At 38.9% G+C, this 115343-nt stretch carries 97 protein-coding genes and 4 pseudogenes (1 of these 101 running past the window's edge); 12 read left to right on the top strand and 89 right to left on the bottom strand.

Annotated features, from left to right (window positions below):
• Nucleotides 1–540 precede the first annotated feature (540 nt).
• The 6 genes from AC3ISB_RS11435 to AC3ISB_RS11410 all read right to left on the bottom strand — a co-directional run bounded on the left by AC3ISB_RS11435 (nucleotide 541) and on the right by AC3ISB_RS11410 (nucleotide 6164).
• Complete coding sequence (locus AC3ISB_RS11435) at nucleotides 541–1533, bottom strand: NAD(P)/FAD-dependent oxidoreductase (protein WP_144552785.1); 993 nt, start codon at nucleotides 1531–1533, stop codon at nucleotides 541–543.
• Between the two features lie 241 nt (nucleotides 1534–1774).
• Entirely contained in the window at nucleotides 1775–2023 is a 249-nt protein-coding gene (locus AC3ISB_RS11430; protein WP_141993255.1) for a ferredoxin, read from the bottom strand.
• A gap of 88 nt (nucleotides 2024–2111) precedes the next feature.
• Nucleotides 2112–2906 (bottom strand): alpha/beta fold hydrolase, encoded by a 795-nt coding sequence (locus AC3ISB_RS11425; protein ID WP_489276440.1) that lies wholly within the window; start codon nucleotides 2904–2906, stop codon nucleotides 2112–2114.
• Nucleotides 2907–3151: 245 nt separating this feature from the next.
• Nucleotides 3152–3940 (bottom strand): SDR family NAD(P)-dependent oxidoreductase, encoded by a 789-nt coding sequence (locus tag AC3ISB_RS11420; protein WP_489276438.1) that lies wholly within the window; start codon nucleotides 3938–3940, stop codon nucleotides 3152–3154.
• A 369-nt stretch (nucleotides 3941–4309) separates the two neighbouring features.
• Entirely contained in the window at nucleotides 4310–5590 is a 1281-nt protein-coding gene (locus AC3ISB_RS11415) for an MFS transporter (RefSeq protein WP_098371822.1), read from the bottom strand.
• Nucleotides 5591–5984: 394 nt separating this feature from the next.
• Entirely contained in the window at nucleotides 5985–6164 is a 180-nt protein-coding gene (locus AC3ISB_RS11410; protein WP_489276435.1) for a hypothetical protein, read from the bottom strand.
• A gap of 132 nt (nucleotides 6165–6296) precedes the next feature.
• Between AC3ISB_RS11410 and AC3ISB_RS11405 the strand changes: the two genes are divergently transcribed.
• Nucleotides 6297–7319 (top strand): NAD(P)H-dependent amine dehydrogenase family protein, encoded by a 1023-nt coding sequence (locus tag AC3ISB_RS11405; protein ID WP_098371820.1) that lies wholly within the window; start codon nucleotides 6297–6299, stop codon nucleotides 7317–7319.
• A gap of 225 nt (nucleotides 7320–7544) precedes the next feature.
• Here the strand turns inward: AC3ISB_RS11405 and AC3ISB_RS11400 are convergent, their stop codons facing one another.
• From AC3ISB_RS11400 to AC3ISB_RS11275, 26 genes are all read right to left on the bottom strand, one after another.
• The gene (locus AC3ISB_RS11400; protein ID WP_141993259.1) at nucleotides 7545–8300 is read right to left on the bottom strand and encodes an IclR family transcriptional regulator; all 756 of its coding nucleotides are present in this window, start codon (nucleotides 8298–8300) and stop codon (nucleotides 7545–7547) included.
• A gap of 255 nt (nucleotides 8301–8555) precedes the next feature.
• Nucleotides 8556–10283 (bottom strand): sensor histidine kinase, encoded by a 1728-nt coding sequence (locus AC3ISB_RS11395; RefSeq protein ID WP_489276433.1) that lies wholly within the window; start codon nucleotides 10281–10283, stop codon nucleotides 8556–8558.
• A 23-nt stretch (nucleotides 10284–10306) separates the two neighbouring features.
• Nucleotides 10307–10768 carry a GAF domain-containing protein gene (locus AC3ISB_RS11390; protein WP_098371817.1) on the bottom strand — a complete coding sequence of 154 codons (462 nt, stop codon included), beginning with the start codon at nucleotides 10766–10768 and terminating at the stop codon, nucleotides 10307–10309.
• Nucleotides 10758–11411, bottom strand: a complete 654-nt coding sequence (locus tag AC3ISB_RS11385; RefSeq protein ID WP_098371816.1) for a response regulator transcription factor — start codon at nucleotides 11409–11411, stop codon at nucleotides 10758–10760. Before AC3ISB_RS11385 ends, AC3ISB_RS11390 begins: the two co-directional genes overlap by 11 nt.
• 98 nt (nucleotides 11412–11509) lie before the next feature.
• Entirely contained in the window at nucleotides 11510–12160 is a 651-nt protein-coding gene (locus tag AC3ISB_RS11380; protein ID WP_377410402.1) for a sensor histidine kinase, read from the bottom strand.
• Between the two features lie 199 nt (nucleotides 12161–12359).
• A complete protein-coding gene (locus AC3ISB_RS11375) occupies nucleotides 12360–13865 on the bottom strand; it encodes a nitrate/nitrite transporter (protein ID WP_489276430.1) in 1506 nt (501 codons plus the stop codon).
• Nucleotides 13858–14145: a hypothetical protein gene (locus AC3ISB_RS11370; protein WP_141993264.1), complete on the bottom strand. Its 288-nt coding sequence runs from the start codon at nucleotides 14143–14145 to the stop codon at nucleotides 13858–13860. The genes AC3ISB_RS11375 and AC3ISB_RS11370 overlap by 8 nt, the downstream gene beginning before the upstream one ends.
• Complete coding sequence (locus AC3ISB_RS11365; RefSeq protein ID WP_063233471.1) at nucleotides 14132–14443, bottom strand: hypothetical protein; 312 nt, start codon at nucleotides 14441–14443, stop codon at nucleotides 14132–14134. Before AC3ISB_RS11365 ends, AC3ISB_RS11370 begins: the two co-directional genes overlap by 14 nt.
• A 186-nt stretch (nucleotides 14444–14629) precedes the next feature.
• On the bottom strand, nucleotides 14630–15157 hold the full coding sequence (locus tag AC3ISB_RS11360) for a Rieske (2Fe-2S) protein (RefSeq protein WP_063233470.1): 528 nt from the start codon (nucleotides 15155–15157) through the stop codon (nucleotides 14630–14632).
• Between the two features lie 11 nt (nucleotides 15158–15168).
• Nucleotides 15169–15729 (bottom strand): 4Fe-4S dicluster domain-containing protein, encoded by a 561-nt coding sequence (locus AC3ISB_RS11355; protein ID WP_489276427.1) that lies wholly within the window; start codon nucleotides 15727–15729, stop codon nucleotides 15169–15171.
• Nucleotides 15730–17898, bottom strand: a complete 2169-nt coding sequence (locus AC3ISB_RS11350) for a molybdopterin oxidoreductase family protein (protein WP_339201916.1) — start codon at nucleotides 17896–17898, stop codon at nucleotides 15730–15732. It abuts the gene before it with no gap.
• The gene (locus AC3ISB_RS11345; protein ID WP_489276424.1) at nucleotides 17885–18967 is read right to left on the bottom strand and encodes a hypothetical protein; all 1083 of its coding nucleotides are present in this window, start codon (nucleotides 18965–18967) and stop codon (nucleotides 17885–17887) included. The genes AC3ISB_RS11350 and AC3ISB_RS11345 overlap by 14 nt, the downstream gene beginning before the upstream one ends.
• A gap of 752 nt (nucleotides 18968–19719) precedes the next feature.
• Nucleotides 19720–20709: a 5-oxoprolinase subunit C family protein gene (locus AC3ISB_RS11340; RefSeq protein ID WP_489276422.1), complete on the bottom strand. Its 990-nt coding sequence runs from the start codon at nucleotides 20707–20709 to the stop codon at nucleotides 19720–19722.
• The gene (gene pxpB, locus AC3ISB_RS11335; protein ID WP_063233465.1) at nucleotides 20706–21464 is read right to left on the bottom strand and encodes a 5-oxoprolinase subunit PxpB; all 759 of its coding nucleotides are present in this window, start codon (nucleotides 21462–21464) and stop codon (nucleotides 20706–20708) included. Before pxpB ends, AC3ISB_RS11340 begins: the two co-directional genes overlap by 4 nt.
• A 27-nt stretch (nucleotides 21465–21491) precedes the next feature.
• The gene (locus AC3ISB_RS11330) at nucleotides 21492–22283 is read right to left on the bottom strand and encodes a putative hydro-lyase (protein WP_063233464.1); all 792 of its coding nucleotides are present in this window, start codon (nucleotides 22281–22283) and stop codon (nucleotides 21492–21494) included.
• Nucleotides 22284–22362: 79 nt separating this feature from the next.
• Nucleotides 22363–23502 (bottom strand): NRAMP family divalent metal transporter, encoded by a 1140-nt coding sequence (locus AC3ISB_RS11325; RefSeq protein ID WP_489276906.1) that lies wholly within the window; start codon nucleotides 23500–23502, stop codon nucleotides 22363–22365.
• 119 nt (nucleotides 23503–23621) lie between these two features.
• On the bottom strand, nucleotides 23622–24383 hold the full coding sequence (gene pxpA, locus AC3ISB_RS11320; protein WP_141993269.1) for a 5-oxoprolinase subunit PxpA: 762 nt from the start codon (nucleotides 24381–24383) through the stop codon (nucleotides 23622–23624).
• 481 nt (nucleotides 24384–24864) lie between these two features.
• A complete protein-coding gene (solA, locus tag AC3ISB_RS11315) occupies nucleotides 24865–25992 on the bottom strand; it encodes an N-methyl-L-tryptophan oxidase (protein WP_489276420.1) in 1128 nt (375 codons plus the stop codon).
• A 128-nt stretch (nucleotides 25993–26120) separates the two neighbouring features.
• The gene (hutH, locus tag AC3ISB_RS11310) at nucleotides 26121–27680 is read right to left on the bottom strand and encodes a histidine ammonia-lyase (RefSeq protein ID WP_480338917.1); all 1560 of its coding nucleotides are present in this window, start codon (nucleotides 27678–27680) and stop codon (nucleotides 26121–26123) included.
• A gap of 75 nt (nucleotides 27681–27755) precedes the next feature.
• Nucleotides 27756–29141 carry an MFS transporter gene (locus AC3ISB_RS11305; RefSeq protein ID WP_098371805.1) on the bottom strand — a complete coding sequence of 462 codons (1386 nt, stop codon included), beginning with the start codon at nucleotides 29139–29141 and terminating at the stop codon, nucleotides 27756–27758.
• Nucleotides 29142–29443: 302 nt separating this feature from the next.
• Nucleotides 29444–29596 carry a hypothetical protein gene (locus AC3ISB_RS11300; protein ID WP_179891081.1) on the bottom strand — a complete coding sequence of 51 codons (153 nt, stop codon included), beginning with the start codon at nucleotides 29594–29596 and terminating at the stop codon, nucleotides 29444–29446.
• 437 nt (nucleotides 29597–30033) lie between these two features.
• On the bottom strand, nucleotides 30034–31356 hold the full coding sequence (locus AC3ISB_RS11295; RefSeq protein ID WP_489276418.1) for an MFS transporter: 1323 nt from the start codon (nucleotides 31354–31356) through the stop codon (nucleotides 30034–30036).
• Nucleotides 31357–31841: 485 nt separating this feature from the next.
• Entirely contained in the window at nucleotides 31842–33140 is a 1299-nt protein-coding gene (gene hutI / locus AC3ISB_RS11290) for an imidazolonepropionase (protein ID WP_098371803.1), read from the bottom strand.
• Nucleotides 33140–34813 (bottom strand): urocanate hydratase, encoded by a 1674-nt coding sequence (gene hutU / locus AC3ISB_RS11285; RefSeq protein WP_489276416.1) that lies wholly within the window; start codon nucleotides 34811–34813, stop codon nucleotides 33140–33142. Before hutU ends, hutI begins: the two co-directional genes overlap by 1 nt.
• Before the next feature lie 195 nt (nucleotides 34814–35008).
• Entirely contained in the window at nucleotides 35009–36478 is a 1470-nt protein-coding gene (locus AC3ISB_RS11280) for a helix-turn-helix transcriptional regulator (protein ID WP_144528032.1), read from the bottom strand.
• 315 nt (nucleotides 36479–36793) lie between these two features.
• On the bottom strand, nucleotides 36794–38113 hold the full coding sequence (locus AC3ISB_RS11275; RefSeq protein WP_480338915.1) for an MFS transporter: 1320 nt from the start codon (nucleotides 38111–38113) through the stop codon (nucleotides 36794–36796).
• Nucleotides 38114–38599: 486 nt separating this feature from the next.
• Here AC3ISB_RS11275 and AC3ISB_RS11270 point away from each other — a divergent pair, with 486 nt between their 5' ends.
• The 3 genes from AC3ISB_RS11270 (at nucleotide 38600) to AC3ISB_RS11260 (ending at nucleotide 41323) form a co-directional block, all read left to right on the top strand.
• Nucleotides 38600–39205: a TetR/AcrR family transcriptional regulator gene (locus AC3ISB_RS11270; RefSeq protein ID WP_480338914.1), complete on the top strand. Its 606-nt coding sequence runs from the start codon at nucleotides 38600–38602 to the stop codon at nucleotides 39203–39205.
• Nucleotides 39206–39338: 133 nt separating this feature from the next.
• Nucleotides 39339–40769 carry an FAD-binding protein gene (locus AC3ISB_RS11265; RefSeq protein ID WP_480338913.1) on the top strand — a complete coding sequence of 477 codons (1431 nt, stop codon included), beginning with the start codon at nucleotides 39339–39341 and terminating at the stop codon, nucleotides 40767–40769.
• Nucleotides 40766–41323, top strand: coding sequence for an MFS transporter (locus AC3ISB_RS11260; protein WP_480338912.1), 558 nt, complete (start codon nucleotides 40766–40768; stop codon nucleotides 41321–41323). The genes AC3ISB_RS11265 and AC3ISB_RS11260 overlap by 4 nt, the downstream gene beginning before the upstream one ends.
• A 263-nt stretch (nucleotides 41324–41586) precedes the next feature.
• Here the strand turns inward: AC3ISB_RS11260 and AC3ISB_RS11255 are convergent, their stop codons facing one another.
• Complete coding sequence (locus AC3ISB_RS11255; RefSeq protein WP_098371796.1) at nucleotides 41587–42471, bottom strand: DMT family transporter; 885 nt, start codon at nucleotides 42469–42471, stop codon at nucleotides 41587–41589.
• Nucleotides 42472–43428, bottom strand: coding sequence for a DMT family transporter (locus tag AC3ISB_RS11250; RefSeq protein WP_489276413.1), 957 nt, complete (start codon nucleotides 43426–43428; stop codon nucleotides 42472–42474).
• A gap of 117 nt (nucleotides 43429–43545) precedes the next feature.
• Here AC3ISB_RS11250 and AC3ISB_RS11245 point away from each other — a divergent pair, with 117 nt between their 5' ends.
• Nucleotides 43546–44889, top strand: coding sequence for an aminotransferase-like domain-containing protein (locus AC3ISB_RS11245; RefSeq protein WP_480338910.1), 1344 nt, complete (start codon nucleotides 43546–43548; stop codon nucleotides 44887–44889).
• A gap of 164 nt (nucleotides 44890–45053) precedes the next feature.
• Here the strand turns inward: AC3ISB_RS11245 and AC3ISB_RS11240 are convergent, their stop codons facing one another.
• The 11 genes and pseudogenes from AC3ISB_RS11240 to AC3ISB_RS11190 all read right to left on the bottom strand — a co-directional run bounded on the left by AC3ISB_RS11240 (nucleotide 45054) and on the right by AC3ISB_RS11190 (nucleotide 58174).
• Nucleotides 45054–45653 carry a nitroreductase family protein gene (locus AC3ISB_RS11240; RefSeq protein WP_096338655.1) on the bottom strand — a complete coding sequence of 200 codons (600 nt, stop codon included), beginning with the start codon at nucleotides 45651–45653 and terminating at the stop codon, nucleotides 45054–45056.
• 108 nt (nucleotides 45654–45761) lie between these two features.
• Nucleotides 45762–46739 (bottom strand): ring-cleaving dioxygenase, encoded by a 978-nt coding sequence (locus AC3ISB_RS11235; protein ID WP_489276412.1) that lies wholly within the window; start codon nucleotides 46737–46739, stop codon nucleotides 45762–45764.
• A gap of 465 nt (nucleotides 46740–47204) precedes the next feature.
• Nucleotides 47205–48128, bottom strand: a complete 924-nt coding sequence (locus AC3ISB_RS11230) for a DMT family transporter (protein ID WP_489276410.1) — start codon at nucleotides 48126–48128, stop codon at nucleotides 47205–47207.
• Nucleotides 48129–48845: 717 nt separating this feature from the next.
• Nucleotides 48846–49289 carry a MaoC/PaaZ C-terminal domain-containing protein gene (locus tag AC3ISB_RS11225; protein WP_480338908.1) on the bottom strand — a complete coding sequence of 148 codons (444 nt, stop codon included), beginning with the start codon at nucleotides 49287–49289 and terminating at the stop codon, nucleotides 48846–48848.
• 201 nt (nucleotides 49290–49490) lie between these two features.
• Nucleotides 49491–50957 carry a GntP family permease gene (locus AC3ISB_RS11220; RefSeq protein WP_098371789.1) on the bottom strand — a complete coding sequence of 489 codons (1467 nt, stop codon included), beginning with the start codon at nucleotides 50955–50957 and terminating at the stop codon, nucleotides 49491–49493.
• A gap of 272 nt (nucleotides 50958–51229) precedes the next feature.
• A complete protein-coding gene (locus AC3ISB_RS11215; RefSeq protein ID WP_098371788.1) occupies nucleotides 51230–52024 on the bottom strand; it encodes an enoyl-CoA hydratase/isomerase family protein in 795 nt (264 codons plus the stop codon).
• Nucleotides 52025–52202: 178 nt separating this feature from the next.
• Nucleotides 52203–53759, bottom strand: a complete 1557-nt coding sequence (locus AC3ISB_RS11210; RefSeq protein WP_141993285.1) for an AMP-binding protein — start codon at nucleotides 53757–53759, stop codon at nucleotides 52203–52205.
• Between the two features lie 435 nt (nucleotides 53760–54194).
• On the bottom strand, nucleotides 54195–55562 hold the full coding sequence (locus tag AC3ISB_RS11205) for a sigma-54 interaction domain-containing protein (protein WP_489276407.1): 1368 nt from the start codon (nucleotides 55560–55562) through the stop codon (nucleotides 54195–54197).
• Between the two features lie 474 nt (nucleotides 55563–56036).
• Nucleotides 56037–56138: pseudogene (locus AC3ISB_RS11200) on the bottom strand (2-oxo acid dehydrogenase subunit E2); the annotation flags it as partial.
• Nucleotides 56139–56182: 44 nt separating this feature from the next.
• On the bottom strand, nucleotides 56183–57166 hold the full coding sequence (locus AC3ISB_RS11195) for an alpha-ketoacid dehydrogenase subunit beta (RefSeq protein ID WP_489276405.1): 984 nt from the start codon (nucleotides 57164–57166) through the stop codon (nucleotides 56183–56185).
• A gap of 12 nt (nucleotides 57167–57178) precedes the next feature.
• On the bottom strand, nucleotides 57179–58174 hold the full coding sequence (locus AC3ISB_RS11190) for a thiamine pyrophosphate-dependent dehydrogenase E1 component subunit alpha (protein ID WP_098371783.1): 996 nt from the start codon (nucleotides 58172–58174) through the stop codon (nucleotides 57179–57181).
• Between the two features lie 467 nt (nucleotides 58175–58641).
• Between AC3ISB_RS11190 and AC3ISB_RS11185 the strand changes: the two genes are divergently transcribed.
• Genes AC3ISB_RS11185 through AC3ISB_RS11175 form a run of 3 tightly spaced genes read left to right on the top strand, consistent with a single transcriptional unit; the run spans nucleotide 58642 to nucleotide 62698 of the window.
• Complete coding sequence (locus AC3ISB_RS11185; protein ID WP_141993288.1) at nucleotides 58642–59121, top strand: MarR family winged helix-turn-helix transcriptional regulator; 480 nt, start codon at nucleotides 58642–58644, stop codon at nucleotides 59119–59121.
• Nucleotides 59118–60842 (top strand): ABC transporter ATP-binding protein, encoded by a 1725-nt coding sequence (locus tag AC3ISB_RS11180; protein ID WP_144550921.1) that lies wholly within the window; start codon nucleotides 59118–59120, stop codon nucleotides 60840–60842. The genes AC3ISB_RS11185 and AC3ISB_RS11180 overlap by 4 nt, the downstream gene beginning before the upstream one ends.
• The gene (locus tag AC3ISB_RS11175; RefSeq protein ID WP_489276402.1) at nucleotides 60839–62698 is read left to right on the top strand and encodes an ABC transporter ATP-binding protein; all 1860 of its coding nucleotides are present in this window, start codon (nucleotides 60839–60841) and stop codon (nucleotides 62696–62698) included. Before AC3ISB_RS11180 ends, AC3ISB_RS11175 begins: the two co-directional genes overlap by 4 nt.
• A gap of 117 nt (nucleotides 62699–62815) precedes the next feature.
• Here the strand turns inward: AC3ISB_RS11175 and AC3ISB_RS11170 are convergent, their stop codons facing one another.
• Nucleotides 62816–63268 (bottom strand): MarR family winged helix-turn-helix transcriptional regulator, encoded by a 453-nt coding sequence (locus AC3ISB_RS11170; RefSeq protein ID WP_098371779.1) that lies wholly within the window; start codon nucleotides 63266–63268, stop codon nucleotides 62816–62818.
• A 122-nt stretch (nucleotides 63269–63390) separates the two neighbouring features.
• On the opposite strand from AC3ISB_RS11170, the gene AC3ISB_RS11165 reads away from it, so the two are divergent.
• Entirely contained in the window at nucleotides 63391–63831 is a 441-nt protein-coding gene (locus AC3ISB_RS11165; protein WP_489276400.1) for a GNAT family N-acetyltransferase, read from the top strand.
• 274 nt (nucleotides 63832–64105) lie between these two features.
• Here the strand turns inward: AC3ISB_RS11165 and AC3ISB_RS11160 are convergent, their stop codons facing one another.
• From AC3ISB_RS11160 to AC3ISB_RS11150, 3 genes are all read right to left on the bottom strand, one after another.
• Entirely contained in the window at nucleotides 64106–64336 is a 231-nt protein-coding gene (locus tag AC3ISB_RS11160) for an MBL fold metallo-hydrolase (protein ID WP_489276398.1), read from the bottom strand.
• 378 nt (nucleotides 64337–64714) lie between these two features.
• Nucleotides 64715–65983 (bottom strand): erythromycin esterase family protein, encoded by a 1269-nt coding sequence (locus AC3ISB_RS11155; RefSeq protein WP_489276396.1) that lies wholly within the window; start codon nucleotides 65981–65983, stop codon nucleotides 64715–64717.
• Between the two features lie 29 nt (nucleotides 65984–66012).
• Nucleotides 66013–66384, bottom strand: coding sequence for a hypothetical protein (locus AC3ISB_RS11150; protein WP_098371774.1), 372 nt, complete (start codon nucleotides 66382–66384; stop codon nucleotides 66013–66015).
• 264 nt (nucleotides 66385–66648) lie between these two features.
• On the opposite strand from AC3ISB_RS11150, the gene AC3ISB_RS11145 reads away from it, so the two are divergent.
• On the top strand, nucleotides 66649–67158 hold the full coding sequence (locus tag AC3ISB_RS11145; RefSeq protein WP_489276905.1) for a divergent PAP2 family protein: 510 nt from the start codon (nucleotides 66649–66651) through the stop codon (nucleotides 67156–67158).
• 679 nt (nucleotides 67159–67837) lie between these two features.
• Here the strand turns inward: AC3ISB_RS11145 and AC3ISB_RS11140 are convergent.
• The 17 genes and pseudogenes from AC3ISB_RS11140 to AC3ISB_RS11060 form a co-directional block, all read right to left on the bottom strand.
• Nucleotides 67838–68941 (bottom strand): chitobiase/beta-hexosaminidase C-terminal domain-containing protein, encoded by a 1104-nt coding sequence (locus AC3ISB_RS11140; RefSeq protein ID WP_480338897.1) that lies wholly within the window; start codon nucleotides 68939–68941, stop codon nucleotides 67838–67840.
• A 15-nt stretch (nucleotides 68942–68956) separates the two neighbouring features.
• The gene (locus tag AC3ISB_RS11135; protein WP_144479865.1) at nucleotides 68957–69280 is read right to left on the bottom strand and encodes an AtuA-related protein; all 324 of its coding nucleotides are present in this window, start codon (nucleotides 69278–69280) and stop codon (nucleotides 68957–68959) included.
• Complete coding sequence (locus AC3ISB_RS11130) at nucleotides 69261–70601, bottom strand: acyclic terpene utilization AtuA family protein (RefSeq protein WP_480338896.1); 1341 nt, start codon at nucleotides 70599–70601, stop codon at nucleotides 69261–69263. Before AC3ISB_RS11130 ends, AC3ISB_RS11135 begins: the two co-directional genes overlap by 20 nt.
• A 7-nt stretch (nucleotides 70602–70608) precedes the next feature.
• The gene (locus AC3ISB_RS11125) at nucleotides 70609–71913 is read right to left on the bottom strand and encodes a CitMHS family transporter (protein WP_144479863.1); all 1305 of its coding nucleotides are present in this window, start codon (nucleotides 71911–71913) and stop codon (nucleotides 70609–70611) included.
• A gap of 428 nt (nucleotides 71914–72341) precedes the next feature.
• Nucleotides 72342–73769: a sigma-54 interaction domain-containing protein gene (locus AC3ISB_RS11120; RefSeq protein WP_480338895.1), complete on the bottom strand. Its 1428-nt coding sequence runs from the start codon at nucleotides 73767–73769 to the stop codon at nucleotides 72342–72344.
• 429 nt (nucleotides 73770–74198) lie between these two features.
• Nucleotides 74199–74906, bottom strand: coding sequence for a GntR family transcriptional regulator (locus AC3ISB_RS11115; RefSeq protein WP_098371773.1), 708 nt, complete (start codon nucleotides 74904–74906; stop codon nucleotides 74199–74201).
• Between the two features lie 268 nt (nucleotides 74907–75174).
• On the bottom strand, nucleotides 75175–76227 hold the full coding sequence (locus AC3ISB_RS11110; RefSeq protein WP_480338894.1) for a YeiH family protein: 1053 nt from the start codon (nucleotides 76225–76227) through the stop codon (nucleotides 75175–75177).
• Nucleotides 76228–76272: 45 nt separating this feature from the next.
• Nucleotides 76273–77022 (bottom strand): PIG-L family deacetylase, encoded by a 750-nt coding sequence (locus tag AC3ISB_RS11105; RefSeq protein ID WP_480338893.1) that lies wholly within the window; start codon nucleotides 77020–77022, stop codon nucleotides 76273–76275.
• A gap of 147 nt (nucleotides 77023–77169) precedes the next feature.
• On the bottom strand, nucleotides 77170–78522 hold the full coding sequence (locus tag AC3ISB_RS11100; protein WP_480339079.1) for an aminotransferase: 1353 nt from the start codon (nucleotides 78520–78522) through the stop codon (nucleotides 77170–77172).
• Nucleotides 78523–78671: 149 nt separating this feature from the next.
• Nucleotides 78672–80435: a sulfoacetaldehyde acetyltransferase gene (gene xsc, locus AC3ISB_RS11095; protein ID WP_480338892.1), complete on the bottom strand. Its 1764-nt coding sequence runs from the start codon at nucleotides 80433–80435 to the stop codon at nucleotides 78672–78674.
• A gap of 173 nt (nucleotides 80436–80608) precedes the next feature.
• Nucleotides 80609–81438: pseudogene (gene phnX / locus AC3ISB_RS11090) on the bottom strand (phosphonoacetaldehyde hydrolase).
• A 99-nt stretch (nucleotides 81439–81537) separates the two neighbouring features.
• A complete protein-coding gene (locus AC3ISB_RS11085) occupies nucleotides 81538–81996 on the bottom strand; it encodes a hypothetical protein (RefSeq protein ID WP_489276394.1) in 459 nt (152 codons plus the stop codon).
• 166 nt (nucleotides 81997–82162) lie between these two features.
• Nucleotides 82163–83575, bottom strand: a complete 1413-nt coding sequence (locus AC3ISB_RS11080) for an amino acid permease (protein ID WP_480338889.1) — start codon at nucleotides 83573–83575, stop codon at nucleotides 82163–82165.
• A gap of 380 nt (nucleotides 83576–83955) precedes the next feature.
• Nucleotides 83956–84588: a YitT family protein gene (locus AC3ISB_RS11075; protein WP_489276392.1), complete on the bottom strand. Its 633-nt coding sequence runs from the start codon at nucleotides 84586–84588 to the stop codon at nucleotides 83956–83958.
• A 589-nt stretch (nucleotides 84589–85177) separates the two neighbouring features.
• Entirely contained in the window at nucleotides 85178–85879 is a 702-nt protein-coding gene (gene tatC / locus AC3ISB_RS11070) for a twin-arginine translocase subunit TatC (protein WP_489276904.1), read from the bottom strand.
• A 149-nt stretch (nucleotides 85880–86028) separates the two neighbouring features.
• On the bottom strand, nucleotides 86029–86241 hold the full coding sequence (locus AC3ISB_RS11065; protein ID WP_098371765.1) for a twin-arginine translocase TatA/TatE family subunit: 213 nt from the start codon (nucleotides 86239–86241) through the stop codon (nucleotides 86029–86031).
• Nucleotides 86242–86312: 71 nt separating this feature from the next.
• A complete protein-coding gene (locus AC3ISB_RS11060; RefSeq protein WP_098371764.1) occupies nucleotides 86313–88055 on the bottom strand; it encodes an alkaline phosphatase D family protein in 1743 nt (580 codons plus the stop codon).
• Between the two features lie 487 nt (nucleotides 88056–88542).
• Between AC3ISB_RS11060 and AC3ISB_RS11055 the strand changes: the two genes are divergently transcribed.
• Nucleotides 88543–88695, top strand: coding sequence for an aspartyl-phosphate phosphatase Spo0E family protein (locus tag AC3ISB_RS11055; RefSeq protein ID WP_098371763.1), 153 nt, complete (start codon nucleotides 88543–88545; stop codon nucleotides 88693–88695).
• Nucleotides 88696–89172: 477 nt separating this feature from the next.
• On the opposite strand, the gene AC3ISB_RS11050 is transcribed toward AC3ISB_RS11055, so the two are convergent.
• The 3 genes from AC3ISB_RS11050 to AC3ISB_RS11040 all read right to left on the bottom strand — a co-directional run bounded on the left by AC3ISB_RS11050 (nucleotide 89173) and on the right by AC3ISB_RS11040 (nucleotide 93469).
• Complete coding sequence (locus tag AC3ISB_RS11050; protein ID WP_489276390.1) at nucleotides 89173–90159, bottom strand: 2-hydroxyacid dehydrogenase; 987 nt, start codon at nucleotides 90157–90159, stop codon at nucleotides 89173–89175.
• A gap of 21 nt (nucleotides 90160–90180) precedes the next feature.
• Entirely contained in the window at nucleotides 90181–91479 is a 1299-nt protein-coding gene (locus AC3ISB_RS11045) for an MFS transporter (protein WP_480338885.1), read from the bottom strand.
• Nucleotides 91480–92548: 1069 nt separating this feature from the next.
• On the bottom strand, nucleotides 92549–93469 hold the full coding sequence (locus AC3ISB_RS11040) for a patatin-like phospholipase family protein (RefSeq protein ID WP_101221785.1): 921 nt from the start codon (nucleotides 93467–93469) through the stop codon (nucleotides 92549–92551).
• A gap of 968 nt (nucleotides 93470–94437) precedes the next feature.
• On the opposite strand from AC3ISB_RS11040, the gene AC3ISB_RS11035 reads away from it, so the two are divergent.
• Nucleotides 94438–94941: a DinB family protein gene (locus AC3ISB_RS11035; RefSeq protein ID WP_489276389.1), complete on the top strand. Its 504-nt coding sequence runs from the start codon at nucleotides 94438–94440 to the stop codon at nucleotides 94939–94941.
• Nucleotides 94942–95120: 179 nt separating this feature from the next.
• Here AC3ISB_RS11035 and AC3ISB_RS11030 read toward each other — a convergent pair whose 3' ends face one another.
• From AC3ISB_RS11030 to AC3ISB_RS10935, 20 genes and pseudogenes are all read right to left on the bottom strand, one after another.
• Nucleotides 95121–97508 (bottom strand): heavy metal translocating P-type ATPase, encoded by a 2388-nt coding sequence (locus tag AC3ISB_RS11030; protein WP_179891088.1) that lies wholly within the window; start codon nucleotides 97506–97508, stop codon nucleotides 95121–95123.
• Between the two features lie 101 nt (nucleotides 97509–97609).
• The gene (gene copZ, locus AC3ISB_RS11025) at nucleotides 97610–97816 is read right to left on the bottom strand and encodes a copper chaperone CopZ (protein WP_076368959.1); all 207 of its coding nucleotides are present in this window, start codon (nucleotides 97814–97816) and stop codon (nucleotides 97610–97612) included.
• A gap of 16 nt (nucleotides 97817–97832) precedes the next feature.
• The gene (locus tag AC3ISB_RS11020; protein ID WP_230176591.1) at nucleotides 97833–98171 is read right to left on the bottom strand and encodes a metal-sensitive transcriptional regulator; all 339 of its coding nucleotides are present in this window, start codon (nucleotides 98169–98171) and stop codon (nucleotides 97833–97835) included.
• A gap of 436 nt (nucleotides 98172–98607) precedes the next feature.
• Nucleotides 98608–98798, bottom strand: a pseudogene (locus tag AC3ISB_RS11015) (nucleoside transporter C-terminal domain-containing protein); the annotation flags it as partial.
• A gap of 273 nt (nucleotides 98799–99071) precedes the next feature.
• Nucleotides 99072–100037, bottom strand: a complete 966-nt coding sequence (locus AC3ISB_RS11010; protein ID WP_489276387.1) for a S8 family peptidase — start codon at nucleotides 100035–100037, stop codon at nucleotides 99072–99074.
• A 671-nt stretch (nucleotides 100038–100708) separates the two neighbouring features.
• Nucleotides 100709–101875 (bottom strand): annotated as a pseudogene (locus tag AC3ISB_RS11005) (FMN-binding glutamate synthase family protein); the annotation flags it as partial.
• Between the two features lie 394 nt (nucleotides 101876–102269).
• On the bottom strand, nucleotides 102270–102422 hold the full coding sequence (locus tag AC3ISB_RS11000) for a YfhD family protein (protein ID WP_098373080.1): 153 nt from the start codon (nucleotides 102420–102422) through the stop codon (nucleotides 102270–102272).
• A gap of 147 nt (nucleotides 102423–102569) precedes the next feature.
• A complete protein-coding gene (locus tag AC3ISB_RS10995) occupies nucleotides 102570–103136 on the bottom strand; it encodes an ATP-grasp domain-containing protein (RefSeq protein WP_489276385.1) in 567 nt (188 codons plus the stop codon).
• Nucleotides 103137–103149: 13 nt separating this feature from the next.
• Nucleotides 103150–103413 (bottom strand): hypothetical protein, encoded by a 264-nt coding sequence (locus AC3ISB_RS10990; protein ID WP_489276383.1) that lies wholly within the window; start codon nucleotides 103411–103413, stop codon nucleotides 103150–103152.
• A gap of 275 nt (nucleotides 103414–103688) precedes the next feature.
• Nucleotides 103689–103991: a hypothetical protein gene (locus AC3ISB_RS10985; protein ID WP_098373081.1), complete on the bottom strand. Its 303-nt coding sequence runs from the start codon at nucleotides 103989–103991 to the stop codon at nucleotides 103689–103691.
• 168 nt (nucleotides 103992–104159) lie between these two features.
• Complete coding sequence (locus tag AC3ISB_RS10980; protein WP_098373082.1) at nucleotides 104160–105410, bottom strand: ABC transporter permease; 1251 nt, start codon at nucleotides 105408–105410, stop codon at nucleotides 104160–104162.
• Nucleotides 105403–106302, bottom strand: coding sequence for an ABC transporter ATP-binding protein (locus AC3ISB_RS10975; RefSeq protein WP_144528343.1), 900 nt, complete (start codon nucleotides 106300–106302; stop codon nucleotides 105403–105405). Before AC3ISB_RS10975 ends, AC3ISB_RS10980 begins: the two co-directional genes overlap by 8 nt.
• A 569-nt stretch (nucleotides 106303–106871) precedes the next feature.
• Nucleotides 106872–107633, bottom strand: a complete 762-nt coding sequence (locus AC3ISB_RS10970) for a DeoR/GlpR family DNA-binding transcription regulator (RefSeq protein WP_144528344.1) — start codon at nucleotides 107631–107633, stop codon at nucleotides 106872–106874.
• Nucleotides 107634–107751: 118 nt separating this feature from the next.
• The gene (locus AC3ISB_RS10965; protein ID WP_480338882.1) at nucleotides 107752–109047 is read right to left on the bottom strand and encodes a class II aldolase/adducin family protein; all 1296 of its coding nucleotides are present in this window, start codon (nucleotides 109045–109047) and stop codon (nucleotides 107752–107754) included.
• Between the two features lie 16 nt (nucleotides 109048–109063).
• The gene (gene rhaB / locus AC3ISB_RS10960; RefSeq protein WP_489276380.1) at nucleotides 109064–110521 is read right to left on the bottom strand and encodes a rhamnulokinase; all 1458 of its coding nucleotides are present in this window, start codon (nucleotides 110519–110521) and stop codon (nucleotides 109064–109066) included.
• Nucleotides 110521–112185, bottom strand: a complete 1665-nt coding sequence (locus AC3ISB_RS10955; protein ID WP_144528347.1) for a ribulokinase — start codon at nucleotides 112183–112185, stop codon at nucleotides 110521–110523. Before AC3ISB_RS10955 ends, rhaB begins: the two co-directional genes overlap by 1 nt.
• Before the next feature lie 95 nt (nucleotides 112186–112280).
• Nucleotides 112281–113318, bottom strand: a complete 1038-nt coding sequence (locus tag AC3ISB_RS10950; RefSeq protein ID WP_098373087.1) for an autoinducer 2 ABC transporter substrate-binding protein — start codon at nucleotides 113316–113318, stop codon at nucleotides 112281–112283.
• Between the two features lie 66 nt (nucleotides 113319–113384).
• On the bottom strand, nucleotides 113385–114242 hold the full coding sequence (locus AC3ISB_RS10945; protein ID WP_480339075.1) for an ABC transporter permease: 858 nt from the start codon (nucleotides 114240–114242) through the stop codon (nucleotides 113385–113387).
• A gap of 13 nt (nucleotides 114243–114255) precedes the next feature.
• Complete coding sequence (locus AC3ISB_RS10940; RefSeq protein ID WP_480339074.1) at nucleotides 114256–114342, bottom strand: hypothetical protein; 87 nt, start codon at nucleotides 114340–114342, stop codon at nucleotides 114256–114258.
• 32 nt (nucleotides 114343–114374) lie between these two features.
• Nucleotides 114375–115343, bottom strand: partial view of an ABC transporter permease gene (locus tag AC3ISB_RS10935; RefSeq protein WP_098373089.1) — the 3' portion only. The gene runs 15 nt beyond the window's last position; 969 of the gene's 984 nt are visible here — the last part of the coding sequence; its start codon lies off the right edge, out of view — the gene reads right to left on this strand; it ends in the stop codon at nucleotides 114375–114377.

Raw genomic sequence — 115343 nt, 5'->3', positions numbered from 1 at the left:
ATATCCATTGCAATGGTAAAAAAGCATGCTCACTGGCCACTATGAATATTCTGCTGTCCCGATCGATTCAGGTAAACAATCATTTATTCTTAAATTCTTTGTATTAGCCATCGTAGGTGCAATGGGATTTTATTTCACCAAAGGTATAACCGAACCGCCCCATGTCGTGGCAGAATAACCGGGGATTTTGTTAGAAAGCAACCTATTATTTAACACTAACAAGCATGCTCATTTCTATCTTTTACTTACAAAGATTAATATTTTGAAGAATCGCTATAGAGACGTTACTTAAACAAACTAAAAAGTCGAATTCCTAACCGTGAAGGAATTCGACTTTTATTTTTCAGTCATCTTAGCCTGTCTCCTTTGCTGAACTATCAACCAGTTAGTTCATTAGGCAACAAAACCTGTAAATCCTCGATATCTACTTTAAGTTTCATCTCCATTAAAAATCAGGACTATCGAGACCCCTATCCATCACTCTTTATTTTGGCGTCTCGCTACGTGCATTTCTTTAGAATAGTCTTATTGCCAAATATATCAACCGAATAAGGAAGTACTATGCAACGGCTGAACTTTCGCCATGGGATCAATATAGGCTTTGGCATTATTAACTGCCGTAGGGCCTTCACCAAATCCGGAAGCAATTAATTTAACCTTTCCATCATACGTACAAATATCCCCGGCCGCGTAAATGCCTGAAATGTTTGTTTCTTGTTTGGAATTAACGATAATTGCATTTTTATTGATGTTTAAACCCCATTCTTTAATCGCTCCAAGAGAAGAGACAAAGCCGTAATTAATAATTAAATCATCTACGTCAACCACTTCTTTTTGTTGAGTCTTAGTATGTTCTAAAACAATTTGAGTAATTTGATCTGCTCCAACCAGTTCGGAGGGAATATAAGGTGTTTTGACCTCAACAGAGGAATTCACTAATTTTTCTACACTATGTTCATGGGCACGGAATTTATCTCTTCTGTGTATCAATGTTACCTTTTCTGCAATCGGCTCTAACATAAGGGCCCAATCAACAGCAGAATCCCCACCGCCTAGAATCGCCACTTTTCTTCCTTTAAATCGGTTCATATCATTCACGAAATAATGCAAATTCTTATTTTCGAACTGTGTTGAATCTTCCAATTCCAGTTTACGGGGTTGAAAGGCTCCATTTCCAGCAGTAATGATAACTGATTTAGAAAAATGAGTATCAAGGTTTGTGGTGATCTTAAATGTTCCGTCTTCTTGCTTTTCCATCTGTTCAACTGCTTCTTCAAGACAAATTGTTGGTTCGAATACTTTCATTTGTTCCTTTAAATTCTCTATCAATTCCTGTGCCCTTACTTTTGGAAATCCAGCTATATCATAAATGAATTTTTCGGGATAAAGAGCCGAGAGCTGTCCTCCCAATTGAGGAAGACTTTCAAGGATTTTTACCTTTGCTTGCCTCATTCCGCCATAGAACGCCGTAAACAAGCCAACTGGGCCGCCGCCAATAATTGTTATGTCATATACCTTCTTATCTTCTGTCAATGTAATCACTCCTTGTTTTTCTAGGTTGGTTGTTCATACTGAACGTGATTTACAGGTTGTAAGGGATTGACTTGTAATGTTTCCACAAGTAATTCTTCCTTTTCACCTTATAATAATTATGGATAAGATTAGAAAATACCCACCCTTTCAAAAGACAAACTAGTGACGTCAATTTCCCTAGTTTTAAAATCTATAAATCTATAATCAGTACAAACGCCTTCATTGATTATATCTATAAATATTATTCAAATTTATTAGGGTTACCATCAAAGGATACTTGAGCCACTTTTATAGAATCGGTTGGACATCCTTCTGAAGCATCTATCATATCTTCCTCGAGTTCTTCTGGTATAATCGTTGCCCCAACATTATTATCCAATATAACAAACGCAATACCTTCTTCATCGTAATCATAAATATCCGGAGCTGAAGCACCACAAGCTCCGCAAGCAATACAAGTTTCTTTATCCACGATTGTATAATTAGCCATTTTTACTATCCATTCCTCTCTATAATCTAAACCCTGTTTTTTACTAAGGCATTTATAGAAGCCTTAAGCAATCGAATTCGTTTTTACCTTACTCAATATTGTTCAAAAATTCCAAAATGCTTGAATTAAACTTTTCAGGATTTTCCTGGTAACACAGATGACCGCCTTCTGGAATTATCACTAGCCGGGAGTTTATTAACTCTTCATGAATTGCTTCCGACTCCTTTATAGGAGTTACAGTATCCAACTCACCACAAATTACAAGAACAGGAACATCTATATGAGATAACGATTTCATTTGATTTAGATGATAAAGTGAATATGCTACCGAACGATACCCTGCTGGTCTTATCTGTGTCATAATCTCTTTTACTCGTGTATGGACTTTTTCTGAAGCATGGGGGGATAGCAGTGCTTGTATCCTCTTTTCCGCTATCTCCTCTGTAGAAAGGTTTTCAATTGAAAATAATCGATTTTTCAATTTCGTCTCGTTCTCTTCTGGGGTTAGAGCAGCAGCCCCTCTTGTCGAATCGGCTAATATTAGTTTATTAATCTTATCAGGGTACAGGCAACAGTACTCTATCGCAATTGCCGCTCCCATTGAATGGCCGAGCAGATGGATTTTTTCCAACTTTAGCTGATCCATCATGCCGTTCAAAATACGCGCAAACTCTTTAAAATTTCTAAATTCTTCAGCTGGATCTGAACTTTTCCCATAACCCGGGGCATCCCATGCAATTACTGTATAATTCTCCTTTAATTCCTGGATCTGTTCCTTCCATGACTGTGAATTATTGCTCATACCATGTAATAATACTAAAGGTTCTCCATTACCTTCTAATTCATAATGTATACTTAAATCTTCTACTTTTACGTATGGCATAATATCAGTCCCCCTTATTTTTTCGGGCATAACTTTGAACAATACAGTTTAGGAAAGCTGTAATAACTTGAAATATATTACCTTAAAATAGCAAATGATTTACTAAAATAATATTTCGCCTGGAAATAGCTTTCGTTTTGATCTGATAAAAAAAGTGCTTCCTTTTTCTTGAAGATAAGCAGGAAAATCGACTTCCGTTCCCGTCTTTCAACTTAACTAAAACAGTATTCAAAAACTGTGCCAGCTTAGCCAAGTCCTCGCACTGACAATCCGCCGTCGCTTGAAATGATTTCACCGGTGATCGCACGTGATTCGTCAGAAGCTAACAGCACATACGCCGCAACGTGATCTTCCGGCATCTGGGCAAGTTGAAGAATATTCCGTTTTTTAATGCTGCTTGCTTTCGTATCATTATCGACGATTTTCACAAATGGACGCAGCGGTGGAATCACCGTGAGTGCTGTCAATGTCCCACCTGGGGCTACCGCATTCACCCGGATGGAAGGAGATAGTTCGAACGCAAGCTGGCGCATCAATCCAATTTGGGCGTGTTTGCTCGCTGTGTACCATACACCGCCGCCATCTGGATAAAAACTTGCACCGGACACGGTAAAAATAATATTGCCATTTGTTTTTTTCAGTTCTTCAAGAGCGGCTTTAGCCCCGAAAAAAGAGCCTTTTACGTTAATATTGAGAAGGAAATCATACGCTTCGGAAAGCGCCTCAGGAGTCACATCGGCAAATTTGGCAAATCCATCGAACACGCCGGCATTCGCAACGAAAACATCTAACTTTCCGAATTGCTCAACAGTAGCTTGGACCGCTTGCTCATTGTCTTCGTATTTGCTTACATCTCCCTGATAAGTAAGGATATTTTCACCAAATTCTTCTTTCATTTTCGCCAACGTGTCTATAGAGCGGCCGATAATACAAACTTTTGCTCCTTCTTGTATAAAACGGCGTGTCACAGCCTCTCCTATTCCAGAAGCTCCCCCTGTAATCAATACGACTTTATCTTTTAAGGCCATGCCCATTGTCTCCACCCCTTCTGTTATCTTTCAACCGTGATGAATGGTTATCCAAAGATCCATTCAAGTATAAGGTCTTGTAAGCGAGCACATATTTTTTAATAATGATCATATTCTGTTTAGTATACAAAACAGTGTTTTTTATATAAACAATTCTAAAATGTAATCGCTTTATTGTCAATGTAAGCTGTAAAAAAAACTGAAGCCATCGTTCGGGAAAACATTACTTGTTTTCTATCAATCTGTGGTTATCCTTACTCCTATGTACTCGTCAATGAGTATTCAAGATTTTATTGTGGTTTCTCAGTAAGAATCCAGCGCCCCTTCTTACTGAGAAACCCTACTAAAAAACGTATTATATTAACTTTTTGCTCTCTATAAAGTTAGTTTGTTTCCTGTCGTATTACTTAGGTGATATTCGGCAACTTCTTGTTTAATCATAAACAAGTACGCAACAAACCCAAGAGTGGCTGCTACGATCAGCATGGCAATCGAGGGACCAAAATCACCGCCGGACAAATCGCGGCTCCACCCCATAATATAGCTTGAAAATCCACCCATAATATTTGTGAATCCCATTAAACCGGCTGCGCGGCCCGCTGTTTCAGGTGTTGAAAATTTGATGATGAAGAAATTGGTTAGATGGAACATTCCACCCTGAGTTCCCATTGCAAGCCCCATGGAAACGCCGGCAAAAATAGGATTCGGTGTAATGACAGCGATTGTCAAAAATACAGCTGTTAGTATGAACAGAATGGTCGCAAGCAAACTCGGGCGCTTCGTTTTGTCCGCCAGAAATCCGCCAGCCAGGACAAATCCAAGCGCGAATAGCCACGATAATGAAGTAATGCCAGTCATTGCTTCCCTTTCAAAGCCTTTGGCTTCAACGAGATAAGTAGGCAGCCAAATACTGATTCCAAAGAAAAGAAAGGACGACATCAAATTGCCGAACCAAACAACCCAATAACGATAATCCTTTGCGAAGAATTGCTTCGACTGAACATCATCCGCTTCGTCTTTTTGGCGAATATAGGAGACTTCTTCATTACTCATGCGTGGATGTTCTTCTGGCGTATTACGAGTCAAAAACAGGAACATTGGAATATTTATAAACAAGTTAAAGGCGGCGAGAGCAAAGAACGCGGCCTGCCAATGAAACGTTGAAATAATTAGAATGAGCATAACGGTACCCACTGCCGGGCCAAGGTAGTTTCCAGTAATCCAGAATGACTGTGCCCTTCCAAGCTCTCGTTTATTAAACCAATTCGAAATGAATTTACCCGATATCGGGATCATCATACCTTCCCCAATTCCGAGGATGACTCTACTAATTAAAAACATTTCGTATGAAGTGGACAGCCCTCCCATGACCATTGTCGCTGTCCATACCAGTAAACCTAAAACTGCTGTTTTCCGTGCCCCTAACTTGTCGATAATAACTCCCCAAAAAATGTTGGAACAGGAGTATGAAATCATGAATATAAAGGAGATCAAGCCAATTTTTGCATTTTTATCCGGGCCAGTTAAACCAAGATCACTTAAAAATCCCGGATCGGTTTGGATAACAGAGATACCTACTTTATCAATCTGGCCGAAAAACCAGAAGAAAAAAATAGGAATCGCAATGTACAACCATCTTTTTTGACCTTGTAACATGTTATTTCCCCCTTATAATAGGCTCATTTGAATGCGCTTTCATGATTTTCAATAAAGAAAATGACTATCATTCCATCAAACTTCACCAACTCCCCCTTTCAAAAAATAGCAGCAACTTCTGTTTCATATAAAAAACATCGTTACCGATATTTAATGTTATATTGAATTTTCATAATAGTCAATAATATTGAGATTAATATTTTTCCAACAGAAAAGTAGTTTTATATACAAAACTAAATAAGGTGTTGTTTCGATGAAAACAACACCTTAACCGAGCCTTAGGTAATGCAACTCAATAATTTTTGACACTTCATTAACCGAAGCGAGAAAATGTCCATCATGTCCAAAATCCGGGGATGCTGCGGACTGAAGATCTACTTAGTCTATTGTCCGTTCAAGTAAAAGGTTTTAACCGGGAACAGTATGGCGGTTTCTCCAAAGGAGATAACCTTGGATTCCTGTCCAACACCCCAATATATGCTGCCGCTTGAGGTGAATAAAGCATATGTTTCGTCAACCTCAATTCCACAACACCTGCGATGGGTGACCCCAAAGTTGAAGTATGATTCTTCAATATATCACCTCATACATTGCCGTATTTCCTTTTATAACGATTCTTTATAAATATATAAAAATTAACTATTTTTATTATTTATCACTCAATGTTAGCATTTTGTTATAAGTTATTTGAAAGGATGAGAGATGAATGACTATGCAATTTTCTGAATTCGCAGTATTCGGGCTGGGTCCCATCGGAATTGAAATTCTACGCAGTGCTTATCAAACGAATCCTCAAACGATTATCGGTGTTGTCGATATTGATCCCGAAAAGGCAGGAAAGGATATTGGCTTACTAATCAATGAAAAGGAAACGAACAAGTTTGTAGTCTCCCATATACAGGATGTAAATACTGAAGCAGACCACCCTATCGCATTACATGCAACCGGTTCCAACGCACAACAAGTTTGGCCCCAGATCAAAGAGCTTCTAGATCACGGCTTTTCAGTGGTTTCCACTTGTGAACAGCTTTCTTTCCCTTGGCATCGCTACCCTCAACTTTCAAAGGAAATAGATGATTATGCCAAAGCAAAAGGGCTTAGTGTTATTGGTACCGGAATCAATCCAGGTTACATCATGGACACTATGGCCATTTCTTTTACAACAGTATTGACCACGGTTAACCAAATCAAGGTCAATCGTAAAGTTGATGTTTCGAAAAGGCGCCTCCCCTTACAAAAAAAGGTCGGAATCGGGATGACTAGAGAAGAGTTTGAATTTTTAGCTGAACGGAATAAAATTGGGCATGTGGGTCTTGAGGAGTCTGTTAGGTTAATCGCTTATGGGCTGAATTGGGAACTTTCAAGTGTTATCAATACCATTGAACCAACGATTGCAATCGAAAATATGACCGTTCCGCTAACTACTATAAAACCAGGGGATGTTAATGGGCTTCATCAAATCTCCACGGGCAAGACAGTGGACGGAAAGATAATTTCCTTGGATTTAACGATGTCTGCAGGTATTAAACAAGAAGATGAAATCGTTATTGATGGGAACGAAACCCAAAGGTTGATTGTTCCCAACGGAATTTTTGGAGATACCGCAACCGCTGCGATGATTATCAATACCGCTAAGCAAATTGATGCCCTCCGTAAACCAGGTTTACTTACAATGGCTGACATCGGGGTGCCGAGAAATATAAATCAATCTGACTTTGTGCATATTTAATGGCTAACCAACAATCTTGCGTATAAGTCTTATTATATTAGAAAAGGTGAACCCCGAATGGTTCACCTTTTTCGTCCTGGCCAGATAGTTTTGCATGCCAACATGACAAAAAACCACCATAAGCGGTGGCTCAGCTTCCTACATATAGAATCCACTATCTTATGTACATTATCTTATTTCAGGAAAATATATTCCGAAAATGACATCATTTTTCCATTTTCATTATTAATGTGTTTGAGAACCCAGTTTCACGGAAATGGCCTTGGCGGCTTTCGTTACTTTGTCAATCAATTCAGGCAAGCGCTCTTCCTGAAATCTTGCTTCAATCCCAGCCACACTAATACCAGCCACTATTTGACCTTTACCATTGAGTATCGGTGCACTCACCGCTTTTGTATAATCCTCAAGTTCTGATGAAGTTATCGTGTAACCATCCAATCTCGCTTCATTCAAAGCATGACGGAGTTTAGTTTTATCCGTTATCGTTCCAATGGCGATTGGTTTTAATTGAACGCTTCCCAAATAATTTTCCCGCTCTTCTTCCGGCAAATACGCTAGGATGATTCGAGAATCGCCAGCGTACAATGGCGAACGTCTACCAATGGATGTATAAAGGCGAACAGGATGCAAGGTGTCCACCTTTTCAATATACATCGCTTCATCCTTATCCCTCACAATTAAATTCACTGCTTCTTCAACATCATCCCGAAGGTCTTTCATGATGGGATAGGCGATTGACCTGATATCCAAACGCTCACCTACCAGTTGGCCAAACTGCAGGAATATCAGTCCAAGTGAATAATGGCCATCATCGTCCTTTGTTAAAAACCCCATTTCCTCCAATGATCCAGCCATACGGTGTAACGACGTTTTCGGCAAATTGGAAAGTTCCATCATTTCATTAAAAGTCAGTTTCGGATGATTTATGAAAAGGGTTAGGATTTGCATGGATTTCACGACGGTCTTGTTATGTGCCTGCATACATTGTCTCCTTTCATGATACATGTTTTCCTTAACTATCATTCTATTATAAAACATGGAGGAAAGGATGTAATCAATATAACCGTATTCATTGTTTTTTCGTTAACTCCCTGACTGTATTCTCGTTTGCTTTTCCAGCTTTATTTTTATTGTGATCGAATCATTTTAACATCCTGCAAGTTCATAGTAAGAGCATTAATGGGAAATGCTGAAGCTAGAAGATTAAGTATCTTGAACATTACGAAAACCCAGTCACTACAAAGGCATTCTCAATATTACTTTTGTCCCTTTCCCTTCACCAGAATGAAGGATAAGGTTTCCGCCGGAAGCTCTGGCTCTTTCCTCCATACTGAATAAGCCTACTCCACGGGTAACTTTTTCTATATTAAAGCCCTTTCCTTTATCCTCTATTTCCACATGAACTTCTTCCTCTATTTCCCGGATCGTCACTGTAGCATCTTCGGTTTGAGCATATTTCCGAATATTTGTTAATGCTTCTTGAATAATACGGTAAATGGTAATTTCTTTGTTTGTATTCAGACGGTAATTCAAATAGCAGTCAAAATGGACCTTGATATGATGATGCTCTGAAAATTGCACCAATAAAGAGCGAATCGCAGGGAGCAGACCAAGATCATCAAGTACGGATGGCCTTAATTCCCAGGATAGATGCCGGAGTGCTTCGATTATCTCGGTCGTTTCATCCTGCATCTGATCTAACAGGGGATGATCCATTTCTGTCTGCAGTCTGTTAATCGTTATGAGGTGGCTGTATAAGTTTTGACCGATATCATCATGAAGCTCTCGGGAAATGCGTTTTCTTTCTTCTTCCTGCACATCAATGATTTTCCCGGTCATTTTCTGAATCTCTTCTTCCGCAAGCTTACGCTGGGTCACTTCATGACGAATCGCCAAATATTGGTAAGGTTTATTGAACTCATCAAGAAATGGAACGATTGTCGTATCCACCCAATAATAAGTACTATCTTTGGACTTATTTTTAATCTCGCCTTTCCATACTTCTCCTGCTGATATTGTTTTCCAAAGATTGTTGAAAAACTCTCTCGAATGAAAGCCCGAGTTAATAATTCGATGATCCTGTCCGATCAGCTCTTCTTTTGAAAACTTTGAGATCCGGCAAAATTGATCATTGACATATTTGATCGTCCCTCTTTGATCGGTTATTGCCACAATTGAGGAAGAATCCAAAGCAAATTGAAAATCGGCCATTTTATTAACGGATTTTCCTAATTCCTCTAAAACTCGTTTATATTCGGTTATTTCCTTCCGGATTGCCAAGTATTTATAAGGGTTCCCGTCTTCATTTAAGAAAGGGACAATTGTGGTATCCACCCAATAATAGGTTCCATCCTTAGCTTTGTTCTTAATTTCACCCCGCCATACACTTCCTGATGAAATTGTTCGCCAAAGATCTTGCATAAATCCCTTTGAATGAAAACCTGAATTGATAATTCGGTGGTCCTTCCCAATGAGCTCTGCTGCTGAATATTTGGATACCTCACAAAATTTCTTATTCAAGTATATTATCTTGCCTTTTTCATCGGTAAATGCAACAATCGTTGATTCATCAAGTGCGTAAATTAAATCAACCAGCTCATTTATCGGATAGGTTTTCTGCTGGTTAATCCGTGATTGGTCTTTCACTTTATGGACCACGATTAAATAATAGAGCTCTTTCGCAAGCTGAAAGGAGTTCACCCTGAAAAAAAGCGAAAAAGCATGACCATCCCGGTGAATTCCAAAATGGTGGATAATTTCCCCTTCCCCACTTGACTGAAGGTTTACCCCTGGTATAAGATTCAGGAGCTTTTCCCCATTCAATTCATGATGTTCATAACCAAAGTTTTCATATACTTGTTGATCTGCAAAAGAGATGACTCCTGATTCATTGACAAGGATTGTCGCATCGCTAGATCCAGGAGAAATCCCTTTTTTCATTTCCAAATGTTTATTCAAGTCCATACATAATCCTCCTTGTTGCCATGTTAAACCGAGCTGTTCATTTCCTTTTCCAATTTTTTCGCTGCATCAAGGATCGTATGCTGGTCACTTTCAGAAATAGGCTGATCTGTTCGTTTACCTACTAATAATACCCCCTTAGGAACACCTTTAAAATGAATGGGAACTGCGAAAGCGCAATTGAGATTTTCCGCAAGCATGATGGGATACTCTAAGGCTTTGCCGTGAATATTATTTGGAAAACCCTCGATTTTCATCGGCCTCCCCGTTGATATGACCTTACCTGCTATTCCTTTTCCATATCGAACAGTTATCCTTTTGTATTTATCATTTCTGTTTCCGGCGGCATAATGCCAGCTTATGTCAGGACCTTTACTGTTTTGTAAGGCAAGGCCTACAAAGTCACAGTTCATTTCTTCTAATGCATGTTCACACGCTTCTTTAAACGGTTGTTCCTCTTTCGATTTACTGCCACCGCTAAATTCCATACCCTAATAACCCCTTTTTTAAAGCGAATGCAACAAGTTCATGCCTTGTTTTCATTTTGAGCTTTTCCATTAGGTTTCCTTTATGGCTTTCAACAGTTTTCACGCTTATGACAAGCTGTCCGGCAATCTCTTTGTTTGAAAACCCTTTCGCTATCAAGGTCAGTACCTCTTTTTCCCGGTCAGACAACAGATTGAAAGAATCAGCTGCCCCCTGCTTCACACTGCCTAAGTATTCTTCCATTACCCTTTTTGTTGCAGATGGATGAAGGTACGCATTTCCGTTCGCTAAAGATCGGATGGCTACCAATAATTCTTCATGTGGTGCACTTTTTAAAATACAGCCTGAAGCCCCCGCTTGAATAGTTCTGAACAAATATTCATCATCATCATGCATGGTAAGTATTAATATGGCTACCTCAGGCATTAGTTTTTTTAGTTCGGAAGTCGCCGATAAGCCATCTTTCCCATGAGGCATGCTTAAATCCATGACTACCACATTAGGCTGAAGCTCTAGTGCTCGCTGTATTCCCTCGTTCCCCTCTGAAGCTTCCCCTATCACTTCCATATCCGCATGATTGTTTAATAGCATCTTTAAGCCCATTCTTACAACGGCGTGATCATCGCAAAGCAAAATTTTTATCAAAGCGGCTCCCCCTTAGCTTTGTTCGTATTTCTATCGTTATTAATGAATATGAAACAACAATGGGGATTGCAAAATTCGCAAACCCCTTGTTTAGCATTTTAATATAATGGCAGAGAAATCTCTATAGATGTCCCGTCATCTATTTTCGAAACAATGGTACAATTTCCGCCGATCAAATGCATTCTTTCACACATGGCAGCAAGCCCGCTCAATTTATTCATAGCGGCTTCAACCTCAAACCCTTTCCCTGAATCTTTAATCAAAATCAATAACCTGCTTTTTTCCCATTTAAATATCATACATGCCTTCGTTGTGTCAGCATACCTTGCTATATTCACCAATGCTTCTTGGCAGACCCTGAAAAGTGTAATGCTTTCTCTATCAGAGATTTCCGATTCAATACCATGGTTCTCCAGCTCAACCTCAAGGCCGTAGGTTGAAGTGTATAATTTTATGTAGCTTTTTATAGCTGAAATAAGCCCAAGAGTTGTAAGGGTAGGTGGATGCAATTCTACAGCCAAAAGCCTGATTTCTTGAATTGCCTTTTCCAATAACTGATTCATATCACCTGCATAGCTTTTCATGGCAGGCTGTTCGATTGCCGATTCAATGAGCTGCATTCCAGAAAAGAGACTGGAAAGGGACTGCCCCACACCTTCATGAAGCTCCATGGCAATTCTTTTAATCTCTTCTTCATGTGTTTGTATGATATAAGAACTGAGGTTGTTTTTGAGTGGCTGAGTATTCATTCCCACCCTCCTTCTTCGATTGTCGCTGATTATTGGCCATTCAAAATATGACATCCTCTCCCAATTACACTTTCGGTCTAGCGGTTAAAACACTGACGTATACCTTCTCTCCCACCGGAAACTTAGCAATTAAAATTTCTCGTTCTCGAAAACTCCAATTCAGCCTTCAAATCCAATGATTTCATGCACCCAGTTCATTTTATGCCTTTTTCACTTTATGACTTGAAATGTCACTAAACATTCCGGCATATTGAACAACATCCCCAGCATCATTTTTTATTGCACTAATTGTCAGCCATTGTAGATATTGCTGTCCATCCTTTCGGCTATTCAAGATTTCACCTTGCCAGAAACCATTTTCTTCAATAGATTTCCACATATCCTCATAAAAAGTTTGAGGCTGTTTACCTGACTTAAGTATACTAGGATTCTTCCCTATTACTTCATTTTCCTGATAGCCAGTAATCCTTGTAAACGAAGGGTTTACTGAAATGATTTTACCACTGGTATCGGTGATCAAAATGCCTTCTATTGTATTGTCAATCACTTCTTTGGCAAGCCCCATTTTACCTTGGAAATACATCCAGACTACTAAAATCAAACTTGCAAGGGCAACTTCTGACAATGCCATGAACCCGATTGCATAATGTCCTGTGATATTGAATAACAAGGATAAAATTAATGGCGGAAAAAAACCTCCCAAACCGCCCATTGCGGAAACAATACCATTCACAATACCAGCCTGCTTTTGGAAATACATGGGCACCAGTTTAAAAATGACACCATTTCCCATTCCCGCACAGAGGGCAATACTCAAACAACCAAAAGTGTACCAGCCAATCGATGGAGCAAAGGATAGAATCATCGCTGAAGCCGTATACACTCCGAAAACAAACATGAGCAGAATGAGGGAATGAAAGCGATCTGCAAGCCATCCGCCAATTGGTCTCATTAGGGTAGCAAGAACAATAAAGCCTGCTGTCCTCAAACCGGCGTCAACTTTATCCAATCCAAAGTTCGCTACAAGAAAGTTTGGCAGATAAATAGTAAATGCAACAAAAGAACCGAATGTTATAAAGTAGAATAAACTTAGCAGCCATAGTTTTTCATTTTTGTAGACACCCTTAATTTGTTCTAAAAGCGGTGTCTTTACTCTCAGTTCCTTTTTATCCCCTAATAGGAAGTTACCTGCGATAAATACTACCAAAATCACAAGATAAAGCTGTACGGTTGTTGACCAGCCAAACTTCGTAGCTACAACAGGTGCTGCAAATGCTGATATAGCCGTTCCGAGGTTTCCTGCACCGTAAATTCCGTTTATAAAGCCATGGCGTTCCTTAGGATAGTACTTCGGTAAAGAGGTTACTCCAACAGAGAATACGGCTCCCCCAATACCAAGAAATAGCCCTCCAATCAACAAATCAGCAAGAGAATCCGCAATACTGATATAATAAACAGGGAATAACAGCGATATAAAGCTAATCAGGAAAATTTTCCTGGCCCCGAACTGATTGGCGTAAAAGCCAAGGGGAATGCGAAGAATAGATCCTAAAATAACTGGAACAGCTGTTACCAGTGCAAGCTGACCATCCGGTATTGCGATATCTTCTTTAATAAAAGGCAACAGGGACGAAATTAATACCCACACCATAAATCCTACAACGAGGTTTAAGGTTTGTAATGGAAGCTGAATTTTTCTAAACATCCTGACCACTCTCTCTTCTAATTACATATTGTAATCTCGCATTTTCGTCAAAAGCTGACCACTCATTTTCATTTTTAGTCACATTGGATATCAACGGGACAGCGAAAAAATTAATGTCGTCAAAGTAAATACGCAGATGTGTTATATCAGGACAAAGCTCCACCTTAACAATCGTTTTAGAAACGAAAGGAGCTTTATCCTGCCCAACATCATCCAAGATTGCCACTCTAGCTTTTTCCGATATTAATGGTTGTATATCTTCTATTTTAATGTGTTCCACATGTATTGCATCCTCTCTTTGCCGTGTAAACATTCATTTGAAAACCCTGCAAATATTCCCAGAATGTATCTTCTGCATGATTCTCGATAAATTCAATTGTTTCCACTACAGACTCCCAATTGCTCATTCCCTTTACTTCGGCAACTACAATATCGGCCCCATCTATTGACTTTTCATCTAAATACCAGTTAAGACGGACATCTTTAAAAAGGTCTGAAAGGAGCTTATCGATTTCAGCAGCAAAATTTCCAGATGCTTCTTTTACAAAACAAAAATCAAAGTATGTTTCACTGTTCATTTGATTCACGCCTTTTCGTTTTTCGTTTTTTTATAAGTAAATAACGCTAAGGGAAACACCACTATGTTTAATCCCCCAAATATTAAAACATTTACATAATTTTCATAATAATATTGATGAACCATAAATTGGGTAAATACAATATTCATCATCAAGAAGGCACAAAGCAACGCGACACCAATAAACTTAAGCCTCATAACGCTTCACCCTTACTGCGTATACCCCGCCATTTTCAACTTTCACCTGAATCTCAGGCAGCGGCCTTCTTGGCGGACCGGCAGTTGGAGCACCTGTTTCAACATCAAATTTTCCATGATGACAAGGACAAACCATCTCTCCTTCTTCCTTCACCCAGAAAACCGGGCAACGAAGATGTGTGCATGCATTTTGGTAAGCTACGTATTTCTTTTCAGACAATCTGATCAAAATAGCATCATCATGATCACCTGGAAATTTAAACTCTACTGCGTCACCAATTGCAATTTTGCTTACATCTGTGATTTTTTTGTGGGGATACTCCTTTTCCCCAAGACCCATCAATTCTTTAGCCGCTACCGCCCCCCAAGGGAGGGAGGAAATGGCGAATACGCCAGCAGCACCCACCAATGTTTTCATGAACCCACGTCTGTCAAGCTTTCTTTCATTATTCCGTTCAATATTATGAGTGTAATTATCTTCATTAAAGGGAATTTTATTATTTTTATCTGACGGCATCTTAATCCCTCCTAATATAGCTTGGTTATCCCCTGTAAAATACCTGGGAGATTTACCTTAACGTTCGTTTCACTTTCAAGATAAGGAAGGCTAGTCACCCATTTTCCATTATCTAGATTAAATTGTTTTCTCTTATTTTCAATTTCTTCATCTGTCAACCATTGAAGTGTATTGGATGGGCAAACACTTGCACACATTGGCGGGATACTGTCTTTTGTCCGGTCGATACATAAATCGCATTTGTACATTAAGTTTTGTTCAGGGTCAAATTTCGGTATTCCATATGGGCAAGCAATCGTACAATTTTGGCAGCCGATACATTTTTCAACGAGTGCTGATAACACGGCCCCAGTCTCATGGATTTGGATTGCCTGGGCCGGACAACTCCTTGCACAGGCAGGATTTACGCAATGAAGGCACATAAGAGGCATCGTTTGCCGATTGACCAGAGGGTTTACATCATATACATAGTTTCTGTTCCGCTCTTCATGCCCTCCGCATTGTGTACAAGCCGCTAGACATGACCTGCATCCTATGCAGTTTTCAAGTTCTAAGTAGAGCCTCTTTTTCATTTATTGCACCTTCTTTATTTCGACTTTTTCCATTTGGGCTGCACAAACCTTAAATTCCGGCATACGGGACATTGGATCAAGCGCTGCAATGGTTAATAGATTGATAGATTGCTCGTGCCCAAAGTGGTATGGAACAAATACAGTGTCTTCACGAATTGCTTCTGTAATTTTCACTTTATAGATTGCCTCACCTCTTCGGGTATACAGGCGGACCTTATCCTCATGGTCCATATTGTATTTTTTTGCTGTATCAGGATGTACTTCCACGTAAGGTTCCGGACACATATCGCGAAGGAACTGAATTCTTCTCGTCTGGTTCCCTGATAGATAGTGGTAAACGACACGTCCAGTTGTTAAACGAAGCGGATATTTTTCATCTGGCTCCTCAGCAGGGGGACGGTAAGGAAGTGCACAAATTTTCGCTTTACCGTCTGCGTGATAGAATTTTTTATCCAAGAACATATGCGGCGTTCCCTTGTCATTTGCATCCTTACAAGGCCAAAATACCCCGTCCTGTTTGTCAATCTTATCCCATGTGGCGCCGTAATAATCGGCATTTCCGCCTTTACTGGCCAGTCTGAATTCATCTGCCACATCTTTTGCAGTTTTCAAATGGGAAAAATATCTTCCTCTCCCAAGACGTTCTGCAAGCTCTACTTGTATTTGCCAATCGGGCTTAGATTTTCCGATTGGTTCTTGTGCCTTATTTATCTTAATAATTCGCCCTTCAAGGTTTGTAACTGTTCCTTCATCTTCTGACCACGTTACGGACGGCAGGATCACATCCGCAAACTCTGCTGATTCAGAAAGATAGAAATCCGAACACAGCATAAAATCCAGGTTTTTCATCGCCCTTCTGACAAAATTCAGGTTAGGCGCAGATACTGCAGGATTAGAACATAGCAGATATAATCCGCGAATCGTTTTTTGCTCCATCAGTTCAAACATTTCATAAGCCGAAACACCAGGCTTAGGCATTTCTTCCGGAGTGATATTCCATACGTTACAAACTTCTTCCACATGTTCAGGATTCGTAATTTTCCGGTATCCTGGCAATAAATCCGCTTTCTGACCATGCTCGCGTCCACCCTGCCCGTTTCCTTGACCAGTGAAAGTTGCTACACCAGACTTCGGACGGCCAATCTTACCTGTTACAAGCGCCATGTTTGTATATCCAGATACATTGTCAACGCCCTTATGCTGCTGTTCAATTCCACGGGCAAACATGACAACTGCATTCGGTGATCTTCCATAAATCTCTGCTGCGCGAATGATCTTTTCCGGTGCAACACCTGTAAGCTCACTCGTATATTCCGGCGTAAAATCTTTTACAAGCTCTTTTGTTTCTTCAAATCCATTTGTATGATTATTAATAAATTCTTCATCAGCATAACCATTTTGAATTAATTCATTTAAGATTCCATTAGCAAGGGCAAGGTCCGTTCCCGGTTTCAAGTCAAGATGAACATCCGCTCTTCTCGCAACAGGCGTTTCGCGGGGATCCGCCACGATAATGTAACCGCCTCTTTCTTGAACGTTCCAGACTCTGAACATAGAAGTTGGATGGCATTCTGCTGTGTTGCTTCCTGCAAGAAATAAGCAATCAGTTTCATGAATATCTGTCCAGGGTAATGTTGAACCTCTATCTACGCCGAAAGAACGAAGGAATCCCCCGGCCGCACTAGACATGCAGAATCGGCCATTATAGTCAATGTAGCGCGTGCCAAGAGCCACACGTGCAAATTTCCCTGTTAAATAACATTTTTCATTCGTCATTGATACGCCGCTGAAAACGGATAATGAATCTTTTCCATATTTTTTTTGAAGCTCACTGAATTTTTTCGCGATTAAATCATATGCTTCATCCCAGCTGGCTTCTCGGAAGCCTTCCTTTGTTCCCTTTAATGATGCATCATCACGAATAAGCGGTGTTAAAATGCGATCATCATGGTTCGTCTGCTGGTAAGCTGTAACCCCTTTTGGACACATTTTCCCAACAGTTACGGGCCAGTCATAACGTGGTTCAACCCCAATGATTTTATTTGTCGCTCTATTTACCCTTAAATTCATTCCGCACTGCATTCCACAATATGCACAATGCGTTTTAACCAATGTTTCATTAGGGTGTAACAAATTCTCTACATCTTTAAAAAACTTATCCCTTTGCATTCTGGTTAGCCTCCTTAACTTTTACCTCGTGGATAGGAAATCCGGAAAATTGGGCAATCCGGTATTTTCTTCGGCAAGGTAGGCACATTTCGGCGAGATGGTGGCCATCCTTCGTTTGAAATTCTATTTCATTCTTACCGAGAACCTCTATGACATCTTTTGATTGTTCTGTTGAAACAAACTCATTACCGCAAACTTTGCATTCTTTCATGGATTGTTCCGCATAATGCTCTCTGTAGTTTCTGGCAAATACACTCAGTGGGCGGAAAGGTATGTGAGCAAGTTTTCCGAACGGAAGATAAATCAGTGTAATAATGACTGACCACTGGTGAATCAGGGACATGGCTGGCTGTCCTGCACCGTGCAAAAAGATGTTCAAAAACGTTAGTGCCAATCCTGTAATGCTGACTAATAACAGCATATATAGTGGAAGAAAGTCATACATGAATTTTTGTTCTGCTCTTGCCTGCATATTTTTCAAGCGGCGGTATAGAGCCATGCATACGCCAGTAATAACCATCACAGCTGTAATGTTCAGAGCGTTATATGATAAGTTCGCAATGATCCCATTAGCTGGTACTGTTATTACCTGGATCCCCATTGCGATGATGTTGTAGTAGCCATTGTCGTCCATGGTAAAGTACATCCATCCAAATACTAGAGGGAATGTCACGAAGCAGGAAAGGATACATCCCCATCCGATTAGAACGTGCTGAGTCCATCGGTAAATTCCCCTATTCCAGATGAAATTGTATGTTGCTAAATGTTCAACTGATGTTTTAGGCGTTGATTTTCTAAATATCAGTTTGATGCCTTTTTTTATAAAAACCTTTGTTGGCGGCCTTTCTCCCCATGCGATAAACCTGTAAAAGAACCCCCCAATAAAAATAATCGTCCCCACCATATATCCATAAAGGTTTAAATCTACATGTGTAAACATTCTCGTACCAATAAACGATAAAAAAACAAGTCCGCAAACTGCTAGAAACATAGACTTGGCAAAATGTGATGCAAAAGCATCATCAATCGATTTTCCTGTTTTTTGATTTGCTGCGACTTTTGCCTGCATTACTATTCCTCCTCATTACAAACAATTACCATACCCTAATTGTAAGAGCTGCCCCGATTTTTCCATATCGGGGGACTTCCCTATCCTAAGGGGAAAATTCCCCTATCTTTTAAAATAAAAAAAACAGTTCTGATGTGCAGAACTGCCTGTACTATATTTCAATGTTCAAGTGTTCTCTTTTCCAGTTTTTATATTTTATTTTGCAATGGAGGAAATGCTGATGGAAGTTTTTCTAGATGTTAGTATGATTAAGGGATGTTTGTTGTTTTTGCAGTCTTTGCATATGATAAAATCGATTACCGAAAACAAATGTTTTTTAATGAAAATAAGTATATAGAGGTGAAATTATTGAGACATAATCTCACAAAAAGATATTAGTATTCAAGATTTTTATTGACTGAAAGAAGAACTACACATACATAGTAAAATGGGATAGAGAATTCTGATAGATCGAAACATTTAATCAGATAGGAGCGATAAAAATCCACATAGAAATTCAACGGTTAATACTAAGCTTAAATGCAAGATAAAGTAATTCTTGATACAGTCATTAAAGAAAATACTTGTTGGAGTCACATCAGCCATCAAGTATTAAGGTAAAATAAAGCATCAATTTATTTGAAAAACTGCCTTGAATAAAGAAAATAAATAGAGGCTCCATCTTTCACTTATTATGTATTAACAAAAAAAGAAAGTACCCTTTTAATAAGAGTACTCTCTTCCTTTTGTTACTTCTTGATGAAGTAACTATATTACATGCTGTTTTTTAGAAATAATGAAATCGAAACCTTTAAATCTTTTAATTGTTGTTCTTTTTGAAGGAAATGCTGCTCGGCTTCTTTTAAGGTTACTCGTGAAAATTGAATAGATTCCCCTGGTTTGACCTGAGCAATTAATGGTAAATCTGCAGTAATCACTTGAGCTATCTTAGGATACCCTCCCGTTGTTTGGCTATCCGCAAGAAGAATAATAGGGTTTCCATCAGGAGGAACTTGAACAGACCCGTTAGTTACTGATTCAGACAATAGCTCCCTTTTATCCTGTAACTCTAACAAAGGACCTGATATTCTATAGCCCATACGATCAGATTGGTTTGAAACTTTAAACAAATTCTCTGCAAAACTAACTTTACTAGAGTCCGTAAAATAATCGTACTGGCTTCCATCTATGAAACGAATAACTGGCATGCGACTTGGCATAAACTCCTTTTCATTGACAAACCACTTTGGAGCGATAAACGCTTCTTTAAACTCCCGGTTATCTAGAATCGTAGAAGTTTCATTAAAATCCACAACATCATCTACTTTTAATGCTCTTCCCTTATAGCCCCCAATTTCCCCTCTTAGATATGTACTTTTACTATTCATAACTGTAGAAATAGCGTATCCTCCCGCTACAGACAAATAAGTCCTACAACCTGATTTACATCCCGCGAATCGAAGAATAGAGCCTTTTTTTACATAAACAGGCTTCCACATTGGAACAGCTTGACTGTCAATAGTAGGTGATAAATTTCCACCTGTTATCGCGATCAAGCAATTTTTTTCTATTTTAAGAGTCGGACCCATTAACGTAATTTCCATGGCCGCTTCACTTTCTTTATTGCCAACTAACATATTGGCAATTCTTAGGGAATATGCATCCATTGCGCCGCTTACAATCACTCCATGTTGCTGAAACCCTTTTCTTCCAAGATCCTGAATACTAGTTAATAATCCCGGTTTGATTACACGCAGGCTCACTGTAACCCCTCCTTAAGAATAATTTCATTATACTCTTGATTAGAAATTGGATGGAATTTCACAATGTCTCCTGCTTGTAATAGGCTTGGAGGATTAACATCTGGTAAGAATAGTTTGGTTGGCGTTTGTCCAATTAATTGCCACCCTCCAGGCGTAGATATTGGATATACACCCGTTTGCATACCTGCAATTCCAACTGCTCCTGTTGGTATGGTCATTCTAGGAGAAGATCGTCTAGGTGTTGCAATTTTTTCTGATAGTCCACCGAGAAACGGAAAACCTGGAGCAAATCCAATCATATAGGCTAAGTACTCACCATTTGAATGAATATGGATGACTTCATCAGTAGTTAAATTATTATAACGAGCTACATATTCCAAATCCGGGCCATATTCCCCCCCATAACATACAGGAATAGAAACAGTTCGGTGTGTCAGCTTTTTATCTTCTTTTAACCACTGTAGTTTCCTTTCCATGATAGAACGAACCACTTCATATGGGGAAATAAATTCATCATTATTGCTTTGTTTTTGTTTCTTATAGATAACTAGAGGATCATAAAAAACTGTCAAATTTGTAAAAGCCGGCACACATTCTATAAATCCAACAAAAGGTTCATCTTCAAGCAAATCCATAAACATTTTAATTTTTTTGTGAATGTCGTATTTAATTTCATTCCCAAATGTAATCACGATTGCGGAATCGCCTAAGGGAGACAGTATGCATGTAGTTTTATTCAAAAGCTTTTCCGGCATAGAACTCAACTCTTTCTGTTAGTAATATTATAAAACGCCTAATTTTTCATCACGGATATCCGTTATAAACATATGTCCTGGTGCATGCGTAATCATAATCGCCGGTTTTGTTTCCATTGCGATAGATTGAGGCGTTACTCCACAAGCCCAGAAGACCGGCACTTCTCCTTCACGAATCGTTACTGCATCACCAAAATCAGGTTGCTGTATGTTAGAAACACCAATCGCCTCCGGATCTCCAATATGGATTGGACCACCATGAACAGCAGGAAAACGCGATGTAACTTGAGCCGCTCGCACCACATCTTTCTGAGGAATCGGACGCATGCTCGCTACCATTTTCCCGTGAAATATCCCTGCTTCAACACATGAAATATTCGTTTTATACATCGGTACATTACTGTTCTCTTCAATATGACGAATGGAAATATCGTTGTTTAAAAGGGCATGTTCAAATGTAAAGCTGCAACCGATTAAAAACCCAACCATATCATCTTCCCAATAATCTGAAATATCCGTTACTTCTTCCATTAATTCACCGTATTTATATATCCGGTATTTTGGAATATCTGTACGTATATCACCAGACTGAGCAGCAAATTTAGGAATAGGAGAACCAATTTCTGTTACGTCTAGAAGTGGACAAGACTTAGGATTACGCTGACAAAACAATAAAAAATCAAAAGCATGCTCTTTTTTTAAGATGGCCAAGTTTGCTTGTGCATATCCGTTTGCCATTCCAGCAGTTGGCTTAATCAATTCATTGTTGCGGATCATTGCGCGCAATTCAGCCGGGGTAGCTTGAGAAAGATCGATCATTAATATTCATCTCCTATTAAGAACTGGGAGTCAGTGACAAACTAGCACGCCACTTCCACCCCGTTTTATTGATGTATCATTAAAAAAGAGCGGGCAGTTGTTTCATTAATGTATATACGCCCATTAACGCCATGATGATTACCACAAATACGCCGGAAATCGTCAACCATAAAGGATGTTTATAATCACCCACAATATTCTTCTTATATGCCGCAATTAAAAGTGTACCAAGTGCAATTGGTAAAATCAGACCATTAATTGCCCCTACTACAAGTAGTACTTTAACCGGTTGACCAATTAATAGAAAGCAAATGGTCGATACGACTATAAAGCCAATGATAATCCAGTTAGCCTTTTTATTTATTTTTTCGCTGAATGTTCTGATAAACGAAACAGAAGTATATGCAGCACCAACTACTGATGTGATTGCTGCAGCCCACATAACAATACCAAACATTTTATAACCTACATTTCCAGCAGCAAGTTGAAAAACGGATGCCGCAGGGTTTTCTGAATCAATTTGCAAGCCTTTAGATACAACACCTAGAACTGCTAAAAATAATGCAACTCGCATAACTGTGGTTATTAAAATACCCATTACTGAACTCTTTGTTACTTGTGGCAGTGCTCCGACACCTTTCACTCCTGCATCCAATAGACGATGACCGCCAGCAAATGTAATATAGCCACCCACAGATCCCCCAACTAATGTAACGATTGCGATAATATCAATCTTATCAGGTGCAAATGTCTTCACTACTGCTTCTCCAACTGGAGGAGCAGTTGTCCATGCAACATATATCATCAAACAGATCATAAAAAAGCCTGCGATTTGTGTAAAGCGGTCCATAGCTTTTCCCGCTTCTTTTACTACAAATATTAATACTGCAATAACTGCACTAATTGCTGCTCCAGTTGTTGGGGAAATTCCAATCATCGCATTTAGACCAAGTCCAGCTCCTGCGATGTTCCCTATATTAAATGCTAGCCCCCCCATAACTATGAGTGCCGCTAGAACATAACCTAGTCCTGGAAGAACCATGTTTGCAATCTCTTGTCCTCGTTTTTCAGATACAGCAATAATGCGCCATACATTTGTTTGTGCAAAAATATCAAGAATAACTGAAATAAGGATAACAAACCCAAAACTTGCTGCAAGACTTTGGGTATAAACAGTTGTCTGCATTAAAAAACCTGGTCCTATGGCTGATGTTGCCATAAGAAATGCTGCACCTAGCAATAATGTCCGGTTATTTTTTGGCTTAGAATGATTTTTTTTCTGATCTGTCGTATTTTTGATTGGCTCCAATGAAATCTACCTCCTAAATGTTTGTGATTTTATGTAGAAATAGACTTAACTGTAATTTCAGATATTTCTAAGGATTTTTTTACATGACGAGCAAAGGTTAAAGCATGTGCTCCGTCCCCATGAATACAAATTGTATCTGCCTTTAAAGCCACATCAGTTCCTTGCTGTGATAAAACCTTTCCTTCTTTAACCATTCGAATTACTTGTGCAACAGCATCATCATCATTCTCTATCATTGCATGCGCTTTCATACGAGAAGTCAATGAACCATCTTGTTGATATGTCCGATCCGCAAACACTTCACTAGCCGTTTGTAATCCAATGGTCTGACCAGCACGTATTAATTCACTGCCCGACAAGCCAAATAAAATGAGCTCAGGATTAATTTTGTATACAGCTTCAGCTATGGCAAGAGACAACTCTTTATTCTTTGCCGCCATATTGTACAAAGCACCATGTGGTTTAACATGTTGCATATTCCCGCCTTCAGATTGCAAAAAGCCATTTAATGCACCAATTTGATAGACAACAATATCATAAGCTTCCTGTGGTGAAATATTCATATTGCGTCTGCCAAAACCTATTAAATCCTGGAAACCTGGGTGGGCTCCGATTTTTACTTCTTTCTCTAAAGCAAGCTGAACCGTTTTTCTCATAACGGTCGGATCGCCAGCATGAAATCCACAAGCAACATTGACAGATGTTACATAATCCAAAATCTCTGCATCATTTCCAATTCGATATGTGCCAAAGCTCTCTCCTAAATCACAATTCAAATCAACTGTATTCATTGTACACTCCTCCTATTTACAGAAATTTCGAACAATAAAACCTATAAATATGTAGATAAAAATATTTCACTTTCATAATTTTATAAAATTCCGAAATTCGGAATTGACGTTTCATATTTCGGAATATTCTTATTCTAGCATGTTTTTTTTATTTCGACAATACAATTGTTAGCTAACCTAACATATGTTTTTGTATTTTTTCATTAATCTTGAATATCATTTATGTTTTCTTCTACTATTATCTTTGATTAAACAGAAGATTATTTACATAGATTAATGTAAAAAAATAATACATAGATGTAATATCAATAGACCGGCAAAAACAAGTACTAAACCTTTTTTTGCTGATTAAAAAAGTCGTTGATTCCTATGACAAGGAATCAACGACTTTGATTTTCATTCTATATGCAGGTTCAAGTTAAACTTGTGATTTTGTATTTTCATCTCGATGGCGAAATATTTTTTTCAAGTCTTCTCATTATTAATTAAATCGATTAATAGAAAACAATGATATATCTTCCTTGCTCGTACCGGAGATAATCAAGTCACTCAAAATTTCCCCCATGACACTGCTGAATTTAAACCCGTGTCCAGAGAAACCTGCTGCTATTGCAATATGTGGATAATAAGGATGTTTATCCACTATAAAATGCTCATCAGGGGTCATGGTGTAGATGCAAGTCTTCCCATATTTCATTTTTTGATCAGCAGGCATATATTTCCACAAAAATTTCACCAAATCTGCCTTATCTTCATCCAATTCACCAAAACCCTCGATACAGCCATCAGGATTTATACGTTTTCCCCCATCATGTCTTCCTATCTTTATTCCAGAACCATTTATACTAGGAAAGCCATAGTATGTACCAACTGAAGTATCAAAAGTAAAAGCCGGAAAATCATTATGATTATATAATTTTTCATTTGCATGAAACCAGGCAAATGTTTTTCTAATGGGTTCTAGAGGCAGATTCAAATCTAACATCGCCAATATTTTCGGGGCCCATGCCCCAACTGCAACCACTAAAGATTCTGAGTGGAATGTCTGTTCATCCGTTTTAACCGTGACCCCATCGCCATGAACAACTATCTTCCTTACTTCACTGTTTACAATTATGTCGGCACCATTAGATTTCGCAAGTTGTTGATACGCTCTAATGCACTCTTCACTTTTCAACACGCCCGAAGTCGATTCATAGCACCCAATGTAATCTTCTGGCAGTGTTATACCAGGCCATCTATCATGAATTTCATGTGAATCCAAGATTTCCATTGGTAAACCATATTCCTTTGACCCCGCTTTCACCTGTTTAATGAAAGTGGAATTTTCGCTTCCAGCATTCAGGACCCCCGTTGGAAGAAATAATTGTTCCCCCGAATTTCTTTCCAATTCACCCCATAGCTTTTGGGCTTTAAGTGCTAACGAAACATACTCCCTTCCTTCACCATAAGCATGTCTAATAATTCTTGTTTCCCCGTGATGGCTGCCTTTATTATGAGGAGGAACAAAGGAATCCAATAATAGTACTTTTTGTCCTTTTTTTGATAGAAAATATCCTGAAGACATACCCATGGATCCAGCTCCAATTACAATTACATCATAGTGCATCTTGCTTCCCTCCTTTTTAGATGAATCATACATTCATTCTAGTTTAACAGCAATCATTCATATAATCCTTAATGAAAAAGGAAGCCCCTTTACTCTATAAAATAAAGTAAAACAGCTTCCATCTTTTTTTAGAACTCCATTTCTCCAATCGCCTTTTCAACTAGCATAACTATTTCCCCTTCATGAATTTGTCTATAAATCGATTCAATGTCAGGGTGAAAAAAGCGATCTTCTTCCACCATCGGGACTTGGCTCCGAACTAAATGATATACGCCCTCCGTAACCGGTGACGGTTTCAATGGTAGATGAAAATCCATTGCTTGCGTTGCCGTCATCAGTTCAATGGCTAAAATATATTCAAGTTTCTTTGAGATTTGATAGGCTTTCTTCGAAGCGAAATAAGCAAAACTTATCAAATCTTCTTGATTGGCGCATGTAGGGGTATTATCTACTGTGGCTGGATGCGAGAGCACCCTTATCTCGTTTAATAGTCCGGCGGCTGTATATTGTGGGATCATGTAGCCACTATTTAAACCTGGATTAACCACTAAAAAATTAGGTAATTCACTTAGGTGATGGTTTACAAGCCGATCTATTCTGCGTTCTGTTATTTTTGCTAAGTTTGCTAGCGCTATGGAAATCGTATCTGCGTATATCCCAACAAATGAACCATCAAAATTTCCGGCCATTAGTGCAATTCCATCTTCCTCTTCCGGAAAAATCAGAGGATTGTCACTTACGGAGTTCATTTCATTCTCAATCGAAACAGCAGCGTCTTTCAATACTCTTTTTATGGCTCCATGGACTTGTGGAATGCATCGTAAGCTAAGTGCATCTTGTAATCTATGATCCTTGTATGTATCAATGATTTGGCTGCCTTCAAGAATCCGTGTTACATTTCTGGCTGTCTTTGCCTGTTCCTCATGTTTTTTCAATGCATGGGGACGGGGATCAAATGCTTTTATTGTACCTTTTAGCACTTCTAAGGACATAGCTCCCGTAATGTCCGCGGTTTTCGCTGCTTGCATGCTATTGTATAATGCCAGAATGGCCATCGCAGTGACGGAAGGAGTTCCGCTTATTAGAGCCAGTCCTTCTTTACACCCAAGCGTAACTGGCTTCAATCCAGCTTGCGCTAACGCATCCTTTCCCGGAAGGAGCTCATCGTTGTACCATGCCCGCCCCTCCCCGATCACCAATAAGGACATGTGTGCTTCAGGAGACAAATACCCCACGGACCCCTCACCTGGAACATAGGGAAGTATATCGTGATTTAACAGTGAAGCGATCAGCTTTAAAACTTGTAAACGGACTCCTGAATAACCCTGGCCTAAATTCACAAGGATCATCAATTGAATGGCTCTTACGACTTCTTTTTCAAGAGTTTCCCCTACTGAAACAGCATGTGAACGAACAATATTCCGTTGAAGGGTTTCTGCGTCCTGTGGAGAGATCACTTCAGTCATATTACTGCCAAAACCAGTCGTAACACCGTAAATCAATCTATTATCATCTAAAAACTTTTCTATTAAGCTTCGTGATTTATTTACCCTTTCACAATATGTCTCAGTGAAAGTAACTTTTGCACCATATCTTGCAACCGCTATCATCTCATTGATTGAGATTGCACCGTCACCTAGTTCAACCTCTTTAATATCTTTAGGATGTAAACAATCGGTCATTGTCATCCTTACACAGCTCCTCTCCTATGACTCATCAAGAAGGAGAAAAAAGTTTTGGTCCTTCTCATTTAGAAATTAATCTTATGTTATTTTCTTATTTTCTGTAAAGGGAATATCGGTTCCCTTCGAAAAGTTCCCCGCTTCTAGTAATGGGTCACTCGCTTCATGCAAGGAAAGATTCTTCGTTTCAGGTGCCCAGGCAATCGATGCAATCAAACCGATTAGCAGAACCACAGCCATACCAATCATTGATGTACTTAATCCGAATGAATTTAGACTAATAGGCAGCAGAAATGTACCAATTGCAGAACCAATCCGACTAATGGCCGTAACCATACCTATTCCAGATCCACGAATCTCAGTTGGAAAAAGCTCTGCTGGGTATACTAATGTAAGGTTTGATGCTGCTGACATGAAAAATGTAAAGATCAAGAAGGCTGTCAACATTAAGAATTGAGAACCATTGTGTAAGAAGCTGAGTGAAAACAATGAAACAGTAAGGATCGTAAAAGCCCCGATCGTAAATCCTCTACGAGAAAATTTCGCGAGCAACCAAAGTCCGAAAATTGCCCCAACAAGCAAGAATAGATTTAACATGGTATCGGCAAAAAAGTTTTGTTCAAAACCCATTGTACTTAATATCGACGGAAGGAAAGTGTAGATTGCAAAGTACGGAATAACAAGAGTTAATTTGAATATTCCACCAAAAGCCGTACGTTTACGAAGCTTTTTGCTGAAAAGTCCACTAAATCCTAGAGTCTTTTGATTTTCCGTACCAGTAAACGTTTCTCCCATTTCAACGTTCGATCCAAGGTGTTTTTTTACTATCTGGCGAGCTTCTTCGACACGCCCCATGCTGACAAGCCATCTTGGTGATTCAGGCGTTCCTATTCTTAAGATTAAAACCACAACAGCTGGAATGGCAGCACTAATAAGCATCCAACGCCATGAGTCTGACCCAACCTGTCCCAGGTAATGACCAACAAAGTTTGAAGCTACATATCCAAGCGTCCATACTACATTTATGGACGCGAGGAGCGAGGAGCGATATTTTTTTGGTGAAAACTCGGCGAGTAGAGTCGTACCGACAGCATAATCTCCTCCAAGTCCAAAACCAATTAGTAACCGTAAAATGAGAAGTTCTTCTGGACCACTAACAAAAAATTGTAAAATAGTAGCAATCGTGATCAGTAAAAAGTTTACGAGAAAGATTTTCTGTCTGCCAATACGATCAGAAAGTCTTCCAAGTACCAACGCTCCCCCAAAAAGACCGATTAATGCAGAACTTCCAATCAATCCAGTCCACATTGCATTTAACTCCAATTGAGGACCAAGTACTGTCAGAGCCATCGCAATGATTCCAAGTGAATAACCATCACAGAAGCTTGATCCAAAGGTAAGGCCAGCAATACGAAAATGAAACTTATTAAATGGGGCATCGTCTATAGTATATTTTTGTTCGTTCAAAGAATCCCCTCCATTTTTTGATTTATCAGATTTATGGATCAAAAAAAATTTTACTGCAGTACTCCGGTATTGACCCTGAAATTAAATGAATAGATTTCAGTTCACACTAAAAAATGATATTTTACTGACCTTCCAAACAAGGAATGTACACCTGTTAGAAATATTACACTTATAGGTAGTTTTCATTTTATGGTTAAGATTAGTACTATTTCGGCAAAGAATATTATGAAATAGTAATCTTTTTATAATTTAATTCAAACGATTCTACCTTTTAATTTCTATTTAATTATGAAAATATAGTTTTAGGATTCGATCAATTGTTTATCATTGAAATAAATGACTTCACTAAGGATTTTACAGCCTTCTATTACCTCAAATTTTTCCCTAGCTTCCTTTTCTGTAGTAAACTCAAACATTTTTATGCCATTTTTCGAATGGATGGTGATTACCCACATAAAATTCCCTCCACATGGAGATTCATTTCCACATTTCCTTAAAACACTTTCATTTAATTTCACTGTAAAGCAGTAAAGTATTTAACGCTGCCAATGGGTAGGATGATAAACCACCATCCTACTATTCAACACCATTACATGTGGATAAATACTTCTAAAAGCCCAATTCATCTGCTGAAATGGGTAGACATTGACTGAAGAGCAAGGCCATATCTTTTTTAGTGATTCTTAAAGGCCAGTTTTAGGAATCACTCTTCACAAATGGCGTTAAAGAGGGTTTTTACTCGACAAATTCATGCTCACGGCCTTTATTATCCTTTGGAACCCATGGGCTCTCATAAAAGTAGGAACAAGATCAATCGGATGCTCCTCTTGTAAACTTCTTCTGAAAGTGAAATACATAATCCGTAATCAATATCATCCATTTATGCCTTATCTTAGCTAACCATATTATTGGTGGTTTCCGATGAGTTACCTTGTTTGCCAGGCTTCACGAAAACCATGGCTATCATGCCAATCGTGACGGCTATTGATGCTGCAATAAACATGGCATTATATCCATATATGGCGACAAGACTTCCTGTCAATGTAGGGGCAATAATGGTAGCCAGATTGGCAATGAAATGAGTTACCCCGCCAAATGTTCCAGCTTTATTCGGTTCTGTATCTAGAACCACGATCCAATAAATGGAATTAGGTAAATAATTAAAGGCATTTCCTATACACATTAAAGCAAGTACGGCCGCCGCACTCTCGACAGTCGGAATCAACATAAAACATACAGCTGTACAAAATAATGAGACTACTGTGAACCAAGATCTGGCAATTCGTAAATTCCCTGTTTTCCTGCGTAATATATCCGAGATTTTACCACCTAATAATCCAGTGATAATAGCTCCTACCCAGGGAATCATCCCAATATATGAAAGTGAAGAAAGTGAATAATTAAATTCATCTTGCAGATATTTTGGGGTCCATGTAAGTAATAAAATATTTACATATAAAAAGGCAAAATATCCAATTGCATTAAATACTAACGTAGGGTTTTTAAAAAAATGGTACCATGGTACATTTATTTGTTCGTCTAATTTCGTCTCACCTTTTATTAAAATATCTGCTCTTCGAATTTCTTCTAGTTCGGTTTTCGAGACTCTTGGATGATCTTCAGGTAAGTTTGTAAATACTTTGTTCCAAATTGCTACCCAAATAAAGCCTAATATACCGAGAATAACAAATGTTACTTTCCAGTTAGTGAATGTTAGAAGACCTACTACGATGGGTGCAGTAATTAATGCTCCAATTGGCGTTCCAACTAATCCAAGTGCTACAGCAAACCCTTTTTCTTTAGGAGATACCCAGTTTGCCATCGTTCGGTTCATCGTTGATAAGGTAGGTCCTTCAGCTAAACCAAATAAAACACGAAACACCGCAAATCCTGCCAAGGCAGAGCCTCCAAATAATGCTGCACCTATGTGACCTGCGAATATTGTCCCAATTTCAAAAAAAGACCATGTAGTTCCGGCAATGATCCACATGAATTTAGGGCCTTTCTTATCTGCTAAAGCACCACCAAATAGTGCACCGAATATATATCCATATCCAAAATACCCCAGGATCGCTCCCCAACTTACTGGATCTAAATTGAACTCCTTGATTATTTCAGCTTGGGCATATGAAAGTGCACCTCTATCAATATAATTTATGATTGTAATAATAATAATCATAAAAATGATAAAATAACGATAGTTATTTCTCAACATGTGATCACTCCTTGATGTTTGTTAGAGAGAAGCAATACTGACTGATTTTAAACTTAAAAACAGTAATCTTAAAACCCTAAATTTAGTCTGCATTATGCAGCCTGTAATAGATTGCAACCATGAATACCCTGGTCTTGACTGTTTCGCCCCCATAGAGAAGCTCGGATCAAGACAGAAAAACATGACAATCGGATACTGGCCAAATTCTAGTAAAATATAAAAAAAACCATTAGCAGGCATTCCACCATGGGTAGAAGCATGTATACCAGTGCAACTGAAATATCAGATACATCTCTTGCTTTGGCAACTCGGAATACTGTTAGATCATGTTACGTATCAAAGCCTTTTTACATCCGCCAAAATTCCAGCGGATATAAAGAGGCTCCTGATACATAGATTGAAGTTCAGTAAATGGGCGTTTCATGAGAGATCCGGTCAACCTAATGATGGTTCAATAGGTATAGCCTCTCTTCTTTTAGTGAATTTTATAGACCAGTCAGGCTTTTGAAATCAGTCTTCACTTTATCATTCACAACTTGCACACCATTTTTCCATACAGACTTAACGTGATTGACCCCAAATAGATATTGCAACTCCTGATAGTTTTCAACATTCCATAAAACGACATCCGCTTGTTTTCCGACTTCAAGGGATCCGACCCTTTCTTGCCTGTTGATTGCACAAGCAGCATTGTATGTCGCCGCCGTCAGTGCTTCTGCAGGGGTAAGGCGCATCGAAATGCATGCCAGATTCATGACTAGAGGCATGGATGTCGTCGGTGAAGATCCGGGATTGCAATCTGTCGAAATGGCAACAGCCACACCTTCATCAACCATTCGTCGTCCAGGGGCCGCTTCTTCTCGCAAATACAAGGCGGTGGCTGGAAGCAAGCAGGCAATGGTGCCTGACTTCGCCATAGCAGTAATCCCCTCATCGGAAGCTTTTAACAAATGCTCAGCTGAAATGGCCCCTATCTTCGCAGCTAATTCAGCTCCACCGTATGGCTCAATTTCATCTGCATGAATTTTAGGGATCAAGCCGTACTTTTTCCCCGCCTTTAAAATCCGCTCTGATTGTTCAGGGGTAAAAACCCCCTTTTCACAAAAGACATCATTGAATTCTGCAAGCTTTTCTTCAGAGACGATTGGAAGCATATCATTAATCAGATGATCGACAAATTCATCCTCGCGGCCTTTATAATCCTTTGGAACCGCATGGGCTCCCATAAAAGTAGGAACTAGATCAATCGGATGCTCTTCCTGTAACTTTTTCATCACCCGCAACTGCTTTAATTCGGTTTCCAAATTCATTCCATAACCGCTTTTACCTTCTACTGTAGTCACGCCATGAGCGAGAAACGAATCAAGTCGTCGCATGGTTTGCTCCATCAATTCTTCTTCACTTGCTTCCCTTGTCATGCGGGTGGTAGCATGAATGCCCCCACCTGCGTTCATAATGTCCATATATGTTGCGCCTTCAAGACGCATTTCAAATTCACGTTCCCGACTCCCGCCATATACAACATGCGTATGTGGATCAACTAGCCCAGGTGTCACCAAATGGCCAGTTGCATCAAAGACTTCAGCTTCATGCATTCTATCTGCATAGAGTTCTTCCAATTCTTTGGTCGTACCGATCGCTTGGATCAAACCAGATTCCATCCATATACTTCCATCTTCGATCAACCCAAGCTCTGACATTGCCTCTTTGGAACGAGGACCTTTCCTATCAGAGGTAAGGGTTGCAAGTTGAGCGGCATGTTTTATCCAAATTGGTTTTGTCATTATTTATCAATTCCTTTATCAAGCATCGGGATATTAATACCTCTTTCACGTGCTGTTTCCTGAGCCAGTTCATATCCTGCGTCAACATGACGCACTACACCCATCCCAGGGTCCGTTGTCAACACTCGCTCAATCCTGGCTGCTGCTTCTTTTGTGCCGTCTGCCACAATTACAACGCCTGCATGCATGGAGTAACCCATTCCTACGCCGCCGCCATGATGTACGGAAACCCAGGTTGCACCGCCCACAGCATTCACCATTGCATTTAAGATCGGCCAGTCAGCCACTACATCGGAACCATCCTTCATGGCTTCCGTTTCACGATTCGGCGAAGCGACAGATCCAGAATCCAAATGGTCACGCCCAATTACGATCGGGGCCTTCAATTCACCGCTTGCAACCATATCATTGAGGATTTTACCAAAACGTGCGCGCTCCCCATAACCAAGCCAGCATATACGGGAAGGCAGACCTTGGAACTGAATTTTTTCTTGAGCCATTCTAATCCAGTTACATAAATGTTCATTATCAGCGAATTCGCGTAAAATGGCTTGGTCTGTTTTATAAATGTCTTCTGGATCACCAGATAAAGCCACCCAGCGGAATGGACCTTTACCTTCACAGAATTGTGGACGGATATAAGCTGGAACGAAGCCTGGGAAGTCAAAAGCATTCTCTACCCCTTCATCTTTCGCAACTTGACGGATATTGTTGCCATAATCAAACGTCACGGCTCCTTTTTCCATCATTTCAAGCATCGCTCTTACATGTTTGGCCATTGAAGCTTTAGAGAGTTTAATATACTCTTCTGGATTTGCATTCCGTAATTCTGCAGCCTCCACCATTGACAGGCCTGAAGGAGTATATCCATTTAGCGGATCATGGGCCGAAGTCTGATCCGTCAAGACATCAGGAATGAAGTTCCTTGCGATCATTTCCGGAAGAATATCTGATGCATTCCCAATCAAACCAATCGATAATGCTTTCCCTGTAAGTTTAGCTTCATTGGCTAAACGAATGGCTTCATCCAATGAATCCGTTTTCACATCGGTATAACGAGTCTCAATCCTCCTGTCAATTCTTGTCTCATCTACATCGATCCCGATACAGACACCACCGTTCATCGTAACTGCTAACGGCTGTGCCCCTCCCATTCCGCCTAAACCTGCAGTTAGAGTAATGGTGCCTTTTAACGAGTTATTGAAATGTTGTTTTGCAAGCTCGGCAAAGGTCTCGTATGTACCTTGTACGATCCCTTGAGATCCGATATATATCCAGCTGCCTGCTGTCATCTGCCCATACATCATTAATCCCTTTTTATCAAGTTCATGGAATGTTTCCCAGTTCGCGTATGCAGGGACGATATTTGAATTTGCAAGCAGGACACGTGGTGCATCCGAATGCGTTTTAAAAATTGCCACCGGTTTCCCTGATTGGACAAGTAAAGTTTCATCTTCTTCAAGCTCTTTTAGTGATTTGACGATTGCATCAAAGCATTCCCAGTTACGAGCAGCTTTCCCAATCCCACCGTATACCACCAAATCTTCTGGACGTTCAGCAACTTCAGGATCCAAATTATTCATAAGCATTCTAAGCACTGCTTCTTGTTGCCATCCTTTAGTATGCAATTCTGTTCCTGTATAACGGATAACCTTGTTTGTAATCGTGTTCATTTTCATTTCCCCCTTGTTTTTGTTATATATTCATTCTATAAGAAAAATTCAGAATAATTAATTATAGTTTAATGATTATTTTATAATTTATTTTAAGTTTTTGCAGTTAACTTTATTTTTTTATGAATAATTTCAATAATTACATTGTTATGAATAAATAAAAAAAGGACGATTCATTTATTGAATCGTCCTTTTTTATAATCCAGACCGATATGCTGATGGTGTACAACCTTCAAGCAGTTTGAATTTGGCATTGAAATAAGTTTGATGTGAATAGCCGGCTAATTGTGAAATTTCCTCCAATGATAAATCCGTTTCCTTTAATAAACGTTTAGCTTCCCTAATTCGAACTTGATGCAGAGTATTTCGAAAAGACTCGCCGGATTCAGCCGCAAAACGACGGCTGAGTGTGCTTTTATTGATACGCAGAGTATCTGCACAACTCGCTAGATTCCACTGGGCGTCCCAATAGTTGGATTCGATCATCTCCCTTGCTTTTTCGCTAAGTGTGCGTGCCCCTTCCTGTAATTGTCCATGATCCTGCAGAAGCATATGGGTGGTGAACGCATGCAGCTCTTTTACTATTTGATGGATGACAGGTTTATGTACAATTTGCTGAAATACATCATAATATATTGCTTCTAGAGAAGCATTTTGCAAGTTGTATGATTTCATATGCCTACGAATCTGTGCGAGTACGCTTGTAAGGCGGATACGAACGATTTCCGGGTCGGGGTATGGTCGTTCAAAAGTAAGGAATTCACGCTCAATCCAGTTCCTGATGGCTTTCGCATCCCGCCTTTCGAGCATTTCTATCCAAAGTCTTTGTTCAAGAGGAGTGAGGAATGGGTCCATCTCTTGATGCGAAGTCTGTTGACTTTCGGCTAAAATGATATCATATCCATCGAAAAAGATTTGTCTCGTAAATTCACGTGTTTGCTGATACATCCTTTTTAAAGACTCATCTGAAGTTGCCGCTTTTATTATGATGGCAAGTGGCTCATCCATTCTTTCTTTCCAGTGAGCAAGGAACGCTTGGTACTCTTCCTTATATACCTCTTTTTCCTTCGTTTCCTGGACACATAAAATAAAATCCGATAAAGCGAAGATTTGATTCTTCCCAGTAAAAGAATATCGTTGCAGTTCATCATAAACTAAAGGAAGGGTCCTGTTATCAGGTGTCAAAAAAGCGACCATGGTTATTCGACTTTCATGCCTCCGGTCTGTCAAGAAGAAATCCGGATATCCAATATCCAGAGCATTCCCATCATCCATGGTGTTTGTCGAAAGAAGACCAGGACCATTTCTCAATTGAAAACGCAATTGTTGGATATGTTTTACCAGATCTGCCGAAGAAAAAGGTCGGAATAAAACATCTTCAGCACGAAAGCGTAAGGCTCGATAAGCCGTTTGAAAGATTCGCTCAGATGAAATGCCTAACCATCGAATTCCCCTCCGCTTTAACGAAACACCCATCGCCTCACTTTCATCCGTCCAAATATCCATATCCAAAATAACGAATTCCGGTTGCTGATTGCGTATGCCCTTTTCAAATTCTTCAATCGTTTTCCATAAGATCAGTCTGACTCCCGTTAGGTGGGACTCCACTATCCAACGAATTCCTTGAGCCTCAATCTCATCTTTCGCCACCAAATGAATTTCCACATCATCACCTCATTTCTGCTGTTATTCCTGTAATGAATAAAAATGAAGTCAGTACTTGAAAAGAAAAGGACTCCCTTGCCTTTTCGAAAGCACTTGTATCACATCTCCATTCTAATCCCGCCTAAAACCACAAACAAGTCTTATTGGGCAGAACCTTCGAATTAGATTGAATTTTGACATGTTCAACCGATATTTTCATCCCATATATATGTACTTCCTATATGAAAATATAAAAAGAAACATCATGGAAACCTTATGATTTCCAAGTGATGTTTCTTTTTTAGTCACTTTTAATCTTCAATACATTTAGAACCTTTATAATTGATTAATATTGACTTCAACTTCTTTTACGATGTTTTCATCTGAAGCACTTGTCAATTTTAATGATAATAGCGTGATGACTCCCATCACAAGTAATCCGGATAAAATAAACATCCCTTGAGTAAATGCAACAGTTCCGAGAATCATCGGTCCTACAAAACCCCCTAAAGCTGCAAATGAATTGACTATGGCTATTCCAACTGGCGCAGTGGACTCAGTGAAGAAAAATGTCATATAGGCAAAGAAACATCCACTGAACCCGTATAACCCTAAAGATGTAATCGTTAACATAAGCACCATCATAAAGACACTATCTGAAAAGCCGCACCCGATAAACCCGACAACTGCAATCATGAGGCAAACGAGCAAGTGTGATTTATGTTCATTGGTCCGATCTGAATTCCAGCCTACAAACATAATGGCAGGTATACCGACTAACGATGGAATCATCGCTAACCAGCCAATTTCTAGATTGGTTGTCGCATTTTCCGATAATGATTTTATGATGGTTGGCATCCAGAATGACAATCCATAGATAGATGTGTACCCTGCGAAATAAAAAAGGGCCAACTTCCAGATTTTCGAATCTTTCAGCATATCAAGCTTAGTAACTTTATTTATATTCGAGCTAACTTTTCTTTCCGCATTCAATTCCCCTTCTAGCCAATCACTTTCTTCCTTAGATAACCATTTAGCGTTGGTCGGTCTATTAGTTAAATAGAAAACAACAACAATTCCAATAATAATGGCCGGAATTCCTTCAAGGATGAACATCCATCTCCATCCTGCCATACCCAACCAGGAAATATTGTCAAGAATCCATGTCGATGCAGGCGCACCAATCAATCCGCCAATCGGTAGGGCTAAAAGCAAAACCGCTGTCGCCCTTCCTCTTTCGCGGGCCCTGAACCAATAAGTTAAATACAAAATTATTCCAGGGAAAAAACCAGCTTCGGCGACACCTAATAAAAAACGGAGAATATATAAATGCATCGTTGTTTGGGCAAAACCTGTCAATATTACCACGAGTCCCCACGAAATCATTATACGGGCAATCCATATCCGAGCTCCCACTTTATGCATGATCATGTTGCTTGGAACTTCAAAGAAGAAATAACCTATAAAAAAAATGCCGGAAAGCAATCCAAAAACTTCAGCGGATAAGGCTAATTCTGCATTCATTTGTAAAGCAGCATAGCCTAAATTGACCCTGTCCAAGTAAGCAATGATATAAAGGAGCAAGATAAATGGAAGTATGCGTTTCATCGTTTTACTGATCGTTCTTTTCCCTATTTCACCACTGGAATGATTCATGATTATTTCCTCCCTTTTCATGCTACTATTTCCCAAAAAATAATCCGTTTACCGCACATCTCTTTTCCTGCTTCCCGACAATCTGGTTCATTCCTAGGACCATCAATTTATCCTGATCCCCCCTCCATTTACATATACTGAATCCAACAATATTATAAATACAATCCATTTACTCATGGCTAAAGAGGAATAAGCCTTTCAACATGACAGTAACCAATTGTATAGGAATGTTCAGAAAAATCTAACCAACCTTTTCAACTAATTCTTCTACTTGAAAAACCTCCTATTTAAACTGAATTAACCTCCCCCATACTTGATTCCAAAACTTTGTAAGCGCTTTCTGAATTTGCGAAATCCAATTAAGAAAGCGTTGTGATTATTGATGATCTACGTTAGATTAAATAGACCACCAATCATTTAACTAGACTGTAGTCTGATATTAAACTATACAGGAATATTCTGTCAATTATCATTTGGAGGTTTTTTATGATTGAACCCAGAAAGAAACAGCTTAGGGGAGAAAAGACTCGTGAAAAAATTTTAAAAATATCTTTAAAGCTATTTAGCGAAAAAGGTTATGATAAAGTTACCGTTGACGAGATCGTGAAAAAAAGCGGCACATCAAAAGGGTCATTTTACCAACACTTTTCAGCGAAATCGGACATTTTTTTAGTAAGATTCATAGAAGTCGATGATTACTATCGCGAAGTCTTCCGTTCGTTCCCAGTCGATATGGACGCTACAGAGAAATTGTTTATTTTCATATGCAAATTGATGCGTTTTCTGGAAGAAGAAATGGGCAAAGATTTAATGAAAGTGATTTACAGTTCCGCTTTAGATTCAAAAGAACATACTTACTTTTTGAATTCAAATCGCTCACTCTTCCAAATTATTCGTTCATTAGTTGAAGAGGCTAAAGAACAAAACGACATTGACACTGACCAATCAGTTAACGAAATTTCACAGCTTATCACCCAAAGCCTGATGGGAATCATCTATCATTGGGGATTAAACAACTCAGAACAAAGCTTGGAATCACTATCCATACCACTAACCAAAACAATCATTAATGGGCTGAAAACGAAGAACTAATACATAAATCAAAAGATTCATTTTCAATCACACTGATTGGTCAGGGTAACTCCATTAATCTATAAGTTCATACATTTGCATTATTTCAATTGAGTGTCAGACATATTAAACGAGGAGTCGAAAGCCAGATATCATGAAACAATTTTTCTTTATCATCCTATATGCACTATTATTTGGATTATCACTGCAGGCTTTTAATTTCAAGCTTGACCACCCTATTGCAGAAGATATCAGCCGTCTGATGCCAGTTAAAATGAAAGCGATAAAGGCAGAAGATAGTGAAGAAGCAATCAAAATGGTCGTTTTAGATGCCGAAAAAAACGATGATCCCATTTCCATTGCCGGAATGCAGCATAGCCAAGGAGGTCAGACATTATATCCAAATGGGATCCTGCTCGATATGAAGCATTATGATAAAATACTTGATTTGGATGTAAATGAAAAACGCATCACGGTCCAAAGCGGAGCAACCTGGGCTGCTCTCCAGGAATATATCAACCCATATGGACTTGCACTGAAGGTCAGTCAATCTCAAAACATTTTTACCATTGGCGGTTCTTTGAGCGTTAATGTCCATGGCCGCGATATCCGTCATCATGCCTTGATAGAAACCGTGGAATCTTTTAGGTTGCTTAACGCAAAAGGACAAATCCTTACAGTGAGCCGCGAAGAAAATTCGGAGCTCTTCCATTCGGTTATTGGCGGGTATGGTTTGTTTGGAGTAATACTCGATGTAACACTCCACCTTACAGATGACGAACTTTATAAAATTAAAACCAAATCACTCCATTATGATGAATATACTTCGTACTTTAAAAGAGAAGTTCTTCAAAACGATGATGTTAAAATGCATCTTGCAAGAATATCTGTGGCTCCTGGCTCGTATTTGGATGAAATGTATGTAACGGATTATTATAGAGCAAATGACCAAACACAGCTATCTAACTACAATACTCTCAAACGGGAAACGATCATTGCCGTGCCTAAATTCTTTCTTGGTCTCTCACGTTATAATGACTGGGGTAAAGAAAGGTTTTGGGAAACTCAAAAAACCTACACGGCCAATATTGATGGTAACTTGGTTTCGAGGAATAATGTGATGCGGTCGGACTCAGCCTTTATGGATTACAGCAACCCAACCAAAACTGAAGTGCTGCAAGAATACTTCGTTCCGATTGATCAATTTGCTGATTATATCGATGATTTAAGAAAAACCTTATCTGATGAAAAAGATTTTAACTTATTAAATATTACAATTCGCTATGTGGAGCATAATGATGAATCACTCATGTCCTATGCCAAGGATGATATGTTCGCTCTTGTAATGCTCATCAATCAAGGGACAGATAACGAAAGTAAGGCAAATACGGAAAGGGTCATCCGAAACATGATAGATGTGACGCTTGACCATAACGGCAGCTACTATTTGCCCTATTATGGGTATCCTACCAAGACACAATTATTTGAAGCGTATCCGCGTACTGAGGAATTCTTTCAATTAAAGAAGAAATATGATCCTGATAATCGCTTCATGAATCTTTTCTATGAGGAGTATCATCCATGAATTATAAACGTTTCGTTTTTTACCAAGGCACTGTTGGAATGGCTGCCAGCATGATTTTCCCTTTTTATATTTTGCTAATCAAAAATGTAGGCACCAGTTATTCGCAATTCGGTTGGGCATATGGAATATTCTCACTGACTGCAGCACTTAGCTATCCTTTAATCGGAAAATTCACTGATAAAGCCGGTGACAAAGCATTTCTCCTGGTCTATTCATGGGGGATGGCACTAATCCTTCTTGCCTTTCCTCTCGCATATGAAATTTGGCATGTCTATCTCCTGCAAATCATTATGGGGGTACTTGGGGCAGTACAAAAAAACACAGAAAAAACAGTACTTGCTAGATATGTTACGAAGAAAACAGCGGGTGAGGAAATTGGAAACTACCATGTTTGGACATCCATCGGTGCTGCATCTGCGGTGATTGCAACCGGATATTTAGTCGACTTTTTAACGATCGGCAGCATCTTTTACATTGCTTCCTTAATGTTTGCCTGGAGTGGATTTATTATAATGAAGATGGAGAAAAACGCTTCACTATCTAATGCAGAATAAATAAAATATAAGCATTTATTTCTGGTTAGCGCTAATAAATCAGTTACCCCTTTTAGTAGAAGAAGCATCTGGATTAACCTCAGCAGATGCTTCTTCTACTATGTAAATCATTTGCGGATCAAAAAACAAAAAATGGTCTTACAAAGATATATTAAACCTGCTCCCCTTTTCTCATTTTGGTTTCGTTAAATATACGAATTCTAAACTTACTGCGTTAATTAGTACAATTAAAGATATCGGACCAGAGCACATATAATAAAATACTACTTTCTTATCAACTTGGTTATTATTTTTCCGTCTAAAAAAACTAATGACATCATAATTATACCCATTCCAATCAACTGATGAATAGACAACGCTTCATGTAAAAGGAAAAAGCCTAAAATCATTCCGATGACAGGCACTATATAATTACTATATGAAGTAAATAATGCGCCTTCTTGCCGAATCAGCCTATTAAATAATGCATAAACAACACCTGCATGGAAAATGCCTAAAATCGCTAAGTAGATAGATTGAGATCGTGCTAAATCCAATTTGAAAGATTGCTCAAACAAAAGGGACATGGGAATGAGCAATGCACTGGCAATCAGCAATACATTTCTCATATGAATAACGGAAGATCCCTCGTTTAATTTCTCCATCAAAATCAATGATAATCCAAAACTCATGGCAGCCAATATCAATAGGATGTTACCCTGAATACTGTTAGAATGGTCTTGGAATCCTTGTGTTGGCCAGGAAAGGAAGACAATACCTGCAAATCCGAATAGGATACTTGTAATCTCCGGCTTTGTGCTTTTTCTTTTGAAAAATGCTAGTAAAAGGAGGATGGTAAAGACGGGAACCATTCCAATCAGCACCGCTGCGAAACTGCTAGGCACCGATTTCTGGCCTTGTGCAATAAACACGAATGGTAGTACAACCTCGAAAAAAGCAATGATTATATACCATTTATAATAACTCCTAGGTACTCTTCGCTCTTCTTTTGATAAAAAAAAACCAAAGAAGAGTAAACAGATACCGCCGATACATGCTTTGATGGCTGACAATGTAATAACCCCAACATTTTCTATGACTAATGCAATAAAGAAGAATTGAGATCCCCATATACCACTAATCAACAGTAACAACACATATTTATTCATTCACTTTACCTCTCTTTTCAGCAATGGATCGGCAACAGTCTTACTAATATGCTTTGATTGAATTCCACCAAAATAATTCGTGCCGATTACCCCAACAAGAATAATCATTGCACCTATAACATGATAATAATGAATCGATTCATGTAAGAAAATCATCCCTGCTATAATTGTAATCAATGTCGCTAAATTACTAAAAACGCTCATTTTAGATGCTGGTAATATAGATAATGCATAGTTTGATAAAAAAGCAGTAAGCAGTGAGGATAATCCCCCAAGATATACGATTGAAATGAGGAATGCACTACTTGTGAAGGGTAATAAAAAGCTGCTAATTGATTGGTTAATTATATGGTTGATGACGGCCATACTATTAAAAGTCACAAAACCAAAGAACGTCATCACATAAGTTAACGTAAATAGTGAATATTGCTTTGTTACCTTCCTCGCTACCACATTATAGAGAGCGGCAGCAATCGAGGATAATAAGATCAGAATCGTTCCCTTCAAACTGTGTGCCGCAAGTTGCAAGTCATTCATGACAAAGATAAAGATAACCCCCATCACAGAAAAATAAAGGGAAATTTTTTGACCTTTACCTGCGTATTCTTTCAAAAATAATGAAGCTGATAATAACGTGAATATTGGTATGGTCGCTTGGATAATACCCGCTTCTGAAGATGAAGTATATACGAGCCCAAACACTTGAAATGTAAAGAATAAAATTGGATAAAGGAAAACCAAAGGAAGAATTTTCAAAGTATCGGTTGCGCTCATTTTCACTGATGTCCTCCGATACAGCTTAAAAATTATCGCGATCAAAAAAGCCATCGTAAATCGATGTGCCAATGTATCTAGCGGACTCGCTTCCATTAATGATATTTTTGTAAAAATAAATGAAAATCCAATAATAAAGGCATATAGTATCGCCGCAATATAGGCTTTTTTATGTTCTGGCATATTGAGTAAATCCTCCTTTTCAACACCCGGCCGGTTGTTAGTATCGTATTAAAAGATCCACTACGATACAATACAAATAAGAAGCATCTGTAACGGTACAGTTTTTAGGAGGTATTCATGTTAAAATACGTAGCTTTGTGTAATGAATTTGAATCTCTCATCCAGAATGGACAGCTCAAAGCGGGCTTTAAACTCCCATCGATTCGTCAATTAAGCGAACAACATCAATGTAGTAAAAGTACAGTTTTGAAAGCTCTGCAAGAATTGGAAAAGAAGCATTTAATCTACGCAGTTCCTAAAAGTGGATATTATGTCGTTCAAAAAGAATTTGATGGTAAAAGTGAACCAACAGCGGAAATCGACTTTGTTACTTCCGCTCCCGCTTGGCATCAATTTCCGTATCATGACTTTCAACATTGCATCAACAAAGCCATCGATACCTATCAGCAAGAATTGTTTATCTATGGCACCCCAAAAGGACTACCCTCTTTAATAAAAGTGATACAAAAACAATTAGAGCAGTATCAGGTTTTCGCCAAAGAAGAACAGATTTTCATTACTTCTGGCGTGCAACAAGCACTTTCCTTATTAACGTTCATCCCTTTTCCAAATGAACGTACCCATATACTTGTTGAACAGCCTAGTTATCATCTATTTGTGGAGCAATTGAAAGCGTACAAGATTTCCGTGCTAGGAATCCAACGAACTGCAGAAGGTATTGATTTAGAGGAATTAGAGCGGATTTTTAGCAGTCAGGAAATTAAATTCTTTTATACGATGCCTCGTTTCCATAATCCGTTAGGGACTTCTTACTCTAAAAAGGACAGAGAAGAGATACTAAAACTTGCTGTAAAGTATGGTGTCTATATTGTAGAAGATGATTATTTAGCAGATTTCGAAGAAAATATGAAGGTAGACCCCATTTTTTCCGGGGATACTCATCAAATGGTCATTTATTTAAAAAGCTTCTCTAAAATAATGTTTCCAGGACTGCGCATAGGTGTTGCCGTATTGCCTAAACCATTAGCCGTCAGCTTCCAACTATATAAAAGAACAGCTGATATTGATAGTTCCATGATTTCACAAGCAGCCTTGGAAATCTACATAAAAAGCGGTATGTTTGAACGCCATAGAAACAAGGTACGGCTCTCCTATTTAGGGCGTGCAAACTTGCTATATGATGCTCTGGAAAAGTACTCTACTCCAGGCTTTTATCGCCCAGCATCCATATGCATGAACGCACATATCGTACTACCTCATCGTTTAAATAGTGCTCACCTCATCAAAAACTTACAAAATCAACAAGTACTGGTAGAGACTATAGGCCAAAATTATATAGATGGCTTTCACCAGGAAAAAATATTAAAACTAAACGTGTCCAATACAAATATACAAAAACTTGACCAAGGAATAGCTCTTATTTTTAAAGAATTGAATAAAAAGCAAAATTATTACTTATAAATCTTTTACATAAGGTATAGTCACTTTCCACACAGGGCAATAAACAAAATATAGTGAAAATATTTTATCTTATTGTAATACTGAAAAAATATGGGCAAATGATCACAAACAAAAAAGAGCCAATTAGAAATGGCTCTCAACAAAGTTACTCTTATCAGTACTCTTTATTTATAAAATTTTATACGATCCTCAAGTGGTTTGAATTCTTTATCACCCGGTTGAGCTGTTGGATTTCCAAATGGCATTTGCGCAATCAATTTCCAGTTACTTGGAACATCCCATTCTTTTTTCACTTCATCATCAATTAGAGGATTATAATGCTGTAAAGTTGCTCCCAATCCTTCTGCTTCAAGTGCAGTCCAAACAACTAATTGATGCATGCCTGATGTTTGTTGAGACCAGATTGGGAAGTTATCGGCATAAGTTGCAAATTGTTCTTGAAGTGATTTCACAACAGATTCATCTTCAAAGAATAATACTGAACCATATCCCGCTTTAAAGGAATCCATTTTTTGTTGAGTACCAGAAAAATCTCTATCTCCAACTGCTTTCCTTAAAGCCTGCGTCGTAATATCCCATAACTTATCATGGGCCGAGCCTGTCAAAACAACAAGGCGGGAAGTTTGGGAATTAAAAGCCGATGGCGTGTGTTTTACCGCAAATTCAACAATTTCTTTAATTTTCTCATCCGATACTTGGACTTCTTTATTGATTCCATAATATGATCGTCTCTCTTTAATCGCCGTGTAAAAATCTTTTGTCATGATTCATTCCTCCAGAGCATTTTTATATTTCAAATGATTATCCCTTTTTTATTTCTACCTGTTTTAGTATGGGCATAAACCAACATATCATTCGCTAAAGATTGTCAATTATTCTTTAATGATTTCCTTGGTGCTTCTTACTGTATCAATGGGACGTACCAACTTTTCGATTTGATCCCTTTTCGGTTCTAAGAACGGTGGTAAAGATAACTTTTCCCCAAGCGTTTCATACGGCTCATCCCCCATAAATCCAGGACCATCAGTGGCAAATTCGAATAAAATTTGCGGCGCCACTCGCACGTAAAGCGACTCAAAAAAGTGACGATCAACATAACCAGACGTATGAAATTGGAAGCTTTCCATTCGTTCGATCCATTCTTCAAGAACGGAACGGTCTTCAACACGGAAGGCTGTATGGTGAACAGTCCCAAAACCCTGCCGTGCCTGAGGAAGGATCGAATTATGCTCGACAATCACTTGTGCACCATTCCCGCCTTCCCCTACTTCAAATAGGTGAAATGATCCTTCCTTGTCTATTTCTTTGAATAATAGAACTTTTTCCATCATTTCTTTAAAGTAATCGAAGTTGGCAATCCGAATGAAAATTGGTCCTAATCCTGTAATGGCATATTCCAAGGGAATCGGTCCTTTTTGCCAAGGAATCCCCGCTGCAACCCCTTCATTGTTTTCATCTGAAATCAATTGATATTGCTGATCATCAAAATCCACAAATGAAATGATCTTTTTACCAAAATGTTCCTGAATTCCTGTATTCCTTACTTCTAAACGGTCGAACCGCTTAACCCAATACTCCAATGCCGCATCATTCGGTACACGGAAGGATGTTTTTGAAATCTCATTAGTCCCATGCACTCCTTTAGGAATACCAGGAAAATCAAAGAATGTCATGTCAGTACCTGGACCGCCAACATCGTCGGCAAAAAACAGGTGATAGGTTTGGATATCATCTTGGTTAACTGTCTTCTTGACTAAACGCATGCCTAATATATTTGTGAAAAATTCATAGTTCTTTTCTGCACTACTTGTTATGGCCGTTACATGGTGTATACCTTTTAATCCATTCATAAATTAATTCCTCCCAATTAAAACGATTCAATTTTTGGATGTTCAGCTTGTGAATTAATCCCCTATATTTTCCCTTCAAGAAGAGTGGCTATTCATTAAAGGGGTTGGAATAGGTTTTACATAATTTTTATTATCTTGAATTAATATATCTTTACTTAAAGATAATTTACCATGAATAAAATTCACTGTCAACAACTTATCTCAAATTAATATATCTCAAAGTCAAAATAACTTCTAAAAAACCTCTGTCAATTTTCATTTAATTCTAAATATCTTTCGAAAGAATTATCGAAACAGAATATCCATTCTAAAGCAAATGCCATTCCGAATACGGGTTACTATCTATAGTTATAATTCGCGGCAAAGACGATCAATCACTTGTCTTGCTAAATTGACAGTATTTCAATACGAAAGCCCCCAGGTAAAGACAAAACCTTTACGTGAGGGCTATTTCGTTTTGGTATCTTATTTTACATGACGCAATTCCCCTTGTTTTCCGGATGAAGAGTTAGCACCATCTTTTTCTTTTGACTTCTTTGAAGAAAGATAAACCCCTGCGAAAATAATCAGCAGGCCAATAATTACATTAGGATTAATCGCTTCTCCAAGCTGGACATACCCCCAAACCATAGCGCTTGCAGGAATAAGGTATGTAACCGTTGCGGCTAACTCTGGGCTGCCATTTTTATTGATGTAGAAATAGATCAGCTGGCCGAGCCCAGAGCCAAAGCACCCAAGACCGACTATGGAGAAAATCGTTAGCGGGTCCATCAACATCACTGGCTTAATCGGACCTGTTATTAGCATCCCGATCAAACCGATAAAGGCACCCGTGAGCAGCGTAAACGTAGTAATGACCAATATGCTTGTACTGGAAAGAAATCTTTTCGTATATTGGCCGGCAAAACCATAACAGGTGGACGCTAGCAGCATTGTCCCAATCCCGATGAATTCCTTGCCGAAAAGCTGACCGACTTGAAAATCCATCAATACTAGAATTCCGAAAAAACCGATAAGAATGCCCATCCATTGTCGGGCGGTTAAAACATAAGAAAAAATGATAAATCCGATGATCCCCGTCCAGATCGGAGTGGTTGCATTAAGAATCGATGCCGTGCTGCTGTTAATCTCTGTTTCACTTAAAGCTATTAAACCCCATGCTAATCCGCAATTGAAGATTCCGACAACAACCAGTGCTGTCCATGGTAATTTCCAGTTAATTTCACTGCGCTTCCACCATAAAATGGGAAGCAGAACAACAGCACCCGCCAAACAGCGGAGAAACACAATCCCCCAAATGCCCGCTGGCGGGAGCAGCCACTTCATGAAAACAAACGATAAACCCCATATCAAACTAAGGCCGATTAAAGCCCCGTATAATCGAAGCATGATATTCCCCCTTCCTACTTTCTTATTATGACAAACATTGTTATGGATTTCATATATAAGATGAACTTGAAATTTATTTTCTGACAAATTCGGTATAGAATAAACAAAACCTTATAAAGGAAGGATAAAAATGCCACAGATTTCAAATCAAATGAATGATTAGATTAAGCCATGCTTTCTACTGATTGCAAAAGAATGTTCGAACGATACATGCTGCTGCCAGGTAAAACCATCAGTGAAATTGCCAACGATTAAACGAAGGGAACCAAACGTTCGCAACTATGTGAATAAATATAAGGATAAAGGTTTTATAAAAGTAAATTAAAATTCCAGTATGTTGGACTCCAAGCGGTTGCAGGTCAATGCAGAGAGGAATCGTCAGTGCGATTTCTCCTATTATTTTAGCTCTGTTACCCTATATATTTTTTACATGTCTTAAAAAACTAAAAAAGCTGGAGATCATTAAAGAAGGCAAGCCAGTCTATAGGCTTGCCTTAATCTGAAAAATGAGAAAAAACGCAGCATGTTATTTCGTTTCCTCCTCCTACTGCCCGTTTATATTCTGTGCTAAATTTTGGGGTAATACTTTCACTCCGAATTCCTCTTCTATCCATAAGCTAATTCGATTGACTAGACTAATGATAGTGATAGTAGTCCAAAGCTCGTTTTACCTTTTCAATTATTTTTATGTTTGTCGCCTAATAAATCAAGTGACTACTATACTTTTACATTGGCATCAGAATTGACCATTATTTTCATGTTAGCTATGGCTACAGTTTCTCCGTTTTGTTTTTTTATTTCTTGGATGACTGATACAACACCTTGATAGCCCTTTTCAAAAAGGTCAATCACCTTTAATTCTACATGTATCGTGTCCCCAATAAAAGTTGGGTTTATAAATCGAACTTTCTCCAAACCGTAAAATGCAACAACGATCCCTGGTTCAAAATGAAATAAGCCGGTTGCAGCCGAAAGTATAAGCATTCCGTGGGCTATCCGTTGCTTAAATTGTGTATTAACTGCATACTCCTTATCAGTATGGAGGGGAAACCAGTCACCGCTAAATGCAGAAAACATTACTAAATCAGCCTCGGTTATAGTACGTCCTTTCGACATCCATGTTTCTCCGATTTCATATTGATGGAAATATTTATTAAACATTATTTCATCCTCCTTTTATTTGTGATTGAATTATCAGTCGGAAGATTCCGATTTTAAATACTAAAAGACTATATAATTTAGTGTTATTTCTTTAAAATCAACACGAATAAAATTTTTTTCATATAGAAGACGTATTATTCCATGTAAATAGCGGTTATAGCAGAAATAAAATTGTATTTTTCTATGTTCAACGGGAAATGGTTAAACGATAGCAAACAAGCTGAATATACCGATTACAAAGAATACAGCAAGTGTCTTTATAATGGTAATAACAAAAATGTCTTTATATGCCTGGCGATGTGTGAGTCCCGTAACAGCTAGAAGAGTTATTATAGCTCCGTTATGCGGCAAAGTATCAAATCCACCTGCTGACATAGAAATGACACGATGCAAAACTTCCAACGGAATGTCAAAATGAGCAGCAGTTTGTATATAAGTATCCGCCATTAAGCTCAACGTAATGCTCATCCCACCAGATCCTGATCCAGTAATGCCACACAAAACATTTGTCATGATCGCCCCATTAATTAAAGGATTCGAAAACATTCCAGTGAGATAATCTTGTACCACAGTAAAGCCGGGTAAAGCTGCAATCACACCCCCGAAGCCATATTCGGTTGCCGTATTCATGGTTGCTAGCAATGCCCCACTAATGCCTATATTAATACTCGAATTGAAATTTAATTTGACAGCTTTATAGTTTAATAAGACGATTGCTATTATCCCGAGAATAAGAGCCATCTCTACAGACCAGACACCAATAACTTTTGACATTTCGACAATACCATAGTCTTTTAACCCAATCGTAGCAAAATCGAATCCTTTGGCATACCAAAGAGGAAAAGACTCAGTAAAAAACTTATTCATCACTCCGACTAACACCAACGGAATAAAAGCAAGCCAGTCTTTTCTACTTATAGCTTTTTCAGAATCTATTCCCAACTTATTAGTCGTTTCCACTGATATAGCAGAACTGGCTGCCATTTCTGCTTCAGCAGCTTCCTTATCAATAGCTTTATCACCAATTCCAAAATACCCTTCACCGTTTCTAGCTGCCTTATGTCGACAATGATTTAAGTATAAAAGGCTTAAGGAAATGATAAATATTGCCCCAATAATCCCCAATGTCGGTGCAGCATAGATATCAGTTTTAAAGAAACCAGTTGGAATGACATTCTGAATTTGTGGAGACCCTGGAAGTGAATCCATGGAAAAGGTAAATGCACTAACTGCGATTGTCGCAGGAATTAATCGCTTTGGAATATTAGCCTCGCGAAACAGCTGAGCAGCAAATGGATAGATAGCAAACACTGCAACAAACAAACTAACTCCGCTATATGTCAGAATTGCGCCCATTATCACAATGGCTAGAATGGCTTGTTTAGCCCCGATAAAACGGACAATAATTTTTGCTATGCTCTTTGCAACACCGCTTATTTCAACCAGTTTCCCAAAAATAGCACCTAGTAGAAAAACCGGGAAATATAATTTAACAAATTCAACCAACTTAACCATAAATATATTAGAGAAAAAAGGTAAAACATGTCCAGGATCCGTTAAAAATACAGCAAACAAAGCGCACAATGGTGCAAAAAGTATAACAGAAAATCCTCGATATGCTAGAAACATAAGTAATCCTAGTGAAATAATAATGATCATTACATCCAATTCGACTTCCCCCTTTTTCTCAAAATATTATATGTTATCATTTGTTGCTGGTTTGAATGCTTTGCCCCAAGACTTATTGGGGCATTATAGGACAGTTTTCCAGTGCACATTTAGTAAAGAACTTTAATTAATTTCCCGAGTAAATCCACTGTTTCTTTTAAACGATTTTGTTTATTAACAAAGATGAGTTACTTTAGAATCTGCTTTTTTCCAATCCCGGCATCAGGATCTTTTTCAAAAATCGGACTTGCCTCTGGTTTGGTCATGAGGGATTACTGATCAATGAAGTTCGGCTCTCTTTTATTAATAAAGGCTTCAACTCCTTCCTTTACGTCCTTAGTCTGAAAAACATGACCAAAATTTTCAGCTTCAATCACGAGTCCATCTTCAAGTGTTTGTTCATAACCAAAATCAATAGAATGCTTTGCAAAAGTTAAAGATTGTAAAGAATAATTGCAAATACATTTTGCAATTTCCTTTGCTTTTTCTAAAGATTCGCCCTTTGGCACAACATGATTAACAAGCCCTATTTGTTTGGCATCTTCTGCATTCAGTGGCTCTCCAGTAAAGATCATTTCTTTTGCTTTGGCTTTACCTATCAGTCTAGGAAGTCTTTGAGTTCCCCCTGCACCTGGAAACAATCCCAATTTAATTTCAGGAAGCCCAATCCTAATATGTTCCTCCGCAATTCGAATATCACAACTTAAGGCAAGTTCACACCCTCCACCTAGTGCTAATCCGTTGATTGCAGCAATAGTTGGTCGAGATAACCGTTCAATTTTATTAAGTGGTTCCTGAAGCCAAAGTGATTTCCCCTTTCCATCTTCCACGCCTTTTCCAATCCATGCTGGAAATTCTTTAATATCTCCTCCAGCAACAAAAGCTCTTTCGCCTTCACCGGTAAGTATAATGACCTTAATATTGTAATCGCTTTCAATTTCATCCACCACAAGATTCAATTGTTCTATAACATCTGCGCTTAATACATTAACAGGTGGATTATCAATAATAATCGTTGCAATATTACTCTGTTTTGACCATGAAACAACTTGATCCTTATTCTTCATCGGCTTTCCTCCTAAACCAAAGTGTACTTGTGGGTTCCAAATACTCTGGCATTATTGAAAAACGTGAATCAGTGGGTGAACCCTGAAATCTATGATAGAATCCTTTGTGGTTATGTGATTTTTTAAACAAAGTGAAATAATGTATTCACAAAACCTTTTTCACCCTTCCATAAACCCCTTATTTATCCATTCCACTAAATTGTTTTCGAAGAATAAACTTTTGAACCTTCCCGGATGGGGTACGTGGTATTTCATCAACAAATGTGACCTTTCTAGGTTTTTTGTAGCTAGCAAGATGTTCCTTACAATAATTAACAACATCTTCCTCCGTAAGTTTGGCTCCTTCTTTTTTAACAATAACAGCACATACAGCCTCAATATATTTCGGATCAGGAATACCAATTATAGAAACTTCCTTCACTTCCTCATGCCGGTATAAGACATCTTCAATTTCCGCTGAGTAAATGTTTTCACCTCCGCTCCGAATCATATCTTTTTTTCTGCCTGCAATTGATAGATACCCATCATGATCGAATTTTCCCATGTCTCCTGTTTTACACCACCCATTCACGAATGTTTCCATTGTGGCATCTGGTTTCCTCCAATAACCCTCAGAAACCGCTGGACTTTTAATAGCGATTTCACCAATTTCACCAACTGGCAAAGGCGTTCCCTCCTCATCGATAATATTTATTTCTGTAAGTGGCATCGGCTTTCCTACGGTATGGCCTTTTGTAAAAGCATCATTTGGTTCAAGCGAAGCCGCAATTGGCTGTCCTTCAGTTAACCCGTAAACTTGAACAACTCCAATTTGAGGAAACCTCTTTTTTAATTGTTCTAGTGCCCATGGCATTAGCGGGTCACCACCTGTATAAATAGTTTTTAAAGATTTTAGCTGATACTTTTCAATTTCAGGCAAATTTAGCATTTCATAAATCATGAAAGGGAATAAAAAAGAATCGGTCACATTTTCCTCTTCAATAACGGAAAGAATTCTTCCAATCTCGAATTCTTGGCTTTTTGTAATTATTACCCTTCCACCCATCAGTAGAATGGGAAGTGCGATATCTTCCATCGCTCCAACATGGTATAGTGGTCCTGTCGTCATCGCAACTTCTCGCCCTGTAAATTTCCATTTCAGTGCTTGTATCGTGGAAAACCAGAAAGTTGTATCATGAGTCCAAATCGCACCTTTAGGTCTTCCCGTAGTTCCTGATGTGTACATCAGCATGACTGGATCGTTTAATTTAATGTTATCGACTTTGACCTCATCTACCGAACCACTTTCTAAAACACTCCATGACTCTGACCAACCTGGGGTTGAGCCATTTCTATGAGGAAGACAAAAATAACGCTCAACAGAAACATTATTACAAACTGATTCCAGCTGATTGGCTAAGTTAGAATGGAAGCACAATATTTTTGTCTGTGAATCATTTAATGCATACTCAAGCTCTGCACTTGAAAGCCTAAAATTAAGTCGAACTGCAATTGCACCGATTTTCGCAATGGCAAAATATAGACTAAAATATTCGAGACAGTTGTAAAGTAAAATACCGACACGATCCCCTTTTCGCACTCCAATTTCGTAAAGCTTGTTTGCATACGCATTTGATATAAGGTGGAGATCCATGTACGTCATCGACTTTCCTACTTCTTCTTTTATTGCTATTTTTCTAGGATTTATATTATTTAAATCATTCGCCATTTTTCTTGTGATAAAACCGACATCCAATGAAATTCCTCCTTTTCAATTAAAAAAATACAGACAAAATTTAGGCTGCAAGGCCACTAAATTCAATACTGTTCAAATCAATTCTCAAACTTTCTAAACAGGCCCTCTTACATGCCATTAAATTGACCACTCGTCTTTATCGTTTTCTTTCCTCCTTTCTTCTAATTTTGAATGCAAGATTCATTCCAAAACGAAAAAAACCCTTACTGACTTACTGTCCTTAATAATCGAGGAAAACCCAATAACTTATTTTCCGATTATTCGGAAAATAACTAAAAAAAATCAACTGAAGTAAGATCAGTTGATTTTTCATTCATTAATTTTCATAATTTATAGCCTTGTTTCTCCTGTAATGTGAACTATATCAACATTAATCCGGAAATTAAAAAATAAATCCGGGATTTCGGAATGAATTCTGAAATGCCGGATTTATTTTTATTGGTCAGAAATCTGATATTTTCTAATTTTATCGTAAAGGGTAGAATTCCCTATCCCAAGAGCTTCCGCAACCCTTTTTTTATCAAACTTAAACCTCCTTAACGCTCTTTCGATTTCCTTCTTTTCTGTTTCCTCTACACAATCCTTTAAACTTAATTCTTTCATATTCACATTATGAAGTTTTAGATAATCAGGTAAAGCATCCTTTCCCATTACCTCTTCATTTGATAGGTGAACACCTGCATCAATGACATTCTCTAGTTCTCTGATATTCCCTGGCCAGTTATATTGCTCTATTAATGAAATCACCTCAGGGTGTATGGAGGTTACTCGTTTTCCTATTCGAGCTGTGATTTTTTTAAAAAAATAATCTACAAGTAAAGGGATATCTTCAATTCTATCTCTTAAAGGAGGAACAAATAATTGGACAGCATTAATTCTATAAAATAAGTCTTCACGAAATAGCTTTTCTTCAACCAATTTTTCTAAAGGGCGATTTGTTGCAGCAATCACTCGAACATTTAGTTTTTTTGGGTAAAGCGAACCTACAGGCTCAAACTCTTTCTCCTGAAGTACCCTTAATAACTTGACTTGCATTTGCTGAGGCATATCACCAATTTCGTCAAGGAAAACCGTTCCACCATCAGCAAATTGAAACTTTCCTATTTTACCTCCCTTTTTTGCCCCTGTAAAGGCACCTTCTTCATAACCGAAAAGTTCAGATTCTAACAAGTGTTCCGGAATTGAACTACAATTTATTTTCACAAGCGGTTTGTCGCTTCTTCCACTTAACTGATGAATGCTATGTGCTATTATTTCCTTGCCTGTACCGCTTTCTCCTCTAATTAGTACAGAGATATCACCTCTAGCCAACCTTTTCACACGTTCTTTTAACTGTTGTATTTCTTGAGAAGTTCCAATTAAGTTGTGTAAGGAATACTTTACTCCATTTGAAACATCTATTTCATTTCTGTAAAAATTATGTTTTGTCAGTATCTCCTTAATGTGACTATTCATTTTATTCCAGTCATCAAGATCACGAAACATTATTGTCCCGATTGCACCAATTATTTCATTATTTTCGATGATAGGAATGCGATTGGCGATAACAAAATCACCACGAAGAAAATGTATATCAGCGATTTCCGATTTACCTATTTGCACTACAAGGTGTAGCCTTGTATTTTCAATTATATTCGTCACATGTTCACCAATCACTGTGTCGCGTTCAACATTTAGAAATTCACAATATTTATTGCTAATGTATTGAATTTTTCCATTACTATCGACAATTACAATTCCATAATATGTACTTTCAAACACTATATCTAATAGTTTATTATTGGAGAATTGTCCAGTATTCATCTTAAGCTCCTTTACCTAGAATCCTTTACCATATAATACCACGCATTTCGGTCAATATATATTTAAGAAGTGAAAATTCATCAAAAATCACAACTGAATAAAAGAAATCGGGGGAGATATTATGTGCCCTCCCTAGCGTAATCAAACGGATTAGTTTTTCACGCTTCTATAGTTGACTTTAATTATCGAAAAAAAAGCCTGGCAACCTTTTTATAGTTGCTAGACTTAAGTTCATTTTTAAGATTCAACCCCAATATAAACACTATTAAAGGCCTTAATGATTATAATCCGTATTATGTGAACTAATATAAAATTCACCTTTTCCATTTCCCTTACAATACTCTTCAAGTGCTTGGTCTATACGAATCTCTGTAGCCTGTAGTCTCGTCTTCAATAAATACTGGTATAGTTTATTTTGCCGACTTGCTTCAACGTATAAGATTCGAGTAAAATCAAATGCCGTTTCAATGATTTTTTATTCATGTGTACTTTTTGGTCAAGTTCACGGACATCCTTGGCGATTTCCTTAATTGGTTTTTCATCGGCATGATCAATTACGGGAACAAACAAAGCATCCCCCCAGATGGAGGATGCTTTGTTTGTTCTATTTTAAGGTCCGTTCAATAGGCAACAAGGTCCCTCAGTGCCTTTTCCACTTTTTCAGGATTCACCATGAAAGATTTCTCCAATGGTGGTGAATATGGCATCGCAGGGACATCCGGGCCCGCGAGTCTCATGATTGGGGCATCGAGATCGAAGAGACAGTTTTCTGCGATGATCGCCGATACTTCACTAATGATGCTTCCTTCCTTATTATCTTCAGTAACCAATAGGACTTTTCCTGTTTTAGATGCAGCTTCCATAATGGCTTCTTTATCTAATGGATAAACGGTTCGTAAATCAAGTATATGAACGGATATGCCATCACTGGCCAGCCTTTCAGCTGCCTGAAGCGCAAAATGAACACAAAGGCCGTAAGTAATCACTGTAACGTCCTCGCCTTCACGTTTTACATCCGCTTTACCAATCGGTAAAACATAATCATCATTCGGCACTTCTTCTTTAATAAGGCGATAGGCACGTTTATGTTCAAAGAAAAGGACCGGATCTTCATCGCGAATGGCTGCTTTCAATAACCCTTTCACGTCGTAGGGTGTAGAGGGCATGACAATTTTAAGTCCCGGTTGATTGGCAAAAATGGCTTCAACGGATTGTGAATGGTATAACGCCCCATGTACACCCCCGCCGTATGGAGCTCTGATGACGATAGGACAATGCCAGTCATTATTTGAGCGATAACGGATTTTTGCAGCTTCCGAAATGATTTGGTTGATTGCGGGCATGATAAAATCAGCGAATTGCATCTCCGCAATCGGCCTCATTCCGTACATGGCCGCGCCGATGCCAACTCCTGCGATTGCGGATTCAGCAAGCGGTGTATCAATGACACGCTGTTCCCCGAATTGTTCGTATAACCCTGAAGTCGCTTTAAACACACCGCCTTTTACCCCTACGTCTTCACCTAATACAAATACACGGGGATCACGTTCCATTTCTTCCCGCATCGCCATTATTACGGCATCTATATAAGATATCACTGCCATCTTCTTTCCTCCTTACTTACCTGCGTAAACGTAATTTGAGAGCGTGTCTTCATTTGCAAATGGAGCATTTTCCGCATAATCCGTCGCTTCGTTCACAACTTCCATTATTTCCTCGTTCATTTGTTTCTCCATTTGGTCATCCATGATTCCTGCTTCTTTTAAGTAGGCACCGAAAGTGATGATCGAATCTATTTTTTTTGCCTCCGACACTTCATCTGGCGATCTGTATTGACTATCATCATCATCGCTTGAGTGTGGTGTAAGCCTGTATGAAACCGTTTCGATTAAGCTTGGTCCTTCTCCACGCCTGCCTCTCTCGGCCGCTTCTTTCACCACCCGGTATACTTCGATCGGGTCATTTCCATCAACCGTCACCCCTGGCATGCCATAACCAATGGCCCGGTCCGACACTTTCCCGCAAGCCAATTGCTTTTCAAGCGGTACGGAAATGGCATACTGATTATTCTCGCACATCAAGATAACCGGAAGTTTATGTACACCTGCAAAATTCGCCCCTTCATGGAAATCACCTTGGTTTGATGAACCCTCACCGAATGTAACGAATGAAACAATATCTTTTCCTTCCATTTTTCCAGCGAGTGCAATTCCCACTGCATGTGGCACTTGAGTGGTAACTGGCGAAGATCCCGTCACGATGCGATTCTTTTTTTGCCCAAAATGCCCAGGCATTTGACGCCCGCCCGAATTTGGATCTTCTGCTTTTGCAAAACTGGATAACATTAAATCCCTTGCGGTCATCCCAAACGCAAGCACCACACCGAGATCCCGGTAATAAGGAAGGACATAATCCTTTTCACGATTCAATGCAAATGCAGCTCCCACTTGAGCTGCTTCCTGCCCTTGACAAGAAACGACAAAAGGAATTTTCCCAGATCTGTTCAACAGCCACATCCGTTCATCTATACGTCTTGCCAATAACATTGTTCTATACATCTCAAGCACCTGCTCATCACTTAGACCTGCCTGTAGATGACGGTTTTCAACCATATGTCATCATCCCTCCTAATAATTAAAACATTTTTCTGTTAAAACAAACTTAACTCCGGTTATTTATCTAAGGAAGAAAAATCTCGTTTATGTATGCATGCTTGCCATATAACACCCTCAAATGCGTTATCATCTAGTATTATTACCTGGTACTAACTCAATGCAATATTATCCTACCACTTTTTATCTCAAATTTCCAACTAATTTCACTATGTTAAAAGGACATTTTTTGTCTATTGAATCAAGTACATGAATAAGTGGGTGTTTTCACGCGAAAACAATGATGAATCGCCTAGACCATTCAGATTTTTACTGAAGTTTTATGTACGACCAAGGTTAGATAAACACCGATATTATGTGATCGTTTTTTTGTTGACTAAGCGGAAAAATAGCTGTAAATTAAAATGATTAATAAAATTAAATGTTCGAAATGGAACAGTCCAAAACAGAAAGAATGGTGATGTTGATTGGAGAATGAAAAACAATTAATGCGTTCCGTACAACTATTGCGTTCATTTTGGAACGTGCAGAAAAATATAATGCGGTTCGTTCAAAAGACAGCCTCAGAAAATGGATTAACAGTTCCTCAATATTCCATTTTGATGACCATTACCCTTTACAAAGAGACCACTCAAAAAAATGTCGGGGAGAAAACATTTCTTCCAAAAAGCACTTTGAGCCAAGCGGTCGATGGTCTCGTTCGGGCTGGCATGCTCCATCGTGAGCATGTGGAGGGCAACCGGCGTGAGATTCAGTTGTCAATCACCGATCAGGGGAAAAATTTATTAAAAACGATTCATTTTCAAGAAGGAAGCATTCACCAAGTCTTTCAAACGGCCATTGAAATGCTTTCCGAAGAACAGTTTGAAGAGTTGCTAGAAACGCATCTTCAAATTACAAACTTTTTAGAAGCACAAGCTACCGAACAGGGAGAGTGTTCAAAATGATAAAAATACTGAAAAATTTATCCGTTTATAAGTGGATTATTTCAGCAGTTATCGGTCTGGTTTTTATTCAATCCATGTCGGATCTCTTTTTGCCTACACTAATGGCTGATATTATTGACAAAGGCGTCGTTCGAGGAGACACTCCATACATTTGGAAAATCGGTGGTTTGATGCTGTTGGTTTCCGCACTTGGCGCTTGTGCATCCATAATCGCAAGCTACTATTCATCCAAAGCGGCAATGGGAATGGGACGCGATCTCCGCCTGAGAGTCTTTAATCATGTTGAAAAATTTTCGTTACAAGAATTTGATGAAGTCGGTACGGCGTCATTGATTACACGGACGACCAATGATATAACGCAAGTCCAGCAAGTGGTTATCATGATGCTTCGTATGGTTATCAGTGCACCTATCATGTTAATCGGCGGAGTGATCATGGCTGTATCCATGGATGCAAAATTATCCCTTGTCATTGTTGTCACAATGCCTTTATTAATTGGGTCGATCTTGCTTATTCTATATAAAGGTGTACCGCTCTTTCAAACGGTGCAAAAACGATTAGACCGGTTGAACCTTGTATTACGAGAAAATTTAACTGGTATTCGCGTCATTCGAGCCTTCAATCGTGAAACACAAGAGAAGGAACGTCTAAAGAAAGCGAATAAAGAATTGACGGATGTCTCGATCAAAGTCAATAAAATCATGGCCTTCATGATGCCTGTAATGATGCTTGTAATGAACTTGACGGTTGTTGGCATCATTTGGTTTGGTGGGGTTCGTATTGATAACGGCGGTATGCAGATCGGGGACTTAATGGCATTTATCCAATATGTTATGCAAATTATGTTCGCTCTCGTTATGGCATCCATGATGTTTGTTATGGTTCCACGAGCGGCCGTGTCGGCAACAAGGATAAACGAAGTCCTTGACATGAAACCTTCATTCCTGGATGAGGGGACAGAAAAGGCAGATCGTGAACACGGTACACTTGAATTTGAACATGTGACGTTCAGTTACCCAGGAGCAGAAGAACCTGCATTATCGGATATTAGTTTTTCTGCAAGTCCTGGTGAAATCACCGCAATAATCGGTGGAACAGGCTCAGGGAAAACAACGCTCGTCAATTTGATCCCTCGCTTCTATGATATTTCAAGTGGAACGATTCGCGTCAATGGTGTTGATATTCGTAAGTCATCACAAGATGAAGTTCGTTCAAAAATTGGATTTGTACCACAAAAGGCCGTCCTCTTTACAGGTACGATCGCTGAAAACATTCGCTTTGGAAAACAAACAGCCACACAAGATGAAGTTGAGCATGCTGCTCGGATTGCGCAAGCGGAAGATTTTATCAGCAACATGAAAGACGGCTATCAGGCAGAAATCGAACAAGGCGGTTCAAACCTATCAGGCGGGCAAAAACAACGGCTTTCGATTGCACGGGCACTCATTCGGAAACCCGATATTTATATATTCGATGATAGTTTTTCTGCACTTGACTTCAAGACGGATGCCAACCTTCGCGCCGCCTTGAAAGATGAAACGAAAAATTCGACGGTACTACTCGTTGCCCAACGTGTCAGTACGGTGGTTGACGCTGATCGAATCATTGTGTTGGACGAAGGACACATTGTAGGTATGGGAACACACCAAGAGTTGCTAAGTACAAACGACATATACCGTGAAATCGCCTTATCACAGCTCACGGAGGAGGAAATTGCATGAGTAATCAAAAAAAACCTCAAAGCGGCGGTCAGGTTGGGCATGGTCCTGGTGGCGGTAACATGATGATGATGGGTCAAAAAGCAAAAGATTTTAAAGGAACACTAAGACGTCTTTTGACCTATTTAAAACCTCGGCGCAACAAATTGATTGCCGTGTTCTTTGCTGCAATCATGAGTACGATTTTTATGATTGTCGGACCAAAAATCATGGGAACGGCAATTACGGAATTATTCGAAGGAGCATATGGGAAATTCCAAGGAATACCAGGAGCAGCCATTAACTTTGATAAAATTGGCCATATCCTTCTACTCCTTGCTGGACTGTATGCCTTAAGCAGCCTTTTCAACTATGTGCAGCAATACATTATGTCGAGTGTTGCACAAGACACGGTATATGATCTTCGAGAAGATGTTAACGGAAAGCTCGAGAAACTTCCACTCAAATATTTTGAAGGACGTCCAAACGGAGAAACACTTAGCCGAATGACAAATGATATTGATACAATCGGGAGCACCCTTCAGCAAAGCTTAACGCAGTTCATCACATCAATCGTAACGATTTTAGGGATTATCATCATGATGCTTTCAATTAGCCCGTTATTGACATTAATCTCGATAGTCAGCTTACCTTTATCAATATTTGCAATCCGGCCTATTTTGAAAAAATCCCAAAAGTACTTTGCCGATCAACAACGTAAACTCGGACAATTAAATGGGCACATTGAAGAGATGTATACCGGCCATCAAGTCGTTAAAGCATTCGGACATGAAAAAAAGGCAAGTGCCCAGTTTACTGCAGTCAATGAAGAATTGTATAAAGCGGGAAGCAGAGCACAGTTTATATCTGGAATCATCATGCCCCTGATGTTCTTTATCGGAAATTTGAGCTATGTCCTCATCAGCGTTGTCGGGGGAATATTGGTAACGCAACGTTCGATTTCAATTGGTGATATTCAAGCATTCATCACTTATTCAAAGCAGTTCACCCAGCCAATCACGCAAACGGCTAACATCGCAAACATTATTCAGTCGACGGTTGCAGCAGCTGAGCGTGTTTTTGAACTACTTGATGAAGAAGAGGAAATGAAAGAACAAACCACAGCTCATATAAAAAGGGCAAATGGTGCTGTCTCTTTCGAACATGTGGACTTTGGATATGGGGAAGAAATGTTAATTAAAGATATGAACATCGATGTCTTGCCTGGACAGACGGTCGCAATCGTTGGGCCGACTGGTGCTGGAAAAACGACCATGATAAATCTTTTGATGAGATTTTATGAACTCAATGGCGGAAAGATTAATATTGATGGTCTTGATACACGGAGTATGTCCCGGAGTGATCTTCGAAAGAACTTTGGGATGGTGCTTCAAGATACTTGGCTCTTTAATGGCACGATTAAAGAAAATATCGCTTATGGCAAAAATGGAGCAACTGATGAAGAAATTTTCTCAGCTGCTCGTACGGCACATGCCGACCATTTCATTCGGACACTGCCAGATGGTTATGAGACAGTCTTAAACGAAGAAGCTTCAAACATCTCACAAGGCCAAAAGCAGCTTTTGACAATCGCCAGAGCTGTTCTAGCAGATCCACCAATCATGATATTGGATGAAGCGACGTCTAGTGTGGACACTCGGACCGAAGTCTTTATCCAAAAAGCCATGAACCGACTGATGGAAGGAAGAACTAGCTTTGTCATTGCCCATCGTCTCTCAACGATTAAGGATGCAGATATGATTCTTGTTATGGATCAAGGAAAAGTGATAGAGAAGGGAACGCATTCTGACCTTTTAATGAAGAATGGTTTCTACGCAGATCTTTACAATAGTCAGTTTACTGAAAATGCAGCAGGATAATAAAAAAGAGGCTCAATTTCAATCGAAATCGAGCCTCTTTTTATAAATTCCTTATCCACAACCGTTCCATTGATACTCCAATTAGGCGTCCATGAATCAGATAACTTATAAGCTGTATCAATACCCCCTTTTATTTCCCTTTTTCACATATTCCCAATCTACCTCAATATTTTTTCTGACCCTTTGAAGAAGATGCAACATCGTTTCCGTTTCCTCCAAAGAAAATCCAGATAATGCAACCTTGTCGGTATACTCCCCTTCTTTTTTCAAAAAGGGATAGACCTTTTCACCTTTATCAGTAGCATATAACTTTTTAATCTTTTTGTTGCCCTCATCATTTTTCTTTTCAATAAAACCTTGAATTTCAAGTTTTTTAATGGCACGAGCCGCTGTCGTTCGGTCAACCTTTATCATTTCTGCTAACTTTTCCTGAATGATTCCTGGATTTTCACATATTCGGACAAGATACAAATACTGCCCTTTTGTAAGGTCAAATTCTTTAAATTCAATATTACTTATAGAGTCCAATGCCCTTGCTATCATTCCAATTTCACGGAGTATTTCTTTCATTCAAAGTGCCCCTAACTTTTTTGTTGTATTTACAACAAAAATAATTTCGTTTATACTAAAAAAGGATATACATTTATTATGACTTGTCTTATTACATAAATCTAGAAAAGGGATGAAGAACATTGGATTCAAAGAGAATTACTACAGAAAATGATTTAAAAATAGCCTTTCATATCAGAAAAGAAGTATTTGTTGAGGAACAAGGTTTCCAATTAGAAAGTGAATTTGATGAATTTGATGCACTTCATGCTTCTTCTGAACACATATTAGTCTACTATAATGAAAAAGCAGTCGGAACTGGAAGGTTAAGAGTTGTTGATGGTTTAGGTAAATTGGAGAGAATTTGCATCTTAAAGCCTTACCGTAAATTTGGCCTTGGAAAAATAATAATTAAAACGTTAGAAAAGATTGCAAAGGAAAAGGAACTATCCAAGGTTAAATTACATGGGCAAACACAGGCAGAGGGTTTTTATAAAAAACTCGGCTATCAGACTTCATCCGATGTCTTTATGGAAGATGGCGGTCCACATCTTTTAATGATAAAAGAATTAATGAATGATTAAGTGTGTTAAATGTGAGTAAAACAAACATTACCCTATATTTGATGGATTCATACTATTAACCTTAGGTTGTTCTTTAACGATACAATCAGACCGTGGAACATCACCATTTGATGCCCTTTTGGTCGATTTTTTCCATATGATACTTTTAAATTCGCTTTTTAAAAAAGAAAAAACCAGAATTTATGGGTCTACTACTGCTTTAATAACCGGTCTTGGTATTGTGAACTATTTACCGGATAAGGGACACACATAAACAGTGGCCCTTATCCGCCCTTCAATGATTCATTCCATCAATAACTAGAATATCTGCATCCTTTGCAAAGGTGGCAAAATTTTTAGTATAAGTTAAATCACCTGAAACAACTACACTTTGTCCATTCGCATCAAAACGATATGCATATGTTGGAATTGTATGTGGGACAGGGATTGATGTAATTTTCACACCATCGAGTTTAAAACTATATTTATCCTCTGTAAAATCTTTAATATTCACATTTGTTAACATTCCATCCTTTGGCCAGCCCAAACTGGCATGATACTCTTAACAGAATTATCATAAAGTTCTTGGAATTGAGGTCCTATTAGATTAAGGGAACGACTTCCTGTAGGTCCTTGCCAACCATAATAAAAAAATCCCAAAATCCTCCATTATGATCAACATGTTGATGTGTGAACAGCATATTTGTAATTCTTTCTGCAGGCAGACCAATTTTCCCCAGTCCCCTAGTTGTGTTATCGCCAGTTCTGTGGCTTTCACAGTCTTTGGGACAGTGATATTTTTCATTTTGGCGAGGACAATTTTTTAAACACCAAAAACGGGCAATAGGAATAAGCACGAACAAGCCCTTAATAACATGAAATGTTATTAAGGGCTTGAAATTTATTACACAACGGGTGCTGTTTCATGAACAAGCGGGTGAAGTGCCTGTGTTTCATCAATGTAAATAAAAGCATCATATCTATCTGACATTACAGAAGGTACATAGTTTCCATATTGTTCATATTCCGGTCTGTATACAACCCCAATCGCCCGATGTCCAAGCCTATCTTGGAATAGCTGCCGATTTTCATCAGTAAAAATGAGCAACTTATCATATGCCCCCGAAAGGTGCATAGCCTCCTCCCAACTTCCATTAATTGCAGGGGGTACTGTTTTTATTTCAAGATCCATGCCCCACTCATCTGCTGCAATGACAGTTCCCGTGTAGGTTCCGAAACCTGTGATAAATACATCTTCAGCTGGGTTTTGTTCACGAATGACCTGCCCTACGTTAATCATCCCGGAATCTCTCATATCAGTAGCGCTGGCATCGCCAACATGGGTATTATGTTCCCATACAATCGCCTTGCCTTTTGAACCGTAAAAATCCATAATTTCATTTAGTGCATCCACCATATGCATATCTCGAATATTCCATGATTTATCATCATGAACCACCATCGTCCTGTAATAATTTTCTGCATTATACGCTACTAATGCATTCACTTGAAGGTTCAAATTCAATTCTTCATGATGGGGGTATTTTTCTTTTTTCCGTTGAATGGTTGTCAGTAATTTGGCTACTTCCTCTATACAGTCTTCTGAAAAAATGCCTGCGGAAACTGCGTACTCTTCATTATTCCGATTGAATGGCTCAAAACATGTGAACGCCTGTCTTGCAGCCTCGAGGTCAGGTGAATCAATTTGTTTTAAGTAATGGATCACTTCATCCATGGATTCCCAAAGACTGTAGATATCTATCCCATAAAATCCAACTTTTATTTGATTTTGTCCAGACTCATTGTATTCTTTCATCCATTCAATCAGGTCTATCATTTCCTCGTTTGCCCACATCCAGGTCGGCCAGCGATCAAAAATTTTAAGAACATCCTTTGCGGATTTAGATACTTGGTCATAGCCTTTAACATACCTATTAATTGCCTGGCATGCGGGCCAATCTCCTTCAACGGCTACAAAGGTGAACCCTTTTTCTTGAATCAGTTTTTTTGTTATTTCAACTCGGGCCGTGTAAAACTCAGATGTTCCATGGGATGCCTCTCCCAGCAAAACAAATTTTGAATTTTTAACTTGGTGAATGAGTTTATCCCAATCTGCTTTCCTTGTAAGCTTGACTGATTGTTCGATTATTGACTGAACCAGATTATGATGCACTGTTTTTCCTCCTTGTTCTTTTACGAACATTATCGTTTGTATTCAGCATTATAAGAATTTGAACCTGCGTGTACTGACAGTAAAGTATCAGCGTATCCTACTAGACGATTTATAAGTTCATCACAAATTGAGTAAACAAGCTGAAAATTTTCTTCCTCAAATAGAACAGGGTCATCCAGAATTACTGTCGTGTTAATGAACATATCTTTATTTCCATATAGATTGTAGTGCACTATAGCCTTTCCAGCAGCTCCTTCAGTAACTGGATCATTAAAGCCTGGAATGAAAACAAACCATTCTTCAGCCGTGGCGGACCTGAAGTTTTTTGTAAAAGACATTCGCTCGGTTACCTTCATGATCTTTTTTAACTCTTCCGGATTTATATCCTTGATCTTGTTCATTCCATTGCCACCCTTAACACCATGTTATAATCTTCCGTTATATATTTTCCTTAAGGTACCCATCCTATAAATATTATTGTGAAATAATCGAACACGGACACTGAAAAAAGAGCCATTATATACATGAAACTTAACAAAAGTAGACTTTTAATAAATGCCGATAATCATGGAACTTCCGCATATAAAAATTATTTTTTGGGTATCAAAAGAAAGAAGATAAATTCCCGGATTGGGTTGGACTGGTCTGGAGTGGAGGAGTTGCTCATGGAAAAGATGAATCGGGGAATTTTAACGGCGCTGTCGGCGATCGGCATTGCACAGGGACTGAAAATTTTAACGCATAATAAGCTGACGGGAAAGTGGGACTTGAAGCAGGCTTTAACAACAGGCGGCATGCCTAGTTCGCACTCTGCAGGTGTGGCCGCACTGGCATCCTATGTGGCAGCTAATAAGGGCTGGCTGCATACGGAAACATCGCTTGCGACAGTGTTTGGCGTGATTGTGATGTATGATGCTCAGGGGATTCGGCGCCATACAGGCGAAATTGCTAAGCTTGTAAATGATCTTGAAGATAATATGGCGAAATTTTCTGGAGAGTTTCCGAGCTTCGAGTATGTGGAGCGTGAGAAAGAACTGAATGAACTGCTAGGACATCAGCCTGTGGAAGTGGGAGCAGGTGCGCTGCTTGGAGTGGCACTTGGGCTTATTTCAGCTAAATTGGAGGATGGCAAGCCCACCAAAACCAAACGGCTGAAAACAGTGGACAAGCCTTGATATTCTAGATCTTGAAATAAGATAAGCAAAGAAGCAAGGTAAGGAAGATTCTAAAAAAGATCGTCCAAGATTTATTTAACCCAACATGTATATAAATATTTTTAACATGAAAATATCTAAAAAAACATCTCAGTAAGGTGTTTTTTCTTATACATCCGGAAAAAATCACAATCACGAATATTTTTTTAATCATAAGAATAAAAAATATGTCTATGTTATTACCATAGACAAGACTAATAATTTATTCTGCTTAACAAATAGGAGTGTCAACTAAGCTCTCATAGGTGTACTATTGATATTTATTAAAGTGACACTGTTTCTTCAACTAAGATTAAATTTTATTGAAGAAACAGTATTAAAGGATCACCACATTGAAGATCCTTTTTTCATTAACTATAAAATCGATTTCTTAAGTTAGCTTGAAAGTTTTTTCGCGAAACGACCTACGTTTCGCGATTCTGGAGAAAAGTGAAATGCATTCTACTATTTTTTGCAGAAACCTAGACATCAATTTTTTCCTCATATATTCATTTTTTATGAATTCGATAAATCAATTAAAAAACGCGACATATCTTGTCCTTCTTGCGGCCGTGAAAACAGAAAAACCTCTATGTGTTAGAGGTTTTTTCGTTAACTTTAATCACTTGTAAATAGTTAATAAATCATTTTTACACAAAATTTAATTCGAAGACTTTACCTGCTGGAATACCCACTCTATCATTTTTTCATTTTCATAGGCGGGTATCCATGATGCATGGTCATAATTCATTTCTGATTTATATTCCGTGTATATTGGTTCTCCTCCATCACTTTCAATAGCATCTATAATATTTCTTGAATATGAAACAGGGATGACTGAATCGTCTTCTGCATGAAATGCCCAAATTGGTACGTGATTGATTAGATGTGCCTTAGCCGGATTAGCCCCTCCCGCTATTGGGACCATCGCTGCAAATGTATCAGGATGTTCCATATTCATATTGAATGTACCAAAACCGCCCTGAGACAATCCTGTGGAATAAAGTCGGTTTGGATCGATATTATATTCTCCTCTTACGTGTTGCAAAACTTCGTATGCCATTTTAAGGTCCTCAGACACTTCGAATACTCTGCTTAAATTAACAATGTTATAAACATCTCTGGTAATCGTGAATCCACCATCAGGAACATTACGCGATTGAGGAGCTAAAATAAAAGATGGATGCTTAGCTTGATTTTCAGGTGCCGCCCAGATAACGGCACCGTCGTTAGCCATCAATTGCTTCTCATTATCATTTCCACGTTCCCCACCCCCGTGTAAGAACAAAACGAGCGGATAAGATGTAGTTGGATCATAATTTTCAGGTACGTATAGGCGGTACGGCATCGATTTATAGGTGAATTCTAAAAACTTTTCAGCGATCGAGCCCCTGGTCTCGAATGTGTAAGTAAACTCAGCGACATCGCTTTGATGTTTCTTATTCTTTATAGTTGACCCTTTACTTTTTACTTTTCCTCTTATCGCGATAGCTTTAATTATCGAATCGTTATTAACGCGAATCGCCTCTATAAATAAAGTGCTTTTATCTGTAGGAATACTTCCATCTGTCGTGTAATAAATCTTTGCTCCAGGCGACGTTGAATTCAAGACTACTTTTTGTTCCCCATAATAGTTACCGGATGCAGAAGAAGCCGTTGGTTCAGCCAGTTTACTGTTTATATGATTGCTTTTTGCAAAAACAGGCACAGTAAATAATGTTAAAATAAGCAGCAACATCAACATACTATTTATAAATTTTGTCATTTTTTTATCCTCCTTCTATAATGCTTCCTGTACCTCTATTTCCATCTCCAATAAGGCGTAACTCAAACTTTTCCCATGCGTATCCATACCGAGTGATATTGTAACTCCGCCAAGCAAAGCTTGATGGCAAACGAACTGAAGAGCAGCGATATTTGGAACCTCGTATCGAAAAATTTCACCATCAACAATGTCCTTAAAATGGTGTTTTACTCTCTCTATTGTTACTTCTTTGCATAAAAGGGAATAGTCTTTTTCCTGATATGGAATAAGCGAAAGCATCAAAATATTCCCTTTATCACCAGCGCGACTGTGGGCAAGCTCATATAGTTTTTTCTTCATGCAGTACACTCTCCTTTATTACAACACTCACTTCAATTTCTTCACGAGGAAGCAGTGAAGAAACAATTCCTAAAACTTCGTGTGTATACTTTCTTGCTCCTCCTCCACCGGCTGGCCCGTTTGTGTAAAGAGATTCAACCTCTTCACCAATTTTAGCGGCTTCGCTTAGACTTTGTGCTTTAGCTGCTACCCTTAGTCGGACTTCGTATGGTTCATTCCATTGTCCAAAGGTATTCCGGTGTGTGGATGAAACACCGATATAATCAATCCGCAACTCATCAAAACTCTTCTCAAGTCTCTTTCTCATAACGTCTCCAGCTAGTTGGGCTCGTCCCCATGCATTTGAACCTGCATATGAAATTTCTCCTTCTCCAATAAACCCTGCATGGTAACCGACGCTTACTTTTAACGTTTCCGGGCGTTTTTTTCCTTTCCCTCCTGTTACTTCAATTCGATCCTTCCCTGCCTCGCTAAGCTTTACTGACATAAAGTCGGCAATTACATCAGGTGTAATGTATTCGTTCGGATTTGTGACTTCATATAAAAGCTGTTCTTTCGCCGTCATTAGATTGATAACTCCACCTGTATTTGAAATTTTTGTAATCAAGGCAGAACCGTCTGCTCGTACCTCCGCATACGGAAATCCTAAGTTCTCCAGGTGTGGAACATCCTTTTTTCCCGGATCTGCGTAATAACCTCCAGCAATTTGACCACCGCATTCCAAAAGGTGGCCAATAATGGTTCCCTGTGCAATCAAATCTGTATCGTCAACCGACCACCCGAAGTGGTGAACCATTGGCGCTAAAAATAAGGATGGATCCGCCACTCTCCCGGTCAGAATAATGTCTGCTTCTTTTTCTAACGCAGGTAAAATAGCTTCCACACCGAGATAGGCATTTGCCGATAAAATTGGGCCGGATGAATGTAGAGGCTTATTTGTTTCCATAGACTGTGCATCTGTATCTAGGAATGAAGATACATCATCCCCTGTAACAGCCGCTACTTTGATAGAAAGACCTAGTCGTTGGGCAATTTCAATTACTTTTTCAGCGCCACTGACCGGGTTGGCTGCTCCCATATTTGTAATTAACCGCACACCATTTTGAATGAGTGTTGGAAGTAAAAGCTCCATCCGCTTTTCAAGCAGCGGATCATAGCCTAATGAAGAATTCTCTTTTTTTCGCTTGTGCGCCAGCGCGATTGTCCGTTCAGCCAAACATTCCAACACTAGATAATCCAAATTCCCTTTTTCTGCAAGAAGTAGTGCGGGTTCCAACCGATCACCTGAAAATCCTGCACCTGAACCGATTCTAATCAACATAATCACCTCAAATAATAGTAATAGCTCCTGTTAGCAGGGCTACGATAGTCATGATAATTGTTGTTCCAAATGCCCATTTAAAAATAAAACGCTGATGATCCCCTAAATCAACGCCTGTCATTCCTATAAGAATAAACGTAGACGCTGTTAATGGACTTAATGGGAAGCCGGTTGTCATTTGCCCCAGTATAGCTGCCCGGCCAACTTCAATGGGATCAATTCCAAAAGTAGAAGCGGTTTGACTTATGATAGGTAAAACTCCAAAATAGTAAGCATCCGGTGTAAAAACTAAACTAAGAGGCATGCTTGTTATAGCTGTCAAAATAGGTAAGTAGCCCGCCATCGCTTCAGGAATAACCGAAACCATTGAAAGCGCCATAGCATCAATCATTTTTGTTCCGGTCAAAATACCGGTAAAAATCCCCGCCGCAAAAATCATGGTCGAAACCATAACAACGTTGTTTGCGTGACTTGTGATACGCTCCAGCTGTTGTTTTTGGTTTGGGTAATTCACCAATAAAGCAATTGTAAAAGCAATAATAAACAAGGTAGGAAGTGGCAGCCATACTTTGATTAAAGCGAAGAGAAGAATCAGTGTCAAAATAAGATTGAACCAAAAAAGTTGGGGACGTTTAAATTCTAACGTCGTTACCGCTAATTCTTGAAAAGCTATGTTGTCCTTTTCCTCCATATCTATAATCCCTAATCTTTTCCTTTCTCTTTTTCCAAGCAGATAGGATGAAAACAACACCCATAGGATACCTGCAACCATAGCAGGTAGAATAGGATTAAATAGTTGAGCAGAAGTGACATTCAAAGTTGCCATCGCCCTTGCTGTTGGACCGCCCCATGGTGCAAGATTCATGACACCGGCGCCCAGAGCCACTACACCTGCTAAAATCAGAGGGTTCATCTTCAATCTCTTATAAAGAGGTAGTAAGGCCGAAACAGTAATCATAAATGTAGAAGCACCATCCCCATCTAACGATACAAGCATCGTAATAACAGCCGTGCCCACCACCACTTTTAAGGGATCTCCTTTCACGATAAGAAGCATCTTAGTTACGATTGGATCAAACAAACCCGTGTCCATCATCAGTCCAAAATATAAAACAGCAAAAGCCACCATAATTCCGGTTGGAGCAACCTTTTCGATACCCGCTAACATCATTTCTCCTATCCCCAAGCCAAATCCGCCAATCAAAGCAAAAACGATCGGCACCAACACCAGAGCAATTAAGACCGATAAACGTTTTGTCATAATAAGGTAAAGGAAAACTCCTATTGTCAAGAAACCTAAAATAGCTAACATATAATCCCCCCAATGAGTCGTGAATTGAATGTTTACTGACATACTTCAGCTGAAAAACCCCCCCCCCCACGAGGCATATTTACTAAGATTCCATTGCCATTTCTATAAGAATTTTGCTGTGTACTATTCTTATTGCAAGAACCATGCCTAAACAAAGAAAAATATTTTAAATTATTATTGAAGTTTGATTTTCTTAGGTGTTTGTTCACTCTAATGTTGATTAATCAGTTATTTAAGTACTCACTATGAAAATTAAAAAACAAAAAAAGAAAGCACTTTATTGATAGCGCTTTCTTTTATAGTGGATACAATTTCTAATTTTTTAGAAAATATAACTAAGATTCTCAAATAAATTATTTTTATCCCCTGATTCTATGGCCTTGGTGGATTTCTAATTTTTTAGAAATCCATTGATATATTCTAATTTTTTAGAAATCACTTTGAATAATACGGTATTTTTTCATTTTATTATATAAGGTGGCCAAAGATACCCCTAGAGAATTTGCTGTTTTTTTTCTTCCTTCCATATCATTTCCGAACTTCCCCAAAATTTCTTGAATGAATTTTGATTCTGCTTCTTCCGTTATGTCTTTTAGTGTATGACCGTTTGGTTTTAATGTAGAATCTAAGCGATTCAATTCAAGCTTCATCATTACATCTGGTAAGTGGTGGAACTTTATTTCCATTCCTTCCGCCATACAAGTTGCATAGTCGATAACATTTCTCAATTCTCGAACATTGCCAGGCCAATCATATGACCGCATAAATTCTAAAGTTTGTTCGTCAATCGTGTACATAGAACCATCCCTAGCTGATGGAGTTAATGACGAACGAAGCAATGAATGAACCAGTTCAGAGATATCCTCTCTTCGTTCTCGTAGAGGTGCTATCTTTAAGCTTATAACATTAAGTCTATAAAACAAATCTCCGCGAAAATGATTTTTATTTACAAGCTGTTGTAAATCACGGTGTGTAGCGGCAATAATCCTGACATCAATATTTCGCTCTTCTGTTTCTCCTACTCTTCTGATCTTACTTTCTTGTAACACCCTGAGTAACTTAGCTTGGAGATCATATGACATATCACCAATTTCATCCAAAAAGAGCGTACCCTGGTCTGCCATTTCAAATAAACCGATTTTACCGCCTTTTTTTGCATTGGTAAAGGCCCCATCTCCATAACCGAATAACTCACTTTCTAATAAAGAAGATGGAATAGACGCACAATTAACTGGAATAAAAGGCTTATTACCACGATGGCTTTTATGATGAATAGCCTGTGCGAATAATTCTTTCCCTGTCCCACTCTCGCCGATAATTAAAACTGGAAAGTTGGAATCGGATACCCGTTTTGCCACATACACAACGTCCTTCAACCCGCCATCTTTTCCAATAATGTCATCAAAAGTGTATTTTACTTTATAAAGCGCATTCATCTGCTTTTTAAGCTGCCGGACTTTCTCGTTTTGTTTTTGAAGTTCAAGTGACAATTTATGAACTTCAGTTAAGCTTTTGCAAACGGACACAGCGCCAACAACCTGTTCATTGAGAATAATTGGAGCCATATCGACCACATATTCCCGATCTTTTGTCTTTCGGTAGACCCCAACACGACACTGACAATCTTTTAGTGTTTTTGTAAGTTGCGCTCCGGGCCGATACTTTACCAGTGGCTTCCCTATGATATCAGGTGTAACACCAGTAATACGTGTATATTCAGGATTAATCATTTTTACATACCCATTATGATCAATCACTAGAACACCGTCATTGATTGACTCTATAATTGCTTTCCACCAGCCTATGCTATTTTCACTAATTGAAGCAGTGTTTATATTATTTGATTGCTCTTTCAAGGAATTAACTCCTTTCACCCTTATATACTATTGTAAATCTAAAATTCTACCTCTTCATTTAGTTCATATTTCAGTATTTATCGCCTGGATCATTTTTAATTTTATCTCTAAACTTCTCATTCGTGAACATTTCCTTTGTGGTTGTTATGTGTTTACCCACTTCTTCAAATAAAGTCCTATCAATGTGTAAGTTGAATACTATATTACTTAGATATTGTCTCTTCTAAGTTAAAAATCATTTTTCTACCTTAAAACTACGTTGAACCCGGTGGGAAATCATATTGTAACTAATAGGGTTTTAATAGAATGTCTTGATTGGGGTTTTTAAACGATTCAAAACCGACTAAATTGATCTCAATGATTTTAGAGCCGAAAATGACCTAAGCCTCTCTGCTTCTTAGAAGGGCTTAGGTCATTTTATGTGCATTATCAATTCTTCCGAGACATTTTCATTGCAAATGAGTACATATCCGATCGGAATAACCCTTTATAATATTCTACTAAGTTACCATCAGAATCAAAAATCATTCGTTCTGTAATCAGCAAGCACAGCGTTTCGGCTATACCTAAATGTTCTGCATCTTCTTTTGTTGGAAAGCCACAGGTTATGATTTGTTCTGCTTCACAAAAGTCAATGTTTAGATCACCTTCGAGTGCATCATACAATACGGTTGTACTTAAATCGAATTTCGTCAATTTTTTTCCTAGGTCCAAAGAATAATAATGCAATTCTATGGCTATTGGGACATCCCCCTGCAACCGCAGCCTTTTAATATGGTAAGATTCGTCATCAAACCCATTTGCATCAGCTATATTTTCAGGTGTCATTACACGGCCATGATCTAGTAGTTCAATCCCCATGCTTTTAGTGGTTTCCGTAAAACTTATCATCTTAAGCCATTCTTGTACAGGTTTAAGGGAAACGAACGTTCCCTTCCCATGCCTTTTTTCCAATATTCCCTCACGAACCAGAATGGATACGGCTTCCCGTACAGTGCTCCTGCTGACAGAATACATATCCATGAGTTCCCTTTCACTCGGGATTTTATCTTTATAATAACCTTCCAAAATCTGATTTTCCAATATGGTTTTCAATTGAGCATGTAAAGGGATTGGATTTTTAAAGTCTAACTCCATAAAATTTCCTCCAAACAGAAAAAGACATCGTAATGTTCGTATCAGTTCTTATATTGTAAACCAAATAGTTATAATATTCAAACACGCCAGCGGTCTATTCTTTCCTTAAATTAGGATTTTCCCGATTTCCCACTCCTTCTTTTCCAATAAAACGTATCTTCAGATGAAAAAAAACCTGAATAGATATATGTATTCAGGGCTTATCCTATATGCAACCTTCATCACGTTTCAGGCATATTTAATGGGCAAAAATAGAAAAGTTTATCTATTAAACGATAAAGTACGAGATTATCGAAAGCAGCAAAGAGGTAATGGTCATGGCTAAAAGAGGACGCATTGCTTTTGTCCGCAGTGCCTGCAGGCTAACATTCAGTCCAAGACCGATCATGGCCATTGTCAATATAAATGTAGTCGTTTTAGAAATACCATCCATTACGAGAGGAGACACCGTGATATACGTTCCAAACACATAACTTCCTATTAAACTCATGATTATAAAACCAACGAGGAACCATGGAAAATCAATTTTGGCATCTTGGCCCATTTTCCCGGATGTGCGTTTTTTCATCCAATACATAAAAATGAAACATAATGGGATAAGTAAAAAGACACGGCCCAATTTTGCAAGAAGCGCAATCGCTAGCGCATCTTCACCAGCCGGTGCTCCCGCCAAGGCAACATGGGCGATTTCATGAAGACTGATCCCGGACCAAATTCCATAATCCATAGCAGATAGCGGAAGGATCGGACGTAAAAGTGTATAAACAATGGAGAAAAGTGTTCCCATTAACGCGATTATCCCGACGCCTATGGCTGTATCTTCTTCCTTCGCTTTCACGATTGGAGATATTGCCGCGATGGCTGCTGCACCGCATATCCCGGTTCCTACAGCAAGAAGTAGGGAAATGGAGGCATCTGCCTTAAACCACTTTGCAATCAAGACCATCACAACTATAGCAAAAGTCACTGTTCCTATGTCACGTACCAACAATGGCAGACCCTGATTGAAAATCACATCGATATTTAATTTCAACCCGTATAAAATAATGGCAAAACGCAAAAGTTTTTTTGCGGAAAATTCTATTCCCGTCCGGAACTTTTCAGGATATCCCGCAATTTGACGATAAATCACGGCAATGATGATTGAGCAAGCAAGTGGACCGATTCGATTGAATCCTGCAATCTTGGACAGCCCCAAGCCTAAGAGAGCAATAAAAAAGGTGAAAGCGATACCGCTCAGCCATAAAACCACCCTGTTTTGAAGCAATTTTTGCTGCACTTGTGGTGTTTCTTCCAGTGGCTCATATTTTTCTAATTCCATATATCCCTTCCCCCTTTCCAGATAAACTAAAGCCCAAATTACGTATCATCCCAACCTTTCAATCGTTTGAAAAAAATCGGTTTCTTCTATATTAGTAGGTGAATTCCCTTTGATAAAACACTCGGATTTCTTTAAAAAAGGCAAGCTTGGATTTTGATTCCCCCACAATTCAGGAACTGTTAGGGTCTGGGAACGATGGGACCTTAAGGCACGAATCTTTTTCTGAAGAGTCCCTTTTATATTCACTCTTGTGATACTGCTCAGCCCGTTTTCCTTTATCCATTCATCATAAAAAGCATGCCAAAGGACAAAGTACAGACTATGAACCTTAAAAGCTGGAAATATTGGATCTGGATAAAAATCGGGATCACCGGATTTTAGAAAAGCAAATTCGGCAGCACGGCCAATCGCACAATGGTCTGGATGCCCCCCATATTTCTCGTGGAATGTTACTAGTGCATCCGGTTGTACTTCACGAATCACCTTTACGATTCTCTCCGCCAATAAATCCAAGCTTTCAAATTCAATCGTTTTATCCCTTACGTTTAAAAATCGCAGGTCGTTTATCCCCAATTCTTCACAAGCTCTTTTTAACTCCTCTACCCTTAGTTCAGGCAATGCCTCCCTTGTTGTAAGAATGGGATTTCCCATGCGCCTGCCCATTTCGCCTTTTGTCGCACAAAGTAATGTAATATGAACACCTCGCTCAGACATCTTGGCAATGGTTCCGCCACACAGGAATGACTCATCATCGGGATGTGCAAGAACTACCAATAACCTATGTTTTGATTGCATATTTCCTCCTACTTCGGATTCTCCACTTTTCCCACTGCTAGACCCTCCATGAAAAAATGGACATGGATGCCATAACGGTTAGACAAATCATGCCCATCTTCATTTTTCGTCTATATATAGCCCCTAAAGCTCAATCATCTATTTTGGTTAGCATAATTCATATAATACGGATTTAACCGTTTCTATGACAAAGCGTAGATCTTCAACGGTCGAGGATAAAGGCGGTGCAATGATCAATACATTTCCATATCCAGGAACTGTATCTCCATTACGACCGATGATAAGACCCTTTTCCTTGCAAGCACCGATTATTTTACCCATGAACTCATCGGAAACAGGCGTTTTTGTCTTTTTGTCTTCCACTAATTCAATGCCATATAAAAACCCTACTCCCCGAACTTCCCCTACTTTATCCAGGGCTGTCAATTCAAAGAGCTCACTTAGTGTCGATTCACTAAGTTCAGATACACGTTGAACGATTTTTTCATCTTCCAAAATTTCAATGTTCTTTAACGCAACTGCGCAAGATGCAGGGTGGCCTCCATATGTTGACACATGCCTGAAATGATTTAGATTTCCGTTCTCTTTGAATTTCTCATAAATCCTGGAATTCACTGCCGTTGCTCCAAGGGGAAGATAACCGCTGGTCAAACCCTTTGCCATTGTAACAATATCCGGTTGAACCCCTTCGGAGTGCATGAACCCAAACATTTTTCCGGTTCTTCCGAAACCTGAAACCACTTCATCCACAATTAATAGAACATCATGTTTTTTACAGATTTCCGAAACCCTCGTTAAGTATTCTTTCGAAGGAATAAGGACCCCGCCACCAGAGATGAATGGTTCAAGAATAACACCAGCTACCGTTTCAGCCCCTTCAAAGTTAATGACCTGATCGATATATTCAGCTGCAAGCAAATCGGAGTTTTCAACGTTTTCCCCAAACGGACTCCGATAACTGTACGGTGGTGGCACATGCAGGAAACCTGGAACCGCAGGATCATATTTCACTCTCCGATTTGCCTGTGCGGTTGCGCTTAGCGCGCCAAAAGTATTGCCATGATAAGCTCTGTACCTAGAGATGAATTTGTATTTACCCTGATTGCCATTTTGGGAATGATATTGCCTGGCTATTTTAAAAGCTGTCTCATTCGCCTCAGAGCCGCTGTTCGTAAAAAACGTTGTATAGGATCCCTTTAAATGTTCACTTATTTTTGCAGATAATTCGATTGCCGGCTTATGGCTTAACGTTAAAGGGAAATAAGATAAGTTAATCATTTGTTCATAGGCTGCCTGTGCAATCTCTTTTCGCCCGTGACCCAGGTTCAAGCACCATAAACCGGAAACCCCATCTAGATATTTATCACCTTTAGTATCTGTGAACCATGAGCCGGATCCTTCTGTAGCCATCATGGGAGCATCCTTCTCATTATAGCGATGCATCGCATGCCATAAATGGTCTTTATCCATTTGAACAAGGTCTTTCATTTCAGTTTCCATCTTCACAATTGAAACCCCCTTATTATTCATTGAACGCAATTAAGTTAAGTTCCCATGCTGTTACAGACCTTTATAGAGCATTGGTGATGGTGCGATGACCAAAATAGATCATCAAATCATCGCACCTGTCATATCACCTTTTCACACCATTATTTATCCCAGTTTTTATGATCTAAATGAGAATATTTTTCTAATAATCTAGTAGGCATTTTTAATGCATCTTTTCTAAATGGAGGAGCTAATTGTGTTCCATCCACTTGTATATCAATGACAGTCGGTTTGTTTGATTTAATTGCTTCTTCAATGACAGCGCCTAACTCCTCGGGTTTTTCCACTCTAATACCAACAGCACCCATTGATCGGGCAACTTCCGCGAAATCAGGATTTTGGATATCCGCCCCTACAAAACGATTATTATAAAAATCGACCTGATTCTTTTTCTCTGCACACCATGCATTATTATTGAACACACATGCTATGACCGGTATGTTTTCTTCAACGGCCGTACTCACCTCATGTAAGCTCATGCCCCACGCGCCATCTCCAACAATGGCTAAAACAGGCGTGTTCGGTTCAGCTAACTTGGCACCAAGTGCAGATGGGTAAGCAAATCCCGTGTTCCCGAATGTAAGCGCAGCGATATGCCTGCGGCTCTGATTGAATTTTAAGTAAGCGTTTGCAGTTGACGATACATTACCGATATCTGTAGTAACGATGGCATTTTCAGGCAACACTTTAGTCAATTCCAAAAGGGCCCGACGCGGATTGATCGGGGTTCCATCGATCATCGCAAGTTTCACCAATTCTTCTTCCCATTTTTGTTTTTCATTCGTTACTTCGACCATCCGCTTTTTTTCTTGTTTTAGGTTAGGTTTACTAACCTTCAACCGTTTCAAGATTTCATGGCTCGCTTCACGGGCATCTCCGATGATCCCAACTTCCACAGGGTGTGTCCTCGCTATTTGCCTTGGATTAATATCTATTTGGATGATTTGTGCATCTTTAGGGAAATAATCAATGTCATAGCATGGTAACGTTCCAAAAACCGATAATCTTGTACCGACCGCCAATATGACGTCTGCTTTCTTTAGTGTATTCATGGCTGCCTTTGAACCCATGTAACCGATTGGACCGACTGACAATGGATGATCAGCAGGAAAGGCATCATTATGCATATAGGAGACAGCTACCGGAGCTGTTAAATATTCTGCAATATTCTTAATTTCCTCGATGCCATCTGAATCGACCGTTCCCCTACCGGAAATAATGACAGGATACTCAGCCTCAGCTAAAATTTCTGCCGCTCTATCCAAAGATGCAGAAGATCCGCAGCCCCGTTCATCTACGCGATATTGATGTGGTTGAAGTATTTGATCTTCCACTTCACCATAGAAGTAATCACGGGGGATATCGAATAAAACCGGTCCTCTCTCGGCATAGGCAATTCGAAATGCTGTCCTAAGGCAATCAGCGACCCGGCCTGGGTGTGTCACTCTAACTGTTTCCTTAGTGATGGCCTTGAAGATGGAAACCTGATCACATTCTTGGAATCCATCCCACCCAACCGTTGGTGTACCAGCAGAAGGTGATATGACCACCATTGGAGTATGAGCTTGATTGGCCGCTGCAACAGAGGTGACCATATTCGTCATTCCAGGTCCGTTTTGCCCGATGACAACTCCTGCAACACCAGAAACACGACAATAGGCATCTTCCATATGTGCTGCACTTTGTTCATGGCGGACACCAATGAACCGGATGCCTGCAGTTGGTAATAAATCAAGCATATCCATGAAAGCAGATCCCAGAATTCCCGAGATATGTTTAACTCCCTCGGCCACTAATGTCTCAACGATGGCTTCACTTGGTGTCATTTTAACTTTCGTTCCTCTTAACATTTTTGTTTCGACCATAGCACATTCTCCTTAATTATAGTTATTTCTGATAATGACGTTGCGACGTCCGTACCAGTTATAAGATGTATAATACTACCATTGGATGAAACAGTCAATAAATAAATTGAATATTTTGAATTTATTTAAAATCTCTAACCGTCATAGTCACTAACTCATGTATAAGAATCTTTTTAACCAATAAATATATCCTTTTTTTCTGTCAATCTGTAGTTGATCCTATCGATGATCTCCAATAAATCACCTATTTCATCAATTACGAAACGGCTCCTGCATTCCAAAAACGATTTTCTGCATGTTTCATCCGTTTTTGCAGATCGTATGGGTCCATTTCGTTGATTTCCGCTTCTGAAAGGCCGATTTCACTGCCGCCTTTCAATACGGCAACAGTCCACATTCCCGCAGAAATGCCTTCTTTGATGTCACTGATCGTATAGCCGACTTTAACGATTTTGCTGAGTGGATACACTTGGAGATTCATCGCCGTCTTAAAGCACATCCAAGGGGCAGGCCTTCCTGCAGGCACTTCGTTAGACGCAACGATGGAATCTGGTTGATAGCCCCATTTTTCCGCCTCTTGTTTAACAACATCAATCACTTCACGAGTATACCCTGTCGTCGAACCGATTTTTATTCCTTGCTGCCTTAAACGGCTGACTAATTCAATTACGCCTGGTATTGGCTTGGCGTTTTCCTTGAGAACTTTAAAAAGCAAAGCCTCAAAGTCCATATACAATGATTTTAGATCTCTTTCGTCCGGTTCTTTCCCGAATTTAGCAATCCATAAATTGGAGATTCGTTTCATTTTCAGGAGTTCCATTATATGATCCATCTTCAATAAACCCATAGGTTCCCTTGCTTCCTTAATGGTAATATCTATCCCCCTTATCCTGAATATCTCGACAAATGCTTGGACCGGCGCAATACAACCATAATCCACCGTCGTTCCTGCCCAATCAAAGATCACTGCCTGAACCTCTTTGCATTCCTTTGCACTTTCCAATCTAAGTTCCCCTCCTCATCCTTACCTCCTTTAAAATCACCAAACCTGCTAAACCTGTTAATACCCATAAATCCACTACTACCCGGGTATAAAGAGAATTCATTTCACTTCTCCCAAAAATAGCTGTAAATCTTCTTTGGCAGCTTCAGAGAGTCGATTTATTTTTTCAAGATCCTTATCCGGATTACCTGACTCCCCAATTAATGGGTAAAGGTTTTTCTCAATCCCTTCATACCAATCGGGGTATTCATCTTCTACTTGCTTTTCTATCGAATCCCATGTAGAACTGATCTCTTTTCCCATTTCTTGAATTTTCTCCGGATCCGCCTCCGTACTTATTTCTGATTCCAATCCTTTTATGGATTGAATCACATCGCCGACACCTTTTTTAATAACCTCTGCATTTTGGGTATCAACCGTATTTGCATCCGGATTTTCATTCAATACTGGACTTTTTTCCTGTTGAGCCTCGTCCGGTTCACTTGAATTGTTGCAGCCTGACAGCAATATGGCTCCAAGGATAACCGCACTAGCCATTACACGGAAACCATTCAACATAATCCCTCCTTCATGACTTAAAAGACAGATGGCACCAAGCACCTGTTGGCACAACTCTCTTTTTCTATGGGAATCATATTCTAGCTGATTTGTGATTGAAGAATTTTGTCTGAGGAGTTCCATAGAAGTAAACGAAGCATTTCCTTAAAATGGTATAGAGCAAAAGCTATAATTTTTCAGAATTAGGGGAACCAGGAACAATATTTAATTCATTCTCCATATACTTCGCTTTTTTGCGCCGAAGGAAAAAGAATGAACAGATAACGATCAAGCTAAATAGCATGGTAAAGATGAACTGTGGACGCTGCGAATCGATAAATGCCATTAATACCAAAACGGAAATCATGGATAGTATGGTTACATAAGTCAAATAAGGGAATAACCACATTTTGATCTTGAAAATTCCGGGATTTTCTTTCTCCATTCTCTTCCTTAATCTGAGATGGGAAACCGCAATGGCCAGATAAACAAGAATTCCGACTCCACCCGAGGAATTCACTAAAAAGAAAAAGATTTTATCAGGTGAGACATAACTGAAAATGGTGCTGATAAAGGCAAATAATGTAGAGCCGACTACAGCAAATATAGGGACACCGTTCTTGCTCACTTTTGAAAATAACTTTGGAGCATCACCCTTTTGTGCAAGTGAAAATAACATGCGTGAACTCGTATATAACCCCGAATTCAAACAGGAAAGCAATGCAATGAGAATCACTATATTCATGATCAGGGCAGCAGAAGGGATTCCCATCATTTCAAGTACGGCAACAAATGGACTTTTCAGCAAAGAAGCCGAATTCCAAGGTAATAGCGTCACTAGAATGGCGATGGACCCAATATAGAAAATCAGGATTCGCCATACCACACTATTCAATGCACTTCTAACTGACTTAACCGGATCACTCGTCTCACCCGCGGCAATCGCTGGAATCTCCACTCCAACAAATGCATGAAAAACAATCGCGACGCCAACAAGAACAGAACTTATCCCGTTCGGAATAAAACCGCCAAAATTCAGAAGATTGGAGGCGCCAGGTGGTTTTATCGTTGGGATAAACCCTAATATCACTGCCACACCCAGGCACAAAAATAGGATGATACTGATTATTTTAATGATTGAAAACCAGTATTCGAACTCACCAAACGATTTTACAGAAAAAATATTCGTCAGTTTCAATAGGATAATCAAAGATAGACTTATGATCCAAACGGGAACGGAAGGAAGCCAGCTGTGTATGATTGCAGCTCCCGCTGTTGCTTCCAAAGCAATGACGATAACCCAAAAGAACCAATATAACCAACCTGTTGTAAAACCGGCCCATTCACCAATCCCCTCTCTTGCATATACGGCAAAAGATCCAGTATTGGGATTCACAGTGGCCATTTCCCCAAGCATCCTCATGACTAGAACAACGATCAAGCCTGCCAAAACATATGATAATATCGCCCCGGGGCCCGTTTGACCAATAATGATACCGCTTCCTACGAACAAACCAGCGCCTATGACACCACTTAAGGATATCATCGTTAAATGTCTTTGTTTCAGACCTGGTTTCAGTTCTTCCTGTTGATGTTTCATACCCTCCACCAACTTTCAATATTTTGGGGAATCAACTAAAATAATCGCTACTTGCATGTAAAAACAAGGCTTTTTCAACTGCCTGTCCTTTACACTTTCACAAAGATAGTGGGAACTAGGAAACATGGCATTTTAAAAACAACACAGGAGATGACGCTATGAACTTAAGATTCTATATCACTATTCCCCCTTCCTTAAGGCTATTTTGAAATCCGAAGCGGATCTAACATCACCACGTCATGATGTTAGTACCACTTACTATGTGTATAATACACTCTGATTTTTTTAAAGTCAATTTAAAAATCAGAATATTTAGATAACAAAATGAAAATTTTCAAATAAAAAAGGTGCCCATTAATACTGCAAACCTCAAATATTTTTCATTTTACTTCTTTCACCTTGGAGGATTCGTCTAACACACTTTCCGTTGCTAATTTTACGGTATTCTGCTTCCTATCCAGCATTTTCTTTAGAAGATATGAAAAAAGCAATGTAAACGCAATTCCCTTAACAATCGATGTATAACCGTAAACAAGAAGGCCCAATATCAGTACGATAAGATTAATAACCCTTATTGTCGCTGCAATATCTAATCTTTCATTTTTTTGATGTAAAATTAAGGCAATCACGTCAAAGCCAACAGTGGAGGCATTTGCTGTTATACATAAATAATATCCTATCGCTATCAAAATCGACGAAATGATAATCACTAAACCGATATTTATATCGAAATTAATCTTCCATGAATAAAAAAAATTGAAAAAAACCATATAGCTAAGCGAACTTACGATCGATTTAATAAAGTATTCTTTCCCTAGAAAAACTAAACAAATGATTAACAGTAATCCTGTTACGAAATTGGCTAGCATGGCAATGTTATAACCCGATAATGCATTCAATAATAATGCCGAGCTAGTTACCCCGCCGTTAATAATTTCATTGGGAACGATTAAATAAGCATAGGCAAAGGTCATGGAAATGTTTCCTGCGATAATTTTCACTATATCCTTCATAAACTTCTCACCATCCCGTTCGATATTTTGATAATGCTTTCCCCCCCCTAAATATATATTTATACTTGAACCATAAGATACACATTCATCTCTTACAACTATTTATTCGAACCTTTTCCCGTTCGATACTTTGAATGATTTTACGAAGTATGCATATTTTGGTTCAAGTGATTACAATAATTCGCTAACCAGAATCCTCTCTCCTTCTAATAAATAAAATAAAACATCCCCCTTAAAACTTGAAGATGTTCATTTTTACTATTTTTTTGTACAACTTAACGCTGTTCAAAAGCCTTTGAGTTTACCTGAATGAATAAGACATTCCAATAAATGATTTAAATTTCCAATGGGTTATACTAGGAGAAGGCTATTTATAATCTCGCTTCAATAGACTTAGTCCGACATTAAACAACCTGACAAAAAGATAAAAAAACTGTTTAGGTATGCAGGTAAATGTATATCCCCCTAATTAGTCCCATCAATTATTATTCCGCAATAAAAAAGTTGAGGGGTATGCCCCTCAACTTTTTAGTGTTCCATTAACTATTTCCCAAGAAATGTTTTTTCGATAAGTTGTCAATTAACCATTTCATGTTACTGGTAAAGCTGACTCATCTTTCATCAGCCTTTTTCGATAAACCATATTGGATAGCTGTACACTCACTTCATATAGCACAAGCAGAGGGACGATAACCAAAATGTCCGAAATGATATCTGGAGGCGTAATCAGGATCGAGATGATGACCAGGACGAAATAAGAAATCTTACGAGACTTTTTCAACACTGTTGGATTGATGATTCCTAATCTGGTCAGGAACATGACCACAAGCGGCATTTCGAATAAAATCCCGAAAGGTAAGATCAAATTAATCATGAACCGAAAATACTTTTCCGCTGTGAACATCATCTCGAACTGCCCGGCCGATAGGGAAGTGAGAAAACCCAGCACTATTGGAAACAACACAAAATATCCAAATGAGATACCGGTGATGAATAGAATGAAGAGCCCGGGTATGAACCGAAATGTAACCCTTCTCTCTTCCGGTTTCAGCGCTGGAGCCACAAAGCGCCATAACTGATAGGCTGCTAGCGGAATCGTCGCAGCTATTGCACAAACCGCAGCGATAATCATGTATACCCATAGGATTTCACTTGGTCCGAGCACGGCAAGCTTTCCTTCCAAATCCTTAATGAGCAAATCATAAATATCCTGTACGAATATGAAACTCACTATTAAAAAAGCCAAAAAACCTATCAGTGTTTTAATGATTCTGCCTCGGAGCTCCTCCATATGTTCAATAACGTGTAAATCCTTACTTTCCACCTTCACTCCTCCTTTTTAGACATTTTACTTGCACTATTGCAAAATAGCATTCTCCCTCGAACCCATCTCATGAAAAGAAGCAGGCGAGTTTTTCCGCCCGCTCTATCCCATTAAATTCATCCCTCTTTTTTAACAGCTCTTAACGCAGCTTTATTCTCATTTTCTTCCTCTTTATCTGAATCATTCACCAAACCTTTGGTTGCACTTTTGAATTCGGATAAAGTCCGGCCAAATGCACGGCCTATTTCCGGCAGCTTGGACGGTCCAAAAATAATCAGTGCAATCACGAGGACAATCACCAAACCGGGTATTCCTATATTTGAAAGCATTCTTATTCACTCCTCTGATTTTTCTCATTTTTCTTCGCTATATTCTTGTCAAGCATCATTATCGTTCCCTATCAATTAGTCACTTTCCCCTGCTTTTTCATTCTTTGTTTTTCATGTGCGCGATTATGGGCCCGTGTCCGATCTTCCTCGACTTCGTTCGTTTTTTGTACACCTTCCATAACCGCTGCTGATGCAACCTTTCGCAGCCCTGTTTGATCCTTATCAAAAACAAAGGATGCTCTTGTCGATATGTCTGCACCTGGTTCTGTCACGAATGGGACTACACGGTAGTCAGCCTTCCATTGTTCTGGGGTTACTTTGCATCGGACATATCCCCGGTAATCATTAAAGAACTTTATATGTGGATTCTGACTTAGTATTTTATCAGTATCCGCACGCTTATCCGCTCCATTTCCACCAGATGTGATGGAAGTTCCGACAAACTCCACACCGAAAATCTTTGAATTTGGATCATCGAAATCCGCCTTTAAATTGGCTGCCCAGCTTGCATGTACATCACCGGTCAACACGACCAGATTTTCCAGGTTGTTTCTTTTGATTACATCAATTAAACGATCGCGTGCAGCCGGGTAGCCATCCCAGGAATCCATGCTGAATTTGGGAGCGGTTGGTGTTCCATAATTCCTTTGTGCAAAGAAAATCTGCTGAGGCAAAACGTTCCACTTTGTATTTGATTTTGATAGATTGTCAGTTAGCCACTGTTCCTGCTCTGGACCTAGCAATGTCCTTTTCGGATCAAGTGACTCAGGCGTTTGCGGGGAACTTCCATCGCCGTTTGCCTGATCATCCCGGTATTGACGGGAATCCAATACAAAGAAAGAGGCCAGATCGCCATATGTGAAATTTCTGTATAACCGCATATCCGCTCCCTTAGGCAAAGATGATTTACGAAGGGGCATATGCTCATAGTAAGCTTGATAGGCGGCGGCCCTTCTCTTGATGAATGCTTCTACCGATTGTCCTTTTTCCGGAATGACATTTGCATAATTGTTTTCAACTTCATGATCATCCCAAGTCACGACCCATGGGAAAGCTGCGTGTGCCGCTTTTAAATGGGTATCGGAGCGGTATTGTGCGTACCTATTTCGATAATCCTCAAGCGTGATGATCTCCGGACCACTATGTACACGGACATTACCTGAAGAAGAAACATATTCATTTGGGCCATATTCATATATGTAATCGCCAAGGTGAAAGACAATATCCAGATCTTCTTTTGCCAAATGTTTATAGGCCGTATAATAACCATGCTCAAATTGCTGGCATGAAACAAACGCGAATGACAAGCTAGATACACTTGAACCTATTGGCGGAAGTGTTTTCGTTTTCCCAGTCTGGCTTACTTCCCCTCCGCTTTTAAACCGGTAAAAATAGACCTTATCAGGTTTTAACCCGCTTACTTCCACATGAACGGAGTGGCCAAGTTCCGGCCTGGCTATTTCCTTGCCTTGCTGGACAATCTTTCTGAAATTCTCATCCTTTGCCACTTCCCATTTAACGGAAATGGCTTCTTTTGGCATTCCTCCGCCATTCAACGGATCAGGTGCCAACCTTGTCCATAAAACTACACTGTCCGATAGCGGATCACCTGAAGCTACTCCGAGAGTAAATGGATAATCACTGAATTTCGGGGCAGCATTCACTTCAATCCCGCCCATTGATTGGGCAAGGGCAAGACCTAATGAAAGTCCGGCAAGCTTACTTGCTCCCTGGATAAAGTTTCGGCGGTCCATATTCTTACCTAATTCGCTCCAATTCTTAATTAAATCATCCATTGCTCTTTCATTATTCATTGATCTTTCCCTCCTATTATTTGAATCTGGTTCAAGTATAGAAGGGCATTTTTAAAGGTGTATGAAGAAGTGTAAATCAATAAATTTCCAATTAGGAATTTTCAGTCAGGACTAATGGTCCCCATTGAACACAAAAAGAGTTTTGATTCACTCATGCATTTACATAGACCTACAAACTTTAACATATAACGACAGTCTTTCGACCTAGTTCTCTTCATGAATCATTTATTTAATCGTTACAAATAACTTCCATGGGCTATTTTAACAATGAAAAATTTTTAATAAACTTATAGTATTTCATCTGTTTATGTAAGCCTAATGAAGTCTGCGGGAAAGTAGAATAAAAGCAGGATACAAAATCGGACTAATGAATGTCCAAATAATTTATGAGTAGTCACTCACTTTTTATTTAAAAACATCCTAATTTATGTAATAATGGTTTCATAATAAAAAATGAAAGTACTTGAGGGATTCTGCATTGGAGAGTATGGAAGAATTAAATGAAAAAATTGAGATATTGAGGAAAGAATTAATAACTATAGGAATGATATATGGTTTTACAGCCCCAACAACATTATATAAAAGCCAGGAACTAGATAAACTATTGAATTTACTTAGGAAAAGAAAAAGAACCAAATGATTTAAAATATGTCTAATTCTACTAATACTTCTTGGGATCATTACAACTGCACACATGGAGTTATTTTAGAATTATTTTTAATAGTCACTATGCAGTTCATGCAGCATATTCCTCTTCTTAACCACCTCGTATTCTTTTCTTGGACCCGTGGACTATTCTTTCTGTAATATATCTAATGAATGATCATCCCTTCTAACCTAATGCTTCCTAGTCAAGTCTTCTACGTCTTATTTTGTTGGTTGGAATTGTGCCGTAGAACAAATTGTTTAGGGTCATTTTGAACACATACTTTCTCCCCATTAAAAAGGCATCCAAATTGAATGGATGCCTTTTTAACGAATTTTTCTTTTATGTCCTGCATTTAATAAAAAACTATCTATCTCATCTAAATTTATGAATGGTGTGAGTTTTAAATATCAACGATTCTTTTAATTTGTCATGTCCAACCTAATATTTCCGCTGTGTTAATAATTTTTACTATTTTTGTGACTGAAGTCCTTTCAATTCAGGGACAACATTGCTTACCTCCCTTCCAGTAACCGCTGCAACGAGGTTCTTCGCCGCAAGCATGGCCATATCAAATCGTGTTTGATGAGTAGCTGAACCTATATGCGGCAAGGTAACCACGTTCGGCATGGCTAAAAGCGGATTGTCAGGCGATACGGGTTCCTGTTCAAATACATCCAAACCAGCTGCAAGGATTTCCTTATTTCGCAGTGCTTCAATGAGGGCCTTTTCGTCCACCGTCTGACCGCGGGATGTATTGATAAAGATCGCAGATTTTTTCATCAGCGCGAATTGCTCCCGTCCCATAAGATGCCTCGTCTCCGGAGTATAAGGGACCATTAAAAGAACGAAATCGGATTCCCGTAAAAGGTGCTCTAAAGAGGAGTAGGTTGTACTGAGCGTTTCCTCCACTTCGGATTTTCTTCGCCGATTATGATACAAAACTTCCATGTTAAAACCGAATTTGCCTCGTCTTGCAATAGATTCCCCAATTCTCCCCATACCGATGATGCCCAATGTTTTCCCATGAACATCAACGCCAAAGAGGGGTTCATCGCCTTTATTTCCCCACTTGCCATCCTTTACAAGCTTGTTCAGTTCCGGAATACGGCGGGCTGCTGAGAGCATTAAGGCTAAAGCTAAATCAGCCACGGTTTCATTGAGAACATCAGGTGTATTTGTACCGATTATGCTTCTCTTTTTCATTGCCTCTAGATCAAAGTTGTTGTAGCCTACCGAGATATTGCTGACAGCCTTTAGACATGGTGCATGGTCCAGAAATTCATCATTTATTTTTTCTCCTGTGATGAGCAGTCCCTCCACATCGGAAATTTCCTTTAACAGCTGGCTTCTGGTGATTGGTTCAGGGCCTTTCCATTTTTCATACTGACAATATTTCGAAATAAATGCCTCTACCTCGGCCGGTACTGGTCTTGCTATATACACTTTTGGCATCAATTTATGTCCTCCTCGATTACCCTATTCTTGAATAGGATGTTTTACAATAAACCAATAACAGATTGCGGCGCATCCGGCGATTAAACCGCCAGATATAAAGGCAAGAGAGTAAGAACCAGTTGCATCCACTATCATGCCTGCCACAACAGGGGAAAAGGCTCCACCAAAATAACCGCCAAAATTCTGAATTGCACCTACGGAAGCAACCATGGAAGGAGGAGCAATGTCACCGGCAAGTGCCCACGCGCTGCCTGTAATGGCAGAAATAAAACAAAGGGCAAGGGTCAGTAATGTTAAGGTAATAGCGAGCCCTTTGGCAAGTGGAACTGCACATACAACAATAGCGGCCGAGATGGCACATATACTAATTAAGGCACGCTTTGCTTTAATAGGTGTAGTAATTCCTTTGTCGACCCATTTTTTAGTAAGATATCCTCCGAAAATATTGCCAAAGATTCCGCCAAGCCAAGGAATACCAGCATATATACCCATTTCTTTAAGTGAGACATGATGGACATCAAACAAATAAAGGGGAAGGAAGACAAGGAAAATGTTCCAAATCCAAATGGTACAGAAGAAGCCCAGAATCATCCCCCACACGCTTCGATATTTAAATAACGAACCCCATTTTATTTTTGATGATTGAATGCCTTGCTCCACTCCACCACCTTCCGACTTAATGTAATCAAATTCCTCCTTGGAAAGTTTTTGGCTTTTTTCAGGATTTTTATAAAAAATAACAAAACCGATCGCGAAGATGATTCCGATCACACCCGTTATATAAAACAGCGCTCTCCATCCAAACGTCACCATGATAAAAACGAGAATTGGCGGTGCAATGGCTGGTCCCCATTTGGACGAAGAATCCCAAATTCCAGTTGCCAAGCCTCGTTCCTTTTTAGGAAACCAATACGAAGTGATCTTAGCCATCGTCGGAAAACACGGTGCTTCTCCCACTCCAAGTAAAATCCGTACAGCAATAAATGAACTCATTTTATGAACGGCTCCGGTTAAAATGGTCGCACCGCTCCACCATATAAGCGCAATTGTATACACCTTTTTGGTCCCGAACCGATCAATCAGCCAGCCGGAAGGAAGCTGCATTAATGCATAACTCCAAGAAAAAAAGGTTCCCAATAACCCGATTTCGGTCACGCTCAGTCCGAGATCCTTCATCATTTCGGGAGCTGCAATGGAGAGGTTGGCCCGATCTAGATAGTTGATTATTCCCCCAATCAATAACCAGATGACGACGGTCCAGCGAAATTTCTTGCCAATATTTAATGGCTTATCTTGCTTTGTTTCCATTCTTGCTTCCATACCTTATACCCCCTTGTTATATAAAACGCCGTAATTGGCAGCGCTTCCAAAATTAGAAAAAGTCAGAGTTCACGCTTGGAGAATATGTATATACAAGGAGGTTATTGTTTTATAATATAAAACTCGGTTTTTGTTTTGTGACAAAAAAATAAAAAGAAAATTCTATTTATTCTGTAAAGTATCGTATTATGAGGATGTGTGATTGTCAATCTTTATTCTTATTTTTAGGATTATATTCCTAGCAAACGTTTTATGCCAAGTGGGGAAAAATTGATAGACCGTTTTTTTGAGAGTAAAATCATAACAAACTTTAGCCCACGATCCATTTCCATCTCTGGCTTTGCTACCGGAAAGGCTTAGAGACGTTTTTTATTACTTTTCTATAATATTAGCAAGCGCTCCTGATACATGCGGGACGTCCATAGACGTACCTGATAAAGCAGTATGTAGTTTACCAGATAAGTGGGACATTAATTGTTCGCTTGGCGCTGCTGAATCCACTTTTCTATTGGTATTACAATATCTTAATGGAAGCTGGGATGGTTAACGGAGCTTCCACTACTTCCTGATAAGCACACGGAATACTGTTTTCATTTGTTTTGGAGATCCCATCCCTTCGCACATTTACTACAACTATATTTTTTCTCAGTATTTTTTAAAGAGGAATGAAAGGCTGGCTCATCATCCGTTCCTCACAGTGACATTGAGTTCCTCCTATCTCTTCTCCTTTTAGGATCTGTTCATTGAATTTCATAATTTATAGCGGAAACGATTTATTCGATTGATCCATCTCCTGAATCTGGTAAGGGAATTCATTTATGGTATATATTTCTTCCAACGTTGTTTTCTTTTTTCAATCTTTTATTTCCGTTTATCCATTTAAAAAATTCTAAAATAATATCTCTGGTTAATTTTTTATGATTTCGCATTTCCATTTATTGCTTTTAAGCTCAAGACAACTATGCCTCATATTAAACTATTGATCGTTAGTTCAATAAGAAAAAGAGCCGTTGTAACAGCTCCTTGTCCCACTCTTTCACCCTTTTGAAACGATAGGGTAATGTTTCTCCTACTTATTTTTTACTCTTTGCATCCGTTTGTGCTTATATTGTTCAAAATCCCACTCAGACAAAAATTCTTTTGCAGAAGTATAGCCTGATTTATAGAGAAAGTCGATTTCATCCTCATTCAGTTCAAAGTCCGTTGCGTTGATGCCGCCAGTAGGAATTTGAATCGTGCGTTCAATCGTTTCTTCGTTCATATGTCGTAAATCATGGGCTTGAAGCATCGTTTTAAATATATTTTTGAAAAGGTGGATTGGCGTTGGTATAACCGGATCTATGTTAACTTCATCTTTCACAAAATGGAATCCGAATGTTGGAAAGCGAGGATTGTCTGTATCGAAAATCCATATTGGGAAGTTACTAAGTAAACCACCATCTAAAATGTAGGATTTTTTCCGGTCTTTTGATTTCCAAATAACCGGACGGAAGAAAAATGGTAGAGAGGCACTCATCATTACGGCAGTTGAAACTTTTAAATCAGCAGGAGACATCCCATAGCGTTCCAAATCATCTGGCAAAATAAGCATCTGACCATTCGAAACATCAGACGCAATTATCTTCAACTTTCCATCTGGAAGATCCGCGAATGTCCTAATCCCTTTTTCTGAAAGAAGAGAATCCACCCACGTTTCCAAATAGTCGTTTTTATAAATCCCAAGGTGAACCATAAGTTCCAAAAAGGAGCCAAAAACGGGAATTCGATTTAGAATTGTCCTGCCTCGCATCTTTGAGTAGTTGATTTCACTATACCGTTCTCTAATTTCATGGCTTTTATAGCCACTAGCCAAAAGAGCTGCGATTACTGCTCCTGCTGATGTCCCAGCGAGTCTTTCCCATTCTACTTTTTCCTCTTCCATTGCTTGAATCGCTCCAATAAAAGCAATTCCCCTGACCCCCCCACCTTCAAAAACGGCATCTGCTTTCATTTTTTTCCACCCCTCGATAAGAGTTATTATAATTATTAACAATACTTTCAAATAAAGCGAATTTTCACACTCTTGAAATCCAAAAATCAGCCCCGTCAGTTGAAGAATAAAACCGCTTGACATCGATGATTGGAATTAATGACTGTTCTATTTTTCTAACAAATTAGTTCGCTAACAGGATCTAGATTCTCATGGTTGTGTTTTTCAATCTCTAACACAACTTCTGTAATATCATGTTCTTTGACCTTGCCAGCTTTTCAGGTTGTTCGCATGATTAACCGCACTTCTAATCTCTGTTTATGCTTTCCATCCCTGATTGACAATTGGTTGCATATCCATCCATTTTTCCTTTTTTATTTTTTAAAACCTTTCTCAAAACTACATGTCTGTTGATTCCCTATTTGAGAAACCCTTCATCTACTATGGCTCTACTATTATATTAAAAGTGGATAGACCCCTTAACATAGGTGAACGCAAAAGTGATGGTAATCAAACATAATAACTGTAGTAGGATGGCATCTTTTATCATGGTATGTATAAAACGAGGAAATTGCATGGACAAATTATCAGATCCCTTCTAAAAAACTTTATCAAATCAAAATAATGTTTATATTGTTGAACTAATGCCTCAAAGTGGGTAAGGTCATTTATGTAAACTAACAGAATTTAATTATTTATCTTTCTTCCAAAATAGTAAAGTATCTACCTCACTTCTTCTTTTATTTAGGCTTTACTTAACTTTAAGTTATCTCAATAGAAAATTATTGGATTAATTATTCAAAAAGAATAAGGTCACTAAGATTAGTATTGGGAACTAAGAGGAACGTTCAGCAGTTCTTTTTTGGTGAAAAACCAATTTATTCACTTATCAAAAAAGTAATTTTCTTTACAGGATGACCGTTATTTTTTATAGAGGTATTTTTTTAATTATGTCGAAAAGGATATGTAACAATTGAAGGAGTGAAAAAATGGAAATGAACCGAGCAAGGAAAATGTATGATTACCACGTGTGGGCTAATCAGCAAGTGTTCCAAAACCTAAAACAATTACCGGACGGAGTCTATGGCGACACGATAAAAAGTGTCTTTCCATCCATCAAGGAAGTCCTTGTTCACCTTTACGCAACAGATATTACCTGGTTGGAAATAATGAAAGGATGCACCATTCAAGATACTTTTAAGAAAGTTGAACAGCGGCAGAAAGAAGTGGACGGAGTCTCAATAAGTGAACTTGAATCCTCCTATGATGAACTTGCAAAGGATTATGATAATTTTTTTACTTCACAGCCTGATTTTGAACGGACCATTGTAACCGAACATCCCAAAATGGGGGCTTGTGAGTTTGTACTTGCCGACCTCATCCATCATGTAGTGAATCATGGGACCTATCATCGCGGTAACGTATCAGCGATGCTCCATCAACAAGGCGAGCGTGGCGCACCAACGGATTATGTATTTTACTGTTTAAAATAAGCGGTTTGGCAACCGAAAGTATGAAGGAACATCATTTAGGGGTCGCTTTAAACATCCAGATGAAAGCCGATGATTCACTTGCCAAGGAATCATCGGCTTTTATTTGTTGGGAATGAAAATCCAAACGCTCGTGGCATGGTTAGTCAGTACAAATGCCTTCATTATATCTTACATGATCTTCAGAGCTTTACCCGTTGAAGGCGAAGTGCATTCAATACGACTGATACAGAACTGAAAGCCATGGCAGCACCAGCTAACCAGGGGGCAAGCAGTCCGATTGCCGCAATTGGTATCCCGATTACGTTGTAGGCAAAAGCCCAGAATAGGTTTTGTTTGATATTCCGCATCGTTTTCCTGCTCATGAGGATTGCATCAGCAATACTGTTCAAATCACCCCGGATCAAAGTGATATCGGCAGCTTCCATGGCTACGTCCGTCCCGGTTCCTATGGCCATTCCTATATCGGCTAGTGCCAGCGCGGGAGCATCATTTATACCATCTCCGACCATTGCCACTCTTTTACCGGCTGCCTGCAGTTTTTTCACTTCTTCCGCTTTCCCTTCAGGAAGGACTTCTGCAATCACTTGGTCAATGCCCACTTGATTGCCGATGGCATTTGCTGTCCTTTGATTATCCCCGGTTATCATGATGACCTGGATATCCATTGCTTTCAACCTTTTAATCGCCGTTAGCGAGGTATCTTTTATCGTATCGGCAACGGCAATGAGGCCTGCATATTCACCTTCAATGCTAGCGAGCATTGCTGTCTTCCCTTGCTCTTCAAAAGCTTCCATCGCTGTTAGGGCATTAGTAATATCCACGTTATTTTGCTTCATCAATTTACGCGTTCCGACGTATAACACTTTTTGATCCACTACAGCTCTCACGCCGTATCCAGGAATCGCTTCAAATTCCTCAATCGCAGCAAGTGATATCTGTCTTGCTTGAATTCCTTGAACGATTGATTGCGCAAGAGGGTGTTCAGATTGTTTTTCAGCTGCGCCGATTAGAGATAAAAACTGTTCTTCTTCCATACCGTTCTCGATGAGGACATCGGTCAACACTGGGGTACCATTTGTCACTGTTCCCGTTTTATCCAAAATGACCGTATCTATATGGTGTGTGGTTTCCAAGTGTTCCCCGCCTTTAAATAAAATACCGAATTCAGCGGCCCGACCTGATCCTGCCATGATGGATGTTGGAGTGGCCAGACCTAAAGCACATGGACAGGCTATGACTAGCACTGCAATCATCGCTTCAAAAGCTGGTGTGAATTCTCCAGGGTTAACCCATATCATCCAAACCAGAAAAGTTAAAAGGGCGATTCCGACAACAATGGGAACGAAGACACCGGAAATTTGGTCAGCAAGACGTTGAATCGGGGCTTTGGACCCTTGAGCATCTTCAACCACTTTTATGATTTGAGAAAGAGCTGTATCCCTTCCGATCTTTGTCGCTTTCATTTTGAGAAAACCATTCTTATTCAATGTTGAACCGATCACAGTATCCCCGTTTGTTTTATCCACCGGAATGCTCTCACCCGTTAACATGGATTCATCAACGGCAGAGTTCCCTTCGACTACTTCTCCATCGACAGGGATCTTTTCACCCGGCTTCACCAATATCGTATCTCCCACGATGACTTCCTCAAGTGGTATTTCGCGTTCTTCCCCGTTCCTTAACACCAGTGCCGTTTTGGCCTGAAGCCCCATCAATTTTTTGATGGCCTCGGAAGAACGTCCTTTTGCTTTTGCTTCAAAAAGCTTCCCTAATAGAATGAGGGTGATAAGAATCGAACTAGTTTCGAAATAAAGTTGTGCCGTATTGTGATGGGATCCCATCGATATGATCGCCTGATAAACACTGTAAAAATAGGCAGCGGATGTTCCCATTGCGACTAATACATCCATATTGGCACTTTTATTTTTCAAGGCTTTATAAGCCCCAACATAAAACTGCTTTCCAATCAGAAATTGCACTGGGGTGGCGAATGCCATTTGCACCCAAGGATTCATGAGGAAATCAGGCATATAAATAAACGAAGTAAAACTAAAATGACTTACCATCGCCCATAACAATGGAAATGATAATATGACCGAAAGAATGAATGTATTCTTTTGTTTTTGAATTTCTTTTTGACGGAAATCCACGGATTCCGTGTTATCTTCCTTGATGATCGCCCCATACCCTAACTTCTCCACCCGTTGAATGATGTCAACTGGGGAGGCTTCGGAAGGATCATATTCGACTGTCGCATTTTCAAGCGCAAGGTTCACATTGGCCATGCTTACTCCATCCAGCTTATTTAACCCTTTTTCAATTCGGTTAGCACAGGCAGCACAGGTCATGCCCGTAATCGTAAATTCCTTTTTCTCTTTTACTACATCATAGCCAAGATCTTGAATTTTCTTTTCAAAGTCCTTGTTGCTTAATTTTTCCGTATCATATTTAATGACCGATTTCTCAAGAGCCAAATTAACGGTGGCTTCCTCAACGCCTTCCATTCGGTTTAACCCTTTTTCAATCCGGTTTGCACAGGCAGCGCAAGTCATACCTGTAATCTGCATTGTTGTTTCTTTTATTTGGCCGCTCACATCATCCCCGCCTTCCTATACCGCTATGGGGTATATTTTTTGTAAAAAAAAGTGCTTAACAGCACTCCCATGACTTATTCGACATCGTAGCCTTGATCATCGATTGTTTCTTTTATTTTCTCAAGTGATACTTTTTCCTTATCAAACGCTACATCTACTTTTCCTGCGTCCAAATGTACTTTTACGCTTTCAACACCTGCAAGTTTTCCTACATTCCCTTCAACTGCATTCACACAATGACCACAAGACATTCCACTTACACTCAATGTTACATTTTCCATTTCAACATCTACTCCTTTATTTTTTCATTAATTTTTGTATCGTTACAAGCACTTCATCTATAACTTCTGTATCCCCTTCATTCAGGCGTTCGACCACACAATTCCTTAGATGGCCTTCCAATAATATCTTGGCTACACTATTCATCGCGCTTTGTGTAGCTGCTATTTGGGTAATCACATCATCACAATACGTATCTTTTTCAATAAGACCCTTTATACCGCGAATTTGACCTTCAATTCGATTTAACCGGGTCGTTAAATTCTTTTTTACTGCTTCTGAGTGATGACTTCTTCGGCCGTGGGAAGAGGTCGTACAGCATTCTTCTTCATTCACAGAATCTTTATCATTCAACATTTCATCCATTTCCCATCCCTCCTTGAAATTAATATACCATACCCTCCTATCCTATGAAAAGAGAAAAGCTATTGTGTCAATATTTCTTTATTCTTTGCTTTTTAAGTATATTTATTCCTTAGTCTGTTTAACAAAACTACACACAAAATACCCCATGCGAAGCTAAACAAAAAAGGATGAACTACATGAGTCTACTAAGGATGCAAATAAAAACACTCATCTCCGGAGAAATGAGTGTTTTTGGATCTTAATACCCTACGCTGGCATTATCCCGATAAAGTTTAACGGATTTCAATTTTTTAGTTGGTTGTCTGTTTTAAAATTGCATAGTTAACACACCGAAATTAATAGATATGTTTGTTTTCAAATAAAGGATGTTCTTACTCCACACCTTTTAGTTGAATACACAAAAAAGTAATATATTTTTTATTGGTTATCAAACAAATAATCCAACAATCATAGCACTTAACAAGGAGACAGCCATGCCGCTAAGCAACAGCTTCCAAACATTCCTTCCGATAATGTGCGATTTTTCATCATCGAAGATAGAATTGAACGTACCATAAATCAAATCATGCCAACTGTACTGAAATTGGCAAATGAGGTGAGATACGTAACTGCCACTGCGTTCCTTTATTCGATTCCAGAGTGCCAGAGAAATATAGAAAGTTATAAGTAGGCGGCTACTGCAGAGTTCAAACTTTGAAGAAGCTTTTTAGGTTTAATAATATTTCAGCTTGTTAGACCTAGAGTTTTATTTTCATAGTAGTTTAATAAGCAATAAATTTACAAAAAAAAACCCTTTAACTCCCAGAGGGTTTGTATCACTTTGTATCCGAGTTCCTAACACAATATGCAATGAAATTAGGATCATATACTTTTCTGTTCTCTATCTTAAGGCTACCTAAACTCCCTTAAAACTTTTTTTATATTTTCTAATTTCTGGTGATTTAGTTTCAGCATTCCATGCCCTTCTTGAGTCTTTGGTTTGCCCAGCGAAACTGTATTATTTATGAGTTCATTAAATTCTTCTAACTCTGTTAATTTACGGCCAAGTATTGTTTCAAATTTATTTATCAAAAGCGCAACAGCCCCTGACACATGTGGGGCAGCCATGGATGTACCTGATAAGACGGCAAATTGGTTACCAGGAAAGGTTGATACAACTTTCTCCCCAGGGGCTACTAAATCCACTTCACCATTAGAATTACTAAATCTGGAAATTCGTTCACGCAGGTCAACTGAGCCTACTGCCACAACTTCCGGATATGCAGCTGGATAACTGTACTCGTTTGTTTCGGCCTTACCATCGCCTTCATTTCCCGCGGCACACACGACCATTATATTAGATTGAACGGCGTTTATAATCGACGAATGTAAGGCCGGATCATTATCCGGTCCCCCTAATGACATCGAGATAACCCGTACTTTTTCGCCATTAGGACCTGTCCAATTGACAGCGTAATTAATAGCTGACGTAATGTTTTCTGTTGTTCCTTCTCCTGATCCATTTAAAACCTTAAGTACCAGCAACTTCGCTTTAGGTGCTGCACCTACAACTCCAAAACCATTTTCTGCTGCTGCAATGGTTCCGCAAACATGAGTCCCGTGTCCGTTATTATCGGCAAATTTGACAGGATCACCATAATAATCGTCCGTGAAATTATATCCACCAATAATTTGATCAATCAAATCAGGGTGATCTGACTGGCATCCTGTATCGATTACGGCTACTACTATGTTCTCACCCTTAAACCCTTCTCTCCAAATAGAGCGTGCACGAATCATTCTAATACCTCGTGGAACTTCCAAGGTATTTTCTGTTATTCCTTCTACTTGGAAGGGTACTAATTGAACATTTGGCAATTCTAGCCTCTCCCTTCATATTAACCCTAAGACGGGCAGAAACACCTCCTTTTGTAATAACAATTGAGGGGAATCCACACTTAAAACCCGTTTAGGAACGCTGAATCCAATAACATTGATTACAGCCTTTCTTTATCCTATGAATGGAGACAAGCTTTTGCTATAAACCTTAGTCTAATTTGATATTTTAGTTTACTAAAACAAAATACATTTAATTGAGATGGAGTAGATATATCACCGTTTACAAATCCTTAGTAAAAAGAAGAAATGGAAATCTATAATCATCAGAACCTTAGCAAATATAGTAATTACATAAACGACCTTATTGGAAAGGAAAAAGAAGCTACCTCCTCGGCAGCTTTTGCACTTCCATTATAATAACCAATATAGACTTACATTTATTATGCATATATTCAAATATGGACTAGGTAAAGGGTAAATAATTGATGACTAAACAAACCCTTTTTAAAGGAACTACAATTTTCATTATAAAGATATCGAGATTCGCCAAGGGATTAGTAAACTTAGCATCTCCCTCAAACAGGTTGGGTGGATATCCATCCTTCAAGGTCATTCATTCTTTAGTTAATTTTTCAACTATTTTATATTGTATATATGATTCTGTTCCTGTTTTTCGTACATTTGCTGATAGCTGCGTACACACTCAATTATTACTCTTTTGGTTTGTATTCCCAAGGTTCAAATGAAAAAGGAATTCCAATCATTTTGCAATCAATTCATCATAGGAAAACTAAATATTTTTTTGAAAACTCCTTTAAGGAGCGTTTTCATTTTCATTTCTTCTATACTTGCTGTAAAGAATTTCTCTGCTGCTTTTACTCCATCTTCTATCTTAAATTGATCCTTGAATTCACCTTGATTCCAAACAACTTGTGTAGGTGGTTCAAAGGGAAGAGCATTCAATGCTTGACTATGTGAGACAGCAAATAATATGGCAGATCCTACATAAACAGCATCAGCACCGAGTGCAAGTACTTTTAAAAAGTGCCCAGGTACTATTAGCCCTTCTGAGACAATTAAACTAATTTGACCCTTCATTTTTCTCGTTTCTAAATGATTAAACAGCCCGGACAACTGCATGTAATGTCGGTATTCCCATGTCATCGGATAAAATGGGTAGTAGTGCACCGTGTGTGGCTGCTTGGCCGCCGTCAATCGTAATGAAATCAACACCGAGTTCAATTAAATGGTCTATATCTTCTTCAATTTTTCCACCTGCCCCCATTTTCACACCAATGGGAACACCGCCAGTTATGCTCCGAAGTTCATTAACAAGTTTTTTAATATCTTTCAATGTTTGATTTTCAAAAAAATGTTCAAAAAGACTCCATCCTCATTCTCTTTAAGCCACACCACTTCATGAGCCCGACCTGTTAAATTTTCGGGTGAAATTTTTCCACCCATCCCAGCTAGTGCGCTTTGTCCGAACTTAATTTCAATCATGTCGGCAGGCTTAATAAGCTCTTCTTCCTTTGACCATTCTGTTTTTGAAAATTGTAAAATATATTTTCCTGCTTTATCTAATTCTTCAGGTATTACTCCGCCTTCTCCGGAATTAATCGCGGTTCCTACATTTTTTGCTGCTTCCGCCAAAGAAAGCCTTGTTTGTTCACTAAGTGCGATACCATAGGTCATCCCTGTAATCATAAGAGGAATTTGTTTTTTTTGCTTTTTGGTCCAATGGTTACCTTAACATCAACGTCTTCTTCACCATCAATAGGAAATGGTGTCGTTTATGCAGGGATAAAGGTAATTGGATCCAAATGCGGCCATTTTTTTGAAGAGCCAAGTGGTCGATGCAGGACGTCACCTGCTTCAGAACTAGTTTGTTTTTTTAAAAAATTAATCTTATATTCGTTCATACAACTTTATTAGAGACATACCATTATTTTTGTTGTAAAACGCATTGTGTTTAACGAATACTTGAGTTATGTAATTTTATTAGGTACATCAGGGAAAAAGTCTAGCTTCAAAGCATAAAACCGTGTTTTTTGCTCTGATCTTATACTATTGCCACATTTTTTTATTTAAAGGCACTGGTTAAATGCTGTTGATTTTTCACAAAGAAAAAAGGACCATATTAATAGGGTCCTTGTGAAACATCTTCTTCAACAAACGCAAGGTTGGTTCTATAGAAATTATTAAAAAACAGCGCGATTTGTTTTACTAAAATTTTAAAAAAGAGTGTAATCAATCACTTTTTTTGTAGTATCATTTAGGTCTTGTAGCTCTTATTTTCGCACTTTCACCTAGCTCACGCGAAAACTCTTCATTCACACGATCCGGTTCGATTTTTAAGTTATTGGGAGTTTGAGCTAATGATTTTTTTCTGCTAGATGATTTTTGATTGTTTGATCTTCCCATAATATTGCCTCCTAACTATATTTTAATCTTTATTAGTATGGCTAAGAATCACATTTATATATCTTTAGATTTGTTCATGAACGACTTTTTTCCTTATAAAATTTTTTTGGGACTGCTCCTTCTTTTACTACTACGCACCTGATAGTTCTATAAGAAAAATTTAAATTTAAGCTGAAGAGTTTTCAGTAATGACTTTTTCATTGCCTCTACAAAGTTCTTCAGTGTTTCATCAGATAATTCTAACAAGGAAAGATAGGGATTTAAATCTTCTAATTCAACTAATAAAAGTTCACCTTGTTCATTCCGACAAGCATCAACTCGTTGAATCCCCCAATCAAGATTATTCCATTCAAAAAATTTGTTTGCAAAAGTTAAATCTTCTACAATAGGTGCATATTCTTTTAATTCCCATCTTTGTTCTTTATCTGGTGCATAAAGAGCATACTGAAATTCTTTATCGATAAAATAAAATGAAACCTCATACTCAAAGTTGATAAATGGTTGTACTAATGTGTTTTTTGATTCTGAATCAACTTTATCTCTCAATTCATCTTTCGTTACAAATTCCAAACCGATTGAATCTGCACCATCTTTTGGCTTTACAATATACGTCTCTACATTAGGGAGTTTATCTAAAGAATCAAGAGTTTCTATAGTTGGAATAACAGGAAATTGAGCATTCGTTAGTTCAATTAAGTATTCCTTCCCGTTCATATCAGACTTTCCGTTAAATTAATTGTATGTTTTCAAAATATCCAGAAACTACTCTATTGCGGAATGCTTGATACGTATCCTTAAAATTCGCTACTGGACCAGCATTTCGAAATACTATTAAGTCAAAATCTTTTTCAAACGTTTCAGTGTCTTCAGGATGACAAATGCCCAACTTAAAATCTTCTCTAAGCTTCGAAGTAAGGAACAAATCCTCCTCATAATAATTTCTTCCTTTTGCTTCATAGTATAAATCTGTTACGAACAATAGTGTGTTCATTAACCCTCACCTGCTTTACATTTATTTTCATTGATTTAAAAAGGATTTAAAAACAAAAAAGGGCTGTCCTAAAAGTCAGTAAAATGACTTTTAGGGGCAACCCTTTTTCGTATTGGCTTGGTGATACTTCTTTAAGGGGTACCACCATATTTTTAAGTAATTACCATGATCGAGAAGTTTGGACTCCACTCTTAAGAACGTAAATGTGGAACCCATATATCCTCAAATCCAAAAAAGCTAATTAAAAACCGGAACTTGATTGGATAATGGGAATATTACTGTTCTTTTGAAATATTATTATTCCTTTTCTTTTTCAATAAAAGAATGATGGCAATGATAAAGGCAACTGCGCTATATATCCAGGTATACATAAAGGCAAGACCCAATCCTATATTTGCATCCATATAATCGTTTTTCACATGATCTATGGCTAAATATAAAAGCGGTGCAGCTCCAATGATGAATAGGATGACAAAGAGAACATTCTTTTTCGGATTCCTGCTTGATAAAATAATAATGATGAAGGATAGCAAGAGAAACGCTTCTGAAGCTATCGTCAACGTTACCAGATTGCTCATTATAGTTCACTCCTAATCGCGGTTTCATAAATGGAATATATTTATGTTCCCTTATATCTATGTTACTTTTCCATTTTCATTAATCTCAAAATATTTTTTATTTGAATGGTATTATCTTATTAAAAAACCTGAATACCTTCAACAGGAATGAAGGATCCAGGTTTCATGTTAATTTTTCTTTGATAATTGCAAGGCATTCTTGATGCTTTTCAGTGATTTTGAGCTTCCGTACATCAAGACTCCACCACGATAGATTTTTGCCCCGATTATTCCTAGTAAAACAATGGTTAAGATCAACACAGCAATGCTGATGGCGATTTCCCAGAATGGAACTTCAAGCATCCCTACGCGCAAGAACATGATCATTGGCGTGAAAAATGGAATGAATGATGTAATCGTAATATAACTCGCTGACGGATTCCCCAGTCCAAACATCGCAATCATGAAGGCAATGACGACTAACATGGTCATCGGTGAAATCATTTGCTGGACATCTTCAATTTTGCTGACAACGGACCCAAGACATGCCGCAAGAGTCGCGTACAGAAAATAACCAAGCAAAGCGAAGATGATCGCATAAATGATTGTTGAGATATCGGTGCTTCCGAAACCGAAAAATGAAAAGAATCCTTCATCCATACCTGTCAAGTTTTGTTTAATCGAGAAATAGCCCACTCCAAAAAATAAAATCATTTGCGTAAGACTAAGCAAAGCAACACCCATTATTTTGGCAAACATCTGTGTTACTGGCGGGACACTTGAAATCAGGATTTCCATGACCCGTGAGGTTTTCTCAGTAGCCACTTCCATTGCAATCATCGTTGCATACATCAATACACCGAAGTAAATGACGAATAGGAGCACATACACGAGACCGCGTGCCTGATTGAGATCCTCTTCCGTTTTTGCATTTTTCTGAAGCGCAATCGTATCAAATGCTGGCGGCGTATTTAATTGAGCGATTTGCTGCTCTGTCAAATTCAATTCCTTCGCAGTTATTTGACCCTTCAATTGGGTAAGCGCTAAAAGCAAATCATTACTTACCGCAGAATCTGAAATTTGATTCGCTTTATACGTTCCCTTGAAGCCGACGGCTTCGTCCTTTTCGATTAACAAATAACCAACGATTTCTTCTGCGCTGACCATTTCCTCCGCTTCCTTTTCATCCTGGGCGGATATTATCGATAGGTCATCGTTCACACCTGCTACCGCTTTTTTATAAGAATCAAATAAGCTACCTTCAGTCTTATCGATGACGGCAACCTTTTCCTGATCATCACTGTCGAATTTATCAATAAGATTCGAAATATTCGTAAGGACAAGAATCAGGGCCATCATAATGATTGTAGAAATGATAAAGGATTTCGTTTTTAATTTTGATAGATATGTATGGGAAAGGACAATCCAAAAGTTATTCATAGACGGCACCCACTTTTTCAATGAAAATATCCGTCAGCGATGGTTCTTCCAATTCGAACTTCCGGACGAAACCTCTTGGAACAAGATCACGAATCATGTTCTCAGCCACATCTTCACCAGTGACTTGAAGAATTTTTCCTTCCATCGTGTTCTTTACTTTTGTTACACCTGAATAATTATCCAAAAAGGATAAATCAAAATCAGCTTTAATTGACACATTCTTTTTACCAAATGAACGCTTGATTTCTTTTAATTTTCCAGCCACAACAGGAGAACCTTTATGCATGATGCAAAGATGCTCACACATCTCCTCAACATGCTCCATGCGATGGCTCGAGAAAACGATTGTCGTACCGCTGTCCCTTAAGTCGATGACGGCTTTCTTCAGTATTTCCACATTCACGGGATCCAGTCCGCTGAAAGGTTCGTCAAGGATAAGTAATTCAGGTTTATGAATCATGGATGCGATCAGCTGGATTTTTTGCTGATTTCCCTTTGAAAGCTCTTCAACTCGCTTATCAATATACTCGGGAACCATAAAGCGGTCTAGCCAATACTCCAATTCTTTCAAAGCATCCCTTTTGTTCATCCCTCTTAATCTAGCCAAATACACAATTTGATCACGGACCTTCAGTTTTGGATATAGTCCGCGTTCCTCAGGAAGATAGCCAATCAATGAACTTGTCGTATAATCGATTTTGTTACCATCCCAGATCACTTCCCCTTCAGTCGGGTCAAGCAGGCCGAGTATCATTCGGAACGTAGTCGTTTTCCCCGCTCCGTTCCCACCTAAAAAACCGAACATTTCTTTCTCGGGAATAGTTAAATCAAGCTGGTTGACAGCTGTGAATTCCCCGAATTTTTTCGTAACTTCTTTAATTTGTAAAGCCAATGGACAACCTCCTATTATATGATTCTTAATATATGTTACCGGAAAGGTTTTCCAATTTCAACTATCACCAAGGAGCAAATAACCCTTTTCACCTTCGATTATATGCATGTTCCAGAAAAAAATTTCACTATCCACCATTTTAAAAGAAATGCAAAATTTGCAATAAGATTTTTCTGCGAATCATAGAAATGCTCCTCCCTTTCCTCCTCTTATTGCTTGACATGGAGTTATTCACATTCCCGTAACGTCTCCATCCTACCCCTAACAGCCAGTATGTCACGAAACTGAATAGCCTTATGTCACCTTTCACATCCGGTTAACTCATTTCCAACGTATACGATTGCAAAGAAAGGTATATGTCAGCTATGCTATCCATCACTTCGGCAAAATGTTCTCGATGAAATATAAATGGTGGTCATCGGTTTCTTTCAAATTTTTATCTTTCTATTCACTCTGTATAATCAAATATACAGTGTTCCAACGTAACAAAAAATAGGTTGGGTACCCAACCTATTTCCATAAATTCGTCTATTCGCTTGCGATAAATTTAAACTGATGCAAGACTGTTTTTATTTTACTATCGTCACTTTTACATGACTATTTTCAAGCATTTGTCTTGATGCTTCATCGATTTCTACATCCGTAATGATCTCATCCACTTCACTAGGCGGTACGATTAGCGAAAACGCCTTTTTTCCAAACTTTGAGGAATCCACCATCAAGATCACTGAATCCGACCTTTCAATCATTTTCTTTTTTAATAGAGCCTGCCCCTCATTAGAATCACTGAGTCCTTCTTCTAGGTGAATCCCCTTGCAAGACAAAAACGTTTTGTTGACATGATACATCGTTAATGATTTCTCTGCTATCGGACCAACAAATGATAAAGACTTTGACAGCAATCTTCCCCCTGTTGAAATAACCTCTATTTTTTCTTTTTTACTCAATTCCATAACCACTTTGGTGGAATTGGTAATAACCGTTAGCGGTATGTTTGGTAAGGCTTTTGACATATACCAGGCAGTTGTACTTGCATCTAAAATAATCCTGTCACCTTCCACTACCCGCTTTGCCGCTTCATATGCTATCACTTTTTTTTCGTTGACATTTGTTATCACTCTTTCGGAAAAATGGATTTCCGAATCATCTTCTTGCAGGCTAACCGCACCGCCGTGGCTGCGTATAAGTTTTGTTTCTTTCTCAAGCTTTTCGAGATCACGCCGGATTGTTTCCTCCGTAACTGAAAAGATCTCACTTAATTCTATAACACGAATACTCGAACGTTCATTTACGAGTTCCACAATTTTTTGGTGTCTTTGAGCTACAAGCATACCAACTTTCTCCTATCTATATAATCTTTGTTTACTTTTGTTTGTTTTTGTATTGTAACATATATTAAGCCCTCTATATAAATAGAGAGCTTAGGAACAGCCTTTTTCATTAATATCGTTATTTGGTAATTAACTTAAATCCTTCAATAATTTCTTCAATATCTTCATCACTAATATCGATTACTTCGCCAATACTTTTTGAGTACACTAATGCTTTTGCACTATATTCAGCTACTTCTAGCCTATCAAATACACTCAGTAAACTTTTTCCTGAGACAACTGCATACCCATTTTCAATTAATAGGACAGGATTATCCTCTGCTAGTTTATCGGCAATCATTCTATTATGATCTTCCCCCATTCCAAAAGGCACTTTATCTATATCCCGAAGAACAATGTAGGCCTCTGGAATTATGTGTGTATTATATTTAACATCTGTCACTGCATAGGCCATTAAAAATCTTGGGTTGGCAATGATTACCGATGTAAGCTCCGGGTTTAACTCATATATTTTTTGATGAAGTTCATAAAACTCACAGGGTTCCTTGCCAGCTTCACTAAACTCCTGATGAATAAGAACCAATTCATCTTCCTTAATATATTTACGGTCTTGTTGAGAAGGCGTGATTAAGATAGATCCATCTTTAAGTCGTGTTGAAAAGCTGCCTGAGATACTTGTAAAAAGCTGACGATCATATAACCGTTCCAATAACCTGATCATTTCTTGACGGCAAGAATCCTCTTCGACAGAATGGTGTTTCATTTCTATCTGTGTTAATTTATCCACTTTATATAAATCTATTTCTTGTAAATTTTGTTCGGTCAGTTCAAAGGGTTCCCCTATATTTCTCGCATTTATTTCCATACATGCAGTATCTTCAAGCGTTTCAAACAACATAAAGGCATCAAAAATAGTGGGTTTCCCTACCACTATACCATGATTCTCCAATATGACTGCATCCCCTCCTTTTGCAAATTCAGCCGAAATATTTTCTTTTAATTTGTCGCTTCCAGGAATCGCATAGGGTGCAACCTGAAGGGAGTCCGCTACACTCTTATATGAATGTAAAAGCAACTTTGGGTTTGGTCCCTTGCGTGCCATACTAAAGGAAACCAATGCCGGGGGATGTGCATGTACGATAGCTTTAATATCCGGCCTAGCTTCATAAATTCCCTGATGAAAGGGAAGCTCTACCGATGGTTTATGTTTCCCTATGACTGTACCGTCTTTTTTGACGCACATGATATCATTCATGGTTAATGTTCCTTTATCAATGCCCGATGGAGTAATCCAAAGGTCACCATTTTCATCTAGAATAGACAGGTTTCCTCCTGAAATTGTTGTCATGCCATACTTATAGACACGTTCCATGATCATAACAATTTGTTCGGCTGGATGCAGATTTTCTTTCATACTTTGATCACTCCTATTATTTATATTCTTTCATGGAAATTGCTTGTTTGAATTTTTCAATCAAGGATGATCCAATTTTTTCTTTTGGCTCATATTTTTTTACAAGAAACGAGTGTTGTATTAACTTACGTGCCGTTTGTAAATCGCTTATTTCATTGCCTGAAATCATTTGCACTAGTATATTCCCAATCGCTGTAGCCTCTGCTGGTCCAGCGTATATGATTTTCCCGCTAAGGTCTGCCGTAAGTTGATTAACGAATTCATTTTTCGCTCCTCCACCGACAATATGAAGTTGCTCGATTCTTTTCCCCGTTATCTCTTCTATTTGCCGAATGGACATCGCATAAATAATAGACATATTTGTAAATATACAGTTCGCTAATTCGCCCACTGTATGTGGAATCTCCTGATTCGTCTCGCGACAATACTGCTGAATTTCTTGAATCATATTTTCTGGATTTAAAAATCGTTTATCATTAAAGTTGATGAACTGCCTGCACTCATTTATTTTCTCTGCCTCAAATACAAACTGCTCGAAGTTATAGTCTTCCTTCAAATGTCTTCTGACTTCTTGAATAACCCACATGCCAATAATATTTTTCAGGAAGCGAAAGGTTCCGTATGCACCCCATTCATTTGTATAATTGTTTTTAAGGGCTAACTCATTCACGATCGGTTTATCGCTTTCAATCCCAAGCAACGACCACGTTCCGCTACTAATATAGGCCCATTCCTCTCCATTACCAGGTGAACCGACTATGGCGGAAGCAGTATCATGTGAAGCAACGATAATCACTTCTGTATCGGGAAGATCAAAAGTAGAAAAACGTTCTTTCATCAGTTTCCCTAATCGTTCTCCCGGATTAGCAAAAGGCGGGAATTGATCTTTAGATAATGCAACCAGGTTCAGTAACTCTTCATCAAACTTCTTCGTGTTTACATTCAATAATTGCATCGGAGAAGCACTTGTAACTTCTGTGACCTTTTTTCCCGTTAGGCAGTAACCTAAATAATCAGGCACAGTCATGACATTCCTGGTACCTTTCAGCTTCTTTTGATCTTCTTCGTACAATTGGTATAACGTGTTAAATGATAAGAATTGAATCCCCGTTTTTTGATAAATGATTTCTTTAGGTAGTGTTCTTGTGACCTTTTCGATTGTATTTTCGGTGCGCTTATCACGATAAGAGATAACTTCTTGCACTCTCTGTCCATCATCATCCAACAATACGTAATCCGTTCCCCACGTATCAATGCCAAGTGTACAGTGGTCGTACCCAAGCTTTTTTGCTGATTCCAACCCCTTTAAGATTTCATTCAATAAATGATCAATATCCCAAAAACATGTTTCACTTTGTTTGGTGAAGCCATTCGCAAATCGATGAATTTCTTCAATTACTAATTTCCCGTTCTCCATCTTCCCTAAGACCAGCCGGCCACTTGAAGCACCAATATCCACCGCAATATGTATCATTAGTCCACACTCCTCAATTTCTTTAAACCATACATTATGGAATTGTGATCACGGCCAAAGAAGTCATGCAGCTCTAAATAATAGGCATAGAGTTGTTTATAGATCCTTACATTTTCTTTTACCGGTATAAAAGACTCTTCTTTTACTTTTGCCATTTTAGAGGCAGCCTCCTCTATGGAATCATACCCACCATTTATACGGCCGGCAGCTGTGGCTGCGTATATGGCTGCTCCTAATGCAACCACTTGTTCCCCATCCGCGATTTTAATTTCGCGATTTAAAATATCGGCATATATCTGCATTAATAGTTTATTTTTTTGAGGTAATCCGCCACAGGCAAACAAATCGTTTATCTCTATACCATCATTCTCAAATGTTTCAAGGATTTTCCTTGTTCCAAAAGCTGTTGATTCTAAAAGTGCACGGTATATTTCTTCCGGCTTCGTAGAAAGAGTAATCCCTGCAATTACACCTGACAAGTTCGCATCCACAAGGACTGTTCGGTTGCCATTCCACCAATCTAAGGCCACTAACCCTGATTGACCAGGTATTAAGCAGAAAGCCTTTTTTTCCAATAAGCCATGTAGATTGACACCTTCTTGCTCAGCTTCTTTCTTTACATACTCCGGAACAGCTTGCTCAATATACCAGGCAAACGAATCGCCAACCGCCACCTGTCCCGTTTCATAACTGAATGATCCGGGAATGATTCCATCCTCCACTACTCCGCAAATACCCTCTACTGTTTGTTTTTTCTCAGCAATCAACATGTGGCAAGTAGAGGTTCCCATCGTCATCACAAATTGACCTGGATGGACAGCTCCCACAGCTGGAACACCTGCATGGGCATCGATTATGGCTACAGAAACAGCCGTACCAGGTTTCAACCCCATCTTCTTAGCCATCCCTACTGTTAAACCACCCGACCGCCCAGCGATGGGTAACACTTCACCACGCATTTTTGTATCCAGTATATCCAGAAGGCGTTCATCAAGAGCCGCTAAAAAAGCAGGGTCCGGATATCCATCTTCTTTATCCCAAAGTGCTTTATAACCGCTCATATTACTGCTGCGTACCAGCTCATTCGTCAGTCGGAAGGTAATCCAATCCCCGGCTTCCATAAATAGATCCGTTTCTTCATAGATATCAGGTGATTCTCGCAACACTTGCAATATCTTAGGAAACATCCATTCAGAAGAAATTTTCCCGCCATATCGTTGCAGGAATGGCTGATTCGTTGCCTGTGCAATGCGTGTAATATCATCCGCTTCTTTTTGTGCGGCATGATGTTTCCATAATTTCACCCAACTGTGAGGGTCCCTTTTCCATTTCTCATCAAAACAAAGGGGATCTCCCTTCTTATCAATTGGCAAAATGGTGCATGAGGTAAAATCGATTCCTATGCCAATCACATCATTTGCATCTACTCCACTTAACCGAATCACTTCAGGAACAGAAGTGTATAAAACGTCCAAATAATCACCTGGATGCTGGAGAGCCCAATCTTTTTCAAGTTTACGACCGTCTGGAAGCCTATTAGACATTACTCCATGACGATATGGTGTAACATGTGTTGCCAATTCATTTCCGTTCGCTATATCTACTAACAGCACTCTGCCAGATTCAGTTCCATAATCAATTCCAATTGTATATCTCTCATTCATCCCTTCAACATCTCCTAACATGCCAGTCACTCAATGATTTTTAATAAAAAGCCCCCTCTAGATAGTTGAGAGGGGACATTTTGGTCTATCAAACACTAAAAATTAAAATCAGCTGCATTGTCTTTCGTAAAATCTGTCGGTGGTCCCATGATGATTGTTTTTCCATCTTCCCACACATCAATTTCACCTACATTTTCAACTTTCAAACCATCTTCTGGTTTTTCCCCTTCAGCTAAACGTTTGGCAAGGGCAACGGTTAAATAACCTAGTTTGTCTGGCTCCCAAAGAATGGCTACATCTAGAGATCCATCTTCTAAATATGGTGAAGAGTCTTTCGGTAGAGCCGTTCCAACGACCGTAATATCATCTTGCAGTCCTTTTTCCTGAACAGCTTGGGCTGCCCCAAGAGGTGCCGGAGTAGAAAAAGCCATGATTCCTTTTAATTCAGGATTTGATTTTATTAAATCCAATGTTTTTTGGTATGCCACCTGTTGTTTTTCATCCGTCGCGATTTTATCCGAAACTAATTCAATACCAGGATAATTCTCTTCCAGTTCTTTCTTTGCTGCATCAATCCATGTGTTTAAGTTTGCAGCTGAAAGCCCCCCTGTTAAAATCGCGATTTGCCCTTTTTCAACACCCATTTGTTTTACGAGGGATTTAGCGATATGGCGACCGTATGCCTCATCGTCTATTTGATGGACGGATAATTCTACAAGGGATTGATCAGCTGGTGTATCCCAGTCCATTACAATTATTCCTTCATCCTTCGCCTTTTGAAGGACTGGTGAGAGTGATGCTGCGTCATTTGGAGCTACCGCGATTACATCCACATCTTGACTAATTAAATCTTCAATGACTTTTACTTGCTGTGCAGCATCCGGTTCCGTAGGTCCTGTGTAAATGGTTTCCACACCAAGGTCTTTACCTGCTTGAATCGCTCCTTTTTCAGAAGCATTGAAATATGGTATCCCCATTAACTTTGGAACTACGGCAATTTTCAACTTCTCATTACCACCTCCGCCACTAGTTCCTTTTTCACTGTTTCCCGTTGCTCCTTCTTGTGATACACAGCCTGCTAACAGTCCACCAGCTAAAATAGCAGTTGCCAAGATCCCCGTCATTTTCTTCATAATGATCCCCCTTGAATTTTTCTTATTTTTTCTAAAGTATTTTCAAAGATTACATGGTCCTGTACATTACGCTACAGAGTTTGAAGGTACATTCTTTTGACTTTTTTCATCTAATTTCGTTTTCACGAAGTTTATGACCAATACCGTGATTAAAATAACCCCCATCATTACAGTTACGATCGAACGCGGTACACCCATTAAGTTCAATCCACTTGATAACATTTGGAAAATGATCACTGCGTATACAGTGCCGATAACTTTGCCATAACCACCTTGAATTTCCGTTCCGCCAAGCACGGCTGCCGCTACACTTTGTAATAAATAAGAAGATCCCAGATCCACTTTTGCTGTATTATAACGGGATGTCATTATAATAGAAGCAATTGTGGCAAGAAGTGCCGCATATAAATAAACCCTCATTAATACCGTGCTATTATTTACCCCTGAAAATAATGTGGCGATCGGATTGCTTCCCACCATATAAACGCTTCTGCCCCATTTGGTTTTTGACAGCAATATAGCTGTTAATATGGAAAATAGTACAAAAATAATGATAGAAAGAGGAACGACCCCCATATAGTAACCGTTTCCAATTAAGCTATAACCCTCACTGAATCCTGAAATCGAATTTCCTTTTGTAATGCTTAAGATCACACCTTCAAAAAGGACCATCGTTCCGAGTGTCACCAGTATTGGCGAAACACCAATTTTTGAGATGAGTACGCCGTTAATCAATCCGCAGCTCAGTCCGACTAAAACACCGATTAAGATTGCGGCGAGCATTGGGTATCCGCTGCTTGCCATAAGTGCGATCGTCACGCCAGACAAAGCAGCCGTATATGTAATCGAAAGGTCAATCCCTCCAGTTACAATCACCACCATCATAGCTAAAGCGATTAAACCAAACTCCGGAAGCTGGAACATCATATTAGTTAAATTATTTGAAGAAAAGAATCCAGGTATCGAAAAACTCATTAACACAAACAAGCCTGCTGTAATTACACCTAAAGTATTTTCTTTTGATATTGATATCCGTTTCATTTTTTCACCTCTTTCTTACGCTTCCACTTCAATTTTTGCTAACTTATCTTTTGAGCGCTTATATTGAATGTGGTCGTATGACACCGCCAGTAATATAATCAATCCAGTGAATACTTTTTGCCAAAAGGTATCAATTTTTGCCAAGATAAGACCATTTTGTACAATGCCTAGCAGAAGAACGCCCAAAACCGTTCCCAAAATGGTACCGCGCCCCCCCATGATGTTCGCACCGCCCAAAACAACGGCTGCTATGACCATCAGCTCAAGACCAAGCATTCCATTTGGATCCACAGCCTTTGTATAAGCTGTTTGAGCTATGGCTGCTATTCCTGCGAGAAAGCCCATATAGGAGAAGACAAAGATTTGAACTTTGTCAAAATTTATCCCAACCCGAATGGCTGAATCTTTATTACCGCCAATCGCCAATACTTCGCGACCGATTAATGTGTATTTCAAAATATACCAAGTAAACAGGGCAACGGCGATAAAAATAAGAATGATAATAGATACACCAAACACTTCAAAACTAGCAAACTTGATGAATACGGTTGGAAAACTGCTGCTGTTCAAATACTGTCCATTCGTAATGTACAACACGAGCCCATTAATGATACTCATCATTCCAAGTGTCACGACAATAGCTGGAATTTGAATCTTTGCAACAAGCAGTCCATTCAGTGCACCTAAACAAACCCCAAGAAATGGCCCAATCAAAAAGAGTAATAGGATAGAGATGGGATGGTCTGGCATGAGCATCATTACCTTCCCAACGATGACACAGACAGCGCTTGTAACAGCGGCGACCGATACGTCAATCCCGCCAGTGATGATGACAAGTGTCATACCCACCGCCAGAATTCCAAGGACAGCATTCCCTTTTAGTACATCCAGCAAATTGTCTACAGTTAAAAAATACGGGCTTAAGAATGTCAATGTAATACATAGAAGCAATACAATCATAGCGATGCTGATTTCCTTCGACTT

Source organism: Peribacillus sp. GL_122 (assembly GCF_057835005.1).
The sequence above is the reverse complement of the archived record's forward strand: the minus strand, read 5'-3'. Positions and strand labels throughout refer to the sequence as shown.

What these genes read in the sequence shown, in the direction of transcription:
- AC3ISB_RS11430 (WP_141993255.1), bottom strand. Translation starts at nt 2,023, where the DNA reads ATGGCTAATTATACAATCGTGGATAAAGAAACTTGTATTGCTTGCGGA.
- AC3ISB_RS11425 (WP_489276440.1), bottom strand. Translation starts at nt 2,906, where the DNA reads ATGCCATACGTAAAAGTAGAAGATTTAAGTATACATTATGAATTAGAA.
- AC3ISB_RS11420 (WP_489276438.1), bottom strand. Translation starts at nt 3,940, where the DNA reads ATGGGCATGGCCTTAAAAGATAAAGTCGTATTGATTACAGGGGGAGCT.
- AC3ISB_RS11415 (WP_098371822.1), bottom strand. Translation starts at nt 5,590, where the DNA reads ATGTTACAAGGTCAAAAAAGATGGTTGTACATTGCGATTCCTATTTTT.
- AC3ISB_RS11405 (WP_098371820.1), top strand. Translation starts at nt 6,297, where the DNA reads ATGACTATGCAATTTTCTGAATTCGCAGTATTCGGGCTGGGTCCCATC.
- AC3ISB_RS11400 (WP_141993259.1), bottom strand. Translation starts at nt 8,300, where the DNA reads ATGCAGGCACATAACAAGACCGTCGTGAAATCCATGCAAATCCTAACC.
- AC3ISB_RS11395 (WP_489276433.1), bottom strand. Translation starts at nt 10,283, where the DNA reads ATGGACTTGAATAAACATTTGGAAATGAAAAAAGGGATTTCTCCTGGA.
- AC3ISB_RS11390 (WP_098371817.1), bottom strand. Translation starts at nt 10,768, where the DNA reads ATGGAATTTAGCGGTGGCAGTAAATCGAAAGAGGAACAACCGTTTAAA.
- AC3ISB_RS11380 (WP_377410402.1), bottom strand. Translation starts at nt 12,160, where the DNA reads ATGAATACTCAGCCACTCAAAAACAACCTCAGTTCTTATATCATACAA.
- AC3ISB_RS11375 (WP_489276430.1), bottom strand. Translation starts at nt 13,865, where the DNA reads ATGTTTAGAAAAATTCAGCTTCCATTACAAACCTTAAACCTCGTTGTA.
- AC3ISB_RS11365 (WP_063233471.1), bottom strand. Translation starts at nt 14,443, where the DNA reads ATGAACAGTGAAACATACTTTGATTTTTGTTTTGTAAAAGAAGCATCT.
- AC3ISB_RS11360 (WP_063233470.1), bottom strand. Translation starts at nt 15,157, where the DNA reads ATGCCGTCAGATAAAAATAATAAAATTCCCTTTAATGAAGATAATTAC.
- AC3ISB_RS11355 (WP_489276427.1), bottom strand. Translation starts at nt 15,729, where the DNA reads ATGAAAAAGAGGCTCTACTTAGAACTTGAAAACTGCATAGGATGCAGG.
- AC3ISB_RS11350 (WP_339201916.1), bottom strand. Translation starts at nt 17,898, where the DNA reads ATGCAAAGGGATAAGTTTTTTAAAGATGTAGAGAATTTGTTACACCCT.
- AC3ISB_RS11345 (WP_489276424.1), bottom strand. Translation starts at nt 18,967, where the DNA reads ATGCAGGCAAAAGTCGCAGCAAATCAAAAAACAGGAAAATCGATTGAT.
- pxpB (WP_063233465.1), bottom strand. Translation starts at nt 21,464, where the DNA reads ATGCCGGAAAAGCTTTTGAATAAAACTACATGCATACTGTCTCCCTTA.
- AC3ISB_RS11330 (WP_063233464.1), bottom strand. Translation starts at nt 22,283, where the DNA reads ATGATCGATCTTTCTCAAGCTACCCCGGCTGAATTGCGCGCAATGATC.
- AC3ISB_RS11325 (WP_489276906.1), bottom strand. Translation starts at nt 23,502, where the DNA reads ATGGCAACATCAGCCATAGGACCAGGTTTTTTAATGCAGACAACTGTT.
- pxpA (WP_141993269.1), bottom strand. Translation starts at nt 24,383, where the DNA reads ATGAATACAGTTGATTTGAATTGTGATTTAGGAGAGAGCTTTGGCACA.
- solA (WP_489276420.1), bottom strand. Translation starts at nt 25,992, where the DNA reads ATGCACTATGATGTAATTGTAATTGGAGCTGGATCCATGGGTATGTCT.
- hutH (WP_480338917.1), bottom strand. Translation starts at nt 27,680, where the DNA reads ATGACAATGACCGATTGTTTACATCCTAAAGATATTAAAGAGGTTGAA.
- AC3ISB_RS11300 (WP_179891081.1), bottom strand. Translation starts at nt 29,596, where the DNA reads ATGTGGGTAATCACCATCCATTCGAAAAATGGCATAAAAATGTTTGAG.
- AC3ISB_RS11295 (WP_489276418.1), bottom strand. Translation starts at nt 31,356, where the DNA reads ATGTTGAGAAATAACTATCGTTATTTTATCATTTTTATGATTATTATT.
- hutI (WP_098371803.1), bottom strand. Translation starts at nt 33,140, where the DNA reads ATGACAAAACCAATTTGGATAAAACATGCCGCTCAACTTGCAACCCTT.
- hutU (WP_489276416.1), bottom strand. Translation starts at nt 34,813, where the DNA reads ATGAACACGATTACAAACAAGGTTATCCGTTATACAGGAACAGAATTG.
- AC3ISB_RS11275 (WP_480338915.1), bottom strand. Translation starts at nt 38,113, where the DNA reads ATGAATCATTCCAGTGGTGAAATAGGGAAAAGAACGATCAGTAAAACG.
- AC3ISB_RS11270 (WP_480338914.1), top strand. Translation starts at nt 38,600, where the DNA reads ATGATTGAACCCAGAAAGAAACAGCTTAGGGGAGAAAAGACTCGTGAA.
- AC3ISB_RS11265 (WP_480338913.1), top strand. Translation starts at nt 39,339, where the DNA reads ATGAAACAATTTTTCTTTATCATCCTATATGCACTATTATTTGGATTA.
- AC3ISB_RS11260 (WP_480338912.1), top strand. Translation starts at nt 40,766, where the DNA reads ATGAATTATAAACGTTTCGTTTTTTACCAAGGCACTGTTGGAATGGCT.
- AC3ISB_RS11255 (WP_098371796.1), bottom strand. Translation starts at nt 42,471, where the DNA reads ATGAATAAATATGTGTTGTTACTGTTGATTAGTGGTATATGGGGATCT.
- AC3ISB_RS11250 (WP_489276413.1), bottom strand. Translation starts at nt 43,428, where the DNA reads ATGCCAGAACATAAAAAAGCCTATATTGCGGCGATACTATATGCCTTT.
- AC3ISB_RS11245 (WP_480338910.1), top strand. Translation starts at nt 43,546, where the DNA reads ATGTTAAAATACGTAGCTTTGTGTAATGAATTTGAATCTCTCATCCAG.
- AC3ISB_RS11240 (WP_096338655.1), bottom strand. Translation starts at nt 45,653, where the DNA reads ATGACAAAAGATTTTTACACGGCGATTAAAGAGAGACGATCATATTAT.
- AC3ISB_RS11235 (WP_489276412.1), bottom strand. Translation starts at nt 46,739, where the DNA reads ATGAATGGATTAAAAGGTATACACCATGTAACGGCCATAACAAGTAGT.
- AC3ISB_RS11230 (WP_489276410.1), bottom strand. Translation starts at nt 48,128, where the DNA reads ATGCTTCGATTATACGGGGCTTTAATCGGCCTTAGTTTGATATGGGGT.
- AC3ISB_RS11225 (WP_480338908.1), bottom strand. Translation starts at nt 49,289, where the DNA reads ATGTTTAATAAATATTTCCATCAATATGAAATCGGAGAAACATGGATG.
- AC3ISB_RS11215 (WP_098371788.1), bottom strand. Translation starts at nt 52,024, where the DNA reads ATGAAGAATAAGGATCAAGTTGTTTCATGGTCAAAACAGAGTAATATT.
- AC3ISB_RS11205 (WP_489276407.1), bottom strand. Translation starts at nt 55,562, where the DNA reads ATGAATACTGGACAATTCTCCAATAATAAACTATTAGATATAGTGTTT.
- AC3ISB_RS11195 (WP_489276405.1), bottom strand. Translation starts at nt 57,166, where the DNA reads ATGGCAGTGATATCTTATATAGATGCCGTAATAATGGCGATGCGGGAA.
- AC3ISB_RS11190 (WP_098371783.1), bottom strand. Translation starts at nt 58,174, where the DNA reads ATGGTTGAAAACCGTCATCTACAGGCAGGTCTAAGTGATGAGCAGGTG.
- AC3ISB_RS11180 (WP_144550921.1), top strand. Translation starts at nt 59,118, where the DNA reads ATGATAAAAATACTGAAAAATTTATCCGTTTATAAGTGGATTATTTCA.
- AC3ISB_RS11175 (WP_489276402.1), top strand. Translation starts at nt 60,839, where the DNA reads ATGAGTAATCAAAAAAAACCTCAAAGCGGCGGTCAGGTTGGGCATGGT.
- AC3ISB_RS11170 (WP_098371779.1), bottom strand. Translation starts at nt 63,268, where the DNA reads ATGAAAGAAATACTCCGTGAAATTGGAATGATAGCAAGGGCATTGGAC.
- AC3ISB_RS11160 (WP_489276398.1), bottom strand. Translation starts at nt 64,336, where the DNA reads ATGTTAACAAATGTGAATATTAAAGATTTTACAGAGGATAAATATAGT.
- AC3ISB_RS11150 (WP_098371774.1), bottom strand. Translation starts at nt 66,384, where the DNA reads ATGAACAAGATCAAGGATATAAATCCGGAAGAGTTAAAAAAGATCATG.
- AC3ISB_RS11145 (WP_489276905.1), top strand. Translation starts at nt 66,649, where the DNA reads ATGGAAAAGATGAATCGGGGAATTTTAACGGCGCTGTCGGCGATCGGC.
- AC3ISB_RS11140 (WP_480338897.1), bottom strand. Translation starts at nt 68,941, where the DNA reads ATGACAAAATTTATAAATAGTATGTTGATGTTGCTGCTTATTTTAACA.
- AC3ISB_RS11135 (WP_144479865.1), bottom strand. Translation starts at nt 69,280, where the DNA reads ATGAAGAAAAAACTATATGAGCTTGCCCACAGTCGCGCTGGTGATAAA.
- AC3ISB_RS11130 (WP_480338896.1), bottom strand. Translation starts at nt 70,601, where the DNA reads ATGTTGATTAGAATCGGTTCAGGTGCAGGATTTTCAGGTGATCGGTTG.
- AC3ISB_RS11125 (WP_144479863.1), bottom strand. Translation starts at nt 71,913, where the DNA reads ATGTTAGCTATTTTAGGTTTCTTGACAATAGGAGTTTTCCTTTACCTT.
- AC3ISB_RS11115 (WP_098371773.1), bottom strand. Translation starts at nt 74,906, where the DNA reads ATGGAGTTAGACTTTAAAAATCCAATCCCTTTACATGCTCAATTGAAA.
- AC3ISB_RS11110 (WP_480338894.1), bottom strand. Translation starts at nt 76,227, where the DNA reads ATGGAATTAGAAAAATATGAGCCACTGGAAGAAACACCACAAGTGCAG.
- AC3ISB_RS11105 (WP_480338893.1), bottom strand. Translation starts at nt 77,022, where the DNA reads ATGCAATCAAAACATAGGTTATTGGTAGTTCTTGCACATCCCGATGAT.
- AC3ISB_RS11100 (WP_480339079.1), bottom strand. Translation starts at nt 78,522, where the DNA reads ATGGAAACTGAAATGAAAGACCTTGTTCAAATGGATAAAGACCATTTA.
- xsc (WP_480338892.1), bottom strand. Translation starts at nt 80,435, where the DNA reads ATGGTCGAAACAAAAATGTTAAGAGGAACGAAAGTTAAAATGACACCA.
- AC3ISB_RS11085 (WP_489276394.1), bottom strand. Translation starts at nt 81,996, where the DNA reads ATGTTGAATGGTTTCCGTGTAATGGCTAGTGCGGTTATCCTTGGAGCC.
- AC3ISB_RS11080 (WP_480338889.1), bottom strand. Translation starts at nt 83,575, where the DNA reads ATGAAACATCAACAGGAAGAACTGAAACCAGGTCTGAAACAAAGACAT.
- AC3ISB_RS11075 (WP_489276392.1), bottom strand. Translation starts at nt 84,588, where the DNA reads ATGAAGGATATAGTGAAAATTATCGCAGGAAACATTTCCATGACCTTT.
- tatC (WP_489276904.1), bottom strand. Translation starts at nt 85,879, where the DNA reads ATGGAGGAGCTCCGAGGCAGAATCATTAAAACACTGATAGGTTTTTTG.
- AC3ISB_RS11065 (WP_098371765.1), bottom strand. Translation starts at nt 86,241, where the DNA reads ATGCTTTCAAATATAGGAATACCCGGTTTGGTGATTGTCCTCGTGATT.
- AC3ISB_RS11060 (WP_098371764.1), bottom strand. Translation starts at nt 88,055, where the DNA reads ATGAATAATGAAAGAGCAATGGATGATTTAATTAAGAATTGGAGCGAA.
- AC3ISB_RS11055 (WP_098371763.1), top strand. Translation starts at nt 88,543, where the DNA reads ATGGAAGAATTAAATGAAAAAATTGAGATATTGAGGAAAGAATTAATA.
- AC3ISB_RS11045 (WP_480338885.1), bottom strand. Translation starts at nt 91,479, where the DNA reads ATGGAAGCAAGAATGGAAACAAAGCAAGATAAGCCATTAAATATTGGC.
- AC3ISB_RS11040 (WP_101221785.1), bottom strand. Translation starts at nt 93,469, where the DNA reads ATGAAAGCAGATGCCGTTTTTGAAGGTGGGGGGGTCAGGGGAATTGCT.
- AC3ISB_RS11035 (WP_489276389.1), top strand. Translation starts at nt 94,438, where the DNA reads ATGGAAATGAACCGAGCAAGGAAAATGTATGATTACCACGTGTGGGCT.
- AC3ISB_RS11030 (WP_179891088.1), bottom strand. Translation starts at nt 97,508, where the DNA reads ATGCAGATTACAGGTATGACTTGCGCTGCCTGTGCAAACCGGATTGAA.
- copZ (WP_076368959.1), bottom strand. Translation starts at nt 97,816, where the DNA reads ATGGAAAATGTAACATTGAGTGTAAGTGGAATGTCTTGTGGTCATTGT.
- AC3ISB_RS11020 (WP_230176591.1), bottom strand. Translation starts at nt 98,171, where the DNA reads ATGTTGAATGATAAAGATTCTGTGAATGAAGAAGAATGCTGTACGACC.
- AC3ISB_RS11000 (WP_098373080.1), bottom strand. Translation starts at nt 102,422, where the DNA reads ATGGGAAGATCAAACAATCAAAAATCATCTAGCAGAAAAAAATCATTA.
- AC3ISB_RS10995 (WP_489276385.1), bottom strand. Translation starts at nt 103,136, where the DNA reads ATGAACGGGAAGGAATACTTAATTGAACTAACGAATGCTCAATTTCCT.
- AC3ISB_RS10990 (WP_489276383.1), bottom strand. Translation starts at nt 103,413, where the DNA reads ATGAACACACTATTGTTCGTAACAGATTTATACTATGAAGCAAAAGGA.
- AC3ISB_RS10985 (WP_098373081.1), bottom strand. Translation starts at nt 103,991, where the DNA reads ATGAGCAATCTGGTAACGTTGACGATAGCTTCAGAAGCGTTTCTCTTG.
- AC3ISB_RS10980 (WP_098373082.1), bottom strand. Translation starts at nt 105,410, where the DNA reads ATGAATAACTTTTGGATTGTCCTTTCCCATACATATCTATCAAAATTA.
- AC3ISB_RS10970 (WP_144528344.1), bottom strand. Translation starts at nt 107,633, where the DNA reads ATGCTTGTAGCTCAAAGACACCAAAAAATTGTGGAACTCGTAAATGAA.
- AC3ISB_RS10965 (WP_480338882.1), bottom strand. Translation starts at nt 109,047, where the DNA reads ATGAAAGAAAATCTGCATCCAGCCGAACAAATTGTTATGATCATGGAA.
- rhaB (WP_489276380.1), bottom strand. Translation starts at nt 110,521, where the DNA reads ATGATACATATTGCGGTGGATATTGGTGCTTCAAGTGGCCGGCTGGTC.
- AC3ISB_RS10955 (WP_144528347.1), bottom strand. Translation starts at nt 112,185, where the DNA reads ATGAATGAGAGATATACAATTGGAATTGATTATGGAACTGAATCTGGC.
- AC3ISB_RS10950 (WP_098373087.1), bottom strand. Translation starts at nt 113,318, where the DNA reads ATGAAGAAAATGACGGGGATCTTGGCAACTGCTATTTTAGCTGGTGGA.
- AC3ISB_RS10945 (WP_480339075.1), bottom strand. Translation starts at nt 114,242, where the DNA reads ATGTTCCAGCTTCCGGAGTTTGGTTTAATCGCTTTAGCTATGATGGTG.